The sequence below is a fragment of the Bombilactobacillus sp. ESL1092 genome, from assembly GCF_058107465.1.
In genome coordinates this window covers 865,071-980,413 of the sequence record NZ_CM176594.1, presented here as the reverse complement: position 1 = coordinate 980,413, position 115,343 = coordinate 865,071, and the positions used below count along the sequence as shown (strand labels likewise).

The 115,343-nt window shown below is 38.4% G+C and carries 100 protein-coding genes, 1 tRNA gene, 1 pseudogene and 1 riboswitch (1 of these 103 only partly in view); of the genes and pseudogenes, 63 read left to right on the top strand and 39 right to left on the bottom strand.

The features are described from left to right. Window positions 1-122: 122 nt before the first annotated feature. Window positions 123-716: an ECF transporter S component gene (locus AC3B6Y_RS04495; protein WP_489756937.1), complete on the bottom strand. Its 594-nt coding sequence runs from the start codon at window positions 714-716 to the stop codon at window positions 123-125. A gap of 280 nt (window positions 717-996) precedes the next feature. After that, window positions 997-1,178: riboswitch (Lysine riboswitch) on the top strand. Window positions 1,179-1,260: 82 nt separating this feature from the next. Here AC3B6Y_RS04495 and AC3B6Y_RS04490 point away from each other — a divergent pair. Then, window positions 1,261-2,703 carry an amino acid permease gene (locus AC3B6Y_RS04490; protein WP_489756936.1) on the top strand — a complete coding sequence of 481 codons (1,443 nt, stop codon included), beginning with the start codon at window positions 1,261-1,263 and terminating at the stop codon, window positions 2,701-2,703. Between the two features lie 129 nt (window positions 2,704-2,832). On the opposite strand, the gene AC3B6Y_RS04485 is transcribed toward AC3B6Y_RS04490, so the two are convergent. Continuing rightward, on the bottom strand, window positions 2,833-3,372 hold the full coding sequence (locus tag AC3B6Y_RS04485; RefSeq protein WP_489791506.1) for a biotin transporter BioY: 540 nt from the start codon (window positions 3,370-3,372) through the stop codon (window positions 2,833-2,835). 158 nt (window positions 3,373-3,530) lie between these two features. Between AC3B6Y_RS04485 and AC3B6Y_RS04480 the strand changes: the two genes are divergently transcribed. From AC3B6Y_RS04480 to AC3B6Y_RS04465, 4 genes are all read left to right on the top strand, one after another. Next, window positions 3,531-4,229 carry a Bax inhibitor-1/YccA family protein gene (locus tag AC3B6Y_RS04480; protein ID WP_489756934.1) on the top strand — a complete coding sequence of 233 codons (699 nt, stop codon included), beginning with the start codon at window positions 3,531-3,533 and terminating at the stop codon, window positions 4,227-4,229. Window positions 4,230-4,416: 187 nt separating this feature from the next. Next, the gene (locus AC3B6Y_RS04475) at window positions 4,417-5,601 is read left to right on the top strand and encodes an MFS transporter (protein ID WP_489756933.1); all 1,185 of its coding nucleotides are present in this window, start codon (window positions 4,417-4,419) and stop codon (window positions 5,599-5,601) included. Window positions 5,602-5,624: 23 nt separating this feature from the next. Beyond that, complete coding sequence (locus AC3B6Y_RS04470; protein ID WP_489756932.1) at window positions 5,625-6,488, top strand: NAD(P)-dependent oxidoreductase; 864 nt, start codon at window positions 5,625-5,627, stop codon at window positions 6,486-6,488. Between the two features lie 196 nt (window positions 6,489-6,684). Beyond that, window positions 6,685-9,033, top strand: coding sequence for an ABC transporter ATP-binding protein/permease (locus tag AC3B6Y_RS04465; protein WP_489756931.1), 2,349 nt, complete (start codon window positions 6,685-6,687; stop codon window positions 9,031-9,033). 82 nt (window positions 9,034-9,115) lie between these two features. Here AC3B6Y_RS04465 and AC3B6Y_RS04460 read toward each other — a convergent pair whose 3' ends face one another. After that, the gene (locus AC3B6Y_RS04460; protein WP_489756930.1) at window positions 9,116-9,883 is read right to left on the bottom strand and encodes a pyrroline-5-carboxylate reductase family protein; all 768 of its coding nucleotides are present in this window, start codon (window positions 9,881-9,883) and stop codon (window positions 9,116-9,118) included. 275 nt (window positions 9,884-10,158) lie between these two features. Here AC3B6Y_RS04460 and AC3B6Y_RS04455 point away from each other — a divergent pair, with 275 nt between their 5' ends. The 10 genes from AC3B6Y_RS04455 to AC3B6Y_RS04410 all read left to right on the top strand — a co-directional run bounded on the left by AC3B6Y_RS04455 (window position 10,159) and on the right by AC3B6Y_RS04410 (window position 23,296). Continuing rightward, window positions 10,159-11,001, top strand: coding sequence for a hypothetical protein (locus AC3B6Y_RS04455; RefSeq protein ID WP_489790509.1), 843 nt, complete (start codon window positions 10,159-10,161; stop codon window positions 10,999-11,001). Between the two features lie 327 nt (window positions 11,002-11,328). Then, window positions 11,329-12,792 (top strand): cytochrome ubiquinol oxidase subunit I, encoded by a 1,464-nt coding sequence (locus tag AC3B6Y_RS04450; RefSeq protein ID WP_489756928.1) that lies wholly within the window; start codon window positions 11,329-11,331, stop codon window positions 12,790-12,792. Beyond that, a complete protein-coding gene (gene cydB / locus AC3B6Y_RS04445) occupies window positions 12,792-13,802 on the top strand; it encodes a cytochrome d ubiquinol oxidase subunit II (protein WP_489756927.1) in 1,011 nt (336 codons plus the stop codon). The genes AC3B6Y_RS04450 and cydB overlap by 1 nt, the downstream gene beginning before the upstream one ends. A gap of 3 nt (window positions 13,803-13,805) precedes the next feature. Further along, window positions 13,806-15,536, top strand: coding sequence for a thiol reductant ABC exporter subunit CydD (cydD, locus tag AC3B6Y_RS04440; protein WP_489756926.1), 1,731 nt, complete (start codon window positions 13,806-13,808; stop codon window positions 15,534-15,536). After that, window positions 15,536-17,260, top strand: a complete 1,725-nt coding sequence (cydC, locus tag AC3B6Y_RS04435; RefSeq protein WP_489790507.1) for a thiol reductant ABC exporter subunit CydC — start codon at window positions 15,536-15,538, stop codon at window positions 17,258-17,260. Before cydD ends, cydC begins: the two co-directional genes overlap by 1 nt. 181 nt (window positions 17,261-17,441) lie before the next feature. Next, on the top strand, window positions 17,442-18,116 hold the full coding sequence (gene deoC, locus AC3B6Y_RS04430) for a deoxyribose-phosphate aldolase (protein ID WP_489790505.1): 675 nt from the start codon (window positions 17,442-17,444) through the stop codon (window positions 18,114-18,116). 11 nt (window positions 18,117-18,127) lie between these two features. Then, window positions 18,128-19,315, top strand: a complete 1,188-nt coding sequence (locus tag AC3B6Y_RS04425; RefSeq protein WP_489790503.1) for a phosphopentomutase — start codon at window positions 18,128-18,130, stop codon at window positions 19,313-19,315. A gap of 9 nt (window positions 19,316-19,324) precedes the next feature. Next, window positions 19,325-20,272: a sugar-binding transcriptional regulator gene (locus AC3B6Y_RS04420; protein ID WP_489769340.1), complete on the top strand. Its 948-nt coding sequence runs from the start codon at window positions 19,325-19,327 to the stop codon at window positions 20,270-20,272. Window positions 20,273-20,414: 142 nt separating this feature from the next. Next, entirely contained in the window at window positions 20,415-21,713 is a 1,299-nt protein-coding gene (locus AC3B6Y_RS04415; RefSeq protein ID WP_489769341.1) for a pyrimidine-nucleoside phosphorylase, read from the top strand. Window positions 21,714-22,096: 383 nt separating this feature from the next. Continuing rightward, window positions 22,097-23,296 carry a NupC/NupG family nucleoside CNT transporter gene (locus AC3B6Y_RS04410; protein ID WP_489756920.1) on the top strand — a complete coding sequence of 400 codons (1,200 nt, stop codon included), beginning with the start codon at window positions 22,097-22,099 and terminating at the stop codon, window positions 23,294-23,296. A gap of 62 nt (window positions 23,297-23,358) precedes the next feature. Here AC3B6Y_RS04410 and AC3B6Y_RS04405 read toward each other — a convergent pair whose 3' ends face one another. Further along, window positions 23,359-24,051, bottom strand: coding sequence for a GntR family transcriptional regulator (locus AC3B6Y_RS04405; RefSeq protein WP_489790502.1), 693 nt, complete (start codon window positions 24,049-24,051; stop codon window positions 23,359-23,361). Between the two features lie 169 nt (window positions 24,052-24,220). Between AC3B6Y_RS04405 and AC3B6Y_RS04400 the strand changes: the two genes are divergently transcribed. Then, entirely contained in the window at window positions 24,221-25,546 is a 1,326-nt protein-coding gene (locus AC3B6Y_RS04400) for a PTS sugar transporter subunit IIC (protein ID WP_489756918.1), read from the top strand. A gap of 95 nt (window positions 25,547-25,641) precedes the next feature. Here AC3B6Y_RS04400 and AC3B6Y_RS04395 read toward each other — a convergent pair whose 3' ends face one another. Together AC3B6Y_RS04395 and AC3B6Y_RS04390 are read right to left on the bottom strand one after the other, a co-directional pair. Next, window positions 25,642-27,048 (bottom strand): MDR family MFS transporter, encoded by a 1,407-nt coding sequence (locus tag AC3B6Y_RS04395; protein WP_489790500.1) that lies wholly within the window; start codon window positions 27,046-27,048, stop codon window positions 25,642-25,644. 45 nt (window positions 27,049-27,093) lie between these two features. Then, on the bottom strand, window positions 27,094-27,546 hold the full coding sequence (locus AC3B6Y_RS04390; RefSeq protein WP_489790499.1) for a MarR family winged helix-turn-helix transcriptional regulator: 453 nt from the start codon (window positions 27,544-27,546) through the stop codon (window positions 27,094-27,096). Window positions 27,547-27,664: 118 nt separating this feature from the next. Between AC3B6Y_RS04390 and AC3B6Y_RS04385 the strand changes: the two genes are divergently transcribed. Then, window positions 27,665-27,874 carry a hypothetical protein gene (locus tag AC3B6Y_RS04385; protein WP_489774652.1) on the top strand — a complete coding sequence of 70 codons (210 nt, stop codon included), beginning with the start codon at window positions 27,665-27,667 and terminating at the stop codon, window positions 27,872-27,874. Window positions 27,875-27,936: 62 nt separating this feature from the next. Here the strand turns inward: AC3B6Y_RS04385 and AC3B6Y_RS04380 are convergent, their stop codons facing one another. The 3 genes from AC3B6Y_RS04380 to AC3B6Y_RS04370 form a co-directional block, all read right to left on the bottom strand. Next, entirely contained in the window at window positions 27,937-28,533 is a 597-nt protein-coding gene (locus AC3B6Y_RS04380; RefSeq protein WP_489769344.1) for a histidine phosphatase family protein, read from the bottom strand. Window positions 28,534-28,612: 79 nt separating this feature from the next. Next, window positions 28,613-29,038 (bottom strand): MarR family transcriptional regulator, encoded by a 426-nt coding sequence (locus tag AC3B6Y_RS04375; protein WP_489790497.1) that lies wholly within the window; start codon window positions 29,036-29,038, stop codon window positions 28,613-28,615. A 71-nt stretch (window positions 29,039-29,109) separates the two neighbouring features. Continuing rightward, window positions 29,110-30,078, bottom strand: coding sequence for a polyprenyl synthetase family protein (locus AC3B6Y_RS04370; protein WP_489790496.1), 969 nt, complete (start codon window positions 30,076-30,078; stop codon window positions 29,110-29,112). A 68-nt stretch (window positions 30,079-30,146) separates the two neighbouring features. Here AC3B6Y_RS04370 and AC3B6Y_RS04365 point away from each other — a divergent pair, with 68 nt between their 5' ends. After that, a complete protein-coding gene (locus tag AC3B6Y_RS04365; protein WP_489756912.1) occupies window positions 30,147-31,058 on the top strand; it encodes a 1,4-dihydroxy-2-naphthoate polyprenyltransferase in 912 nt (303 codons plus the stop codon). A gap of 97 nt (window positions 31,059-31,155) precedes the next feature. On the opposite strand, the gene AC3B6Y_RS04360 is transcribed toward AC3B6Y_RS04365, so the two are convergent. Further along, a complete protein-coding gene (locus tag AC3B6Y_RS04360) occupies window positions 31,156-32,346 on the bottom strand; it encodes an acetate/propionate family kinase (RefSeq protein ID WP_489756911.1) in 1,191 nt (396 codons plus the stop codon). A gap of 307 nt (window positions 32,347-32,653) precedes the next feature. Here AC3B6Y_RS04360 and AC3B6Y_RS04355 point away from each other — a divergent pair, with 307 nt between their 5' ends. After that, a complete protein-coding gene (locus AC3B6Y_RS04355; protein ID WP_489790494.1) occupies window positions 32,654-33,838 on the top strand; it encodes an NAD(P)/FAD-dependent oxidoreductase in 1,185 nt (394 codons plus the stop codon). Window positions 33,839-33,923: 85 nt separating this feature from the next. On the opposite strand, the gene AC3B6Y_RS04350 is transcribed toward AC3B6Y_RS04355, so the two are convergent. From AC3B6Y_RS04350 to AC3B6Y_RS04320, 7 genes are all read right to left on the bottom strand, one after another. Then, window positions 33,924-34,829 carry an AEC family transporter gene (locus tag AC3B6Y_RS04350; protein WP_489790492.1) on the bottom strand — a complete coding sequence of 302 codons (906 nt, stop codon included), beginning with the start codon at window positions 34,827-34,829 and terminating at the stop codon, window positions 33,924-33,926. Window positions 34,830-34,842: 13 nt separating this feature from the next. Beyond that, entirely contained in the window at window positions 34,843-35,412 is a 570-nt protein-coding gene (locus tag AC3B6Y_RS04345) for a sugar O-acetyltransferase (RefSeq protein ID WP_489774648.1), read from the bottom strand. Window positions 35,413-35,515: 103 nt separating this feature from the next. Beyond that, window positions 35,516-36,334, bottom strand: coding sequence for a rhamnulose-1-phosphate aldolase (gene rhaD / locus AC3B6Y_RS04340; protein ID WP_489791483.1), 819 nt, complete (start codon window positions 36,332-36,334; stop codon window positions 35,516-35,518). Between the two features lie 148 nt (window positions 36,335-36,482). Further along, on the bottom strand, window positions 36,483-37,745 hold the full coding sequence (locus tag AC3B6Y_RS04335) for an L-rhamnose isomerase (protein ID WP_489756904.1): 1,263 nt from the start codon (window positions 37,743-37,745) through the stop codon (window positions 36,483-36,485). Between the two features lie 22 nt (window positions 37,746-37,767). Further along, window positions 37,768-38,085 carry an L-rhamnose mutarotase gene (gene rhaM / locus AC3B6Y_RS04330; protein ID WP_489756903.1) on the bottom strand — a complete coding sequence of 106 codons (318 nt, stop codon included), beginning with the start codon at window positions 38,083-38,085 and terminating at the stop codon, window positions 37,768-37,770. A gap of 17 nt (window positions 38,086-38,102) precedes the next feature. After that, entirely contained in the window at window positions 38,103-39,548 is a 1,446-nt protein-coding gene (gene rhaB, locus AC3B6Y_RS04325) for a rhamnulokinase (RefSeq protein ID WP_489791481.1), read from the bottom strand. Between the two features lie 12 nt (window positions 39,549-39,560). After that, a complete protein-coding gene (locus AC3B6Y_RS04320) occupies window positions 39,561-40,820 on the bottom strand; it encodes an MFS transporter (protein WP_489756901.1) in 1,260 nt (419 codons plus the stop codon). Window positions 40,821-41,161: 341 nt separating this feature from the next. Between AC3B6Y_RS04320 and AC3B6Y_RS04315 the strand changes: the two genes are divergently transcribed. Beyond that, window positions 41,162-42,283, top strand: coding sequence for an NAD(P)-dependent alcohol dehydrogenase (locus tag AC3B6Y_RS04315; protein ID WP_489791479.1), 1,122 nt, complete (start codon window positions 41,162-41,164; stop codon window positions 42,281-42,283). Between the two features lie 135 nt (window positions 42,284-42,418). Beyond that, a complete protein-coding gene (locus tag AC3B6Y_RS04310) occupies window positions 42,419-43,414 on the top strand; it encodes a helix-turn-helix domain-containing protein (protein WP_489756899.1) in 996 nt (331 codons plus the stop codon). Between the two features lie 3 nt (window positions 43,415-43,417). Here AC3B6Y_RS04310 and AC3B6Y_RS04305 read toward each other — a convergent pair whose 3' ends face one another. After that, window positions 43,418-44,185: a DeoR/GlpR family DNA-binding transcription regulator gene (locus tag AC3B6Y_RS04305; protein ID WP_489791477.1), complete on the bottom strand. Its 768-nt coding sequence runs from the start codon at window positions 44,183-44,185 to the stop codon at window positions 43,418-43,420. A 204-nt stretch (window positions 44,186-44,389) separates the two neighbouring features. On the opposite strand from AC3B6Y_RS04305, the gene AC3B6Y_RS04300 reads away from it, so the two are divergent. Then, on the top strand, window positions 44,390-44,857 hold the full coding sequence (locus AC3B6Y_RS04300; RefSeq protein WP_489756897.1) for a PTS sugar transporter subunit IIA: 468 nt from the start codon (window positions 44,390-44,392) through the stop codon (window positions 44,855-44,857). 23 nt (window positions 44,858-44,880) lie between these two features. Here AC3B6Y_RS04300 and AC3B6Y_RS04295 read toward each other — a convergent pair whose 3' ends face one another. Continuing rightward, window positions 44,881-45,780: an AraC family transcriptional regulator gene (locus tag AC3B6Y_RS04295; RefSeq protein ID WP_489756896.1), complete on the bottom strand. Its 900-nt coding sequence runs from the start codon at window positions 45,778-45,780 to the stop codon at window positions 44,881-44,883. Window positions 45,781-46,000: 220 nt separating this feature from the next. Here AC3B6Y_RS04295 and AC3B6Y_RS04290 point away from each other — a divergent pair, with 220 nt between their 5' ends. From AC3B6Y_RS04290 to AC3B6Y_RS04280, 3 genes are read left to right on the top strand one after another with little or no spacing between them, the layout of a single operon-like run. Further along, on the top strand, window positions 46,001-47,206 hold the full coding sequence (locus AC3B6Y_RS04290; protein WP_489791475.1) for an MFS transporter: 1,206 nt from the start codon (window positions 46,001-46,003) through the stop codon (window positions 47,204-47,206). Continuing rightward, a complete protein-coding gene (locus AC3B6Y_RS04285) occupies window positions 47,184-49,634 on the top strand; it encodes a family 78 glycoside hydrolase catalytic domain (protein ID WP_489791474.1) in 2,451 nt (816 codons plus the stop codon). The genes AC3B6Y_RS04290 and AC3B6Y_RS04285 overlap by 23 nt, the downstream gene beginning before the upstream one ends. Before the next feature lie 23 nt (window positions 49,635-49,657). Beyond that, window positions 49,658-50,617, top strand: coding sequence for an alpha/beta hydrolase (locus AC3B6Y_RS04280; protein WP_489791473.1), 960 nt, complete (start codon window positions 49,658-49,660; stop codon window positions 50,615-50,617). Between the two features lie 307 nt (window positions 50,618-50,924). On the opposite strand, the pseudogene mnmG reads toward AC3B6Y_RS04280, so the two are convergent. The 6 genes and pseudogenes from mnmG to rpmH form a co-directional block, all read right to left on the bottom strand. Continuing rightward, a pseudogene (gene mnmG, locus AC3B6Y_RS04275) lies at window positions 50,925-52,859 on the bottom strand (tRNA uridine-5-carboxymethylaminomethyl(34) synthesis enzyme MnmG); the annotation flags it as partial. A 12-nt stretch (window positions 52,860-52,871) separates the two neighbouring features. Next, entirely contained in the window at window positions 52,872-54,254 is a 1,383-nt protein-coding gene (mnmE, locus tag AC3B6Y_RS04270) for a tRNA uridine-5-carboxymethylaminomethyl(34) synthesis GTPase MnmE (protein WP_489791472.1), read from the bottom strand. A gap of 169 nt (window positions 54,255-54,423) precedes the next feature. After that, window positions 54,424-55,092, bottom strand: coding sequence for an RNA-binding cell elongation regulator Jag/EloR (gene jag / locus AC3B6Y_RS04265; protein ID WP_489756892.1), 669 nt, complete (start codon window positions 55,090-55,092; stop codon window positions 54,424-54,426). Between the two features lie 29 nt (window positions 55,093-55,121). Next, a complete protein-coding gene (gene yidC, locus AC3B6Y_RS04260) occupies window positions 55,122-55,964 on the bottom strand; it encodes a membrane protein insertase YidC (protein WP_489756891.1) in 843 nt (280 codons plus the stop codon). Between the two features lie 147 nt (window positions 55,965-56,111). Then, window positions 56,112-56,450 (bottom strand): ribonuclease P protein component, encoded by a 339-nt coding sequence (gene rnpA, locus AC3B6Y_RS04255; RefSeq protein ID WP_489756890.1) that lies wholly within the window; start codon window positions 56,448-56,450, stop codon window positions 56,112-56,114. A 389-nt stretch (window positions 56,451-56,839) separates the two neighbouring features. Then, window positions 56,840-56,980, bottom strand: coding sequence for a 50S ribosomal protein L34 (gene rpmH, locus AC3B6Y_RS04250; protein WP_249512191.1), 141 nt, complete (start codon window positions 56,978-56,980; stop codon window positions 56,840-56,842). A 475-nt stretch (window positions 56,981-57,455) separates the two neighbouring features. Here rpmH and dnaA point away from each other — a divergent pair, with 475 nt between their 5' ends. The 16 genes from dnaA (at window position 57,456) to AC3B6Y_RS04170 (ending at window position 75,539) form a co-directional block, all read left to right on the top strand. After that, a complete protein-coding gene (dnaA, locus tag AC3B6Y_RS04245; RefSeq protein WP_489757697.1) occupies window positions 57,456-58,811 on the top strand; it encodes a chromosomal replication initiator protein DnaA in 1,356 nt (451 codons plus the stop codon). 165 nt (window positions 58,812-58,976) lie between these two features. Further along, window positions 58,977-60,119: a DNA polymerase III subunit beta gene (gene dnaN / locus AC3B6Y_RS04240; RefSeq protein ID WP_489790123.1), complete on the top strand. Its 1,143-nt coding sequence runs from the start codon at window positions 58,977-58,979 to the stop codon at window positions 60,117-60,119. A 231-nt stretch (window positions 60,120-60,350) separates the two neighbouring features. Continuing rightward, window positions 60,351-60,557 carry a S4 domain-containing protein YaaA gene (gene yaaA / locus AC3B6Y_RS04235; protein WP_489791471.1) on the top strand — a complete coding sequence of 69 codons (207 nt, stop codon included), beginning with the start codon at window positions 60,351-60,353 and terminating at the stop codon, window positions 60,555-60,557. Then, window positions 60,557-61,663 (top strand): DNA replication/repair protein RecF, encoded by a 1,107-nt coding sequence (gene recF / locus AC3B6Y_RS04230; protein WP_489769358.1) that lies wholly within the window; start codon window positions 60,557-60,559, stop codon window positions 61,661-61,663. The genes yaaA and recF overlap by 1 nt, the downstream gene beginning before the upstream one ends. Next, window positions 61,660-63,612, top strand: a complete 1,953-nt coding sequence (gyrB, locus tag AC3B6Y_RS04225) for a DNA topoisomerase (ATP-hydrolyzing) subunit B (RefSeq protein WP_489769359.1) — start codon at window positions 61,660-61,662, stop codon at window positions 63,610-63,612. Before recF ends, gyrB begins: the two co-directional genes overlap by 4 nt. 19 nt (window positions 63,613-63,631) lie before the next feature. After that, on the top strand, window positions 63,632-66,103 hold the full coding sequence (gene gyrA, locus AC3B6Y_RS04220) for a DNA gyrase subunit A (RefSeq protein ID WP_489756885.1): 2,472 nt from the start codon (window positions 63,632-63,634) through the stop codon (window positions 66,101-66,103). Between the two features lie 184 nt (window positions 66,104-66,287). After that, complete coding sequence (gene rpsF / locus AC3B6Y_RS04215) at window positions 66,288-66,584, top strand: 30S ribosomal protein S6 (RefSeq protein ID WP_489756884.1); 297 nt, start codon at window positions 66,288-66,290, stop codon at window positions 66,582-66,584. 33 nt (window positions 66,585-66,617) lie between these two features. Then, entirely contained in the window at window positions 66,618-67,130 is a 513-nt protein-coding gene (ssb, locus tag AC3B6Y_RS04210) for a single-stranded DNA-binding protein (RefSeq protein WP_489756883.1), read from the top strand. A gap of 31 nt (window positions 67,131-67,161) precedes the next feature. Beyond that, window positions 67,162-67,398 (top strand): 30S ribosomal protein S18, encoded by a 237-nt coding sequence (gene rpsR / locus AC3B6Y_RS04205; protein WP_489754979.1) that lies wholly within the window; start codon window positions 67,162-67,164, stop codon window positions 67,396-67,398. A 99-nt stretch (window positions 67,399-67,497) separates the two neighbouring features. Further along, window positions 67,498-69,531: a DHH family phosphoesterase gene (locus tag AC3B6Y_RS04200; protein ID WP_489756882.1), complete on the top strand. Its 2,034-nt coding sequence runs from the start codon at window positions 67,498-67,500 to the stop codon at window positions 69,529-69,531. Between the two features lie 13 nt (window positions 69,532-69,544). Then, entirely contained in the window at window positions 69,545-69,997 is a 453-nt protein-coding gene (gene rplI, locus AC3B6Y_RS04195) for a 50S ribosomal protein L9 (protein WP_489756881.1), read from the top strand. Between the two features lie 316 nt (window positions 69,998-70,313). Beyond that, window positions 70,314-70,751 carry a CidA/LrgA family protein gene (locus AC3B6Y_RS04190; RefSeq protein ID WP_489756880.1) on the top strand — a complete coding sequence of 146 codons (438 nt, stop codon included), beginning with the start codon at window positions 70,314-70,316 and terminating at the stop codon, window positions 70,749-70,751. Continuing rightward, window positions 70,751-71,479, top strand: coding sequence for an LrgB family protein (locus AC3B6Y_RS04185; protein ID WP_489757696.1), 729 nt, complete (start codon window positions 70,751-70,753; stop codon window positions 71,477-71,479). The genes AC3B6Y_RS04190 and AC3B6Y_RS04185 overlap by 1 nt, the downstream gene beginning before the upstream one ends. 178 nt (window positions 71,480-71,657) lie before the next feature. Then, window positions 71,658-73,034, top strand: a complete 1,377-nt coding sequence (dnaB, locus tag AC3B6Y_RS04180) for a replicative DNA helicase (RefSeq protein WP_489769362.1) — start codon at window positions 71,658-71,660, stop codon at window positions 73,032-73,034. A gap of 3 nt (window positions 73,035-73,037) precedes the next feature. Continuing rightward, window positions 73,038-74,186, top strand: coding sequence for a hypothetical protein (locus tag AC3B6Y_RS04175; RefSeq protein ID WP_489791470.1), 1,149 nt, complete (start codon window positions 73,038-73,040; stop codon window positions 74,184-74,186). A 69-nt stretch (window positions 74,187-74,255) separates the two neighbouring features. After that, window positions 74,256-75,539 carry an adenylosuccinate synthase gene (locus tag AC3B6Y_RS04170; RefSeq protein ID WP_489791469.1) on the top strand — a complete coding sequence of 428 codons (1,284 nt, stop codon included), beginning with the start codon at window positions 74,256-74,258 and terminating at the stop codon, window positions 75,537-75,539. 112 nt (window positions 75,540-75,651) lie between these two features. On the opposite strand, the gene AC3B6Y_RS04165 is transcribed toward AC3B6Y_RS04170, so the two are convergent. Beyond that, window positions 75,652-76,524, bottom strand: coding sequence for a hypothetical protein (locus AC3B6Y_RS04165; protein ID WP_489791467.1), 873 nt, complete (start codon window positions 76,522-76,524; stop codon window positions 75,652-75,654). 93 nt (window positions 76,525-76,617) lie between these two features. Between AC3B6Y_RS04165 and AC3B6Y_RS04160 the strand changes: the two genes are divergently transcribed. Both AC3B6Y_RS04160 and AC3B6Y_RS04155 read left to right on the top strand, forming a co-directional pair. After that, window positions 76,618-77,883, top strand: coding sequence for a hypothetical protein (locus AC3B6Y_RS04160; RefSeq protein ID WP_489756875.1), 1,266 nt, complete (start codon window positions 76,618-76,620; stop codon window positions 77,881-77,883). A 12-nt stretch (window positions 77,884-77,895) separates the two neighbouring features. After that, window positions 77,896-80,532 (top strand): transglycosylase domain-containing protein, encoded by a 2,637-nt coding sequence (locus tag AC3B6Y_RS04155; protein WP_489791466.1) that lies wholly within the window; start codon window positions 77,896-77,898, stop codon window positions 80,530-80,532. 132 nt (window positions 80,533-80,664) lie between these two features. Here the strand turns inward: AC3B6Y_RS04155 and AC3B6Y_RS04150 are convergent, their stop codons facing one another. Further along, the gene (locus tag AC3B6Y_RS04150; protein ID WP_489756873.1) at window positions 80,665-82,107 is read right to left on the bottom strand and encodes an APC family permease; all 1,443 of its coding nucleotides are present in this window, start codon (window positions 82,105-82,107) and stop codon (window positions 80,665-80,667) included. An 85-nt stretch (window positions 82,108-82,192) separates the two neighbouring features. On the opposite strand from AC3B6Y_RS04150, the gene AC3B6Y_RS04145 reads away from it, so the two are divergent. After that, window positions 82,193-82,612 carry a GtrA family protein gene (locus AC3B6Y_RS04145; RefSeq protein ID WP_489757695.1) on the top strand — a complete coding sequence of 140 codons (420 nt, stop codon included), beginning with the start codon at window positions 82,193-82,195 and terminating at the stop codon, window positions 82,610-82,612. Between the two features lie 13 nt (window positions 82,613-82,625). On the opposite strand, the gene AC3B6Y_RS04140 is transcribed toward AC3B6Y_RS04145, so the two are convergent. Continuing rightward, window positions 82,626-83,084: an 8-oxo-dGTP diphosphatase gene (locus AC3B6Y_RS04140; protein ID WP_489791465.1), complete on the bottom strand. Its 459-nt coding sequence runs from the start codon at window positions 83,082-83,084 to the stop codon at window positions 82,626-82,628. 138 nt (window positions 83,085-83,222) lie between these two features. On the opposite strand from AC3B6Y_RS04140, the gene AC3B6Y_RS04135 reads away from it, so the two are divergent. Beyond that, entirely contained in the window at window positions 83,223-84,392 is a 1,170-nt protein-coding gene (locus AC3B6Y_RS04135; protein ID WP_489756871.1) for a pyridoxal phosphate-dependent aminotransferase, read from the top strand. A gap of 78 nt (window positions 84,393-84,470) precedes the next feature. Here the strand turns inward: AC3B6Y_RS04135 and AC3B6Y_RS04130 are convergent, their stop codons facing one another. Then, entirely contained in the window at window positions 84,471-86,951 is a 2,481-nt protein-coding gene (locus AC3B6Y_RS04130; protein ID WP_489791464.1) for a glycoside hydrolase family 2 TIM barrel-domain containing protein, read from the bottom strand. 184 nt (window positions 86,952-87,135) lie between these two features. After that, a tRNA-Lys gene (locus AC3B6Y_RS04125) sits at window positions 87,136-87,208 on the bottom strand. 122 nt (window positions 87,209-87,330) lie between these two features. Between AC3B6Y_RS04125 and yycF the strand changes: the two genes are divergently transcribed. The 11 genes from yycF to AC3B6Y_RS04070 all read left to right on the top strand — a co-directional run bounded on the left by yycF (window position 87,331) and on the right by AC3B6Y_RS04070 (window position 98,567). Further along, a complete protein-coding gene (gene yycF / locus AC3B6Y_RS04120) occupies window positions 87,331-88,056 on the top strand; it encodes a response regulator YycF (RefSeq protein ID WP_489756869.1) in 726 nt (241 codons plus the stop codon). 15 nt (window positions 88,057-88,071) lie between these two features. Further along, window positions 88,072-89,946 (top strand): cell wall metabolism sensor histidine kinase WalK, encoded by a 1,875-nt coding sequence (walK, locus tag AC3B6Y_RS04115; protein WP_489775017.1) that lies wholly within the window; start codon window positions 88,072-88,074, stop codon window positions 89,944-89,946. Continuing rightward, complete coding sequence (locus AC3B6Y_RS04110) at window positions 89,930-91,261, top strand: YycH family regulatory protein (RefSeq protein WP_489791462.1); 1,332 nt, start codon at window positions 89,930-89,932, stop codon at window positions 91,259-91,261. Before walK ends, AC3B6Y_RS04110 begins: the two co-directional genes overlap by 17 nt. Window positions 91,262-91,264: 3 nt before the next feature. Then, window positions 91,265-92,104: a two-component system regulatory protein YycI gene (locus AC3B6Y_RS04105; RefSeq protein WP_489756866.1), complete on the top strand. Its 840-nt coding sequence runs from the start codon at window positions 91,265-91,267 to the stop codon at window positions 92,102-92,104. Further along, window positions 92,094-92,882 carry an MBL fold metallo-hydrolase gene (locus AC3B6Y_RS04100; RefSeq protein ID WP_489791505.1) on the top strand — a complete coding sequence of 263 codons (789 nt, stop codon included), beginning with the start codon at window positions 92,094-92,096 and terminating at the stop codon, window positions 92,880-92,882. The genes AC3B6Y_RS04105 and AC3B6Y_RS04100 overlap by 11 nt, the downstream gene beginning before the upstream one ends. Window positions 92,883-93,038: 156 nt before the next feature. Next, the gene (locus AC3B6Y_RS04095; RefSeq protein ID WP_489791503.1) at window positions 93,039-94,328 is read left to right on the top strand and encodes a S1C family serine protease; all 1,290 of its coding nucleotides are present in this window, start codon (window positions 93,039-93,041) and stop codon (window positions 94,326-94,328) included. A gap of 314 nt (window positions 94,329-94,642) precedes the next feature. After that, window positions 94,643-95,122, top strand: a complete 480-nt coding sequence (rlmH, locus tag AC3B6Y_RS04090; protein WP_489756864.1) for a 23S rRNA (pseudouridine(1915)-N(3))-methyltransferase RlmH — start codon at window positions 94,643-94,645, stop codon at window positions 95,120-95,122. 367 nt (window positions 95,123-95,489) lie between these two features. Further along, window positions 95,490-96,098 carry an aggregation-promoting factor gene (gene apf / locus AC3B6Y_RS04085; RefSeq protein ID WP_489756863.1) on the top strand — a complete coding sequence of 203 codons (609 nt, stop codon included), beginning with the start codon at window positions 95,490-95,492 and terminating at the stop codon, window positions 96,096-96,098. A gap of 163 nt (window positions 96,099-96,261) precedes the next feature. Next, window positions 96,262-96,618, top strand: coding sequence for an arsenate reductase family protein (locus AC3B6Y_RS04080; RefSeq protein WP_489791461.1), 357 nt, complete (start codon window positions 96,262-96,264; stop codon window positions 96,616-96,618). A 108-nt stretch (window positions 96,619-96,726) separates the two neighbouring features. Next, window positions 96,727-97,815, top strand: a complete 1,089-nt coding sequence (locus AC3B6Y_RS04075) for a YibE/F family protein (protein WP_489791460.1) — start codon at window positions 96,727-96,729, stop codon at window positions 97,813-97,815. Further along, a complete protein-coding gene (locus AC3B6Y_RS04070) occupies window positions 97,812-98,567 on the top strand; it encodes a YibE/F family protein (protein WP_489769373.1) in 756 nt (251 codons plus the stop codon). Before AC3B6Y_RS04075 ends, AC3B6Y_RS04070 begins: the two co-directional genes overlap by 4 nt. Before the next feature lie 151 nt (window positions 98,568-98,718). On the opposite strand, the gene AC3B6Y_RS04065 is transcribed toward AC3B6Y_RS04070, so the two are convergent. The 4 genes from AC3B6Y_RS04065 to AC3B6Y_RS04050 form a co-directional block, all read right to left on the bottom strand. Further along, on the bottom strand, window positions 98,719-99,579 hold the full coding sequence (locus AC3B6Y_RS04065; RefSeq protein ID WP_489756859.1) for a helix-turn-helix domain-containing protein: 861 nt from the start codon (window positions 99,577-99,579) through the stop codon (window positions 98,719-98,721). Between the two features lie 266 nt (window positions 99,580-99,845). Then, the gene (locus AC3B6Y_RS04060; RefSeq protein WP_489775019.1) at window positions 99,846-101,645 is read right to left on the bottom strand and encodes a heavy metal translocating P-type ATPase; all 1,800 of its coding nucleotides are present in this window, start codon (window positions 101,643-101,645) and stop codon (window positions 99,846-99,848) included. Between the two features lie 142 nt (window positions 101,646-101,787). Beyond that, on the bottom strand, window positions 101,788-102,729 hold the full coding sequence (locus tag AC3B6Y_RS04055) for a nucleoside hydrolase (RefSeq protein ID WP_489791459.1): 942 nt from the start codon (window positions 102,727-102,729) through the stop codon (window positions 101,788-101,790). After that, window positions 102,722-103,177, bottom strand: coding sequence for a MarR family winged helix-turn-helix transcriptional regulator (locus tag AC3B6Y_RS04050; protein ID WP_489756856.1), 456 nt, complete (start codon window positions 103,175-103,177; stop codon window positions 102,722-102,724). The genes AC3B6Y_RS04055 and AC3B6Y_RS04050 overlap by 8 nt, the downstream gene beginning before the upstream one ends. A 147-nt stretch (window positions 103,178-103,324) precedes the next feature. Between AC3B6Y_RS04050 and AC3B6Y_RS04045 the strand changes: the two genes are divergently transcribed. Both AC3B6Y_RS04045 and AC3B6Y_RS04040 read left to right on the top strand, forming a co-directional pair. After that, on the top strand, window positions 103,325-104,179 hold the full coding sequence (locus AC3B6Y_RS04045; RefSeq protein WP_489769376.1) for a CAP domain-containing protein: 855 nt from the start codon (window positions 103,325-103,327) through the stop codon (window positions 104,177-104,179). Between the two features lie 125 nt (window positions 104,180-104,304). After that, on the top strand, window positions 104,305-104,457 hold the full coding sequence (locus AC3B6Y_RS04040; protein WP_489756854.1) for a hypothetical protein: 153 nt from the start codon (window positions 104,305-104,307) through the stop codon (window positions 104,455-104,457). 69 nt (window positions 104,458-104,526) lie between these two features. Here AC3B6Y_RS04040 and AC3B6Y_RS04035 read toward each other — a convergent pair whose 3' ends face one another. The 4 genes from AC3B6Y_RS04035 to AC3B6Y_RS04020 all read right to left on the bottom strand — a co-directional run bounded on the left by AC3B6Y_RS04035 (window position 104,527) and on the right by AC3B6Y_RS04020 (window position 110,028). Continuing rightward, a complete protein-coding gene (locus AC3B6Y_RS04035; protein WP_489791458.1) occupies window positions 104,527-106,194 on the bottom strand; it encodes a glycoside hydrolase family 13 protein in 1,668 nt (555 codons plus the stop codon). A gap of 490 nt (window positions 106,195-106,684) precedes the next feature. Beyond that, a complete protein-coding gene (locus AC3B6Y_RS04030) occupies window positions 106,685-107,680 on the bottom strand; it encodes a D-2-hydroxyacid dehydrogenase (RefSeq protein WP_489769378.1) in 996 nt (331 codons plus the stop codon). A gap of 88 nt (window positions 107,681-107,768) precedes the next feature. Further along, window positions 107,769-109,196 (bottom strand): C69 family dipeptidase, encoded by a 1,428-nt coding sequence (locus AC3B6Y_RS04025; RefSeq protein ID WP_489791456.1) that lies wholly within the window; start codon window positions 109,194-109,196, stop codon window positions 107,769-107,771. Between the two features lie 265 nt (window positions 109,197-109,461). Beyond that, the gene (locus tag AC3B6Y_RS04020; RefSeq protein ID WP_489791454.1) at window positions 109,462-110,028 is read right to left on the bottom strand and encodes a hypothetical protein; all 567 of its coding nucleotides are present in this window, start codon (window positions 110,026-110,028) and stop codon (window positions 109,462-109,464) included. Window positions 110,029-110,539: 511 nt separating this feature from the next. Here AC3B6Y_RS04020 and AC3B6Y_RS04015 point away from each other — a divergent pair. The 3 genes from AC3B6Y_RS04015 to scrK all read left to right on the top strand — a co-directional run bounded on the left by AC3B6Y_RS04015 (window position 110,540) and on the right by scrK (window position 113,423). Then, window positions 110,540-111,691: a GHKL domain-containing protein gene (locus AC3B6Y_RS04015; protein ID WP_489791453.1), complete on the top strand. Its 1,152-nt coding sequence runs from the start codon at window positions 110,540-110,542 to the stop codon at window positions 111,689-111,691. Window position 111,692: 1 nt separating this feature from the next. Then, complete coding sequence (locus tag AC3B6Y_RS04010; RefSeq protein WP_489790136.1) at window positions 111,693-112,427, top strand: LytR/AlgR family response regulator transcription factor; 735 nt, start codon at window positions 111,693-111,695, stop codon at window positions 112,425-112,427. Window positions 112,428-112,547: 120 nt separating this feature from the next. Next, window positions 112,548-113,423, top strand: a complete 876-nt coding sequence (scrK, locus tag AC3B6Y_RS04005; protein ID WP_489756847.1) for a fructokinase ScrK — start codon at window positions 112,548-112,550, stop codon at window positions 113,421-113,423. Between the two features lie 76 nt (window positions 113,424-113,499). On the opposite strand, the gene AC3B6Y_RS04000 is transcribed toward scrK, so the two are convergent. Continuing rightward, window positions 113,500-114,402, bottom strand: a complete 903-nt coding sequence (locus AC3B6Y_RS04000; protein ID WP_489791451.1) for a LysR family transcriptional regulator — start codon at window positions 114,400-114,402, stop codon at window positions 113,500-113,502. A 314-nt stretch (window positions 114,403-114,716) separates the two neighbouring features. On the opposite strand from AC3B6Y_RS04000, the gene AC3B6Y_RS03995 reads away from it, so the two are divergent. Further along, complete coding sequence (locus tag AC3B6Y_RS03995; RefSeq protein ID WP_489769382.1) at window positions 114,717-115,343, top strand: histidine phosphatase family protein; 627 nt, start codon at window positions 114,717-114,719, stop codon at window positions 115,341-115,343. After that, on the top strand, window positions 115,330-115,343 hold the start of the coding sequence (locus AC3B6Y_RS03990; protein WP_489769383.1) for a DNA-3-methyladenine glycosylase I. It continues 559 nt past the right edge of the window; only the first 14 of its 573 coding nucleotides appear in the window; it begins with the start codon at window positions 115,330-115,332; the stop codon falls past the right edge of the window. The genes AC3B6Y_RS03995 and AC3B6Y_RS03990 overlap by 14 nt, the downstream gene beginning before the upstream one ends.

The following is a 115,343-nucleotide window of genomic DNA, read 5'->3' as shown; positions in this document are numbered from 1 at the left end:
AATTTCCCCCTTATTGTTGAATAGGCAGCTGTGAGTTAATTATTGGTTGACTGAAGAAAATGGGAACAATAATCTTATTAGCAATACATTAATTGTTCTTTATAACCCCGATACTTGCTGGATTAGCGCTCCAAAAACTTATTAGCTTTAAAAATAGCTAAGGAAATAATCGGTACAATGATCACCGCCGCCAATAATTCTGGCACCCCATTACTGCCAACGACTCCCATGATTGCCCAATTTAATCCTTTAACCGGCACTTTATAAGATGCCGCCATCGCTGAAGCATAAAGAATCCGCATTAAACCTAAAACTAATAATGTATTGGTTAATGCTCCAATAGCAGCAGCGACCACCATTGCTGGCGTTTTACTTTTCAGCTTATTAGATAACCAGCGGTAAACCCAACCAGCAAAGTAGCCAACTAAAATCCGTGGCAAGACCGAGATCACCGGATTGGTAAACACAATCGTGTCCAAAATACTAGACGGCGCTGCATAAGCACGTATTAATGAACCTAACCCCCAAATAAAACCAATCAAAGCTCCATCGTTGGGGCCTAACACAATTGCTGCCACAATAACTGTGATATGAATAATTGTAACATTAAGTACCCCTAAAGGAATATAACCTAAAAATGGCGTCATTGATTGAATCAAAATAATGGCAATCAAAATCGCCCGAATGGCAATTTTATAAGCTTTACTTTTACGCAATGTTTTCTCCCTACCCCAATCATCAAAATCAATTCTTGGTTACTAGATTAAAATCAATAATAAGTATACCATTTTTCAAAAAACTAGCTAGACTTGCGAGCAATTAAAGCTTAGCAGCTGCCAAAACTATACCAATTGTTAAATTAGCCGGTTAAAGCTTATTCAAATGAGTTCTTTTTAACCGAACCATTTTGGATTAATTGACTTTTCACCAATTACCACTACTTGCTTTAAGTTGGCTTGACTTTCCAACAATTTGCGCTAAAATTATAAAGCAAACAATCAAAGAAGAGGTTGCTAAATTTAAGAGTAACGTTCAGTCGATTATGAAGAATCTAAGCCTGAACGTGAAAGGACTTTTAGCCGAAATGGTGTTTAACTTCATTTATTCACTGTTGGGTTCAGATTGAATAAGTCTGAGACTGTCGCAATTAATAACAATTGCGGGGCGCTATCTACGATTTTATACTAGTAGCCTCTTTACGATTTTCGTAAAGAGGCTTTAATCGTTTTTAGAGTCCTTCTCACTTAGGAGGATTTTTTTATGGCAGAAAAAGGTTCACAAGATCACGTACAACGCAATCTTAAAAACCGCCATGTTTCCATGATCGCTTTAGGCGGTTGTATTGGAACTGGTTTATTCATGACCTCAGGTTCGACAATTTCTAAAGCTGGCCCGGGGGGCGGCTTAATCGCCTATCTGGCCATGGGGATCATGGTTTACTTTTTAATGACTAGTTTAGGTGAATTAGCCACTCATTTACCCGTTTCGGGTTCTTTTGCTACCTATAATGCTAAATATGTTGACCCCGCACTAGGCTTTGCGATGGGGTGGAATTACTGGTTCAACTGGGCTATTACTGTTGCGATTGATATCTCGACAGCTGCATTATTGATTCAATACTGGTTGCCCCATACTCCCGGTTGGATTTGGAGTTTACTCATTTTAGTCGTGATCTTTTTGATTAATGCTTTAACCGTTTCTACCTTCGGTGAAACCGAATATTGGTTATCTTTAATTAAAGTGGTGACGGTTATCGTCTTCTTAATCATTGGCTTTGCCATGATTTTAGGAATTATGTATCATCCGGCTGCTGGTTTAAAGAACTTCACTTATAAAAAGGCCCCCTTTGTTGGCGGCTTTCCAGCCATCTTAAATGTCTTCTTAATTGCCGGCTTTTCCTTCCAAGGAACTGAATTAGTTGGTGTAACCGCGGGGGAATCAGAAGATCCAGAACATGCAGTACCGAAGGCCATTAAAGAAGTCTTTTGGCGGATTTTATTATTTTACATTTTATCTATCTTTGTGATTGCTGCTTTAATTCCTTACACCAGCAAGAATTTATTGAGTGCGGCTAATGGTAATATTGCTGTTTCGCCATTTACCCTAGTCTTTAAACGTGCTGGACTAGCTTTTGCCGCCAGCTTAATGAATGCCATTGTTTTAACAGCCGTACTTTCCTCAGCTAATTCTGGTGCTTATGCTTCGACAAGAATGTTATATGCCTTAGCACACGAAAATTACGCTCCTAAAGCGTTTGGCAAAACAACCAAACATGGTATTCCTTTACTGGCTTTAAGCGCTACTATGTTAATTTCTTTATTAACTTTCGCAACCAGCATCTTTGGGCAAAAGATTTATATGTGGTTAGTGGCCGCTTCTGGCTTAACCGGCTTCATCGCTTGGGTTGGCATTGCCTTAAGTCATTATCGTTTCCGGAGAGCCTTTGTGCTACAAGGTCATGATTTAAGTGAACTCAAATACCACGCTAAGTTATTTCCTTTAGGACCAATTATTGCTTTAATTTTGTGTATCCTAGTCATCGGTGGACAAAATATTGATGCCTTTGTACATTGGGATTGGCAGCAAATTGGAATTACTTATATTGGCATTCCATTAGTTCTAATCTTATATTTTGGTTACAAATGGAAACACCACACTAAGATTATCCCGCTAGAGGAGATTGACGTTTCAAGTGAAAAATAATTATTACTAATAATAATTTAATAGACTGGCCATAGCAGCTTACTGATGACATTCTTGACAATTCGATCAGTAACTCGTTGCTAAAGACCAGTCTCTTTTTGTTAACAAATTAATTACTAGATTTTTCCGTTAATGCAACAATGGCCGTAATCTACGGGCACAAAAAACTGCTACGATCGCTTTGAGTGTATCTCCCGGAATAAACGCCAAACTCGAAACTACTGCTTTACTCCAGGCTAAATGACTTTGAATTGCTAACCAGCTAGCGCCAACTAAATTAACGCCAACAACGCCCAGCAACCAGACCACCAAAAATTCCGTCCACCATTTGGTAGAAAATAACGTGCGCTTTAAAGTACTGCCGACCAATAATGGAACAAATAGCCAAGCAACTAAGTAACCTCCCGTTGGTCCAATGAAACTAATTATTCCACCACGTCCACCTGATAAAAAGGGAAAACCTAGCGCCACTAATAATAAGAATAATCCTACGGCCGCTGTCCCTGCTTTAGGGCCTAACAACTCCCCTGCCAGCATCACGCCTAAATTTTGCAATACAATAGTCACCGGGATAAAACCCAACGGAATTCCCGGAAATAATCCCAAAACGATAATAATTGTCGTCATCAGCGCTGTGGAAACTAAAGCTTTTAACGAATACTTCACGATTTCTCTCCTTCAACAATTACAATTTATTTAATTCAATCTGCGTTTAGTTTACCAGCTACCAGATTAAATTAACATCTACCAATCACCTGGCGTCATAAGCATTTGACTTTATCTTAAGTATCCAGTATGTTTTAATCAATTAATAATGGAGGTTATTTATGCAAACTTATGAAGAATCCCAAGCAACTGGTTTAAGCCGTTTTACTTCCTTAGTTTATCTATATACTGGTTTAGGCATTGTTTTTTGGTTAATGGCAGCTTTTGCTCTTGCTAAAAATCAAGCTTTCACCATGCCCATCATCATGTGGGGCGCACAACATTGGTTATTATCAACCATTATCATTGTGGGTTTGTCCATGATTTTATTAACCATGTGTCAACGTTTTGCGCAAAGTTCTTATTTAATGACGTTTGTCTGTTACCTCGCCTTTTTATTTGTTTTTTCATTTTTAGGAGTACCATTATTTTTTAGTTATTCCGCTAAAAGTATTGCCCAAGCTTTAATTTTGACTTCCGTTGTCTTTTTCGTAATGGCCGGTTATGGTTATTTCACCAAAACCGATTTATCGTCTTGGAGTCGGACTTTATTAATTGGCTTAGTTGCTATCTTAGTGGTTTCCTTATTAGATGTCTTTCTTTTTAAGAGTCCAATGATTGCTTTAGTCATTAATATCTTAACGATTGTTATTTTCATGGGCTATATTGCCTTTGATTCCCAAGACCTCAAACGGATTTATGCCAATAGTCAAGGCCAAAACTTAGGCGCCTTAGCTTTAGTCGCTTCCGTGAATTTAGTCTTAGATTTTATCAATTTACTAATGAATCTGTTAGCTATTTTTGGTAATGACAATAATTAAGAACTTCATGAGCAAATTTCTGGCTACTCTCATTAAAAGAGAGTAGCTTTTTTTATGTTGCGGTGAAAATTCAATCCAAAATCTCGCCCAGTACCTACTTAATACTTAACTACCCAGCTCCAACAGCTTTGAGATTTAACTAGATCATAATTGAACAGCAACAAATTATTTTCAGGAGGAACATTTTTTGAATACTCGTAAAGTACAAATTTCTACTTTAGTCGGTATTATTGCTCTCACCACGGTGACGCGCTTGGATTCCATCATGGCCCCGTCCATCGTCAAAATTCAACAAGCTTTTCCCAACGCTGATGCGACTCAAGTTGAATCCATTGCGTCTATCGGTGATGTAGCATCCATGCTGGCCTCTTTTATTTTTGGTTTTATTTTAACCAAAATCACTTACAAATATGCAGCCGCTATTGGCCTAGCTTTATTAGCCGCTGGTGGCTTACTACCTATCTTCATTCACCAAAGTGTCAACCAACTAATCTTTTTTGCTTTGATTGTCGGCTTAGGTAGTGGCGCGATTACAACTGTTTTGCCTAGTTTATCTGCAGCCAATTACCAAGGTGAACGACGGTCAACTCAATTTGGCTTCAATGTCGCGTTAGAAGATGGTTTTGCTATGGTCTGGATCGTGGTTGGCGGCTATTTAGCCAACATTAGCTGGGTTCATAACTATTACATTTACTTCATCACGGTTATCGCATTGATTTTAGCTTTAATCTTTATTCCGAACGTTAAGCCTAGTGAAGATCAAGCTGTTAATGAAACTTATGCTGCGAAAAATCATTGGGGCTTAATTATTGGTTTAGTAGTCATTTCTACGTTTGTGGAAGTCTTAGCCGCTGTAATGTCCAATAAAATGGCCATTTACCTACACACTTATCACATTGGTGGTCCTAGCACTTCCGGTCAAGCCCTCTTGTTTGTCCGCGCAGCTTCTATTGTGGCGGGGTTATTTATTAGTCTTTACCGCAAGGTTTTTGGTAATTATTTATTGGCAGCCGGCTTTGGTTCTGCAGCCATTGGGGCAGCATTATTTATTTTCTCCCATGCGTTTTGGAGTAGTGCATTAGGCGCTTTTCTAATTGGAACTTGTGCTTCAGTTACTTTGATTACTGTGCCTTTTTTATTATCCAATTTAGCCACAGCTAAAGTTTATCCCATTGTCATGGGTTCATTCTCTGCTTTAACTAGTTTAGGCTTTTCATTTTCTGTCTGGTTCTTCAAATACACGGCACCACTATTCAATCCTAATCATTTAATTGGAACTTTTGAATCCATGATCGCTTTAAGCGTTATAATTATCATAGTACTAGTTGGTACTAACCTGCAGAAACGCACCACACAAGTTACTAATTCGTAGTTTTTCGTTTGGAGGTCATAGAAATGAAAATTGGTTTGATCGGTACAGGCGTAATGGGAAATGCAGTTGCTGTGAATCTTTTAAAAGCGGGCCATCAACTTTGGGTGTACAATCGTACAAAATCTAAAACTGACAATCTCGTACAACAGGGCGCTACTTGGGAAGATAATCCCCAAAAAGTCGTTGAACAAAGCGACGTCATTTTGACTATGGTCGGTTTTCCTCAAGATGTTGAGCAGGTTTATTACGGCGATAACGGCATTTTTAGTGCTGATGTCCATGATAAATTCTTAATTGATTTAACAACTTCAAAACCGCAGTTAGCACAAAAACTGGCAGCTAGCGGCGAAAAATTGGGCGCGAAAGTTTTAGACGCCCCCGTTTCTGGTGGCGATATTGGTGCCAAAAATGGGACTTTAACCGTGATGGTTGGTGGCCGCCGCGAAGTCTATGACCAAATTAAGGCTTTATTCCCTGATTTTAGCGGTCAAGTTAACCTGTTTGGTCCGGCAGGAGCCGGGCAAAATACCAAGATGGCTAACCAAATTATGATTGCCGGTACCATGACTGGTATGACTGAAATGTTTGTTTACGCTAAAGCCGCGGGCTTGGATTTACAAGACGTGCTCAAAACAGTCAGTGGTGGTAGTGCAGCTAATTGGAGTCTAGAAAACTATGGTCCTCGGGTATTAAAAGGCGATTATACTCCAGGCTTTTTCAGTAAACATTTCTTAAAAGATTTGCGGATTGCGTTAGACACTGCTGACGAAATGCACTTGAATTTGCCTGCCACTAAACAAGCCAAAGAACTATACGAACAACTAGTTGACCAAAAGCACGATGGTGATTTAGGCACTCAAGGCTTAATCAAGCTTTGGTGGGATTAAACACTTCATACAATAACTGAATAATTACTTTCAACTAAAAATCTAGATTAACTTTCAATTCACGAGTAATTTACTTGCTGGTGAATTGAAAGTTTTTTTGATTATTTCTTTTTAATTAAAAACATGATAGTTTTCATTTTCAAAAAGCGTTAAAATGAGCTCATAATTAATGAATCTTTTAAATTAGGAGAGAACCATGCTGAAACTGCAACATATTAAAAAGTACTTCACAGTCGGCGATACGACCACCAAAGCATTAGATGATGTCTCTGTTGCCTTTCGTTCTAAAGAATTTGTTTCAATCCTCGGACCTTCCGGTTCCGGTAAAACCACGATGCTAAACATTATCGGTGGCCTTGATCATTACGATTCTGGTGACTTAATTATTGACGGTAAGTCAACCAAAACTTTTAAAGAAGATGATTGGGATGCTTATCGTAATAATACCGTCGGTTTTATTTTTCAGAATTACAACATCATCAGTCATTTAAGTATTTTAGATAACGTCAGTTTAGGAATGACTTTGAGTGGCGTTTCGAACGCTGAAAAGAAACAAAAAGCCCAACAAGCATTGGAACGTGTCGGCTTAAAAGAACATCTATCTAAAAAGCCCAGTCAATTATCTGGTGGACAATTACAACGTGTTGCCATTGCGCGGGCCCTGGCGAATGATCCCCAGATTTTATTAGCTGATGAACCAACGGGGGCCTTAGATACTAAGACCAGTAACGAAATTATGCAGTTAATTCAAGACTTATCCAAAGAACGATTAGTCATTATGGTGACGCATAATCCCGATTTGGCACACCAATATTCTGATCGCATTATTGAATTTTCTGATGGTCAAATTCAAAACGATTCTAATCCTTATCAAGAACCGGATGAACAACCACACTTTAATCCCGTACGTACTAAGATGAGTTTTTGGACGGCGTTAAAACTATCATTTACCAATATCAAAACTAAAAAAGGCCGCACTTTCCTTACTATTTTGGCGTCCAGTATCGGTATTATTAGTATTGGTGTCGTGTTAGCTTTATCGAATGGTTTTCAAAAACAAATCGACGCCACCCAATCGGAAACTTTATCGCAATTTCCAATTACCATTTCGCAAGTTACAGCGGATCAAAAGCAAATGCAAAAAAGCGACAGTTCTGGTAGCACTGGTAGTCAAAAGTTTGCTTCAGGCAAACAGCTGAAAGCACAAGCTAATCAGTTAACTTCTGCCCAACATTTGAATAAAATCACGCCCAAATATTTAAATTATATTCGCAAGATCAAAAAGTCTGATAGTAAAAATATTGCTTATACCTATACGACCGGCTTAAATTTAATTCGCAAAGTGCACGGCCAATACCGGCCGGTATCTTTTGCCACAACTAATATCAGCAGTTCCGAATCTAGCAATGCGCAAAGCATGGTTACTTCTAACTTAGGTATTGGTGGCAGTGTTTACCCCGTTGATCGCAATAATCAACAAAGTTTCCTCAAGAAAAATTATCGCGTTTTAGCTGGTAAATACCCTACCAATAATCACGAAATTGTTCTGATTACTGATAAGAAAAATAATCTGAACTTAGATGCGTTGAAAAATCTTGGTTTTTCATTCAAAGATCAACAGCACATTCAACCACAACAATTATTGAATACTAACATTCAAGTCATTGCGAATAACAATTTTTACCAGCAATTACCAACTGGCAACTTTGTCCCTAGTAAAGATTACAGCCAAATGGCCACGGCTCATGACACTATTAACTTGAAGATTGTCGGTATTTTACGAACTACTTCTAAAAATTCTGACGGTTTATTATCGAGTGGAATTGCCTATTCTGACCGTTTGACTAAAGAAGTCATTAACATCAATAAGAATTCGCACATTGCGCTAGCTCAAAAGCAGAGTAAGAATAATGTGATCACCGGTACGCCATTAAAAGGTATGGAAGGTGCTTTAACTCTGACTGCTCTGGGAGCTACCGATACGCCTAATTCGATTCAAATTTATCCCAATAACTTTAAAGAGAAAAACAAAATCACCGCTTATTTAGACAAATATAATAAGCATAAGAGTAAAGCTAATCAAGTTATGTATGTAGACTTAGCGGGCAACATCACCAGCATTACCGGTGGTTTAATGGACGCTATCACTTACGTGTTAATCGGATTTGCGGCCATTTCCTTAGTTACTTCCATGATTATGATTGCCATCATCACTTATACTTCCGTTATTGAACGAACCAAAGAAATTGGAGTTTTAAGAGCTTTAGGAGCTCGTAAGAAAGATATTACGCGCGTTTTTGATGCTGAAACTACTATTTTAGGCATTGGTTCCGGAATTTTAGGTGTTATCATTGCTTGGCTCTTAACTTTCCCTGCCAACGTTATTTTAGAAAATATGACCGGTTTAAGTCACGTTGCTAAATTAAATCCGCTCCATGCGATTGTCTTAATTATTGTCAGCACCATCTTAACTGTCTTAGGTGGTCATATTCCGGCCCGCATGGCTTCCAAAAAAGATGCGGCCACGGCCTTAAGATCAGAATAATAGTTGTTAATTGTATGTAAAAAAGAGGTTGGAAATTTAAAATCCAACCTCTTTTTTTATAAATATAAGATTTGTTCAAACACTAACCTTCTTCGCAAGCCTTAATCGCTTTAATCAAAGCTCCGCGAAAGCCGTTTTCTTCTAAAGCGGCCACTCCGCGAATCGTGGAACCACCAGGAGTAGCTGAGTAATCCTTTAAAGCTTCAAAGTCTAGTTGCTGATTTTGCACTAATTGGACTGTGCCTTGCAGCATCTGTAAGATAATTTGATGACTATCTTCACGTTTCATGCCGTAATACACTCCAGCATCACTTAAAGCATCCATCATTACCGCCATTAATGCTGGTGTACAACCGGCAATCGTACCATAAATACTCAACTGCTGTTCAGGAACTACGTACACTTGACCTAGTTTGTTAAATAAATTGGTCACCAGTTCTTGATGAGCCGCCGTTTCTTGTTTTTGAAAGCTCACAGCAATTATTCCCTGGGCAATTTCCACTGCCGTATTAGGTACTGCCTTGGCAAAACCAGCTGCCCCAGTTAATGATTGATTAATTTGTGTTAAATCACCACCAGAAACTGAAACAATCATTCCCTCATAATCTTGACTTAACTCTTGAATCACTGCTGGCACCGCTGGTGCTGGAATCGCTAATAAAATAACTTCACAATCCAACAATTCCGATACACTTTGCGCTGCTCCCAACTGATACTGCGCAATTAACTTAGCTGCCGTTTGGTGCCGTCCACCCTTAACGATAATCTGTTGGGGACTAATGCCCGCTTTCAATAATCCTTTAATCATCGCACTGCCAATTCGGCCAGCACCTACAAGTCCAATTTTCATTTAATCACCTCAATTTTTTTCATTGTACAACAGAATAGTTTATTAATAAATTATTGGTTTCAAACCACAGTTTGCGGTAAAATGCAATTAGCTAAACTAAACAAGTACAACAAGTTGATCTAATTCAAACAAAAAACTTAGAGTATTTGTATTAGTTTTAAAAAAGGCAATAAAATTTTGAACTATTCTATATTGACTTTGTTCTAATTTAGATAAAATTCTTATTAGTTCTAACTCTTATTCAATGTTTAAATTATGCTGGAGGTTTTTTTCTTATGAAAATAGCAAGGCTAATTACCGGGATTATTACCATTATCTTAGCCATTGTAATTGTGATTCAATTTAAATTTGATAGTTTTATTCAAGCATTAATGGGTTACGCTGACTTAGGTAGTACCGCTAGTGTCCTAGTAGCCTTATCATATTTAATTGCTGGAATTATTTACATTGTTTGCAATGCTAGTACCAGCATTGTACCAGCTATTACCAGCTTTATTATTCTCATTTTAGGTGGCGTGATGGGCATTTTTAATGCTTTAAGTTTTCCTGGGATTATGATTTGGTCTTGGGTTGGTATTGGCATTGGGACGGTCATGGTCATTGCCAATCTGATCGTTCGCTTCTTCTTTACACCAGCCGTTGATGAATACGGTAATGCTTATAGCAATAGTTCTTACGATAACAATAATAACAATTATCAAAATCCTACGAATAACGGTTACACGGATCAAAATAATTTTGTCAACAATCAGCAGCAAATGCCGAATAATTATCAACAACCGGTCAATAATAACTATCAAGCTCCCAATAATTATCAACCAAATTCTAATCCTAACTTTCAACAGCCACCAATGGCACCGAACAACTATCAAAATCCTAACCAACCGCAACCGATGAATAATCCTGAAATGAATAATAATCAATTCAATCAGCCACAGCAAAACTTTGCACCCAATCAAGCTAATCCTATGGCACAAAACCCCAACCCAGCACCACCACAACCTAATCCGTCATTTGATAATAATTATGCTAATAACTATTATCAACCGACCCAAAACTCCGTTCCACCAGCTCCAACCAATAAACATCGTCGCTTTAAAACCAAAAACAAACCCTAATTTTCAAAAAACTAACTTTTACCACTTTTTCTTCACATTTTCATCATAATTAATGAATACTATTATTAGTGTAGATAACCGATAGGTTGCTACAACATATAAATTGTATTCACATCCTTACTCCTCCAAGAAACGACAACTAAGTTGTCGTTTCTTTTTTGTTTTAAAAAATTAAAAAAAGACTGCTTTAATTTTTATTTAAGCGATATTTTAAAAAGCATTTTTAGCCAAAAAAGCGTTTTTCTTGTTCGTTTTGTGGTAAAGTAATAGTTGGTAAGTTATGGATTAATGTAATTAATTTTACATAATTTAAGGAGTGTGAAATTCATGTTAACTTTGAGTTTGTCATTGTTATCATTAGCAAGATTACAATTTGCGATAACAACGATTTTCCACTTCTTTTTTGTACCGTTTTCAATTGGAATGGGCTTTTTAGTTTCAATTATGGAAACCATTTATGCAATTAAGAAGCAGGAAATTTATAAAAAAATGGCCCAATTCTGGGGCAAAATATTTTTGCTAAGTTTTGCGGTCGGCATTGTGACTGGGTTAATCCAAGAATTCCAGTTTGGAATGAATTGGTCCAACTATTCTCGCTTCATGGGCGATATTTTCGGTGCTCCTCTGGCGATTGAAGCTTTATTGGCCTTTTTCTTGGAATCGACTTTTCTTGGCGTTTGGATGTTTACTTGGGATCGTTTCAAGCCCGGAATTCACGCCTTATTTATTTGGTTGACTTCCATTGGTACCATGTTATCAGCTATTTGGATTTTAACTGCTAACAGTTTTATGCAACATCCTACCGGTTTTACTATCAACGGTAAAACGCATCATGCCCAAATGACCGATTTTGGTAGTATTGTTGGTAATCCTCAATTGTGGCGGGTGTTCCCCCACGTTATTTTAGGTGCTTTTGCTACTGCCGCTTTAGTTATCGTGGGAATGAGTGCTTGGGGCTTAATTCGGAAGCAAAAAGATCGTGCTTTCTTCAAAAAGTCCTTACATTTCGGTTTATGGTTCAGTTTAGTGGCTTCTATTGGCGTCATGGTTGCTGGTGATTATCAAACCCAACAAATTATTCAAGACCAACCAATGAAATTTGCTGCTACAGAAGGCGAATATAAAGATACTAGTTCCCCAGCTTCTTGGAAGATCGTCGCTACTTTTGATACTAAAGATCATAAAGTTAATCACGAAATCTCCGTACCTTATATGTTGAGTTTATTAGCTTATCATAAGCCTGAAGGCTCCGTTAAAGGTATGAACACGATTAACAAAGAATTAAAACAAAAATTTGCTCATAATAAGAGTAAGAGTATTCGCAATATTAAAAACTTCTATATTCCAACGACCGCTATTTTCTGGAGTTTCCGGGTCATGGCTGGTTTTGGCGCTTTGTTTGCTTTAGTTTCCATCGTTGGCTTGTTCTTGATGCGTAAAAAGCATGACATGATTGAAAATCAACGTTGGTTCTTATATATCTTAGGTTTCGTAATGTGGTGTCCATTCATCGCCAATACTTGTGGTTGGTTAATTACCGAATTAGGTCGCTATCCATGGATTGTTTATGGATTGTACACTATTGCAGATGCTGTTTCACCATCAACAACAGCTGGTGAGTTATTATTTAGTAATATTATTTATCTTGTTTTGTTTACCGTCTTGGGTGGAGTTATGATTTATTACTCACGGCAAACATTGCATCATGGTTTAAGTGCAATTGATGGACCTAGTGCTACACAACAAGACACTGTAACTGCGGATCCTTTTGCAAAGGAGGCCTTTGACTAATGACTGCCTTACAATTTATTTGGTTTATTTTAATCTGTGTGCTCTTTGTTGGCTTTTTCTTCTTAGAAGGTTTTGATTTTGGTGTGGGCATGGCTTCTGGTATTATCGCGCGCACTGATGAGGAAAAACAAACTATGTTGCGCATTATTGGCCCCCACTGGGTAGTCAATGAAACTTGGCTGGTTACAGCCGGTGGCGCCATGTTTGCTTCATTTCCAATGTGGTATGCGAGTTTGTTCTCTGGCTATTACATCATGTTCTTATTAGTCTTAGTCGGATTAATTCTACGGGGTGTTTCCTTTGAATTTGCGGAACATGCCGAAACCAAGCGTGGGCGGCACCTTTGGTATAACGTCTTTGTCTTTGGTAGCTTAGTCGCACCTTTAATGTTATGTATTATTTTCTTCAGTATGATTCAAGGTGTGCCAATCAATGCGCAAGGCGATATGCATGCTGGTTTCTTTGATATTATTAACTGGTTATCATTAGTTGGTGGAATTGCAGGCGTCTTAATGTCTTTAATTCACGGCTTAAACTATACACGACTAACCACAACGGGCATTTTAAGAGAACGGGCACGTAATCTTAATCGCTATCTCTATCCTATTTTGTTCGTTGGTGAAGTTGTCTTTGCCTTACTAGTAATTTTCCAAACAGACTTCTTCACTAATAAACCTGTTTCTAGTACTTTAATTACCTTACTCATCGTTTTGATGTCTATCATCGGGACTTGGGGAACGTACAAAGATCATGAAGTCTGGAGTTTACTTGGCAGTGGCTTATCCTTAGCCTTTGTAGTGATCTTAATCTTTAACGGTTTATTCCCACGGGTCATGATTGCGACTAACCCTGCCAATAGCATTTTAATTAAAAATGCTTCCTCTTCACCCGCAGCTTTAACGATTATGACTATTGTAGTCTGCATTTTACTGCCGATTGTTTTAATCTACTTTACTTGGTCTTACTATATCTTTAAACAACGGGTACCATCTGGGAAAGCGACCAATTAATTTATGATTGATAAACGTTTATTCAAATTACCCAAAGTTAAATCACTATTCGTAATGCTTGCAGGACTAACCGTCTTGCAAGCATTTATGATTTTATTACAAGCTAGCTTCCTCACACAGGCCTTAGTTTTTTCTTGGCGGCAATTGCATTTACACGCATTACTCAAGCCCACAATCGGATTTGTAATTGCCTTTTTAATTCGCCACTTGCTGGTCTGGTTAAAGAATATTCTGCTAGATCACTTTGCCACTCAGACAACCGAAAACTTACGCCAAGATATTTTAGACAAAATTTATCAAACGGGGCCCGACTTTATTTCTACAGCCGGTTCGGGCAACTTAGTCACCGAAACACTCGACGGAATGGATAAAGTTAATAATTATTTTAATTTGATTTTGACCAAGTTTATGGACATGATGATTATTCCATGGATTATCTTAATTTATATCTTTTTCCAAAACCGGACATCCGGAATTATTTTGCTGTTAGTTTTTCCTGTCATTATTTTATTTATGATTATTTTAGGCTACGCGGCTCAAGACAAGGCTGACGCGCAATATAATGAATATGTGGTGCTGTCGAATCATTTTTTGGATGCTTTACGCGGCTTGACTACCCTGAAAATGCTCGGTTTAAGTAAAGATTATGCGCATAATATCCAAACCGTTAGTGAAAATTATCGTAAAAAAACAATGAGTACTTTGCGCATTGCTATTTTATCGACTTTTGCTCTAGATTGGTTTACCACGCTCTCCATTGCTTTATTAGCCGTCTTTTTAGGTTTAGCTTTAATCAAGGGCTCAATTCCGTTATACCCTGCCCTGGTAACCTTAGTGTTAGCACCGGAGTACTTCTTACCATTACGAAATTTCTCCAATGATTATCATGCCACCTTAGATGGGGCTAATGCCTTCACTGCAGCCACTGAATTATTAGATCAACCCGTGGTCAGCGATCAACAGCTCGTAACTAACTTTACTTGGAATGAACAAAGCACGTTAAAAGTGTCCCATCTAAACTTTCAATATGATACCCAAAACCAGTTGGTTAATCTCCACGACATTAATTTAAACCTCCATGGTTATCAAAAAATCGCCATTATCGGCAAATCTGGCGCTGGCAAAACCACCCTCTTAGATACTTTAGGTGGTTTTCTCACTCCGAATAACGGACAAATCCAGCTTAATGATCAAGCTTTACCACATTTGTCCCAAACTAATTGGCAAAAACAAATCACCTATTTACCGCAAAAGCCGTATTTGTTTAGTGACACAATTGCCAACAATATTCGCTTTTATCAACCTGAGGCCACTGATGAACAGGTTCAACTAGCATCCCAGCAGGCCGGTTTAACCGACTTTATTGCGAGTTTACCGCAGGGATTAAATACTCCTGTTGGTGAAGGCGGCCGGGGCATTTCCGGCGGTCAAGCCCAAAGAATCATGTTAGCACGGGCCTTTTTGGCCCAACAGCGCCGCATTATTCTGTTAGATGAACCAACGGCCCATTTAGATATTGAAACGGAATATCGTCTCAAGCAAACCATGTTGCCTTTATTTGACCAACACTTAGTTATTTTTGCTACGCATCGTTTGCATTGGCTCCAACAAATGGACTATGTCATTGTCTTAGATCACGGCCAAATTGTGGAACAAGGACCAATTGAACAACTACAACAAGAAACGAGTGGCCCCTTTGCTGATCTAACTTTCCAAATGCGAGGTGATCTATAATGTGGAAGCACGATACTTGGGTTAAACCTTACCTGAAACAATATAAATTTCTTTTAGCTACAGCCTTATTCTTAGGCTTTCTGACAATTTTCTGTGGTGGCGCCTTAATGTTTGCCTCTGGTTATACCATTGATCGCTCGGCCACTCATCCGTACAATATTTTAATGATCTATCCGGCCATTTTGTTAACACGTGCTTTTGGAATCGGCCGCCCGACTTTTAAATATCTCGAACGTTTAAAAAGTCATAATTGGGTTTTAAAAGTCACCTCCGATTTGCGAACTCGCCTGTATAAAACAGTGGAAAAAGATGCGGCTTTCTTTAATGAAAAATATCGCAGTGGTAATCTGCTGGGCTTATTATCCGAAGATATTGATCATTTACAAAACCTGTATCTGCGAACGGTTTTTCCCACTGTTGTGGGGATCCTTTTAGCTATTTTTGTCACCATTGGTATTGGCTATTTTGACTTATGGTTTGCCATTATCACCGCCATTTTATTGTTACTCGAAATTTTGGTTGTACCTTTAGCTTCAACCGCAATTGAAGCCGCACGTCGTAGTCACCAAAAAGCGTTAACTGATCAGTTATATACTCAGTTAACCGATAATATTTTGGGGGCTAATGATTGGATTTTATCTGGACGCAAACAAGACTTTCAACAAACAACTACCCAGACTATTGCGCAATTAAACAGTTCCAAATTAAAGAGTAAACATTTTCGTTGGCAACGGGATTTCTATCTGCAAGTCATTCTAGTACTAATTTTTCTAGCCATGATTATTTTCACCAATTTGCACTTCACTAATACGCAAATGCGAGCTAACTACACGGCAGCCTTTGTCTTGGCAGTTGCTCCAATTGGTGAGGCCATTGTGCCAATTAGTCAGGGATTTGAAGAATATCCGGTTTATAAAGATTCGATTAAACGTCTCAATAATCTTCATCCCACCCTGCAACAATTACCACCGCAACAAAAATTAGCTGCGACAGATTTTCAAACTTTAAAATTAGAAAATTTGCAATTTGAATATGATGCAGATTCTCCGATCCTTTTGACAGACTTCAATCAAACCATTCAGCGGGGACAAAAGGTGGCTTTAATTGGGCCTAGTGGTACCGGTAAAACGACCCTACTACAATTAATCAACGGGGACTTAACTCCCCAAAAGGGTCAAGTTACTTTAAACGGGATCAATGTGCGAGCCCTTCAAGACGAACAAAAGCAATTGTTCTCTTTTCTCAACCAACAACCATTTTTATTTAATACATCTATCTTAAATAATGTGCGCCTTGGTAACGAAACAAAATCGGATGCTGAGGTGAAAGCCGCCTTAGATGCTGTTCAATTAACTAATTTAATTGAGCAATTACCCCAAGGCTACGAAACATCCGTACGCGAAGCGGGCGCACGCTTTTCCGGTGGTGAACAACAACGCATCACGCTAGCCCGCATTTTATTGCAAGATGCGCCAATTGTGCTACTTGATGAACCAACGGTTGGTTTAGATCCCATTACCGAAAATGATTTATTAAAAACTATTTTTGAAGTTTTAAAAGACAAAACCATCATTTGGGTTACCCACCATTTACAAGGCATTAATCACGTTGACCAAGTGGTCTTTTTAGACCAAGGTCAAATTAAAATGCAAGGTAATCCCAAAGATTTAGCCGCTAATAACCACCATTTCCAAGAACTTTATCGCATGGATCGTGGCTTCTAACTTTAAAAATTACAGCAAGCTAAAATTTTATACGCAGGACTAATTCTGATATGTAACCAGAATTAGTCCTTTTTTTGCTTAAAACACATGGTCATTTGAACATAATTTCAAAAAAATAGCTTTACATTTGTCAAATACACTATATAATTTAAATTGGAATTAGAGAAAGGGGTTTCAATCAATGAAAGAACTTAATCAAGCGGAGTTAGCTAAATACTTGGATCACACACTGTTGAATCCAAACGCTACTAAAGAAGACATTTTAAAGACTTGCGAGGAAGCTAAACATTACCAAACAGCTTCTGTTTGTGTGAATGCTTACTGGGCCAAACTAGTACATGAACAATTAGCTGATACTGATATTAATACTTGCGTGGTTGTTGGTTTCCCATTGGGCGCTACCAGCACAGCTACCAAAGTTTTTGAAGCAAAGCACGCCATGGCAGATGGCGCTGATGAATTAGACATGGTCATCAATGTTGGTGAATTGGTGGGCGGCAATTACGACGCTGTCAAAGCTGATATTCAAAGCGTTGCAGAAGCAGTTCATGCTGAAAACAAATTATTGAAAGTCATCATCGAAACATCATTCTTAAATGACGAACAAGTCGTCAAAGCTTCACAATTATCAGAACAAGCGCAAGCTGATTTTGTTAAGACTTCAACTGGTTTTAGTTCTGCTGGTGCTAAAGAAGCAGATGTGAAATTAATGCGCGAAACTGTGGGCGATCGTTTAGGCGTGAAGGCTTCTGGTGGCATCCACAGTTATGAAGAAGCTATGGGCATGATCGAAGCCGGTGCTAGTCGCTTAGGTGTTAGTGCAACTGTTAAGATTTTAGAAGGCGCTAAAAAGTAAAGGAGAACAAAATGGCTTATAAGAGAATTTTTGGTATTGTTTTAGATTCCATTGGTACTGGTGAAGCGCATGATGCCACCAACTTCGATGACGTTGGCTCAGACACCTTAGGTCACATCGGTGAATACTTCAAAGGTAAATTGAAATTACCTAACTTACAAAAGCTTGGCCTTTCTAACCAACGTCAAGAAGCAATCTTAGGTGTGCCTAAAGCTGAGCAACCAATTGGTTACTACGGTAATATGCAAGAAGTTTCTGTGGGTAAAGACAGTATGGATGGTCATTGGGAAATGATGCAATTACCAGTTATGACAGAATTATCTTTCTTCCCGAATGGTTTTCCAGATGACTTATTGAATAAAATTGCTGAATTTTCCGGCCGAAAAATTATTGGTAACCGGCCAGAATCTGGTACCAAAATTATTGCTGAATTAGGCGAACAACAAATGAAGACTGGTGATTTAATCATCTATACTTCTGGTGATTCCGTTTTACAAATTGCCGCTCATGAAGATGTAATTCCTGTTGATGAATTATATCGGATTTGTGAATATGCACGTAGTTTAGTTAACGGTCCTGAATATACTGTTGGTCGAATCATTGCGCGGCCTTACGTTGGACCTGACAAAGATCACTTTACACGGACTGCTAATCGGCATGACTTTACCTTGAAGCCATCAGCTAAAACCACCTTAAATTATTTGCAAGATAATAATGTAACAACTATCGGCATTGGCAAAATTAACGATATTTTCAGTGGCGACGGGATTGGTGAAGGTTATCATAACGAAAGTAACATGGACGGTATGGATCATTTAGACAAGGTTATGCAACAAGACTTTACCGGCTTCTGCTTTACCAACCTCGTTGACTTTGATGCGATGTATGGCCACCGGCGTAACGCGCAAGGTGATGGTGATGCTTTGATGGACTTTGACCACAGATTAGGTCATGTTTTAGAGCAAATGCATGATGATGATCTTTTAATCATTACTGCTGATCACGGCAATGACCCAACTTATAAAGGTACCGATCATACACGTGAATTAGTACCCCTACTCGTTTACTCACCAAGTATGAAAAATCCAGCTAGTTTAGGTACTCGGACAACCTTTAGCGATTTTGGTGCGACGGTTGCTGAAAACTTCAACATTACCACCAACGATAAAGGTACGAGCTTCTTAAACCAACTTCAATAAAGGCTAACTATGACAAATAACGGTGAAACTAAGTTAAAACAAGCTTTAATTGTGGCACAGCTTTATTACGAAGAGAATCTCAGTCAAACAACCATTGCCAATAAAATGCAGCTGTCACGTCCAACAATTTCGCGTTTATTGCAATTAGCGCGCGAATCTGGTTTAGTAAAAATTCAAATTGAAAATCCCTTTATTAATTATTCGGATTTAGGCGATATTTTATCGCAAAAATATCGTGCTCAAATTGAAATTGTCCCGTCACATTATGCCGGGCAAGCATCGAACCTTGATAGCGTTGGTGCTTATGCAGCTAACTTTTTAACCAATTTAGTCAAACCCAATGACATCATCGGCATTGGTTGGGGCAAAACGGTGCACGCCGTCACCACCAATTTAGCCGAACAAACGACTCCCGGTGTCAAAACGGTGCAATTAAAAGGTGGCTTTAGTTTTAGCCATGAGAAAACTTATGCCTATGAGAGTATTAATGAGCTAGCGCAAGCGTTTCAAACCCGGGCTCAATACCTGCCCCTACCCACTATTTTTGATAGCAAAACAACCAAAGAATTAGTGGAACAAGATCGCTTTATTAAACAAATCCTCGATCTAGGGCAACAAGCTAATATTGCGCTGTTTAGTGTTGGGACCGCAAGCAGTAATTCATTGCTCTTTAATTTAGGCTATTTAACTCAAGCCCAAAAGACAGAAATTCAAACTAAAGCTGTGGGTGATATTGTTTCCCGTTTTATTGATAATGATGGACAAATTATTAATCAAGAACTCAATCAACGCACTGTTGGGATTGAGGCGCAGGCTTTAGGACAAAAAGAAAGCTCGATTGTCGTGGCCAGTGGCTTACAAAAAACTGCAGCTGTGCATGCGGTTTTAAAAGCACATTACGCCAATATTGCAATTTTAGATGTACCTTTAGCCCAGAACTTGATTGATTATGAATAATTTTTCTTAAAGATTACCCGTAGTTGCTGCTTTAATGCTAGCAAAGGTAGTCTTTAAGGTACTAATAGTAAGCGTTTTCTTAAAACAAGATTAATTAAATCTTCGCTTTCTAATTTTATAAATCCAAAGGAGTGTATGACTCATGAGAATGGTCGATATTATTGATAACAAACGCAACGGAAAAGAATTAACTGCTGAAGAAATTCAATTCTTCATTGATGGCGTTTGTGATGGCACTATTCCTGATTATCAAACTAGTGCCTTATTGATGGCAATCTATTTCCAAGACATGACAGCTCAAGAACGGTCAACTCTGACCATGAAAATGATGGAATCGGGCGATCATTTGGATCTGTCCGAAATTCCAGGTATCAAAGTTGATAAGCATTCTACTGGTGGTGTGGGCGATAAAATCAGCTTACCATTAGCCGCAGTCGTAGCCGCCACTGGTATTCCAGTGCCTATGATCTCTGGACGCGGTTTAGGCCATACTGGTGGAACATTAGATAAGTTGGAAGCGATCCCGGGCTACAAAGTAGAAATCAGCGAACAAGACTTTATCAAGCAAGTCGCTGCCGAAAAGTTAGCCATTATTGGCGCCACCGGTAACATTGCTCCGGCTGATAAGAAAATTTATGCTTTGCGGGATGTAACCGATACCGTTGATTCAATTCCGCTCATTGCCAGTTCCATTATGAGTAAAAAGATTGCCTCTGGTACTGATGCCTTAGTTATTGATGTCAAAACAGGATCAGGCGCTTTTATGAAGACCTTAGACGACTCCATTGCTTTAGCTAAAGCTTTAGTTTCTATTGGCAAAGGTGTGGGCATGCAATGTATGGCTGTAATTTCCGACATGAATCAACCACTCGGTTACAAAATTGGTAATTCTTTGGAAATCGAAGAATCTATTGATGTCTTAAAGGGCCAAGGCCCCGCAGATGTTACTGAATTAATGCTAACTTTAGGTAGTTACATGGTTGTTTTAGGCGGCAAAGCCAAAGATGCTGCTGAAGCCCGGAAATTACTCGAAGATGCTATTAGTTCCGGCAAAGCTTTAGAGCGCTTTAAAGCAATGATTAAAGCTCAAGGTGGCGATGAGCGCGTTGTTGATGACTATTCCATCATGCCCCAAGCGCAATATAAGATTGAATTACCAGCCCAACAAAGCGGTGTTGTGGCTCAAATAAAAGCCGACGAAGTTGGCATTGCTAGCATGATGCTCGGTGGTGGTCGCCAAAAAGCAGAAGATCAATTAGATTACAGTGTCGGTATTGAACTACACAAAAAAGTCGGTGACGCTATTCAAGCAGGTGAATCATTGTTAACTATTTACAGTAATCGGGAAAATGTCGATGATATCAAAGATTTATTGTATCAAAACATCACCGTGGCCGATCATGCTGATAAGAACCCAATGATTTACAAAATTATTGATTAAATACTGCGACAAGTAACGTTCAGCAGTGGAATATAGCCTAGATAAAGGACTTAAGTTTTGGTCTTTAAACTTGAGATCTTTAGCGTAGCTAGACGCAAACTGTTGCTACTTGGAGCGCTTAACCACTGCGACAAAGGCCGATTTAAAGCTGAGGATTAACCTAGACTAAGGACTTAAGTCGGGCTTTGACTTGAGTTCTTAGTTGTAGTTAAACGTAAGCTTTTAGCTTTTGGAGCGCAAGATCACACTGCGACCAGTAGCCATCTTAGTTAAGGATGCAAGTGTTATTTATAAACTTAAAATCTTAACTATTGAGTGTGATTTTACAATCTTTATACAGATCAGATCCATTACCATATTCACAATTCAGAAAGGTGAAAATTATGCGATTTGTTTTCTTGTTAACCGGAATTTTACTCGTTTTGATAGTTGGTTGGTTAGTCAGTAGTGACCGCAAACATATCAAATTCAAAAAAATGGGAATTATGTTTGCCCTCCAATTAATCATTTCTTTCCTATGTTTAAATACTTCAGGTGGTATTAAAACAATGGGAGCCATTTCCAGTTTCTTCAACTGGTTAATGGTTCAAGCCGCCGGCGGAATCAATTTTGTTTTCGGTGGTTTAGTTATCAAAAAAGGCGCTTCCGTCTTCTTCTTAAATGTTTTAATGCCGATTGTCTTTATTTCCGCTTTAGTAGGAATTTTAAATTATCTAAAAATCTTACCCTTTATTATTAAATGGACCGGTTTTATTTTGAATAAATTAGCTGGCATGGGTGAACTGGAAAGTTATTTTGCCGTTTCCACTGCTATTTTAGGACAACCGGAAGTCTTCTTAACCATTAAAGATGTCATCCCCAAGCTTGACGAAAAGCGGCTGTATACCATTTGTGCTTCGGCCATGAGTGCGGTCTCTGCTGCGGTCTTAGCTTCTTACATGCAGTTAGTTCCTGGTAAATTTGTGGTAACTGCGGTTTTCTTGAACATTTTATCGGCGTTGATTGTTTCTTGCATCGTCAATCCCTATGATGTTTCTGATGAAGAAAACAAAGCCATTAATGCCGACTCCGCGACAACTAATCTTTCCCATGAACCTTTCTTTCAAGTTGTCGGTAATTATATTCAAGATGGTTTTAATCTAGCTATTACCGTTGCGGCCATGTTGATTGGTTTTGTCGCTTTAGTAACTTTCTTAAATAGTACTTGTTCAGTTATCTTCCATATCAGTTTTACCAAGATTTTGGGTTATATCTTCTCGCCAATTGCGTACTTAATGGGTGTTCCGAGCAAAGATATCCAACAAGTTGGTAGCTTAATGGCCACCAAACTCTTGACGAATGAATTTGTGGCCCTAGGTCAATTGCATAAGATTGTGCATGTCTTAAGTCCCAAGGCTGTCGCCATTATTTCTTCCTATTTAATTTCCTTCGCAAACTTTAGCGTAATCGGTATTATTACCGGGGCAATTAAATCCATTAGTGCTAAGCAAGGATCATTCGTGGCTAAATTTTCCATGAAGTTATTATTAGGTGCTACATTGGCTTCTATCTTAACCGGAACGATCGTTGGTCTTTACTTCTAAGACTACCAATACACTAACATTAAAAACTCGCTTCGAACTGACAAGCGAGTTTTTTTGTTGTCTTATAAATAAAATTTGGTGGTTTGATAATTATAGACATTTTGGGAATAATCAAAAATCCGCCCACTAGTTGAATAAAACACTTCTTGAACGACTAAGCCAAAACTAGTTTTAGCCAAAGCTAATTTTTGCGCTTCTAATTCTGTTAAGGGCCGTACAGCAAAATACTTATCCGAAAAACCCACTTTAATCTGATGAACTTGTTGCAAATAATGAAAGATAGACCCGGTCGCAATGGCAACATTTAAAAACGGTACCTCTTCAGTACTATAATATGAAGTTTCCCAACACGAAATCACGCCTTGTGCTAGCTTGATTCTTTGGACTTGATACACGGGCGTTTTCTGTGAACAATGTAAATATTGGGCGATCTCTACTGTGGGATAGATTTTTTTGACAGTCACATCCGCATTCGTTAATTGATTGTCTTCCAAGTAATTGGTCCAACCATGATTGGTCTTAGAAAAGTTCAGATAACCAGCTTTAGGCGGTTTACGCACAAACGTCCCACTACCTTGCACTTGATAAATTAAGCCCGCTCGTTCTAATTCTGTTAAGGCTTTGAGAATTGTAGTCTTACTCGTCTGATAAGTAGCTTTTAACTCATTTAAGCTCGGCAATTTAGCACCTTGTGGCAACGAATTTTGTTGCATCATTGCAATTAGTTGTTGGGCTAACTGTTGATATTTAAGCATAGAAACCTCCTTAATAATCTAATCATCATTTTAAAAAGCGCTTGCAAAAATTAATTTAGCGTTTTAAACTGTACGTGTACAGTTGTGAAAGCCCTTACTGATAGTTTAACAGAAAATTGGTATTGATTAAGTCTTGATCTTACTTTGACAATAATGGAGGTTGTTACATATGAAAGACTTTATTAACAAAAAGTTACTACCACCGGTAATGAAATTCGTCAATACTAGGCCCCTCAAAGCGATTAAAGATGGAATGATTTATCCCATTCCCTTTATCATCATCGGCGCTATTTTTTTAATCCTAGGGCAACCACCAATTCAGGCCTTACAAAATTATTTTAATAAAATTGGTATTGCTGCTGTGTTCATGCAAGCAAGTGATGCTTCCTTCGGCATCATGGCTTTGTTTGCTGTCTTCGGCATTGCCTATTCTTGGGTCAAAGATGAAGGCTTTGATGCTGCACCTGCTGGACTCTTAGCGGTCACGGTCGATATCATTTTACAACCTAGTACCATCACTAAAGTCACTAGTATCGCCCATCCCGATAAAACATCCACTGCGTGGCAAGTTTCCGGGATCATTGACAAAAACTGGCTTGGCGGGCAAGGGATGATTATCGCTATCTTAGTTGGACTCTTTGTTGGTTGGCTTTACTCCTGGTTTTTGAAGAAAAATATTACTATTAAAATGCCGGAACAAGTTCCCCCTAATGTGGCAGGTTCTTTTACTGCTTTGATTCCGGCGGCCGTCATTGTTTCGTTAGCGGCGGTTGTGTATGGCATCTTCAAATTAGGCTTCAATACTACCTTAGCCGAATGGATTTATAAGGTTATTCAGATTCCACTGCAACACGCCACTGATGGCTTGTTAGGCGTCATTGTCATTTCTCTATTACCAGTCTTTTTATGGTTCTTTGGTGTACATGGCTCCACGATTGTCGGCGGAATTATGGGACCATTATTATTATCAAATAATGCCGATAATTTGGCTTTGTATAAAGCTGGTAAATTATCTTTAGCTCATGGTGCCCACATTGTAACTCAATCTTTTATGGATCAATGTTTAACAGTCACTGGTGCCGGTATGACCATTGGTTTAGTAGTTTTCATGTTTGTTTTTGCTAAATCAGCCCAGATGAAAGCTTTAGGCAAATTGGAAATTGTTCCAGCTTTATTTAACATCAATGAACCAATCTTGTTTGGTTTACCGATTGTTTTAAATCCCATGCTAGCGATTCCCTTTATTTTAACACCGGTCATCTCGGGACTATTAACCTATGCTGTCATTGCCCTCGGCATTATCCCACCTTTCAACGGAGTCTACGTTCCTTGGACCACACCAGCAATAATTTCCGGCTTAATTGTCGGCGGTTGGCAAGGAGCTGTTTGGCAAACCTTAATGTTAATTATGAGCTTCTTTATTTACTATCCATTCGCCAAAAAGTATGACAGCATTTTATTAGCACAAGAACAAAAATCCGTTGCTGAAGACTAAAATTAATTTAGCTTATAAAAAAAAGAGCCCCGAACGGCTCTTTTTTTATTGGCTTACTCAACTGAACAACAACTATTTGAATCCCCACGATAAAATTATTTATTTTCAGCTGCCGCACTGGGCAAGAAGAATGAGGCCAGTAAGCCAATGACGGCAAAGACAATCATTAAAATAAAACTCCATTGATAACCAATTTCGGTAGCCTGAACTTGACCGACACTAGTCTTTAACGTAGCTGACAAAGCCACCAGCAACATTGCTAAAGCTGTTCCCAGTGACCCCCCGATTTGACGCACCGTCGATGAAGCAGCATTGGCATGAGCCGTTAACTGCGGTTCAATCATATTGATACCGGCAGTAAAAGTCGTCATCATTGTAAAGGAAATACCCACCATCCGAACAGCATAGCACAATCCAATCAAGACTAAACTCGTCTGGGTATTGAACCACAACATGGGCAAAGTACCTAACAACAACATGGCAAAGCCAAAGAACGATAACTTCTTAATTCCGAGTTTATCATAGAGTGTTCCCGAAATAGGATTACAGATGATCATCACAATAGCCCCCGGCATCATGACTAAACCAGCAATCAAAGCTGATTCTTGCCGTGTCGTCTGTAAATACAACGGCAGAACTAATTCAATGCCCACCATTGCAATATTACTAATCGTACTTAACATAGTACATAGGTCAAAACGCCAATTTCTAAAGACGCGAATATCTAATAGTGGTTCCTGCATTTTTAATTGGCGCCGACAGAATAAATAAATGACTAAAATCCCGATAAGGAAAATAACCGCTAAACTCACCGTAATTTTACCCGTATTGCCTACTTCCGATAAAGCATATAACAATAGACCAAAGCCAATAATTGATTCGATAAAGGATAAAAGATCGGTTGTTTGTAATTTGGGTGTAGTTAGATTTTGAATCGTAAACAACGCTAAAATGGCCACTAAAGCACTCGTCACACTCAAAATAATAAATAACATTTGCCAATCAGCGTATTTCAAGATTAAACCGGATATTGTCGGCCCGACCGCCGGACCAAAGCCAATTACGAATCCCGTAATCCCCATGGCGAAGCCGCGTTTTTCGGGGGGAAACATCATCAAGATAACATTTTGAATAAATGGCATTAACCCCCCGGCCGCCACGGCTTCAATAATGCGTCCAGTCAATAAAACCCAAAAGTTGGGTGCCATTAGACAGACAATGGAACCGACAAAGAAGATTACCATCATTGTCAAAAAATTTTGTTTCAAATTAAAAGAATCAAAAATCCACGCCGAAATGGGAATCATTAAGCCCACCACTAACAAGTATGCAGTCGTTAACCATTGCGCAGTGGCTTGATTGACCTGAAACGCACGCATAATAGTGGGCAAAGCATTATTTAAGAACGTTTCAGCTAACAAAGCCACAAAAGAGCCAAACAATAACACGGCCATCATTAAAGCTCGTTTTTTCCCAGAAATACTTTTAACTGTCGTTTGCAATTTTGCTATCTCCTTTTTGTAGCAAGCTACACTTTTACATAAAATTTAGAAATTTTGAATGATCTGCGTCAAAATTTTCGCTAATTGCGCCTGCTGCTTCTCCGTTAAGCCGGCAATAATTTGATCATTAACACGACTCATTGTCGCGCGAATATCCACAATATGCCGATCTAATAAAGCACTCCCTTGCTGCGTCAACGACAAACTAACTTGACGGCGATCATTCGACAAATGCCCCGTATTAATTAACTGGGCCTGTTCCAAACGTTTGACGATGCTCCGCATTGTTGGGTGACTCAAAGCAAACTTTTGTGCCACTTCGCGTTGCGTAATCGTGCGACCGTTAGATTCATATAAATAAACCAGCAATGTAATCTGCGGACCAGTCAAGTTTTGTTCTGGAATGAGTTTAGCGATTTGATTATTTAATTCTTTTTCAATTAAAGTATTAGCTACTTTAATCTGCGGACCCAATTGCCGTAATAAATCAGCAGTCATTCAACCACAACTCCTTTTCAAAAAGGTAGTTTACTACATTTATTAATAAAATCCAAGTTCTGAAAGTGAATTTTTTAAGTGCTGCAATAATAATGGCAAGTACAGAGGGGGATTAAAAATGAAATTCACTTTTGAAACTGCATTTGGAATTTTTCTATTGTTGTTAGGACTATGGGAATTTGTTGCTGTGCATAATCACTTCAAAAGTGTTCAAAAGTATGCCACTGCCAGTACGTCACATTTTGTGGCATTAGCCTTATATTCAGGAACCTACTTTGGAGTTTGCTGTTTAATTTTCAGTATATTATTCATTCTAAATCTTGCCTAAAAAATTCGTTTACTGAATCAACTGCCGCTAGGCCCGTTGTTCAATAAACGAATTTTTAATTACTATTTGTGGAGTAGACTTGGAGCATCAATCACTTCTTCAAACGTAAATTGGTGCTGGTTATAAGTAAATTTTAAAATATTACAATTTTTCAATAATGGCATTTGGGCAATATCCTGAGCTTGCGGCCAATGCTTCAATAGAAAGGCATGGCAGGCGCCACCGTGACTAACTGCCAAAACTCGATGATGATCAGGTTGCTCCATAATGTGGGTCAAGGTCTGATCCATCCGTGCTTGAACCTGCGCCACTGACTCACCACCATAATAAACAAAGTAGTCACCATAAGAGTGTGCTTGCGGATCAATTGGTGGATTTAATCGTTCACTTTCACCTTCGTACAAGCCAAAGTTCCACTCTTTAATTCCCTTTAGTCGCTGATATGGTTGGCTGGTGACAAACTCCAGAGTATCACTGGCCCGTTCTTGTGTAGACGAATAAGCATGATCAAACGTAATTCCTGCTTGTTTGAAATATTGCCCCACCTCTTTGGCTTGGCTAATACCTTGCTGAGTTAATGGCGAATCGCAAGCCCCTTGAATTCGATGAGTTTGATTAAATAAAGTTTCGCCGTGACGCATAAGATATAATTCTGACATAATTAACAATTTCCTTTCCTCAAAAGTTGGAAACGATTAATTAAATTATACCGCTTATTTAAGGAAACTCTGTATTAAATTAACAACATGTAGAATCATTTTTATCAGTCGTCATAGCATCATAGACGGCTTCTAAAGTTTGGTAAACAGTCGTTGCATCTAAATCATGTTGCGCAAACAGTTGTTGCCACCAATCATTTATCACTTGCCGTAATTGGCAAACTTGATTTTGCCCACGCTTAGTCAGATTAATGCGCTTAGCACGGCGATCATCCGCGTCGCATTGACGTTTAATATAATTCTTTTGGGCTAGAGTTCGCAAATCACGGGCCAACAAGCTCGGATCCATGACCATTTTTTGGGCAATTTCTTGTTGCCTGTAATTAGGATGTTCATCAATAAACAACAGTAGATCGGTTTCGGTCGCCCGCATTTTTAAACAATCCAATTGTTTATTGCACTCATTTTTCGAACCACGATAAATTCCGGCAATAAACTTGCTCAAGTTATAATAGTCCAATCATTTCCCCTTTCTGTTCGCCAACACACTACTACCCACTTTTGGTCACAACTTATTTATTGTTGCCGCTTTAACAATTTTTTAGTAACCCACCGAATGTATTTTTTATATTGATTAGTTGGTAAATCTTCAATCAAAGTCAAGGCTTTTTGGGAATAGTTTTGGGCTAACTGTTGTGCTGCTTTTAAACCGCCCGAAGTCCGAACCCGGTCCGCCACAGCCGTAATCTCTGCTGACGTTAACTGCTTTTTATCTATTAAAAATTGTTTCAATTCATTATCGAACTGCAAGGCGTAAATCAACGGAATGGAATAGACACCATTTTTTAAATCTTCTAATTGGGGTTTGCCAGTTTGCTTATGGCCTTGGTAATCTAAAATATCATCTTCAATTTGAAAAGCCATGCCAATATTGTGGCCGATAAAACGGGCATGATGAATAATTGTCGGATCATCCGTTGCCAAAACAGCGCCAAATTGTGCACTTAGTTCAATTAACTGCGCCGTTTTACCTGCAATTTCGCGCAAATACATTTTCACAGTGGCTTGCGGGTTATAATTAATCCGTAACTGATCTAGTTCACCTTTTAAAATTTTTTTCATACCGCGCGCATTTAATTGTACTTCTTGTTGATTAGTTGCTACCTGGCTGATTAAATCAAAATAGACGGTCATCAAATAATCGCCGGCATAAATCGCATTGCGATCTCCCAAGTGAACTTGGATAGTTTCCACATTGCGCCGTAACTTAGAATCATCAATGACGTCATCATGGATCAAAGTGGCAATATGCAAAACTTCCATGGCCGCAGCTGCTTGAATCTTTGTTTGGTACGCCACATCGCCAAAATCACTAAAAATTAATAGGCAAGCGGGGCGAATCATTTTACCACCGCTAATCACTTGTTCGCGAATTGGTTGAGCAATTGCTTGATCTAGTGGATCAATTTGTTTTAAAATAAAATTTTGAACGTCCTGCAATTGCTGTTTCAATTCAGGAATTGCAGACCACATCGGGTTAATCATTGACAGGCACCTTTTCATATATAATCTTTATATAGTATATCAAAAATTAAGTGAGGTTTATTGAAAGTTTGAAACCAAAAGTTTTTTTAGAATTAGTTGAAATTAAAGCCAAAACGGCGAGTGTGTTTCCTTTTTTATTAGGTGTGTTTTATACCATTTACCATTATCAGCAGCTGAACTGGCTCAATACCATTCTCTTTTTTGTGGCCATGTTGTTATTTAATATGGCGGTTGATATTAACGACAACTATTGGGATTACAAAAATGCTGATCATGATCAAGGCCAAAACTTCCGCCAAAAAACCAATGTCATTGGAGTTAATCATTTAAATATTCATAAAATTGGTTGGCTCAACTATTCCTTGATGGTTGTGGCAGCTTTAATTGGCTTATTGTTAGTAGTCAGAGTTGGCTGGTTATTACTAGTTATGGGACTCTTTTGTTTTGCCGTCGGATTTTTTTATGCTGGTGGCCCGTGGCCGTTAAACTCCTTACCCTTAGGCGAATTATTTGCGGGCTTTACGATGGGCTTTATGATCTTTTTCATCACGGTCTGGCTCAACGTACACCAATTAGTCAGCCTTAACTGGTCTTTTATTTTACCAATATTATTGGCCTCAAGTCTAGCAATGTGCGCGATTGCTTCCCTACTTTTAGCTAATAACATTTGTGATTATCAAGAAGATTTAGATTTAAAACGTCATACCATTGTCCGTTATCTAGGAGTTAATAGCAGTCTCTGGTTATATGCACTGTTATTAATTGCTGGTTATTTATTGTTATTACTCGCTGTGATTAAGAATTATTTGCCCTGGTTTGTCATGCTGACTTGGCTAACCATTCCGGTCGTCTACCAAAATACCCGACAATTCTTTGTAGTTCATGTCAAACAACAAACCTTTAAACTAGCAGTGCAAAACTTATTTATCATGACTTTCACCCAAGTCGTCACTTTAGGAATCGGTTTAATTATTCCTTAGTTTTTTGTAATCGCGATTAATTTCTTGGGCGCACCGCATAATACACAAAGTAAAAATGGTATCGACAGTTATATCAATTGTCAATACCATTTTTTGATTATTTAATTAATTGATAAGTGTCCCGCACGATCATCAATTCTTCATTGGTTGGAATCACGAAAACTTTAATGGGTGAAGCACTTTGACTAATTAAAGCAGTTTTGCCACGCACCTGATTGGCTTTCGGATCTAACAGCACTCCTAAATGTTGTAATTGTTGACAAACACCCGCACGCACTCCAGCATCATTTTCACCAATCCCCGCCGTAAAGACCAAAGCGTCTGGCTGTTCATTTAGTAAAGCTAAATAAGATCCTACATATTTAACAATCCGATTAATAAACATTTGTTGCGCCAATTGCGCTTGTTGATTACCTTGTGCAGCCGCTTCATCAATATCCCGTTTATCATTAGACAATCCGGAAACACCGAGCAAACCCGAATGATGATTTAAAATATCTAACACTTCCGAGATATCAGAAATCTGTTCTTTTTTCATCAAGTACTCTAAGATCGAGGGGTCAATATCACCACTTCTCGTTCCCATCATTACACCGGCTAAAGGCGTAAAGCCCATCGAAGTATCAATGGCTTGCCCATTTTCAATGGCCGTCACCGAAGCACCACTACCTAAATGCAACGTAATTAAATTGGTTTGCGCAACTGGTTTTTGTAATAATTGGGCGGCTTGCTCTAAGACATAGCGGTGACTAGTACCATGCGCACCATATTTTCGGATGTGATCTTGACGATAATATTTCATTTCTAAGGGATATAAATAATTGACGGGCGCTAGAGTTGTGTAAAATGATGTATCAAACACTGCCACTTGTGTAGCTTGCGGTAATAATTTGGCAAAAACTTGAATATAATAAGCCTCCGTCGCGTTATGTAGCGGCGCTAATTCGGCTAAATTAGCAATTTCTTGGGCAACATACGGGGTTATTTTAGTTGAACGCTTAAATTTTTCACCGCCTGACACAATCCGGTGCCCGACACCTTTAATATCTTCTAAGTGCTCCACAATCCCCAAGCTTTTGAGACGTGTTAAAATTAAGGTAGCAGCAATTTGTTGATTAGTAATCGCTTCTTGTTGTTTAAACTTGTGGCCCTGATATTCTGCTTCAAACACTGCATCAACTTTACCTAGACGATCGATCATTCCTTGTGCTACTTTTTTTTCACTTGGTAAATCATAAATCTGCCATTTCAAACTCGAACTACCTGCATTGACCGCCATTATTAACATAAAATCCAGCCTCCAATTTCTTAGTTGGCTTAATTATACTTCAAAGAAACCGGTTGCACAAAAGTTGTTAATAAAGCCTAGCTAGCGAACAAAATCGCAAACAGCCAGCTAAGAACGCTAAATTATGATTTTTTATCTTTAAGAAATACCGTTTTGGGAATTTGTGGCACACTCTCATTTATACGCATTTCCATTTATCTCAACAACTTCAGAAAACTTTAAAATAAATACAGTATATCGGTTTTCAGAACTTCAGAAAAAGTTTATAATAATTGTTAGAATTACATACAAAGAAAGGATTGGGTTTATGGCTCACATTGTAATTTTAGGAGCAGGCTATGCTGGCTTAGGTACCGCCAGAAAATTAGCAAAAATTGCTCCTGCAGACACACAAATTGATTTAATTGACCGTAACACTAAGCATGTTGAATCAATCGAACTTTATCAAGTTGCTGCGGGTACCGCCAACGCAGACAAAATCAGTTTTGATATTCGCGGAGTATTACCGGATAATGTTAACTTTATTCAAGCGAATGTTTCAAAAATTGATTATGAAAACAAAACGGTTGAATTTGCTGATCATGATGACTTAACTTACGATTATGTTGTTCTTGGTTTAGGTTTCCGTTCTGAAAACTTTGGTATGGAAGGTGCTGATCAGTACTCTTACAAACTGCAAGATATTCCTTCCGCCGAAAAGATTTATGAAGTTATCAACTCTAACATTCGTAATTATAAGCAATCCCAAGACCCGAACGACTTAAATATCGTAGTTTGTGGTGCTGGTTTTACTGGTATCGAATTATTGGGTGAATTAATTGACACCGCTAAGATCTTAAAAGCTAAGTATGGTGTTCCTGAAATTAACATTACTAGTGTGGAAATGGCACCGCAAATTTTGCCAATGTTTGACTCTGATTTGGCACAATATGCTGTTGATTTCTTAAGCAAGAACGGCATTAAAATCATGACCAGTGCAAAAATTAAGAAGATTGAGCCAAATGCTGTTGTTTATACAAAGGGCGACAGTGATGAAGAACAACGCATCTACGCTAATTCTATTATCTGGACAGTTGGTGTTAGTGGTAGTGATGTCATTAAAGACTCCGGCTTCAATGCTCGGCGCAACCGGATTACAGTTACCGACTATCTAAACATTGAAGATCATCCTGAAATTTATGTGGCTGGTGATGATTCTGCTTCCATGGATCCTAAATCCGAACGACCATTACCAACTACCGGCCAATTAGCTTTGGCACAAGCAATTGTTGCTGCAGAAAATATTGTTGCTGACATTCAAGATACTCCAAAGAAGAAGTTTGTTTACCAATCTAAAGGAACAATTGCTTCCTTAGGACCTTCTCATGGTATTGCTGAAATTACCAAACCACACTTGAAATTAAAGGGTGCTGTTGCTGCTATGGCTAAACGCTTCTCCTTTGAACAAGTTTTATATGAAGTTGGTGGCGTTAAGGGTCTCCAAAAGAAATAATTTATCAATCACAATCAGATTTAACAAAAAATTCTAGTTATTTTTCCAATGAGGAAAAGTAGCTAGAATTTTTTATTATAATTTTTTAAAACAGATTCAATAAAATAGTCAATGTTATGACGCTTAGCAATGTGCTCATTAATGTACAGCTCGAAACTAAATCTGGCTCTGTTTTAAATTGAATCGCATATAGTGTAGTATTGGCCGCACTCGGCATTGCCGACATTAACACAACAATCTGTGTCAAAAGCGTGGACACGCCGACCCAACGACAAATCAATAGTGCCAGCACAGGGGATAAGACCAAGCGCACCAGCACTGCTACACTAATTGTTTTGAACGCTACTGTTTTTGTAGTTACGTCAGCCAATTGCATCCCCAAAATCAACATAATTAACGGAATGGCAATGTTGCCAATCATATTAACACTCTTCATTAAGTTAGCTGGTAATTGGATTTGATAAAAATGTAGTAGAATAGCTGGTAAAATCACGTAATTCATTGGCTGCTTCAAGACGGCCATACCAGCAGCTTTAAATCCAGCTAGGCCGCGTTCATGAGCCGAAGCAGCAATATAGACCCCCACAAAGCCCATCAAAATATTATGAAAAACCATAATCATCATCGCCAGACTAGTTCCTTTAGCTCCAAAAGCAAATAAAACCAAAGGTACCCCGTAATTACCACTATTGGGAAAAACCGTCGCTAACAAAAAGGCATTCACCTGACTCCGCGAAAATTTTAAAATGCGCCCGATTACTACGCCAACTACAATCAAACTCAACATAATTAATGTTGAAGTAATAATAATATTTAAAAAATTTTGATTGAGTGTCTGTTTATAAAAAGTTTGAAAAACCAAAAATGGCAGGAGCAAATAAATTGATAGCGTGGACAATGGTTTAACATCTAAGCGAAAAATTTTTTGAAAAAGATAGCCCGCTAAAAAAATTAATAATACTGGTAGCATTACTTGATTAAAAGCTGTCATTAACTTGATCCTTTCAGGACTTACTTGGTAATTTTTTCAATACTCGCGCTGGTGAACCAGCAAGGACGACGTTACTGCCAAACGATTTGGTCACTGTCGCGTTAGCGCCGACGATTACATTATCACCCAGGCTAACTCCCGGCAAAATTACCGCATTCCCACCGACCCAGACATTATCGCCGAGCGTAATCGCCTGTCCTAAGCCAATGCCTGCACTGCGCTGAATAGGATCCTGCGGATGCGTGGCCGCATATAGTTGTACCTTCGGCGCCAATAAACAGTTATCACCGATCATCACGGGCGCAATATCTAGAATCGTACAATCATAATTACACAAAAAGTTATCACCAACGTGAATATTATAACCAAAATCACAGCGAAAATTTGGTTGAATGTACGGATTAGTCCCCACTGAGCCCAACAGTTGCCGAATCACCTGATCTTTTTGTTGCGTAGCTTGATCATCCAATTCATTTAACATTTTACATAAGCGCCGTGCCCTGGTTTCATCGGCCGCCAATTCTGGGTCAAAAATATAATACGGTTTTCCAGCTAAAAATTTTTCTTTTTCTGTCTGTGCCATCAAATAATCTCCTCAATCAAAAAACGAGCGGGTAAATCCAGGCCTCATAGCACCGCTAAGCTTGAATTTTCCATCTCGTTTTTATGGTTTTATTCAATTAATTTTATTTTAAAAATTTAGGATTAGCAGTAACATGAAAAGCATCTGCCAAATCATGCAATTGGGCATCAGTAATTTCTTGTTTAATTTGACCGCCCTGCGCACCAATTTGTGAGTAAATCGTAGCTGCTTTTTCAACCGTTTCAATTAAACCAAAAGCTTCATCTAATGTCGTACCCGTACCAAAAATCCCGTGGTGGGGCCACATAACTACCCGAAAGTCCTGCATCTTGGCAGCTGTGGCTTGCCCAATTTCATTCGTCCCTGGTGTCATGTAAGGAATGACTCCCACACCTTCAGGGAACACAACTAATGATTCTGCCTGCATCTTCCATAACAACAAAGAAATGCTCTTTTCATCCAATTCGTGCGTAAAAGACAACGCAATCAAATTCGTTGGATGACAGTGCATCACCACGCGGTGGTTAGGATCAACTTTCAACCGTTCAATATGTGACATTAAATGACTCGGAAATTCAGAAGTTGGGGCCGCACCATCTTCATAACCCCATAATAAATCAGCATGTTGCCCATCAGCAGTGATTTTAACCAAACCTAAATCAAGCTTAGGTTGATGAATAACATTCCGGAAATAACGTCCTGTAGCCGTTACCAAAAAGTAACTCCCTACTAACGCACTAGCATCAAAGCCCAGGTCAATAGTCCGCTTAACTACAGCAACATCATCAAATGGCGCCACATCTTCAGCCGTCAAACGTAAGGACACATTACCACCATTACGCTCATCCCAGCCTTCTTGATAAGAGGCTTGTGTTATTTCACAAACTTTTTGTACATATTTAGAATCACCAAAACTTGTCATGCTTACAATTCTCCCTTATTAAGTCCATTAATATTTTTAAAAATGCCAAAATTTACGCTGAACCACGAATAAACAATCGAGTCATCGTGATGACTTAATTGTTTATTCCGAGTTAAAACTCAGTTATTGAGTATCATTCAGTTTTATCTTAGCGCTTAAATTGAACGTCTTTTTCGTATTGCCGAATTTCTTTGAGCCAATCCATCCCAACCGGGACATTATTCCGCAAACAAAATTCATCCCAAACTGCACCAAATGGATAAGATTTTAATTCTTCAGTTTCTACTAAGCGTTGCGTAAAGTCATAGTGCAACTCGTCTTCTTTTAATTGAGCTAAAGGTGCCAACATTGCTTGTAATAAAGCCTTTTGGGTTGCCCGGGCACCAATGACCCAAGCAGAAACTCGATTAATCGTAGCATCAAAGAAGTCTAAACCAATATTCGTCTTATCTAATTCGTTATCCCGAACTAGCGAGCGAGTAATCCGTTGCAAAGCTTCATCAAAGATGACTACGTGATCACTATCCCAACGAACTGGACGCGAAACATGTAACATCAAGCCGCGGCCAAATGGCAAAAAGGCAGAAAACTTGTCAGAAACATCTTCAGTTGGATGCCAGTGACCTGCATCAATCGTCCATAATTTGTTACGAGTAATCGCATAGTTGTTGTAGAACAAATGAGAACCTACCGTGTAAGACTCAATACCTGTACCAAATAATTTACCTTCAAAGGATTCAATCGTATTCTTTTCATCATATTTGTCTTTAATAATTTCGTCTAAGGACTCAATCATCCGCAAACGCGGTGTCGCTTTATCAATTGGATTATCTTTAAAACCATCAGGCATCCAGAAATTATTAATTGATTGTTGACCCAATTCTTGACCAAAGTAATTTGAAATTTTCCGTGATTGTTTCCCTACTTGAATCCAAAAATCACGAATATCTTTTTCTGGACTAGCTAAGGTAAAATTATTTTTGACTTTGGGATGAGAGAAGAAAGTAGGGTTCATATCCAAACCAATTTTTTCTTCCTTAGCCCAATCAACCCAATACTTAAAGTCTTCTGGACCAATTTCATCAAAGTCTTTTTTGCGATCTGTGACCGCATATAAAGTATGCAGCTGCACTTTATGATGACCAGGAATTAATGATAATGCTTCATGTAAATCACCCGTTAATTCATCGGGCGTTGTAGCAATCCCCGGATAATCACCGCTGACGCCAATGCCACCGGTTAATTCTTGTTCCGGATTCACAAAGCCATGAATGTCGTCACCTTGCCAACAATGCACAGATAATTTAACTTTTTTCAATTGTTCCATGGCAGCTTCTGTATCTACGCCAATTTCAGCATACCGTTCCTTGGCGGTTTGATAAGCATTTTCAACAGTTTCAGATTTAGTCATAATCACACATCTCCTTAAAAATTTAATTCAAATGAAAAACCTCATGTAAGTCGGTCGTCACTGGACTTTGATCCGGATTCGTATCCATAATCGGTTCCATATATGCCCACCACTTTTTGCAGGCATCAGACTCGGAAATCTGATTATATTTATCAAGGTCATCAACTTCTAAATAAGCAAACAAATTGCCCGTGGCTTTATCCAGAAAAATTGAGTAATTATGCGCACCAGCAGCTTTCAAAGCTTGGCGCATTTCCGGAAACAAATTATTGTGTCTCTTTTCATACTCAGCATATTGATCTGGATAAACATGCATTAATTGTCCCAAACGGACTGTCACTTTTGGTCACTTCCTTTTTATCTAAATTTGCTACGCCAAGTTTTTAAATGTTCTTGCATATCTTGTTGCGGTTGATATTGCTTTAAATCAAAGGAATCAGCTATGATCCGCCGTGCCAAATAAACATTTAAAATATCACCTTGCGCAATCATCTGCACAATCAAATTGCCAATGGCCGTGGCTTCAGTGGGGCCAGCAAACACATTCACACCAGCAATATTAGCTGTTAACTGGTTCATTAAAGCTACATTGGCACCACCACCAACAATATTCAACGTGTCAATTTGATAACCTAAAATTTGGCCCAAAATATCTAATTCATTAGCGTAATACAGTGACAAATTCGAATAAGCAGCCATCGCAATTTCACCAGGAGTTTGCGGGACTTTTTGGTGCGTTTCACGACAGTAAGCTTGAATTTCTGGAATCATCGCTGGTGGATTTTGAAAACGCTGATCATTGACATCAATATATTGTTGAAATGGCGTTTCTTGTTGTGCTAACTGAGCTAATTGCGCAAAACTATATTGATCATGTAATTCTTTTTTAATATTTTGCACAATCCACAAGCCCATAATATTTTTCAAAAACCGATACGTGCCATACGCACCCCATTCATTGGTGTAGTTGTGTTTAAATGCTAACTGGCCGTTCTCTGGAACATTTAATTCGGCCCCAATCAAAGACCAGGTTCCTGAGCTCAAGTAAGCCCAGCGTTGCCCGAGTCCGGGAGTTCCTACGACGGCCGAGGCCGTATCATGGGTCGCTACCGTAATTACTTGAGCTTTGGGCAAATCGTAATTGGGGAATTTATCCGTTTGTAATTCACCCAGCATGGTCCCGGGATCAACTAACTTAGGAAATTGATCGGCACTGACATTAACCTTTTGCAACAAATGTTCATCAAACAAGCCTTCGCGTAAACTTAACATTTGCGTCGTGGATGCATTAGTAACTTCCGTTACTGCTTGGCCCGTTAGCACATAACCCAAGTAATCGGGAATCATTAAAATTTTGTCGGTGTGTGCTAATAAATCTTTGTCTTCTTCAAACAATTGGTATAACGTGTTAAAATCTAAAAATTGAATCCCGGTTTTTTGATAAATATATTCTTTGGATAAATCAGAGGTTAAATCGTGAATCGCATTTTTAGTCCGCGCATCCCGATAAGAAACCGGATCTTTCAAACGTTGACCATCTGGACCGACCAAAACGTAATCAACAGCCCACGTATCAATTCCCACTGTTACTTCCGCATAACCAGCTTGTTTGACTTTTTGCAGTCCCAGTAAAATTTCTTGGATAATATGATCAATGTCCCAACAATCAGCACCATTTTTGGAGGTAAATCCATTGGTAAAACGGTGCATTTCTTTCAATTGCAATTGGCCATCAATTAATTGACCCAGCATCAAACGCCCACTGGAAGCGCCAATATCAATTGCTACATAAGTTTTACTCACTAACTGCACCTTCTATTCTTCTTTGGTACCATAACGTTCCAAAGTGATTTCATCTAAAGATTTACCTTGAGTTTGTGGCGTCCAAATAACACCAATAATCAAAGATACTAACAGCAAAATAATCATGACCGTCCCAGCAACCTTAAAACCAAGATCTGCTAAAATCATTGGGAAAATGATCGACCAAATCCCAGAGCTACCACGGACAATAAAGAACATAAACCCTTGGGAGCCAGCACGGTACTTCGTGGGAAAAAGCTCCACTGCCCATAAAGCATACCAAGCTTGGGCACCAATTCCGGCAGATAGTCCCCAAATAATTACAAAAGCAATTAAAGCGGCCCAGCCGAAGCCAATATAAGTTAAAATTACCCAAGAAATAACAGCCATTAAAGCCCCTACAAAGAAGAAGCCCCGGGGATTAAGCCGATCGCCAAATAAGGCAAAACCGAAGTAACCAGATAAAGCGGTACATAACCACAAAACTGCTTGTAAAATATTTGCCTGCAAGGTATTTAAGCCACCGACAGTTTCATACACAAATGGCATAAAGAAGCCCATCGCCCCCGCCACTAAATTCCAGAGAGCATAAACACCGCATAAGAAGAGAATACTTTTAATGGAAACCATATTCGAAAATAATTCTTTATATGGATGCGGCTTAATTCCTGATTGCCGTTCTTTTTCCTTTTGTTGCAACCAATCCTGAGATTCCGGTAAGTTTCTTTGCAATAACCACGCAATAAATGCCACAATGGTTAAAAAGACAAATAATAAACGGTTACCTAATAAACCAAGTGGTGCAAATAATGATGCTGCTACAAAAACTAACGTCGGTCCCATGGACCAGGAAAATTGAGAAATCCCAATATCATGGGCCCGATTTTTTCCATCAGATGTTTCACCAATATACGTCCAAGAAGCAGGAACCCCCGCACCTACAGCCATACCTGTTACTAAAAAACCAATTAGTAACATCGGAAAATTAATAGAAAACACAATTAAAAGTGTTCCGACCATGTAGACCAACATATCATAGGTATAAATCATTTTGCGGCCGTATTTATCAGACAAATGCCCGCCAATGATGGCTCCCAATGCCGAACCAAAAGCATTAGCACTCAATGCCCCTAATAAACCGACGGCAAAGCTACTCAAACCAAAGTGCTTTTGCCACATTGTTAAACCTGCACCGCCCGCAACGATTGAGCCTGAGTCTAAAAAATTGGTTAAGGATACTGCCCACGTTGAAGCGTGCGAACTTTTAGCCATAACTTCAGATCTCCATTCATAATTCTTAATCGTAAACGTTTACTGTATAGATTGTAAGCGTAATCGCTAGACTAGCGCAATGGCATAATTCTTGATAATCAGTATCATATTAATACATTTTTTAATTTAATGATTTTAGATTCTGGAAATCAACCAGGGGCACAGTTCGTAATTTTTATCTATAAAAGCACTTTTTAGATTATTTTTTTGTAAAAATAAAATATTTAAACCATTCATCGCAAAACTTTATGAATAAAATCACAAGTTTTTATTGAAATCGTTTTTTGATAGTGACATAATCATTGTTGAAAAGGGTGAATTTCAAGAAAGGGGTTTTATTAATGAAAATTACTGCCGCTGTTGTCAAAGAACAAGGAGCACCATTTACCTTAGAAGATGACATTGAACTGCACGAAGTTGGTCCGACTGATCTCCAAATTCACATGGTGGCCAGCGGGATTTGCCATTCTGATGAAGCGATTCGCAAAGGCGATGCTTCGGTAGGCTATCCAGCAATTTTAGGTCATGAAGGGGCCGGTATCGTTGAAAAAATTGGTTCCGAAGTGAAAAACTTTCAAGTCGGTGATCATGTTATTTTATCTTTTTACGCTGATGGAACCTGCGATAATTGTTTAAAAGGGGTGCCTACACAGTGTCGTAATTATGGTGATTACAATTTGTCTGGGGTCCGGGCCGATGGTGAAGATCAATTTACTCAGAACGGTCAGCACATCTCTAATATGTTTAATCAATCCTCGTTTACAACGACTACCGTTGTTGACCAACGTAATGCTGTCAAAGTTGATAAAAGTTTAGATTTACGGAAATTAGGACCATTAGGTTGTGGTTATGTAACTGGTTCCGGTACTGTCTTTAATACTTTGCAACCGAAACCTGGTGATACGATCGCTGTCTTTGGTACTGGTGCCGTCGGTCTAGCTGCTATGATGGCCGGACGCATTTCTGGTTGTATTAAAGTTATTGCCGTGGACGTAGTTCCTCAAAGATTGGCCTTAGCCAAAGAATTAGGGGCCACAGATACAATTAATAGTAACGATGAGGATACCGTAGCTAAAATTCAACAATTAACTAATGGCTATGGCGTTGATTGGACGGTTGACACTACTGGTATTCCTGCAGTAATCAAAAACAGCGTTTTAGCATTAGCTCAAGGCGGAACGTGTGCTGCGATCGCCGTGACACCAAAATTATTAGAAATTTCTACTTGGAATGATCTCTGCGTTGATGATCGCAAAGTCGTTGGTGTCAACATGGGCGATTCCATTCCTCAAGTTGATATTACCCGCTTGATTGAATTTTATAAGTTAGGTTGGTTTAACTTTGATAAAACTGAAAAGTTCTATGATTTCAAGGATATTAATCAAGCCAATGCCGATTCTGTTTCGGGGAAAACGATTAAACCGGTTTTGATTATTGATCCCGACTACCAACCAGATAAATAATCGTCGTTACTCGACAGTAACTTGGGAATTTAAGAGTATTATAAAAGGAAATGTTTGGCTCAATATTAATCATTGACCAACATTTCCTTTTTGTTCCGTTATTGATCGCTAATCAGCTTGCGAAAGGATTTTATTATGAACGCACAAGTTATCCAAATGCTCCAACAAAAAACCAGTTTAGAACAACAACAAGAAGCAACTCATCATTTTATTGCTGATTTACCACAAAGTGCAGTCGCTACTTCTGTCGATCATCAAGCACTCCTCACTTTAACTAACGATTACTTTTTTAAGTATCATTCCGTTTACATCAGTAAACATAACCGCTTTGCCCCCTACCCTAAACACACGCATAAATTTTTAGAATTAAATTATATGTTAACTGGCAGTTGCTCTGAAGTCGTCGATGGGCAACTCGTCAAATTACATGAAGGTGATATTCTAATGATGAATGTTGGTTGCAGCCACTCCATCAAAGCACTCGGGACCAATGATTTACTCATCAATGTTTTGTTTCGCGACAGTAGTATTACTTTCAATTTATTAAACAGTATTCACAAAAATAATAGTATTACTTATAGTTTTTTATCTGATATTTCTCTTGGCAAGCACCCTACCCGCAATTATATTTTATTTCCGCAAAACCAAGACATAAAAGAAACCATGGACGAAATTATTGAAGAATATTTTCTTGAAAAATCGTACTCGAGTCGGATCATTGAATCTTATTTAGATATTCTTTTAGCCAAAATCCTCCGTCACCATCCTTTGCCGACAGTGAAGACCACCAATCGCCAACAAGATTTAATCATTCAATGCTTAAACGAAATTGATCAAAACTATGCCACTATTACTTTGGAACAGCTAGCTAACAAATATGGCTATAACAAAGATTACCTGGGTAATTTAATTAAAAAACACACGCATAATACTTTTTCCCAACTAAAAACCAAACAACGGCTCATTCAAGCTAACAGCCTATTACAATCCAGTACCTTACCGATTAATAAGATTATCACTAAAGTCGGGATTAAAAACAAAAACTTTTTTTATCAAAAATACCATGAATTTTACGGCATGTCGCCCGCCCAAAAACGCGCTGACTTTCAAAAACGCCATCAAGCTTTATAATGCCTATGCAATTGTTAATAGGATTTTAGCTTGTGTTATTTGCTGGGCAATATCTGCTGACGGACACTGATCACAAATAATTTCCGCTATATTCGTTTGCTGAAAAGAGGACATCAAAATATAATCATGACGTCCAAATTTCGAATGATCTACTAACAACACAACTTTCCGCGCGGTTTGTAATAACATCTGTTTCAAAGCATTTTGTTCTTCATTCGCCATATAAATCCCATGTTCATCTAACGAATTACACGACATAAAGGCAATATCTGGACGGTAATTTTGGGCTAAATCACGTAACGCCCGATAACCTAAAATTGAATTTGATTGGTAAGGGACTTCCCCACCTAAGATAGACAGCTTAATATTTTGCAATTGATTAACTTCAGTGGCAATGTGCAAGTTATTCGTAATAATATGCAGTTGGCGTTTGCCAGCAAAATACTTCGGCAAAAAAGCTAAGGTCGAAGAACCGTCCAAGAAAATTGCTTGATTATTGTGAATCCGTTTTGCAGCTAAGGAGCACAACTTTTTTTTCGCAGCTTCATTCTCACTACGCCTAATAGCATAGGTCATTTCCACATTGGAGTTTTTGAGCAAACTGACATAACCCTGGTCACGTTTGACGGTATTTGTGAGCTCTAAACCAATGAGATCACGTCGTAAAGTCGAAGTGCTGATGCCCAGCTTTTGTTGTAAAATACTAGTCTTTACTTTTTTGTGATTCGATAAAATCTCAATAATACTTTGAAGTCGTTCTGCTTGTGTCATCTGGCAATTCAATTCTTTCAGGTTACTTTTTAATTATTATACAATAATTATTTTAAAAAAATCAGTGAACATTTATGAACATTAACCGTTTTACCAAGCAAAGATTATCTTGTTAAAGCCTTTACTTTAAACTAAAATAAAACTGTAGTCTAATATCAGATGTTTATATTTGTTCATTTAGATGAACGGACGCAGGTGATAATAATGACAGAATACGCCGACCTTTTTAGTAATCAACTGATTTTTTTAAATTCTGAAATATCTGACTTTGCTGCGCTATGCCATCACATTTCACAGAAGTTATTAAAATTAGATTTGGTTACTACTAACTATGAACAAGCCTTGTGGCAACGTGAACAAAAGTTTCCCACCGGCATTAAGACCCCTTATATTACTATTTCTTTACCTCATACTAAACCACAGCACATTAACCATTCATTTATTACTTTAGTGCGTACGAACAATCCGATTTTAATGCAACAAATGGATCAACAGTTTATCATTCCTGTCCAAAACTTTTTCTTTTTAGGAATTTCGGACAAAACGCCTTCTTTACATAGCCAATTATTAAAGCGCTTTCTGCAACTGTCTAATAGTCCTGATTTTGTGAACGACTTTCTTTATATTAATAACATTAATGATTTATATGATTACTTACTCAACACTTTTTAACTAATGGACAATAATAAGTAGGCCTAGCGGTTCATTTCTCGATATTCTTGTGGGGAATGGCCTTCTTTTTTCTTAAAAAGTTTATAAAAATAACTAGTACTTTGATAGCCAACCTCGCGCGCTATTTCCTCAATTGTGGCCTCCGTTTTTAACAAGCGTTCCTTTGCTTGCTCCAGTTTAGTAGTAACAATCAATTCTGATATATTCCAGCCCGTATGTTGCTTAACATATCTTGATAAATAACTCGCACTAAAATTAAACTGTCGGGCCAATTGCTGAACATTAACCGTGGCATAATTTTGCTCGATATAATTAATGATTTGCATACTGCGATGATCAATCCCCTTAAATGAATAATGAATTTCCTGGGAAATATCGGCTAATAATAATAGAAAATAGCCATATAATTTATACGTATTTTGAAAATTGCTTTGACAATATTCTTGAATAATTTGATTTAAAAAATCCCAAATTTCTAGTTGATGAAAGGTCGGAAAATATAAATATTTTTTGGTTCCGCTTCCTTGCAAAAATTGACTTAAAGGATTAACATCCTGCAAAAATTGTTTGAAAAGCCCCTGCTGAAACAGTGATTGATTGACTCCAATATTAATAACCAATGCGTTAGAATCAACAACTTCCAACGCATGTTGACTATGCAAATTCATGATTAAGAGACTATTAGCTAATAAATAAATTCGATCATCTAAAGTTTGATTGATTACTCTCCCATCATTCACAAACACAAATTCATAAAAATTATGTTGATGGAGTGGCGCCGGTTCGTACATTCGGTGGGCGACGATAAAAATATTTTTATCATTAGAGAATAATTGTTCTGAGCGTATTTGACCATCTAAAAAAACTTGCTTATCTACATTCAAGAGAAGCGGTAACTGATTTTTTTGAAAATCCACTGTCATAAGGGTTCCTCCTCAAAGTCACAAAAAAGCAGACATTCATCATAATTGAGCATTGTAACCGTTTGCTAAAACAACAAAAATTAAGACTGGAGCTTATGACAGTTTAGTTAGAGCTTCTATGAAAAAATTTTGGGCCAAAATTTTGTTTTTCTATTCGTATCAAGCATACACCCTTTTCAAATTTTATCTCAAGAATAATTTTTAACTGGAGGAACCCTGTATGAATAAAACCAAAATTAAAGTTGGGATTTTAAGTACTACCTCATTATCCATGAGTGCCTTAGCCATTTCTAGTGCTTTAAATTCTATTATTAAAGCTTTTCCCAATGATTCTATTGCCAAGATTCAAATGATTGCCACCATCCCTAATTTAAGCGCTTTGATATCCACTTTGGTGGTTGGGACTTTAGCCACGCATTTTTCTAAAAAAAGCTTAACGCTAGTAGGCACCCTGGTTTTAGCCTTGGGCGGATTAATGCCATTGGTTTTCCACAATAGTGTCAACGAACTATTAATCTGCGCTTTACTATTAGGAATTGGCATTGGCTTCATTAATACATTAGCACCGATGCTAATTTCTTTGTTCTTTGCAGACGAAGAGCGCGCTAGCGTTATGGGGCAATCTACAGCCATTAATAGCTTTGGCTCGATTATTTTAATGATGGGCGGAAGCTTTTTAGGGTCTAAAAATTGGGTTAACACTTATTTAATTTTCTTATTAACCATCCCTGTTATTTTATTAGTTATTTTCTTTTTGCCTCAAGATAGTACTCAAAAAGCGGCAGCTACCAAAAGTGATACGTCACAAGATCATCATACTTGGCAGATTGTCAAAAGTTTAAGCGGCTATGTTTTTGCCTTAGCCACACTAACTTTTTTACTAGCGCTCATTTATAATATTTTTCCCACCAATCTATCGATCATCATTAACACCAAACATCTTGGCGGTACTAGCTTAACCGGCATCATCAATTCGCTGGGAACATTGGGCGGCGTTTTAACTGGTTTTAGTATGAAGTACTTGAATAAGTTATTTAAGAACCAAACGTTAACTGCCGGCTTCGTTGCCTTAGCGCTAACCTTCTTCTTTATTTACTTCTTCAAGAATATAGTTTTAATTATTATTGGTGCCTTGTTATCAGGTTTTGCCATGTCAATGATTATGTCTACCGTTCCTTTTTTAATTTCTTTAGTTTCCAAACCGGCTCAAGTAGCGATGGCCATGGCTATTTTTCAATTTGCTAATTCCTTAGGTGGAACTATTGCGCCACTAGTTTTAAAACTAATTCACATTAATGCCGGCGTTGATTCCTTTCTGTTTGGCGGAATTTGTAGCATTGTCGTTGCAGTTATTTGTTTAGTATCGCAAATTGGTCGCAAAGCAATGAATTTTCCCAACAGAAATGCTAATGTCGAAGCAGATTAATATCTTTGAGAAAGAAGTGTTGTCATTGAAGCAAGAAAAAAACACCCAAACTAATTGGCAAGGACGCTGGATTAGCGCCAACAACTGTTGGGTTTCAGAAGAACCAGAATTTACACTGGCAGAAATGTTCTCTGGTCAAACTAAACCACAAAAACCAGTTGCCGAACGGTTGCATCCTGTAGTTTATTTTAAAAAAAGTTTTTTCATCGATAAACGAGTTAAAACAGCCCGCCTGAACATGACTGCCCAAGGAATTTATAAAGCATTGATCAATGGTCGCCCAGTAACTCAAGCTCGTTTTACTCCGGATTACACCAATTACAATGAATTTTTGCAATATCAAACTTATGATGTGACTGATCAGATAATTTCTGGACAAAATCACTTTTGCATCATGGTTGCTGATGGTTGGTACGCTGGACGCATCAGTGTTCAAGGTGGCAGTAATCAATTTGGTAATCAATTAGCATTATTGGCAGAACTAACGCTTGAATATCTCGATGGCACCCAAGAAGTCCTTGGCACAGATGATAGTTTCACTGCCGGTTCCGGTAAACATGTCTATGCTGACATTGATATCGGAGAAAAACAAGATTTAAGACAGACGGATGCTTGGCTAACGGACAATTTAAATCTACCTCTTACGACCTTTATCATTGATGCTGATTATTCGCGTTTACAACCACAACAAGGTCCGCTAGTCTATGCACAAAAGCCCTTAGCTTGTCAAAAAGTTTGGTCAGAAAATGACGACTTAATCTGTGATTTTGGTCAAGTAATTACTGGTGTCGTCCGTTTAACAGCCACTATTCCCAAAAATCAGGCAGTTACACTTCAACACTCCGAAACTTTAGATGAAAACGGCCAATTCTTAATTAATATTATTGGACGTAATAAAGACCAAACCGATATTTTTATTGGTAATGGTACTACGCAAACCATGCAGCCCGACTTTACTTTTCATGGTTTTCGCTATGTCAAAATTTCTGGTCTCCAACAAAGTAATCTCCAACAGATTCAAGCTATTCCACTATATTCCAATATGCCAGAAACCGGCACTATTACCACTGATAACCAACAAATCAACCAATTGTTATCCAATATCAAATGGAGTCAGCAAAGCAATATGCTTTCCATTCCCACTGACTGTCCTCAACGTGAACGGGTTGGCTGGACGGGTGATATGCAAGTTTTTGCGCCTGCTGCCACATTTTACATGAATACCAATCAGTTTATCGAACGCTGGCTTAAAAATGTTCGCATTGACCAACGTCCCAACGGTGAAATCTTAGATTACTCACCTTCACCCAAAGATGCCCAAAAGAGCGTAGAATTTACCGGTTCTTATTCTTCGGCCGGTTGGGGTGATGCTATTATTTTAGTTCCTTGGACCTTATATCAAAGATATAACAACAAACAAGTCTTACAAGATAATTATCAAGCCATGGTTAAGTGGTTTGAATTTTCTAAAAACAGTGCCGCCGGCGACAAGACTGATGATTCCCAATATCTGTGGGACACGAAGTTTCATTACGGCGATTGGATGTTTCCCAGTTTCATGCTCCAAGATCCTGATCCCATGAAAACGGCGCAAGCCACTAAAAATACTGTGGCCACAGCTTTTCTAGCCCATTCCGCAGATCTATTGGCCCAAATTAGTACTGTTTTACAGCAAGATGGCGCTCGTTTCAAAGCTTACTCTCAAAAAGTTAAGGCTGCTTTTACCAAATATTTGGTAACTGACAACCACCAACTCAAAGAAGATTATCAAGGCTGTTATGTTTTAGCACTCGCTTTCGACATGGTTCCCCAAAAAATGCGTCCAACTTTAATTAACCGCCTAGTTGAATTGATTCATCACAATCATGATCGCTTAGATACTGGCTTTTTAGCCACACCCTATTTATTAGATGTTTTAAGTGATAATGGTCAAGCACCATTAGCTGCTAAACTATTCTTACAAGAGCAATGCCCTTCTTGGTTATATGAAGTTCAACATGGTGCCACCACGATTTGGGAATCTTGGGCGGGCATTCAACCAGAAGGTAAAGTGGGCCAATTGTCCTTTAATCATTACGCTATGGGCTGTGTTTTGGATTGGTTTGTCCGTAAAGTTGCCGGCTTGCAAACATTGAAACCAGGATTTCAAACTTTTCAAATTCAGCCATTAGTTCACGTTTGTGACAAAATTCAACTCCAATATGCCTCTCAAAGTGGCCTAATTAAACTAGATTTAACTACACAAGATCAGACCACCGTCTTAAAACTCAGTGTTCCCCAAGACACTTGTGCGCTAGTTTGCTTGCCTTATATCAATCCAACACAAAAAAGACAGCTACTGCAAAATTATCCTGATGGCGCTCTTAATGAACAACAACATTGTTTACAACTTAAAGTTACTGCTGGTGAATATTTTTATCATTATTAAATAATTTTCAAGGAGTGTTATTTATGCAAATCAAAACTATCCCATTAAGTGAAACAAACCCCGCTGTCACTTTAACCGCCTATTTATTAGACGATTCCGAAGAAACTTTGGCCGGTAAAAAACGGCCTGGAGTTATCATTTGCCCAGGTGGCGCTTATATGAATTGTTCTTATCCGGAAGCTGAACCAGTAGCTTTAAAATTTAATTCTTTGGGTTATCATGCCTTTATCCTGCGCTACAGTACCTATAATGAATGTTCTTCGGATTTTTCCAATATTACCAACATTGCGCCCAAAAAAGATTGTCTATTTCCCCAACAATTGTTGGAATTAGGACAAGCCATGGTCTTAGTGAAGCAACACGCTGACGCTTGGCAGGTTGATGATCAAAAGTTAGCAATTTGTGGCTTTTCTGCTGGTGGTCATAACGTCGCCTTGTACGCCACCAATTGGCATCAGGAGTGGTTTCAAAAACATTTTGGCGCTGAGACCCAATTACTCCAGCCTGCTGCTTGCATTTTAGGTTACGCCATTACCGACTACATTAACCTTAATGAACATATCCAAAATGAGCTGCAGGGGATGGAACAGCAATTTATGAAAGCTTCCATGGTGACCTTTTTAGGGCAAGAGAACCCGGACCTAGCTGATTTAAAAAAAGTTAGTCCCCGTTTGCAAGTGACCGAGTTCACACCACCAACATTTATGTGGGCCACTGCTGATGATCCTCTAGTCCCGTCACTTAATTCACTCACGTTTGCCCAAGAATTAAAGAACCACCGCGTTCCTTTTGAAATTCACCTCTTTGAACATGGTGCTCACGGCTTAAGCTTAGCCACACAAGCCAGTGCTGCTTCTCAAAATCAAATCAAGCCCGACATTGCTATTTGGTTTGATTTATGCGCCACTTGGCTACAACGAAGATTTGCTCTACCGTTACCCGAATTAAGTGCCTTTGAAAAAAATCTCAATTTAGCTGACTAACTAATAAAATCATCTGAATGATAAATTTTCTATTTCAATCTTACTAATACTGTCACAAGAGGCGGGGCCAAAAATCGTTTCACAGTTGCGCACTAACCAGATTAAATTTTCCAGTCCGCTCGCGACTGAAAATAATTTGATTCAATTAGGCAAAAACCTTTGACTTTTAAAACGCAATAAAATTACTGCTCAGATATTTCTATCCAAAATGTGAGCAGTAATTTTATTGTCCCGACCTCTTGTTTATTTTTTAAAGCGAATAAAAAAGTGCTGATCCAATCATCAACACTTTTTAAATAACCTTTTATTTTGTTGCTTGTTCCTGCTCTTGACCAATTTTAGCAATCCGCCCACGTTGGATATAAACCATCAAGATACTTAAATCCGCTGGATTAACACCGGAGATGCGGCTAGCTTGAGCCATTGTGGTTGGATTGATTTTTTGTAATTTTTGCCGAGCCTCCGTAGCCAAGCCTTGCACATCATCATAATCCAACCGCTCAGGAATCTTTTTTGATTCCAATTTTTTCAAATGTGCAATCTGTGCTTCTTCTTTTTTAATATAACCTGCATATTTGAGTGAGATCTCAACTTGTTCCGTAACCTCCGGCGCCAAGGGTTCACTCGTTGGCCCAATAAATTCTACTAATTTAGCATAATCAATTTCAGGACGTTTCAAAAAGTCTGCCGCGACCACACTATCTTTCAACGGATTCATTCCCAAGCCTTCCAAAAACTCATTCACTTTTTTGGATGGTTTAATCCGAGTCATTTTCAAACGTAAAATTTCCGCCGTAACCTGCTGATATTTATTTAGGAAATTTTGATACCGGGTTTCGTTAATTAAACCGAGGTGATACCCCTTTTCAGTTAACCGTTCATCCGCATTGTCATGCCGTAAAATTAAGCGGTATTCGGCCCGACTAGTTAACAAGCGGTACGGTTCATTAGTGCCCTTCGTCACTAAATCATCAATCATTACACCAATATAAGCTTCATTGCGGCCTAAGATTAATGGTTCTTTATTTTGGGCACTTAAGGCCGCATTGATCCCTGCCATAATGCCTTGCCCTGCTGCTTCTTCATATCCAGAAGTTCCGTTCATTTGTCCAGCAGTATACAAGTGACTAATAACTTTTGTTTCCAAAGATTGCTTCAATTGCCACGGTTCCACAATATCATATTCAATAGCATAACCAGGCCGCATCATTTTCGCATGTTCTAACCCGGCTACGGAATGCAACATCTGCTGTTGAATTTCTTCCGGCATAGAAGTCGAAAAATCCCCTACATAATATTCTTGCGTCGTGCGTCCTTCCGGTTCCATAAAAATCTGATGCCGCGGTTTATCCGCAAAACGCACTACTTTATCTTCAATAGAAGGACAATACCGCGGACCGACCCCCTCAATTACGCCCGAAAACATCGGAGCTCGATCTAAATTATCCCGAATAATCTGGTGGGTGTGCTCATTGGTATATGTCATCCAACAAGAGATTTGGTCCTTTAAATAATGAGTCCGGTCAGTTAAATAAGAAAATGATCGAGGCGTTTTGTCACCAGGTTGTTCTTCCATTTGGGAAAAATCAACACTATCCTTAGCTACTCGCGGTGGGGTACCTGTTTTAAAACGCCGCAATTTTAGACCTAAACGTTCTAAATCTTCCGATAATTTAATCGAAGGCAAAGAATTATTGGGACCCGAAGAATACATTAATTCGCCAATAATAATTTTGCCCCGTGAAGAAGTCCCAGCAGTTAAAACCACGCTCTTTGCTCGATAACGCGCACCGGTACTGGTAATCACTCCTTGACAAACTTGGTCTTCCACAATCAACTGGTCAACTAAGCCTTGCCGCAAAGTCAAGTGCGGCGTGGTTTCAATCGTTTCTTTCATGTATTGATGATATTCATTTTTATCAGCTTGTGCCCGTAATGCCCGCACAGCAGGACCTTTACCAGTATTTAACATCCGCATTTGTAGATAGGTTGCATCAATGGCTTTACCCATTTCGCCACCCAAAGCATCGATTTCACGGACAACTACGCCTTTAGCGGGACCCCCAATCGACGGATTACATGGCATAAACGCAATCATATCTAAGTTCAAAGTCAATAATAAAGTTTCTTGACCCATTCTAGCAGCAGCCAAGGCGGCTTCACACCCAGCATGCCCAGCACCGACCACAATCACATCATAACTTTTGGCGGTTTCATACTCTCTAACTTTCCTATCTGCCATCTCTTAAACTCCTTATTTTCCCACGCAAAATTGCGTAAATAACTCAGTAATTAACTCATCGGGAGTACTTTCACCCGTAATTTCACCTAATTTGTCCCAACAGTTAGTCATATCAATCTGGACTAGATCAATCGGCATCCCAGCTTTAATGCCTTGAATGACATCACTTAAAGAATCTTGTGCCTGGTTTAACAGCCCGACTTGGCGGGCATTGGTCACCACTGCACCATTTTGTTGTTGATCAATCCCTGCAAAAAACATCGTTTGTATTTTTTGTTCAATTTGATCAATACCTTGCTGCTCCACCGCGGAAATTTGAATCACTTCCTGTGGATCGGCAGTTAAATCTTGCACACTAAACGCTTGTGGCAAATCACTTTTATTAATAATGACAATGCGTTGCTGCGTGGCAGTTTCGGCTAATAACTGTTGATCTTGCTCACTGAGCGGCCGACTGCCATCCAAAACTAACAAGACCAAATCGGCTTTCTTTAATTCTTGCCGACTACGATCTACACCAATTTTTTCTACTTTATCATCCGTCGCATGGATGCCGGCTGTATCAATGAGCGTTAAGGGAATGCCATTCACATTAGCCATTTGTTCAATGACATCACGTGTTGTGCCCGCCACATCAGTTACAATGGCACGATCTTGCTTGGCCAAGACATTTAATAAACTGGATTTACCAACGTTGGGTTTGCCAACAATCGCCGTCTTTAAACCTTGATTTAAAATTTGGCCTTCTTGAGCTGTCTTTAACAGATTGGCAATTTGTTGCTGCACTTGTTGGGCTTTTTCTAATAACATCTGCGTTGTCAATTCTTCATTATCATATTCTGGATAATCAATATTGACTTCCACTTGGGCCAAAACATCCAAAATTTCTTGGCGTAGATTTTTAATTAAGTGATTTAATGAACCATCTAATTGCTGTAAAGCTTGATCCATCGCACGATCCGTTTTAGCACGAATCAAGTCCATTACCGATTCTGCCTGCGTTAAATCAATCCGCCCGTTTAAAAATGCCCGCTTCGTAAATTCACCAGGTTCCGCCAAGCGCGCACCATGACTTAACAAAACTTGTAAAACTCGGTTAGTAGCTAACAAACCACCGTGTGTATTAATTTCCACGACATCTTCACGAGTAAAAGTTTTGGGTGCTCGCATCACCGAAATCATGACTTCATCAATTGGCTGCTGATTTTGGGGATCAATCACGTGTCCATAATTAATAGTATGCGAAGCCACGGTGGTTAAATCGACCCCCGTCGTCACTTGGTTAGCAATTTTAATTGCTTGATCTCCTGATAAACGCACAATTGCAATGGCCCCTTCTCCAATGGGCGTCGAAATTGCCGCAATTGTATCAAATTCTGTAATCTCCGTCATCAAACTACTCCTTTGAAAGCACAAAAAAAGTGCTACTAATCCAGATTAGTCGGTTACTAATCTCGATAAAAAGCACTTTGACTACTTTTTGATCTCTAATCTTTCAGATCCCAATGATTTTAAATCTAGTTAATACGGTTAATATACTGGTTAAATGCCATTTTGTCAAAAATTACTTCTGCAATTCACGGACTGGACGAATGACCAAATACTTATCTAAACCGCGTCCTTGTGTCCGCACGAAAACTTGATCATTATTTTCCAAGTTTTGATAAATAATTTTACGTTCAATCGCTGGCATGGCATCTAAATAAACTGGCCGTTTGGTAGCAGCCACTTGTTCCGCCTTGAACGTCGATAAAGCAATTAACGACTCTTGCCGCCGTTTGCGGTAATTACCAATATCCAACAAAATTGGCTGCTCTCGAAAATCTAAGTAATAAGCATACTCTTGCACAATTGTTTGTAGGGCATTGATATTTTTACCATGTTTTCCAATAATTTTCGCTTGCAATTTCTCAGTGACATCAATATCAAATTTTAAACAATCCGAATTTTTAACATATTTGACTGCTTGCTTAAAACCCATCGTCTGCAAAATATGCGCTAAATAATCTTGAATTTGTTGAATCTTATTTTGCGTGGATTGCGTTTGTTCCACAAGATTTTGAATACTTTCCACTGGCTTCAAATCCACGATGGCTGGTTTCCGCCCAATCCCTAAGAATCCAGTTCGTCCTTCACTGATTACATTAACTGAAACCTGCTCTCGTTTAACCTGTAACTGTTTTAACCCCTCATCAATGGCCTTTTGAATTGTTGTTCCCTTAAACTCTGCCATAGCTACAACCAAGCTCCTCCAAATAATAATTACTTGCGCTTTTTATAAGCTTTTTTACGAGCCTTCCGTAAGGCCTTTTGTCGCTCTCGTTCTTGTTGTGCCTTAGCTTCTTGTTCCCGTTTAAATTTAAACGGATTTTGCAACAATAAAGTTTGCAAAACTTGAAAAGCATTAGAAACCACCCAGTAAACAGAGATTGCCGATGGAAAACTAATGGCTGGAATCAAGACGACAATTGGCATAAACCACATCATCATTTTCGCTGATTGCGGTTGATCCGGCTGTGATAAGTTAGCAATCCAAGTACTCAAGAACGTAAAGATCGCAGCTAAAATCGGTAAAACGTAAATCGGATCTGGTTTACCCAATGCCATCCATAAAAAGCTACCATTCCGTAATTGCGTAGTCCGATAAATAGCTTGATATAAAGCCCACATCACTGGTAACTGAATCAGCAGCGGCAAGCAACCAACAAACGGATTAACCCCTGCTTCAGCATAGAGTTTCTTCGTTTCTTCTTGTAATTTTTGCTGCGTATCTAAATCCTTAGCTGAATATTTATCCTGCAAAGCTTTCATCTGCGGTTGAATATCCATTTGCTTTTTCATACTGCGAGTCTGCCACCAATTTAACGGCAACAAAATAATCCGAATAATCACTGTAAATAAGACAATTGCCCAACCGTAATTATTACCGACTAATTTTGCCAACCATAAAATAAAGCGGGAGCCTTGATATAAGACATAATGATTCCAAAATCCACTACTACTTTTCGTAATCGGTTCGTTCAAATTAGAACAACCGCTGACGACCACTACCAGCATTAAAACTGCAACTAATAGTAACCAACGTCGATTCTTTTTCTTCAACATAGCAACTTTCCTTTATCAGTAGTTGAGACAAATAGTGTCACCAAATCACTGTACTTTTTAGTAACGTAGCAAATCGTCACACAAAGATTTTAGATAACTATTAATTAATTAACAATTATTTTTGTCTCGTCCACGTTATTAGTCTTCCTATAACATTTTACCTAATTTTAGAAGATGTATCAGATTTTTTTTAGTTTCAGCCATATTTAATTTAGTAGCCGGCTTGCGGGCAATAATTAAAAAATCTACTTCTGCTGGCAATTGGGGCTTTAACTCCAATAAAGATTGCCGTAAATAACGTTTCATCTGATTTCGTAACACAGCAGTATGGGCAATCTTTTTACTAACCGATAAGCCTACGCGAAAATGCGGTTGGTTGGGTTTTTCAATTTGATACAACACAAACGCCCGATTCGCCACGGAATTATGTTGATCAAAAACTGCTTGAAATTCTTTTTCCTTTTTAATTCGATAACTTTTACGCATCTTTTAACCTCATCTAGTGAAAAGTAAATTTCTTCGGCACCAAGTACCAAGCCGTTAGAAACAGACTTAACCGGCCTAATTTTTCTTAAATTTCCGTAACAGTTTAATCGTGATCGCAGTCTGTTTACAATTTTGGCTCGGTGCAACGACCACAGTAGTTAACCATTTTTGACAATTGTAGATTCTGGTCCAGCAAAAGTTGTCTTGGCTTTTGGTGAGAATAAATTTGTAATTTAAGACCTTGATCCACGGCCGTTACACCTCATTTCACAAAAATAATTTTAGCATAAAAAAGGACGCCTGAGACGTTAATTCATCCTAAGAACAATACCTTCCTAGGTTGTCTTAACTGGCGTCCTGTATAAAAAAACCACTGAATCTTCAGTGGCTTAGGCGGATAATACTTTTCTACCTTTTTGACGACGACGTGCTAAAACCTTACGACCGTTACTAGTACTCATCCGTTTCATAAAACCATGAACACGTTGACGATGACGTTTCTTAGGTTGATAAGTTCTTTTTGTAGTCATGTTTAAACACCTCCATAACTAATCTCATCGTTTATTATTCTAATGATAATACCATAGTAGTTTACCACATTTGCCGCCTAAATAAAATTATTTTTCTTAAGCGAAGGACGTTCTCATTCTAATTACTTGTTTAAAAAGTTGTGTATAAATTAAAACAGTTTCTAATCCTCAAACTTTTTCCACAAGTAAATCCGCAGTAAATTAACAATTAACTGCTTTGTTAACAGTTTTTCCACAACTGTTAACATTAAATTAATTTTCTTTTGAAATAGCAAATCTGTTTGCTTTTCTCGCTGTGGAAAACTTCAAATATTTTATTTTCTTAATTGTTTTCCACAATTTTCTGGATGATTTATTGTTTACCAGTTTAAAAGTTATTTTTTAATATCCACTTGTGGAAAACTTTTTTAAAAAATGCTAAAATAATGCAGTTAATTATCTATTACATTTTAGTTGGAGGAGTAATGTGCCCGAAATAACAAATGGTGAGTTGGATTCTTTTTGGGAATTTTTGCAAAAGAAATTTAAACAAGATTTTGCACCGGTTAGTTATCAAACTTGGATCGAAAGCGCCAAACCCTTAAAATTAGAAAACCAAAAAATTTATATTTCCGTTCCATCATCATTGCACAAAGAATATTGGGAACGAAATATTAGTACTAAAGTAGTTGAAACAGCTTATGAGTACAGTAATCAAGAAATTGTCCCCGTCGTTTTATTAGAATCTGAGCTCAAAAAACAACAATTAGAACAAACAATTACCCAACCGCAAACTGTCACTACTAAGACTGCACAGTCACCTATTCAAGCCGCTCATTTAAATAGTAAATATACTTTTGATTCTTTCGTGACTGGTGGGGGTAATCAAATGGCCCACGCTGCCGCTTTAGTGGTTTCTGAAGAACCTGGTACTATGTATAATCCGTTATTTATTTACGGTGGTGTCGGTTTGGGAAAAACTCATTTGATGCAAGCGATTGGACATCAATTACTAGAGCGTGATCCCAGTGCCAATGTTAAATATATTTCCAGTGAATCATTTGCCAATGATTTTATTAATTCTATTCAAAATCGGACCCAAGAACAATTTCGCAATGAGTACCGCACAGTTGACTTACTTTTAGTCGACGACATTCAATTCTTTGCGGATAAAGAAGGTACCCAAGAGGAATTTTTCCATACATTTAATACACTTTACAATACTAAAAAACAAATTGTCCTAACCTCTGATCGGTTACCAAATGAAATTCCAAAATTACAAGAACGGTTAGTTTCGCGTTTTAAATGGGGGTTATCAGTGGATATTACTGCACCTGATCTAGAAACTCGGACGGCAATTCTACGCAAAAAAGCCATCGCCGAAAACTTAGAAATTCCGGATGATGCGTTATCCTATATCGCTAGTCAAATTGACAGTAACGTCCGGGAATTAGAGGGCGCGCTCGTCCGTGTCCAAGCTTATTCAACAATTAACAATGCGGATATTGACATTAGTTTAGCCGCCGAAGCACTCAAAGATCTCAAAGATTCCAAACACCAAGTCGGCTTAACCATCAGCAATATTCAAGATCAAGTTGCTAAATACTATAAAGTTTCTGTGGAAGATCTCAAAGGCAAGCGCCGCAATAAAGCTATTGTCGTTCCCCGCCAAGTGGCTATGTATTTAGCGCGGGAACTGACTGATAGTTCTTTACCTAAAATTGGTCAAGAATTTGGCGGCAAAGATCACACCACCGTTATTCATTCTTGTGACAAAATCGCCAAATTGTTAGAATCTGATCTCAATATCCAACATGATTTGACCAATCTCAAAGCTAGCCTAAAAAATTAACATGTGGATAAAAAAAGCAAAACTCAAGTTTTTCCACAAGAGTTTTGCGCAATTTATTAACAGTCAAAAGTTAAGTAGCTGTTAGCCTTTTAGCTGAAACGCACAGTTTCAACAGCTCCTACTACTATTACTACTATTTTTTTATTAATTATTAAGGAGAACACCATGAAATTCTCAATCAATCGTAATCAATTCAACCGCCAAATCACAAATGTTCAAAGAGCTATCTCAACCAAAACAACAATTCCAATTCTCACAGGAATTAAATTAGATCTAAAAGATGAAGGTTTAACAGTTACCGGCAGCGATGTGGACATTTCTGTGCAAACTTTTATTGATCAACAAAATGCTGATAATGAACTAACAATTGAATCAACAGGTTCTATTGTTCTACCAGCCCGCTTTTTTAGCGACATTATCAAAAAACTACCTAATGACCATTTCAGTCTAGAAGTTTTAGATCATTTACAAGTGGCAATTACTTCAGGTAATTCTGAATTTAAGATTAATGGCTTAGATGCCAATAATTATCCACATCTACCAGAAGTTGCTAATTCCGATCAATTAAAAATTCCAGCCGACCTATTAAAACAAGTAATTGACGAAACCGTCTTTTCTGCTTCTAAAGAAGAAAATCGTCCAATTTTGACAGGTTTACATTTGACAGTTAACCAAGACCAATTATTAGCAGTAGCTACTGACAGTCATCGTCTCGCACAACGGATTATCAAAATTCAAAATCCAAACGCCAACGATTATGATTTAGTCTTGCCCGCGCGTAGCTTAAAAGAATTAGAACATTCAATTGGCGATAATGCCGGTGACATAAATTTAGCAATTTCTGAAAACCAAGTTTTATTCGAATTTGAAAATACTTTATTTTATTCACGGCTCTTAGAGGGCAATTATCCGCGCACTGATCGTTTAATTCCCGAATCATCGACGACCCAGATTGAAATTGAAGCCAAATCACTGTTAGCTTCAATTGAACGGGCTTCACTGTTATCACATGCTAGTCGTAATAATGTCGTACGCTTGGCGATTAATGCTGCCGAACCAAAAGTTATTATCTATGGTAATTCTCCTGAAGTCGGAACCGTTGAAGAAGAAGTGCAATTTGATCAAGTTACGGGTCAAGATTTAGACATTTCGTTTAATCCGGATTATTTAAAAGAAGCCTTACAAGCTTTCGGTGATACAAAAATTAAAGTTGAATTAACCGTAGCACTGCATCCCTTTACGCTGAAACCTTTAGCAGATGATCAAGGCTTTATTCAACTAATCACTCCGGTAAGAACTTTTAACTAAAATTTAAAATTAACTTTTAAGTAGAATGTCCGAACAATCGTTTACGGTTGCCGGACATTTTATTTTGCCTTGAAGCTAAATTTTTGCGTAAATTTTAATTTAAATGGTTTTTAGTCTTTTTAGTCTAAATGAGATCAATGAGCTAAAACGGCTTTAAATTGCTAGTTAAACCAAAAAGCGTTATAATTACCTTAGATAAGTTTATCTAATTATAAGGATGTGAGTGCAGCAATGAACATCAAATTAAATGGTGATTACATGACATTAACGCAAGCTTTAAAAGAAGCAGGCGTCATCGCCACCGGCGGTCAAGCTAAATGGTACTTACAGGAAAACACAATTTTCTTAAATGGTGAACCAGAAAATCGGCGGGGGAAAAAGCTCTATGCTGGTGATCAACTCCAATTACAAAATGGAGCTCAGTTAACCATTAACTAATGCAATTACAACAATTAGTTCTGAAAAATTTTCGCAATTATCAGCAATTAGCTTTGTCCTTTGGTCAAAATTTAAATATCTTTATTGGCCAAAATGCTCAGGGCAAGACCAATTTATTGGAAGCTATCTCGGTGTTAGCTTTGGTGCGCTCACATCGAACGAATAATAATCAGGAATTGATTCGTTGGGGTTGTGACTTTAGTAAGTTACATGCGGTGGTGCAAAAAAATAGTGGTCGTTTAACTTTAGATTTAATTTTAAGTGCTGCTGGTAAAAAGGCGAGTTTAAATCATTTAGAGCAAAAGAAATTGTCCCAATATGTTGGTCAATTAAATATTATTTTATTTGCGCCAGAAGATTTAACCTTAGTCAAAGGTGCTCCCGGAAAAAGGCGGCATTTTTTAAATATGGAAATTGGTCAAATTAATGCTCCGTATTTAAGTAACAGTTCGAAATATCGGCAAGTTTTAAAGCAGCGGAACCTTTATTTAAAGCAATTACGTTCGAAAAAAGCGCATGATCAAGTATACTTAGAAGTTCTTTCTGATCAATTAGCAGGTTTTGGTGCAGAACTAATTTATGAGCGCCAGCAATTTTTTGAGCAAATTCAGCAATTTTTGTTACCGATTCATCAACAAATCACGCAACAACAAGAAAATTTGCAACTGAAATATTTGCCGGCAGGAATTCAACAAATTACGACGGTCGAACAAGTTTATCAAGAACTATTGCACCAATTGCAAAAAAACCAAGATCATGATATTTGGTTAGGTTCAACCACTACGGGGCCCCATCATGATGATTTTCAATTTTTGATTAATGATAAGGATTTGCAGAAGTTTGGATCGCAAGGACAACAGCGGAGCGCGGTCTTAAGTCTGAAGTTAGCAGAAATCGAATTGTTTAACCAACAGGTTGGTGAATATCCAATCTTGTTATTGGACGATGTTTTGTCAGAATTAGACCAAGTGCGGCAGACCCAATTATTAAAGGTAATTCAAGATCGCATTCAAACTTTTATTACAACCACAAGTTTAGATGGGGTTGATTTAACTAAAATTGATCATCCGAAAATCTTTCAAATAAAAGCTGGAGGGATAGTATGAGTGATAAAGATTCAAACAAGCAGGAGAGCTTGGCGCAAAGAGCCAAGGAATATGATGCCAGTCAAATCCAGGTTTTATCCGGCTTAGAAGCCGTTAGAAAACGGCCGGGGATGTACATTGGCTCAACGAGTGTGCAAGGATTGCACCATTTAGTTTGGGAAATTATTGATAACGGCATTGATGAAGCGTTAGCTGGTTTTGCCACCGAAATTAATGTGGAAGTAGAACCGGATAACAGTATCACGGTCATTGATGATGGTCGGGGGATTCCGGTAGACATTCAACAAAAAACGGGTAAACCCGCTTTGGAAACGGTCTTTAATGTGCTACACGCTGGTGGTAAATTTGGCGGTGGCGGTTATAAAGTCTCGGGTGGTTTGCACGGGGTTGGCGCTTCAGTAGTCAATGCATTAAGTACGCATTTAGATGTTGAAGTGCACCGCAATGGCCAACGCTATTACATGGACTTTGAACGGGGCAAAGTGAAAACGCCAATGAAAGTTTTGGGGGCCATCACTGATGATCGCCCACATGGTACTAAAGTGCATTTTGCACCCGATCCCGACATTTTTACCGAAACGACGGTTTATGATGATCATACCTTAGTGACCCGGATTCGCGAATTAGCCTTTTTGAATAAAGGTTTGAAAATTACGTTTACGGATAAACGGCAAGACACGGCGGAAAAGCTCGAATTTCACTATGAAGGTGGCATTAAAAGTTACGTTGAGTATTTGAACGAAAATAAAGATGTCATTTTTGAAGAACCAATTTATGTCGAGGGCGTTCAAGATGGGATTACTGTGGAGGTTGCTTTACAATATACGGATGATTATCATTCGAATTTAATGACCTTCGCTAACAATATCCATACTTATGAAGGCGGCACACACGAAGCTGGGTTTAAAGCTGCTTTAACCCGGGTGATTAATGATTATGGCCACCGAAATAATTTACTCAAAGACAACGAAAAATTGTCCGGTGATGATGTGCGTGAAGGTATGACAGCCGTGGTCAGCATTAAACATCCGGATCCACAATTTGAAGGCCAAACTAAAACCAAATTGGGCAATTCTGATGCCCGCACAGTTACCGATCGGACTTTTGCCGATCATTTTAATAAGTTTTTGTTGGAACATCCTGCTCAAGCGCGACAAATTATTGATAAAGGAATGCTAGCTTCCAGAGCTCGAGTAGCGGCCAAACGAGCACGTGAAGTAACGCGGAAAAAATCCGGTTTGGAAATTAGTAATCTGCCCGGTAAATTAGCAGACAATACTAGTAAAGATCCAGAAATTTCTGAATTATTTATTGTTGAGGGAGATTCCGCCGGCGGTTCTGCTAAAGAGGGGCGCTCACGCTTAACGCAAGCTATTTTGCCGATTCGCGGTAAAATTTTAAATGTCGAAAAAGCTTCAATGGATCGGATTTTAGCGAATGATGAAATTCGCACTTTGTTTACAGCAATGGGCACGGGTTTTGGTAATGATTTTGACGTTACCAAAGCGCGCTATCATAAATTAATTATCATGACGGATGCCGATGTTGATGGTGCCCATATTCGGACCTTATTGTTGACGCTGTTGTATCGTTATATGCGTCCAATTTTGGAAGCTGGCTATGTCTATATTGCCAAGCCGCCGCTATATCAAGTCCGCCAAGGTAAAATGTCGCGTTATATTGATTCTGATGAAGAATTAAAAGATTTTATGGTGACTTTACAGCCAAGTCCTAAACCCGTCATTCAACGGTATAAAGGTCTAGGTGAAATGGATGCCGATCAACTCTGGGAGACGACGATGAATCCCGAAAATCGGCGCTTGGATCGAGTAGCTAGTTCTGATGCAGCTGATGCCGATCGAGTTTTTTCAATGTTGATGGGTAATAAAGTCGAACCACGGCGAGAGTTTATTGAACAAAATGCGCAATATGCAGAGTTAGATTTTTAATTGAGGGAGCTGATAGTGCATGGCAGAAACTGATGATCGCCGTATTCAAACGGTTGACCTATCCAAAACAATGCGGAGTTCATTTTTAGACTACGCAATGAGTGTCATTGTGGCTCGGGCGTTGCCTGATGTCCGTGATGGCTTGAAACCCGTTCACCGGCGAATTCTATATGGAATGAATGAATTAGGTGTTACGCCGGACAAGCCTTATAAAAAATCCGCCCGGATTGTGGGGGATGTAATGGGAAAGTATCATCCCCATGGTGATTCCGCGATTTATGAGTCGATGGTGCGGATGGCGCAAAAATTTAGTTATCGTTATTTGTTAGTTGATGGACATGGTAACTTTGGTTCCGTCGATGGCGATTCTGCGGCCGCAATGCGGTACACCGAAGCAAAAATGAGTAAAATTGCGACCGAAATGTTGCGTGACATTAATAAAGATACCATTGATTTTCAAGAAAATTATGATGGAACTGAACGTGAGCCCGTGGTTTTGCCAGCACGCTTTCCGAACTTATTAGTCAATGGTGCGACGGGGATTGCTGTCGGGATGACAACCAATATTCCGCCCCACAATCTGACTGAGGTTATTAATGGCATTCACATGTTGATGAAAAATCCAGATGTAACTACTGCTGAGTTGATGCAGGCCATTCCTGGACCCGATTTTCCTACTGGCGGTGTGGTAATGGGTAAGTCGGGGATTCGGCATGCCTATGAAACGGGCCGTGGAAATATTGTTTTACGGGCCAAAGTAGAAATTGAAACGCTAAAAAATGGTCGGGAACGATTAATTATCACTGAATTACCCTACATGGTTAATAAAGCTAAGTTAATTGAACGGATAGCTGAATTGGCACGGGATCACCGGATTGAGGGAATTACTAACTTGATCGATGAATCAGATCGCACAGGTATGCGGGTGACGATTGATATTCGTCGCGACATGAGTGCTAATGTTGTTTTAAACAATTTATATAAGATGACTGCTTTACAAACTTCATTTGGTTTTAATATGGTTGCCATCGTTAAAGGTGCGCCGCAAGTCTTATCGTTAAAAGAAATTTTGCAATATTATTTAAAACATCAAGAACAAGTTATTCGTCGACGCACCCAATTTGAACTCAAGAAAGCGCAAAATCGCGCGCATATTTTAGATGGTTTACGCATTGCGTTAGATCATATTGATGCGGTGATTGAAGTGATCCGCAGTTCTAAAACGGCGGAAATTGCGAAAAGCACTTTGATTACCCAATTTTCTTTGTCTGATAAACAAGCTCAGGCAATTTTAGATATGCGTTTGGTCCGTTTGACTGGCTTAGAACGAGACAAAATTGAAAATGAGTATCAAGATTTGATGACCAAAATTGCTGATTATCAAGATATTTTAGCGAAACCTGAGCGGATTGACGAAATAATTTATCAAGAATTACTGGAAATTCAAAGTAAATATGGTGATGCCCGCCGCACGGAATTATTAGTCGGCGAAGTATTAAGTATTGAAGATGAAGATTTAATTGAAGAAGAAAATGTCTTAATTGTTTTGACTCATAGTGGTTACATCAAGCGGTTGCCCGCCGACGAATTTAAAGTACAAAATCGTGGTGGTCGCGGCATTAAAGGGATGGGCGTCAATGACGATGATTTCATTGAACAATTAATTTATACATCGACGCATGATGTCTTACTCTTCTTCACTGATGCCGGCAAGATTTATCGTTCGAAAGCTTATGAAATTCCTGAATATGGGCGTAGTGCTAAAGGAATTCCGATTATTAATTTACTAGGAATTGATAACGGTGAACAAATTCAGACGGTGGTTCATTTAAAGAAGGATGCTTCTAGTGCGGATCATTATTTATTCTTTGTCACTAAACAAGGAACCGTGAAACGTACAGCCTTAGATGAATTTCAAAATATTCGCAAAAATGGTTTGCGAGCAATTACTTTAAAAGATAATGACTCGTTAGATAATGTAATGCTAACCAATGGTCAGAATAATATTTTGATTGGCACGCATTTAGGCTATGCTGTTGCTTTTGAAGAGAATGCAGTGCGGATTATGGGTCGCACGGCCGCAGGCGTACGGGGTATTCGCTTACGAGAAGAAGATTACGTCGTTGGTTCAGCCATTTTAGCTGAGCAAAGTGATGTATTGGTCATCTCAGAAAATGGTTATGGTAAAAAAACACCGGCCACAGAATATCCAATCAAAGGGCGCGGTGGCAAAGGAATTAAGACTTCGAATGTGACGGCTAAAAATGGTCCGCTAGCAGGAATTACGACCGTTGCTGGAACTGAAGACATGATGGTGGTAACCAATCAAGGCGTCATGATTCGGTTTGCAGTTAATAATGTTTCGCAAACCGGCCGGGCCACTTTAGGTGTGCGGTTAATTAAATTGGATGATGGCGCCAAGGTTTCGACAATGACGAAGGTAGATCCCGAACCGGAAGTCACCGAAACTCAGCCAGATTCAGAAAACTAAAAATTCTTAAAGTTTTTAACGTAATCTAAAAGTGCAAGGCGCTTGGAACGTTAAAAACTTTTTTGGTAGTATTTTTTGGTAAATGATGGTAGAATACTATTCTGTGAGTATTACACTTTAAGATAGTTAATACTCCTTGAGAATAATCTATTTATTCTCCATTAGTCCATAAGGAGGTAAAATAATGGCTCAAACACATTATGAAATCACTTATATCATCAAACCGGATATTTCTGAAGAAGATAAGAAGGCCTTGATTGAACGCTTTGATAAGGTTCTCAAAGACAACGGTGCTGATGTATTAGATTCAAAAGATTGGCAAAAACGGCGTTTGGCTTACGAAATTGGTGGTTACAATGAAGGTACTTACCATATCGTTAATGTTAATGCCCAAGACCAAGCAGCGATCAATGAATTTGACCGGTTATCAAAAATTGATGACAGCATCTTACGTCATATGATTATCAAGCGCGAAGATTAATCTGTTGGAGACAGTCAAAAAGGAGACAGGAGTATGATTAATCGTAGTGTATTAGTTGGTCGTTTGACCCGTGACCCTGATTTGCGGTATACAGCTGCAGGAACAGCCGTTGCTACTTTTACCGTTGCTGTTAATCGGCAATTCACCAATTCGAATGGTGAACGGGAAGCTGATTTTATTAATTGTGTGATTTGGCGTAAATCAGCGGAAAATTTTGCTAATTTTACGCATAAGGGCTCATTAGTTGGTATTGATGGGCGCATTCAAACTCGCAATTATGAGAATCAACAAGGACAGCGTGTTTACGTGACCGAAGTTGTAGTGGAGAATTTTGCACTGCTAGAACCGAAATCGGCGAACCACAATAATGGAAATCAAAATCAAACGGTTGAAAATAATACGACTCCTGGACCAAGCAACTCTAATAATAATTTTAATAATTCCAATAATAGAGCTGCCAATAATTCTGCTCCATCAATGGATGAAGATCCATTTGCGGATAATACGCAGTCGATTGATATTTCAGATGATGATTTACCGTTTTAAATTTTGTGAATAATTGAAAGGAGCGTTCAACATGGCACAACAACGTCGTGGTGGCCGTCGTCGCCGGAAGGTTGACTTTATTGCCGCTAACCATATTGAATATATTGATTACAAAGATACAGATTTGCTGAAACGTTTTATTTCGGAACGAGGCAAGATTTTACCTCGTCGAGTAACGGGAACAAGCGCCAAGAATCAACGCCGTTTAACAATTGCGATTAAACGTGCACGAGTAATGGGCTTATTACCATTTGTTGCTGAAGATTAATAAGCTTCAATCCCAAAGAAGTCTACTCAAGGTAGGCTTCTTTTTTAATGTAAACAGTATGTTAAAATATAGCTAAATTCTAGTTACAAGAGGGTAAGTATGAAAAAAAAGAGCGTAGCTAAGAATAGTTTATTAGCTATTAGTCAGCCACTACGTTGGGGGTTAATTGTCGTAGTGGTTTTGGCTTTAATTTTAGTTAGTTTAATTTTTGGAATTAGTCCAGTTTTAGGTTTATTGGTCTTTATTATTTTTACGTTAATTGTCGCCATTGGTTCTTATTTATTACGCAAGTTTGTGGTGCAAACTAATAAATATCTATACGATTTATCATTTCGTGAAAATCGGGGCAAACAAGAAGCTTTGATTAATATTCCCATTGGGATGTTACTGTATGATAACGACAAACAGCGCACGATTGAATGGGTGAATCCTAATTTACAGCGCCATTTTGTTGATAAGGATTTACTAGGACGTAGTTTAAATCAAGTTAATCCAGAATTAATTCAACTGGTCGAAAAAAATGAACAGCAGCAACAAGCTGCGACGTTATTAACTATTGGTCAAACTCAATTTCAAACTTTTGTGCAACCAAATTTTCGCGTAATTTATTTTTTGGATGTTACGCAGTATGTAGCTATTAAGCAAAAGTATGAAGATGAAAAAATTTCGATTGGGCAAGTGTTTATTGATAATTATGATGAGCTTGTGCAAACCATGGCTGATCGGGATCGCTCAGATTTGAATAGTTATTTAACTAATCAATTAACTGATTGGGCTAATCAAAATGAAATGTATTTAAAACGCGTGGCCAGTGACCGTTTTATTGTGGTGGGCTATGTGAATGCGCTAAAGGCCCTGGAAGCTAATAGCTTTTCAATTTTAGATCAAATTCGTAAGACTACTTCGCAGCAAAATGTGCCGTTAACTTTAAGTATTGGCTTTGCTTATGGTAAAGATAATTTGGCCCAACTAGCGTTAGATGCGCAAAAAAATATTGATTTGGCCTTGGGTCGAGGTGGCGATCAAGCAGTTGTACGTGAGGCGGACGAACCAGCACGCTTTTATGGCGGCAACACCAATCCGATGGAAAAAAGGACGCGTGTCCGGGCACGGATGATTAGCCAAGCCTTAAGAGAGTTATTTAACCAAGTTGATGTTATTTATGTGATGGGGCACCAACAACCTGATATGGATTCTTTAGGTGCCTGTTTAGGCATTCATCGAATTGCACAAATGAATAATAAAACTTGTAAAATTGTGATTGATGCTAACGGAGCGCACACAGATGTTGCACGTTTATTGCAATGGATTGAGCAAGACCAGCATTTATCAAATGATTTAATTACGCCGCAACAGGCGTTAGATCAAGCTAATGCGCAAAGTATGTTGATTATGGTTGACTTATCCAAACCATCGCGTTCCGCTAGCCCAGAATTGGCGGCAAAGTTAGCCGATCAAACGGTAGTGATTGATCATCATCGGCGTGGTGAAGAATTTCCTGCTAATCCATTACTGGCCTACATTGAGCCTTATGCTTCCTCGGCTAGTGAATTGGTAACTGAAATGATTGAATACCAACCACAAAGTCAACAGTCTTTATCTAAACTAGAAGCGACGGCTATGCTAGCTGGTATTTTTGTCGATACACATTCCTTTTCTTTACGTTCAGGAACACGGACGTTTGATGCGGCCAGTTATCTACGCTCAGTAGGAGCTGACAGCACGAAAATGCAAAATTTGCTGAAAGAAAATGTGTCATCCTATATCCAAAGGAACCATTTAATTGATACTGTACAAATGGTGACGCCACAAATTGCCATTTGCACGGGTGAAGAAGATCAAGTTTATGATTCCGTGATTGCGGCACAGGCAGCTGATACTTTATTGACCTTATCAAAAATTGATGCTTCATTTGTGATTACTAAAAGGTCCGATGCCAAAGTAGCAATTTCGGCGCGAAGCTTGGGTGACTTTAATGTGCAAGTTATTATGGAAGAAATGGGTGGTGGCGGTCATTTATCCAATGCGGCAACGCAATTAGCTGATTATACAATTGCTCAAGCTAAGAAAGAATTGATTGCAATTATCCAACAAAAAGTAGAAGATAAACCTAAGCAAGCAGACAATAACTAGGAGGCATGAAAAGATGCGTGTAATTTTCACACAAGATGTTCGCGGTAAGGGTCGGCGTGGCGAAGTCAAGGAAGTCGCTGATGGCTACGCGCGCAACTTCTTAATTAAAAATGGTAAAGCTCAAGTTGCCACTGCCAAGGCCATTAGTGAATTGAATGGTAAAAAGCAAGCTGAACAACGAGAAAAAGATGAAGAACAAGCTAGTGCTCAAATGATTAAGACCGTTTTAGAAAAAGATGAAACGGTGGTTGAACTACAATCGAAAGCCGGCAGTGATGGTCGGTTATTTGGTTCAATTCCCAGCAAACAAATTGCGCAAGCTTTAAAACAACAGTACCAAATTGAAATTGATAAGCGCAAAATTGAATTGGCCGAGCCGATTAAAGTTTTAGGTTATATGAATGTACCAGTGAAATTGTATCCAGGGATTGAAGCCTCCATACGGGTGCATGTCAGTGAAAAGTAATACTATTGTTGTAATGTAAATTACAGTATTAGTTGCAGAATTTTTTGAGAAAAATTATAAAGAAACTAGGTTCTTGTGAATTCTAGTTTTTTTAATAGCTCAAAGATGTAAGGGCTTGCAGATTGTGAAGCAATTATCTTGTGAAATACTTGACAAATTCGTGAAAACGTTATAAACCATATGTAGATAGTTTTTAGTTTTTATTAAACTAAAATTTTATCGATTTTGGGAGAAAGAAAGTGATGATTGAACCAATTTATTGTTTAGGTCTCTTAGACAATAAGTGCGATAAATTTTAAGAATAGGTGATGTGAAAATGAAACCAGAAGATAAGAAGCCAAAAGCTGCACCATTATTGATTCAAATGTTAATTTATGCAGCAATTTTGTTTGTATCACAGTGGATTTCTAATATGATGCCAAAATCATTCCCTGTACCGACGCCGGTTATTGGCTTGATTTTGTTATATTTATTATTGACTTGTCATATTATCAAATTGGAGTGGGTTGATTCCTTTGGAAGTGCCATGATTGGTTTAATTGCCTTTTTGTTTGTACCATCCGGAATTTCCCTAGCTGCTAATTTGAACATTATGGCAAATGAAGGTGTCCAATTAGTTATCGTCATTATTTTATCAACAATCGTTTTGTTGGTAGTAACGGCTTATACAACAAGATTGTTATTATGGATCAGTAAAAAGATCAAACATACTGATACAGATACACAAGAACAAGTAGGAGGAGAGAACAAATGATGGCAGAGTTATTATCGAATCCCTTATTTGGTATCTTACTTTCATTGGGAGTTTTTGAAATTGGGCAATACTTATTTAATTTGACTCATGGCTTTTTCTTATTTCAACCGTTGTTTGTAGCGATGGTTTTGGGAATTTTTCTAATTTTCTTGTTAGGAAAAGGCATGGGAATGACGACTGCAGCAGCTTATACGAAATTCTATAAGCCTGGTGGGGATCTAATCTTCTGGTTCTTAACACCTGCCACAATTGCTTTTGCAATTCCGCTTTATAAACGTAATGATGTGTTTAAGAAGAATTGGCTAGTTATTTTATTGAGTTTGTTAATTGGTACCTTTATTTCCTTATTTGTTATTTTGGGAATTTCCAAACTCTTGGGACTCAGTCGGGTCGGCACAGCTTCCATGATGAGTCAATCAGCTACGACTGCGATTGCTTTACCATTGTCAACAGCTATTGGTGGCAACACTGCTGTTACTGCGATGGCATGTATCCTGAACGCCGTTATCATTTATGCTTTAGGTAAATGGTTAGTTAAGTGGTTCAGATTGGAAAGCGACCCCATCGGTGCTGGTTTAGGTATGGGTACTGCTGGACATACCGTTGGTTCTGCTTTTGCCTTGAAATTAGGTTCTGTTCAAGGTGCGATGGCCGCTGTTTCGGTTGTTATCATTGGTATTGTTGATAATATTGCAGTGCCACTGTTTGCACAAATGATGCATCTGTAAACACTAGTTTATAATTTAAATGATAAAACCTTTTCTAGTTAGTTAATTTAAACGTTGGTAACTAGGAAAGGTTTTTTGTTTACTTTCGATGGTGTTTAATGTTATTTTGAATATTTTAAAACATATATTATCCCTATATTATCCGTGGTAAAATTGTAACTAGATATGAGGTTAATTCATGAATGATACAACAATGCAGAGAATTCCACCTAATAATAAAGAGGCTGAACAATCAGTTCTAGGATCGATTCTATTACGTCCAGAAAAAATTGTTGATGCGGCTGAATATTTGACGACTGAGTCTTTCTATTATCATGCGCATCAGTTAATTTTTGCTGTCATGTTGGAATTAAATGAAGCAGACCAGGCAATTGATGTCGTGACTGTTAAAAATCAACTTGAAGCTAAAAATCAGTTAGCAGATATTGGCGGCGTTAATTATTTAGGGGATTTGGCAACAACCGTCCCCACCGCCGCCAATATTGTTTATTATGCCAAAATTGTAGCTGATAAAGCCGTATTACGACAGTTGATTAATACGGCAACTGATATTGTAGCCCAAAGTTTTGATGAGCAAGATACCGATGTGGCAAACGTCTTGGATAATGCCGAGCGAGCTATTATGGAAGTCGGCGAAAACCAAAATAATAACGGCTTTAAAAAATTAGCCGATGTTTTAAATGATACGATTGAAAATATTGACCAGTTAGCCCAAGAAGATTCACAAGTGACGGGGTTAGCTACCGGATACAGTGAATTAGATAGTATGACTGCTGGTTTACATGCTGATGAATTAACCATTTTGGCTGCCCGTCCTGGCGTCGGCAAAACGGCTTTTGCACTCAACGTCGCGGAAAATGTGGCAGTTCATAGTCAGCAAACGGTGGCCATTTTTAGTTTGGAAATGGGAGCTGACCAATTAGCTAGCCGGTTATTATGTGCTCAAGGGAGCATTGATGCGAATCATTTGCGCACCGGAACTTTGAACGATGACGAATGGCAAAATTTAATTGTGGCCATGGGTATTTTGTCCAAAACCGATATTTATATTGACGATACTCCAGGAATTAAGATGGCAGAAATTCGAGCTAAGTGTCGCCGCCTGGTCAAAGAGACGGGAAATATTGGTTTAATTATTATTGATTATTTACAGCTAATTGAAGGAACTGGTCAAGAGAATCGGCAACAAGAAGTTTCGACGATTTCACGACAATTAAAAAAACTAGCGAAAGAATTACATGTACCAGTTATTGCTTTATCACAACTATCACGGGGGGTAGAGCAACGACAAGATAAGCGACCAGTTTTATCAGATATTCGTGAATCTGGTTCCATTGAACAAGATGCGGATGTGGTCGCCTTCCTGTATCGTGATGATTATTATAACGATGGTGCTGATGACGAGGAAGGTAGTGAAGCTAGTGATGATACTAACGCTGGTGAAGTGGAAGTGATCATTGGCAAAAATCGCTCCGGTCCGCGTGGTACAGTGAAATTATTATTTGTGAAATCATATAATAAGTTTGCTGCAATTTCACCACTGACAGAAGGTTAATTCATGAGTAAAGTACAACAACTGCAACAAGCACAACAAAATCAGCAAATTGTCGATCTGTTTATTCGCCAAACGGGTGACATTTATACTGGTTTTGTCACCGCGTTAGATCATAAGTGGGTCATTGTGCATACCTATAATGATTATGGCTTACTTGATGGTTATGTCTTATTAAAGATTAGTGGCATTGCGTCTATAACCACGGAAGGATTGGATTTAAAGCGGCTGAAACGGCGGATTGATTTAACGGCTACTAATAAGATACATTGGGCAAAAGAACTGGCAGTGCCGCAGTTTGCTGCAAATAATTTGATTCAGCAATTATTGGACTTTTTGCAGCGTCAGCAACAAGCTATTTTGGTAATTTTGGCAGGTTCTAATCGTTATTTGCAAGTGAAGTTACAGGACTTTCGGCAACAACAATTGCACTTGCAATTACTAGATTCCTTTAACTTTGCTAAGATTGGGCAAAATTTAACCGTTGATTTAGAGCGCGTTGTTGCTTTGGAATTTGTCGGCGCCCAGTTACAATTAGCCAGTACGATGTTTCAAACACAGCATTTACAACACACACCTTCGGTTTTGGTGAAAAATAATCCGGAACTAAGACCAATCTTACAACGCTACCAGCAACAGCAACAATTAATTTTGTTGTACTGTTCCAAAAGTGCGGATGTATTTTTTGCTGGACAAATCATGCAACTAGATCAGCAATTTTTGGTCATGAAATTATTAGATCATTTGGGCTGTTTTGGTGGCTATGCTTTAATTAACCTGCAGGATATTGATTTTGTTTCTCCGAATTGCGATTATTTACAAATGCTGATTCTATATTTTAATTATCAGCGCCAGCACAAGACTTTAGTGCAACCTGTTTTAGATGATCAATGGCAATTTGGAGCTGATTTTGTGGAAAGTGCCCTGCAAAGGTTAGTGCAACAGCAAAATATGGTCCGTTTTCGCCAACGCGATCAAATGTTAGATCAATTAGCTTATTGTCAGGCACTAGATAAGCAAACGTTAACTTTAGCAGTTTTTGAAGATTTACCGGATACTAGAACGTCTAGCCAAAGTTTGCCTTATCAACAATTATCGGTCTTAACTTGGGAATATTTAAATACATTTTTTACTAAAGACGAATTAATAGATTGATTGTTGCTATTAATGTTCGTAATTGATAGAATGTTACTGGACCGAATTTAGTAAAAAGGGATGACATTTATGACAGGTGTTGTAGTAGTTGGAATGCAATGGGGCGACGAAGGAAAAGGTAAAATTACTGATTTTCTTAGTCACGATAGTCAAGTGATTGCACGGTATCAAGGTGGTGATAATGCTGGGCATACGGTGGAAGTTGAACAGACTGCTTATAAAATGCGCTTAGTGCCCTCCGGTATTTTGTATCCTGATAAAGTGACAATGATTGGTAACGGAGTCGTGATTAATCCCAAATCCTTGGTTGAAGAAATTGCCCGACTTAAGCAGCAACATGTCAGCTTTGAACATTTTTATATTTCTAATCGGGCCCAAATTATTTTACCGTATCACATCCGCATGGATGAATTACAGGAAAAGAGTAAAGGTGCCAACAAAATTGGCACCACTAATCGTGGAATTGGTCCAGCTTATATGGATAAAGCTGCTCGGATTGGCATTCGGATGATTGATTTATTAGAAAAAGATACTTTTGCTGCCAAGTTACGCCAAAACTTAGATTTGAAAAATAAAGAATTTACTCAAGTTTATCAAGGGCAAGCTTTGTCTTTTGATGATATTTTTGCTTCATATTATGATTACGGACAACAATTAAAACCGTATGTGATTGATACTTCAAAAATGTTAAATGAACAAATTGAGCAAGGCGCTAATGTCTTATTTGAAGGTGCGCAGGGCATCATGCTCGACATTGACCATGGTACTTATCCATATGTTACTTCTTCAAATCCTGTGGGTGGTTATACTGCGGGGATTGGTGTAGGTCCCACTAAGATTCATTATGTGGTTGGGGTCGCTAAAGCCTATACTTCGCGTGTAGGTGACGGCCCGTTTCCAACAGAATTAACTGATCAAACAGGAAACTTCATCCGCGAGGCTGGACATGAATATGGAGTGGTGACGCAGCGGCCCCGTCGAATTGGTTGGTTAGATACGGTGGTGTTACGGCATGCAAAACGAGTTGCGGGAGTCACGGACTTAGCCTTAAATTGTATTGACGTTTTAAGTGGTTTGAAAACTGTTAAAATTTGTGTTGGATATCGTTTGCCTGATGGTTCGACAATTGATGAATATCCAGCTAGTTTACAGCAAATTGCGCAGTGCCAGCCAGTCTATGAAGAATTGCCCGGATGGTCCCAAGATTTACGAGGGCAAATGGATTTAGATAAATGGCCGTTGGCCGCTAAGAATTATTTAAAGCGGGTGCAAGAACTAACAGGGTTGCAGCTAATTAGTGTTTCTGTCGGCCCTAAACGGAATGAAACGATTGTTTTAAAAAACATTTGGTAATGATTATTTAATTACTGGAATTAAATAAGTCTTTCCTGGTTAATCTGCTGATTAATCAAGGAAAGACTTTTTTTAATTTGAATAATTGTTTCATGTGAAACAGCCAGTAATTCTAATTTTTTTGAGCTGCTGATTGGATACCATTGAGAAACTGAGTAAAGGCGTTAGTATTACGATTAAAAATCAAGGTGTAATGGTAGTGCTGGTGATTATTGTATTGCGTAATATAAAACCTTGTTTCACGTGGAACATCACTAAATTCATAAGCGGTAATGGCGCTATTTTTTTGATCAGCACCGCCACGATTAATATAATTTTTTAAGCCAGGAGCACTAGTTTGACTTAATCCGATATTTTGAGCTAACTGCTGATACTGTTTCACAGTTGTGGTTGGTTTGGCGGCTACGCCGGAATTTAACATGGTGGAATTAATTTTATCAATAAAATTTGGAACCTTAGAAATACCAGAAATACCGACGCGAGTTGTCCAAGTGATAAATTTGGGTGGTTTATTACTACTAAAATTACCTAAAAAACGAGCTTGTTGTGGCTTTTGCTGGTGGTAATAAACGCGGTAACGGTAACTATGAATCTGGTGAGTATCATCGTAGCGATTGACACTGACCGTTACATAATGACCGTGCCGGTTTTGACCGAGGACCAGTGGCGTCACACTATATAAATAGCGGTGCGGCTTTTGTGTAACCCACTGGCGTAATTGGCGGTTTTGCTGTTTAGATAAGAAGCCACAAGATTGTTGTTTACGATTAAAAAGTTTTACAATATGATTAGCATTTTTGAGTTGGTGTTGATAGTCTTGATCGTTGACTTCGTCGAGCGTTAGACTGGTAGGATGCTGACTGTGATTGATAGTTTTAGGATTCACGACGAGTTGAAAAGGAATAGTTTGACTAGATAACCAGTTACTGGTGGCATTAATGATTAATTTCCGGTTATAATAAGTAGGAATTAGTATAACTATCATTAAAATTAGGGTAACTAAACAACCTTTTTTTTTCATATTTCTTTTCACAAGAGCACCTCATTAATTATCTTAATTTAAGAAAGATTAGTTTTTATGAAAATTAATAAACAATCATTATTGCATAATTTAGAATTGACTAGCTGGGCGATGGTGATCATTGGCGTAGTAGGCTTTCTGTTGGAATTGGGCAACGGCTACTTTAATGTTAGTACCCAGCATTTTATTGATTCACAATATCAAGATCGCCAACAGTCGGCTTTAGTTACGCGGGTTAATACGCGTCGGTTAAATTTTACGACCAATTTAGCTAACAGTCCATTGGGGCATTTGACCTTACATCCGACCACGCGGCAAAAACTGACGCGAGTGCAGCAGTTATTAACTTTGCGAGTAGATAATCAGCAACAAATTGCACGTTATTATGACGGATCTTATTACGCTAATCAAGTAACAACGTCACGCTTAAATCAAACAGACCAGAATTTGTTAAAGGAAAAAAATCAAACTATTTATCAAAGAGAAAAAAATCGAATTGATACCATTAGAATTTGGTATGACCAAACCCAAGATGCTAAAACTTATCTAAATAAAAATTTAGCGAAGACTATTAGTCCCAAGCAGTTAACCATGACGAAAGCTTCGACGATTAATACTTATTATAAACTCATCAAAAATCGAGCCCTGAAAAAATATTGGCGCCCGAAAGTTGCTAAAGCTTTAAAGGAATTTAAAGTGGCCCAACAAAATCAAACTCAGGCACAAGTTAAACAGCAGCAAGCGGAACTTAAAGCTTTGAAAAATGCCCCGCTAACACAGAATTATCAACCAGCCAATGTGACTATTATTGATAATGCCAAACAGTTAGATCAGTTTAGTCATAGTTTACAACAAGATGATGTGAGTGCTACTAATGTCTTATTTTATTCTAATGCGGATCAAACCTTGACGTTATTACAACGTAACGGTACTAAATATTTACCGAAAATGGCCAGCTTAATGGCTACGAATAATGGTTTACCTACGGGAACTTATACTGTTAAAAATTTGATTTCTGATCCCGGAATTAATGCGGGCGTGGTTACCGATTTGAGTAGTAGCTCGTTTGGCGATTATTTAGCAGATGCCACGAGTTTTGCCGACCAAGATAATGATATTAGTGATTTTAATCAAGCCGAAACTATTTTTTGGTTGAAGAATAATGTGGCGTTGAAGAATTCGATGCTAATTGAAAATCAAAATCAAATTGGGTTTATTGCTAGTTCGATGATTAATCTCCATAATACTTTAACTTTAAGTACTAGTGATTTAACGCGATTAATGGCAATTGTAACGCCTGGAACAGTTTTATATGTGCGGTAATTAGGAGAAAGTATGAAAAATTTAGGTAAGCGTTGGTGGCAAAAAGTTTGCGCACATCCAATTAGAAAAGCAATTAAATATCTAATATTACTCGTTTTGGTGCTACTCTTAATTGTCGGCAGTAAAGTTGGACATCAGTATTGGCAAGAATTACAAAAAGATGTGACTGCCGGCTACTTGATTAGTGACGATATTACCACTAAAACTTTTTATCCGAAGCAGCCGACGGTGATCAAAGATCGGCATAATAAGGTGATGAAAACTTTAACGCATAGTCAATCAACGTATGTTCAGCATCAATTAATTAATCCCAAGTTAAAAAAAGGCGTGGTCGCTGTTGAAGACCGCCGCTTTTACCAACATCACGGAGTTGATTTAACGGGAATGCTGCGGGGGGTGGTGTTCTTAGTCTTGAGAAGACAAGTTCAAGGGGGCTCCACTTTGACCCAACAGTTGGTCAAAAATGTGATTTTGAAAGACCAAACGCAGAGCTTTGACCGCAAGATTAAAGAAATGGTGGTGGCGCAAGCCTTAGAACAGAAGTTTTCCAAGCAGCAAATTTTGGAATTTTATTTGAATGATGTTTATTTAGGCCATGGCTGTTATGGGATTGGTAGTGCGGCCCAATATTATTTTTCCAAGTCCCAGCAACAATTAACGTGGGGGCAAGCTGCATTATTAATTGGAATTCCCAATAATCAAGTGTTGTATGATCCGATATTGCATCCGCAACGAGCAATTAATCGGCGGAATACGGTCTTGTATAGCTGGTATCAACAAAAAATGATTTCGAAGAAAACCTATCAACATGCTAGTAAACAATCGTTACATTTAAAAATTCATAACTTTAAGTATGATAATGATATTTCGCAAAATTACGCCTTGAATTATGCGGTGAAATCTGCCGTACAACAATTAATGACGATTCACGGTTTTCAAATGCAGTATTTGTTTAACAATGATCAAGCAAAAAACACTTATAAAAATGAGTATGCGCAAGCTTATGATAAGTACTATGGTGAATTATTAAATGGTGGTTATGTGGTTAAAACGACCATTGATCAAAACTTGCAACAACAGATCGTACAATTGGTGCAACAGCAGTATGCTGCTTACCAACAGCGTGATCAAGATGGCAAATTAGAGCCGCAAGTGGCTAGTACCATCGTTGATAATCGGACTGGCGATGTGTTGGCGATTGTTGGTGGCCGAACGACAGATGGTGATCAATTGAATCGGGCGAGTGATGCTTATCGGCAGCCGGGTTCCACGGCTAAGCCTTTAATTGCTTATGCGCCAGCGTTTGAGCGCGGTTATGCGCCGCAATCTAAAGTGATTGATGGACCCGTCGGAAATGTGAGCAACTGGTACAGTGGCTATCGCGGCGCAGTCACTTTAAGAACGGCCTTAGCAGATTCGATTAATACGGTGGCCTTTAAGTTGGCCTTAGGTGATAAGCAACAAAGCTTCTATCAAGATTTGGGTAAAATGCAATTTCAAGGTTTATATCCTGCTGATCAAAATGCTATTATTGCGGTGGGAGGCTTTACGAAGGGAGTAACGACTACTGAAATGGCTTCGGCATATAGTTCGTTTGCTCGACAAGGTAATTTTATTGCCCCCAGTAATGTCCGCAGTATTTATGATACAAATAATTCACGAATTTTATATGAAAATCCCCACGTACCGGTCAATGTTTATTCGGCAGATGCCAGTTATATGATGCTGAATGCGATGCAAAGTGTGGTCAACAATGGTTTGGGCAAGGATGCTGCTTTAAGTGATTATCCTTATGTCGCTGGTAAAACCGGAACGACGGATAAAAATTTAGATAGTTATTTTGTTGGTATGACACCATATTTTACCATTGCTAATTGGACGGGCTTTGATCACCAACAACCATTAACGGCCGAGCAAGAGGAGTTGTCGATTAAGACTTTTAAAACTGAAGGTGATTATTTAGTTAAAGCGTTGAAAGAACCTAAAAAAGATTTTGTCATGCCAAATACCATTCGGCGTGACGGCGATAATCTTTATGTGCGGCGTGAAGCAACGGGTAAAAGTATTGAACAAGTAATCCATGATAGTTACTTGGCCTTTAATAGTGCCGAAATTAATGCAAATAAAAAACGTCTAACGGATTTAGACTACCGATTAATCTATCATTTAACTAAAAAGCAGGAACTGCAACGGGAACGTAAGGTGCAGCAAGCCATTGAACGTTACCAGCAGGTTCCCTTTGATAAATTAAGTCAGTACGGTCACCAATTGACTAAATTACAAAAAGTCCGTTATCAAAATGAGAATGTTAAACGCATGTCAGCTAAAGCAAACTTCAATCAACAAATTATGCAATTGCAGCGAGAATTAAATTTGACGCAAGCGCAATTAGAAGCTAAGAAAGAAAATGGTCGCTTAGCCAAATTTGAAGCTCAAAAGAATCAAATTGAAACTCAACGGGCCACTAAAAAGCAGGCGATGATTGATAAATTAAGACCGCAATATGAGGAGCAATTAAGTCGTGTGAAGGCGGCTTATCAAAATAATGCTGCTGATAAAGAAGCTCAAAAGCAAAAATTAATTGACTTAATTAATCAAATTCGCAGTTATGGTGGCAATGTCCCAGATCCAGTGATTGATGTTAATTAATGGGGCACAGTTATTAGGAAGCAACAGTAGTTGGATCAATTGAGTACAATTATCTCTTGTTATTTTGGCTGCATCAAAAAAGTTTGGGTCATTTGTTGAAACCCAAACTTTTTTAGTAGTGTAATTTAAAATTTAGTTGTTAGTTAGTTCGCTTTTTTGGCGCCGGGCAATCATTGGTAGAATAAAGCCTAACGCAATCAAAACGACAGGCGTAATCACATTGAGACTAATTTGGAACCACCAAGCGTGCGGATTACTGCTGTAATTTAATTTGGGAACCATGCCTAAGATGCAGGCAAAAGCTGTAAATAAGAAACACCATAAGCCCAAAATAAAGCCAGTTAGTGGTTTTCTAACAAACATGTAATCTGCTTGGTGGTGCTTGAGTTGTTTGCTTAACGCCATAAAAGCGACAAAAACCCATAAATACCGGAATGGATTAATGACAGAATTTAAGTTTAATAGCCACTTGTATAAATCATTCATGCCACCAATGCCGAAAGCAGGTAAAATAATTAAAATGGTGACTAAAATACCGGTTAAATAATAACCATTAATAAAAATATTGTTTTTATTTTTTTTGAGAAGCTTCCGCGGAATATACTGAGGATCACTATCTTCTAATAACATGCGTAACGGTGCGTCAATCGAAATGACAGTAGCGGTGGCGGAACCTAAGACATTAGTGATGGCATACATCCAAACGAATAAGTTACCAACATGGAAATATTTGCCCAGAATCTGAAAGGCATAATAAGCACCGTTAGCCATCAAGTCGTTAGGAATATGATTCGAATCAAAAATCATCCCTAAAGCAAATGATCCTAAAATAGCGGAAACGCTGACCATAACGGCCAAGCAGATCATGCCGATAGGAAATTCATGACTGGGGTTATGTGTTTGTTTGACATAGGGGGCGATTTTTTCACTACCTCCGACTGCAAAAACTAACATCGAAATAGTAGTAAAATAATTAAAATCAAATTTCGGTAAGTAAGTATGCAATTGGTTCATATGCGGTGTTTGAATCGTTAAGTGTGTCATGAAAGGAGCGGCTAGGCCTAAGATGATAAAGAGCATCGACATAATGAAAGCAATAATACCGGCAAAACTACCGAGATTTTTTAAAGTAGTAAACCCGCGGGCGGTCAACCATAAAAAGCCCAAAAAGATGACTAAACAAATAATTTGTAACGGCAGTGCTGGCACGGTATTCACAAAGTTACCGTTACCCTGAAACAGCCAACTTAAGCCCACGATAATCATTTGCGGTTTTTGCGCCAAATAAGGAATTTGGACCACCCAATAAGTCCAAGCTGCTAAATAGGCGAGCCGACTACCAGATAATTGTTTAATCCATGAGGCAACCCCTCCGCCGGAATTCTCAAATGTCGAGCCCAATTGACCGACCATTAAGGTGTAAGGAATGAAAAACAATAACATGATTAAAATCCATGAAGTAATAACGACTAAGCCTTGGTTAGCGTAGTTGTTAAACACATTGCCTAAGCCCCAAACGGACGTAAAGGCAATGAAGGCAACGTTATACCAACGGATTTTTTTGGTTTGTTCCATGGTTAAGACCTCCTAATTATAGTAATATGGTTCATAGTGTAACGAATTTTTAAGAAAATAACAATAAAATTTTAATGTGGAGAAAATTATGCAACGTTTAAAACAAATGATAGTTACTTACTGGAGCGTTATTAGCTACTTGATTTTTGGTGGTTTAACGACGCTCATAAATTTAGTAGTTTTTAATTGTTTATATACTTGGTGGCATTTTTGTGGTTACCAAATTGCGAATGTCACAGCGTGGTTATTGTCTGTGATCTTTGCGTATATAACCAATAAACTTTATGTGTTTGATTCACATCAAAGAAGTTCTCAAGCCGCGCGCAAAGAAATTGTGTCTTTTTTCTTTTTTCGGATTTTAAGTTTGCTGTTAGATCTGGCCATTATGGCTGTGGGAATTAGTGTTTTACACCAGAATGCTTTTTGGGTAAAAATTATTGACAATGTTTTAGTCGTCATTGCCAATTACTTTTTTAGTAAGATTTTTATTTTTACAGAGCACTAAACTAGTCATAAATTTAAAAGAAATAGGTTTGTGGTCCTTGATAGAGTACCTCATTGAAACCGGAAGTCATAACATTTAATAGATCATCCATGCCAGAAGCTAGTTGTTTATTTCCTGGGAAATCAGTTAACTTCATCCAAAAGACGGGACCTTCAGTTGATGATTGAATATTACCTTGAAAGTGCGTAGTACGATACAAGAAACAAATAAAGCGTCCATGACTTAAAGGATATTGTTTTAAACCACAGAGTTCTAAATTAGTTACGGTTAAGCCAGTTTCTTCTTGGACTTCACGTTCAGCAGAGCGGGTGATACTTTCGTGAGCTTCAACGTGGCCCCCCGGAAAAGCAATCCCCGGCCAATGAGGATCGCGGCGATATTCAACGAGCACTTGTTGCTTTTGGGCATCTAAAATTAAGACCATATTAGTTAATTCGACTGGTTCAGTGCGCATGTAATTAATCCTTTCCATCGTAAAAAAATATTCTGCTGTTATTATATAACGTTTAGTTGTTTGAAAATGAAAAAAGGCTACGTGAAAGAATAAAAAAATGCACTTTTTAGTAGCAAAGTGGTTATAATATGCTTAACAGGTGAGGAGAAGATTAAAATGAAATTTGAAGAATCCAATTTATTGCAACAGCTGCCCCAACAATTTTTTGCCACTTTAGTTCAAAAGGTCAATGCAAAAATTGTGGCGGGTGTCGACGTGATTAACCTTGGTCAAGGTAATCCAGATCAACCAACGCCTGATTTTATTGTTCAGGCATTAAATACAGCAGCTAAAGATCCCCAAAATCATAAATATTCACCGTTTCGAGGGTTACCAGAATTTAAACAGGCTGCCGCTGAGTTTTACCAACGTGAATATGGAGTGGAAGTGGACCCGGAAACAGAAGTAGCGGTCTTGGGTGGCTCTAAAACAGGTTTAGTCGAATTACCATTAGCTTTATTAAATCCGGGAGAGACTATTCTTTTACCAGACCCCGGTTATCCAGACTATTTGTCCGGAGTAGCTTTAGCACAAGCCAAAACCGCATTAGTGCCTTTGCGAGCAGAGAATAATTTCTTACCAGATTATCAGTCCTTAGATCCGAAAGTAGTTGCCGCAGCTAAATACTTATACTTAAACTATCCCAATAATCCTACTGGAGCGACGGCGACCCCCGAATTCTTTCAGGATACGGTGGCCTGGGCGCAACAAAATCAAGTGGGAATTGTGCACGATTTTGCTTATGGTGCTATTGGTTTTGATGGCCAGCGCCCCATCAGTTTTTTGCAAACACCGCATGCTAAAGAAGTCGGCATTGAGCTGTATACTTTTTCGAAAACATATAACATGGCGGGCTGGCGCTTAGGTTTTGCAGTGGGGAATAAAGAGATGATTGAAGCAATTAATTTGATTCAAGATCATCTGTTCGTCAGTGTTTTTCCGGCAGTTCAAAAAGCCGGGATTGCGGCATTGAGAAGTGATCAAACATCGGTTAAACAATTAGTGGCGCGCTATCAAAAACGTCACGACGATTTTGAACGGGCGGCACAAGCGATTGGTTGGAAACCAGTGCCCGCAGGTGGAACGTTTTATGCTTGGATGCCGACACCGCAACAGATGACCAGTCAAGAATTTGCTGATTTGTTGTTAGAGCAAGCTGGGGTTGCGGTAGCTGCAGGAACTGGATTTGGCGCCGCTGGTGAAGGTTATGTGCGGATTGGTTTATTGATTGATGAGCCGCGCTATAGTGAGGCTTGTCAACGCATTGCCAAATTAAATTTATTTTAAACTGAACAATTAAAAAACGGTCATTCTGCAAGCTTGACTGAGGATCTCAACTTGCAGAATGACCGTTTTTTTAATGAGTTAAATTTCAATTTGTTGAACCTGGTGGTTAGCTGTTTGCACTGCTAAGACAACTGGTTGCTTCACATCAGACTTTTGGACAATTGCTAAAGCTCTGCCGTGAAAAGTTTGAGTTTGTGCTAATGGTCCATCCGCTTGAGGTTTAGGATTACCACTACCAAAAGCTAAGATTTTAGCTTGGCCCTGGATAATTTGCAGTTGGCAAGTTTGTTCTTGAAGAGAACAAACAGTACCATCTGGAGCTGCCAATTGCACGTTCAGATAATATAAAGCGCCATTGATAGGCAAGGCTTGGTAACTGAGGCGCGTCTTCATTTCTGGTAAATAATTTTGCACATGAACTTGTAATTGCGCATCTTGGACAGCAACAGTCAGGAGGCTAGATTGTCCGATTACTTGGTGGTGTTGATCATAGGCGATGGCTGTTAACTGACCAGGATGATAAGTGGTTTTGAATAATACGCGGCAATGTTCATCAACAGCTTGGCTGGCAATTAATTGTTCATTTAAATATAATGCTACATAAGAGGCATTGCTATAAACTTCAACGATCACGGGCGCATCGTCAGCAACATCAAAACTCCAACTGTGGATCGTATCACTTAACATCCACGGCGTAGTCATGAGTTTCTCACCATAATGCTTGGGGTCTTGCACTGCAAGATAAGGTGTGGTTCGTAAGCCAAAAATGATTTCGCGATAATACGAAAGTGGTCGCCGAAAACCAGTTAAGTCAAAATCACCAACGTAAGCTAATTGCGCAGGAAATTGGGCTCCAAAACCACCTTCACCAAAGTGATAACCGGGAATGCCCACGCCGGCTTCACCGATATAATCCCAACCCGTCCAAGTGAAATCTCCAATAATTTGGGGATATTTTTGAACTAACGGCCAGTTCTGCCAGATTTGTGGCGGATAAGTTTCGGTGCCGACCATTAAGCGCTGGGGGTGATCTTTGACGTCTTGTTCATAGCGAGCAGTCATATAATTGTAGCCCGCTAAATCTGTGATCGGGAAAATTTGATCTAATTTTTGGGAAATGCGCCGGTCAACGACGATGCGATCTAAATATTGATCCATGGCTACCATAAAATTATTCACGGTAATTGCTTCATGGTTTTGTTGGGGTTCTTGTTGATCAACCACTTCACTGATAATATTTAACAGTTCGTTACCTACCGAATACAATCCATTGACTGCCGATAAAGTGTACCGAGTCGGATCTAACTGTTTAATCAGTTGCTCCATTTTTGTCAGTAAGCTAATCCCTTGTGGGGTTCCAATTTCAGGAATTTCATTGCCCAGGGAATATAAAATGACACTAGGGTGATTAAAATCTTTTTCGACCATGGCTTGAACGTCTTTGGCCCACCATTCTTGAAAATAAAGGCTGTAATCATAATCAGATTTGGCACGGTTCCACATGTCAAAAGTTTCATCAAGGACATACATTCCTAGTTCATCACAAGCTTTTAAGAGGGCGGGAGCCGCCGGCTGATGAGCCATGCGAATGGCATTAAACCCCGCTTGTTTCAGCAATTTAATTTGCCGATAGGCACTGACATCATAAGTTGCAGCTCCTAGCAAACCACTATCATGATGAATACCCGCGCCACGTAATTTGACACTTTGACCATTGACTAATAAGCCTTGAGTGGCATTGAGAGCTAATTGTCGTACACCGAAAACCAGTTCATCTTGATCAAGCAATTGTTCTGTTTGACTTAATTGCAATAAGCAACGATACAGATGTGGTTCTTGGGCACTCCACAACAGGGGTTGTGCCCATGATAAACGTAGCTGTAGTGGGCGCTGTTCGTTTGCAGCTAATTGCACAGGATAGTGTTCGGTCAAGATGAGTTGTTGCTGTTCATCATAAATTTGAACTTGCAGTTGCAAGGCAGCGGTTGGATTAATAGTTTGGTTTTGAATGGTCGTCTTTAAATTAATCGTCGCTTGGGCAGAAGTGGCTTGCAAAGTTGTGATTTGCGTAGTGGGCGTTAAATAAGTTTTAGTAGCACTAGTTAATAAGTACACATCGCAAATTAAACCAGAGCCCGAGTACCAGCGACTATTAGGCATGGCCCCAGATTTTACTTGGACGCGAATTTCGTTATTATCCCCAAAATTTAAAAAGGGAGTTAAATCAATGCGAAAAGCGGAATAGCCATACGGACGCTTACCGGCTAATTGACCATTAACGAAGACGAAGGTATTCATATAGGCACCGTCAAATTGTAATTGATAGTTTTTAGTTTGATCTTCCGGCTGAACAAAGAGATTCTTCACGTAAACATAAGTACCACCATCGCGAAAACCGGTGTTGCCGCCGTTCGGACTAGCGCTATAAGCCGGTTGTTCTTGCATAGCGTCATGCGGTAAAGTGACGTTTTGGGCAGTCTTCGGGACATCCCAAATTAAAGCAAAAGAATTATGGTCTTGCCAAAAGAGCCAATCTTGATTCCAGTTAGTTTTTTTCAAAAATAGCACTCCTTTTTTAAAACGATTACATGATTATTATAATGGTTTTATTGACGGAGACAATCACTGATTGACAAAACTACATTTTGCTTGAAGTCAGTAGTCTTGGGGTAAATTTTGAATACAACAAAAAAGCTGTTATACTAACTTTTGAAGTTATAATAACAGCTTTTACTAAGATTGATGGGTGGTCAGGGGATCGAACCCTGGACCCACGGATTAAGAGTCCGTTGCTCTGCCAGCTGAGCTAACCACCCGTAAGCACAATGAATATATTAGCATATTCTCCAGCTTTTGGCAATAAGATTTAGAGAATTTTGTCATGAATTGCTAAAATCTAGTATACTGGATACGAGAAACCAAGGAGGTATTCTACCTTATGGCTAATAAAGTTTTAATTGTTGATGATGAAAAACCAATTTCTGATATTATCAAATACAATTTAGATAAAGAAGGTTTTCAAACCGTCGTAGCTTTTGATGGTGAGGAAGCATTAGAGCAAGTGGAGAGTGAAGCTCCAGATTTAATTATTTTAGATTTAATGTTGCCGAAAATTGATGGCTTAGAGGTGGCACGGCAAGTGCGCAAGACCAAAGATACACCAATCATTATGCTGACGGCTAAAGATTCAGAGTTAGATAAGGTTTTAGGCCTAGAGATGGGTGCCGACGATTATGTGACTAAACCTTTTTCCAATCGTGAATTAGTAGCACGGGTTAAGGCTAATTTACGGCGGCAAAAAGTTAATTTGAACAATAGTGATGAACATTCAACTGCCGAAATTGAAGTTGGTTCCTTAACAATCTTGCCAGAAGCTTATACGGTCATGAAGAATGGTCGGGAATTGGAATTAACGCATCGGGAATTTGAATTATTGTATTACTTAGCGCAGCATATTGGCCAGGTAATGACTCGGGAGAATTTGTTACAAACAGTTTGGGGCTATGATTATTTTGGTGATGTGCGCACAGTCGACGTCACAATTCGGCGTTTGCGTGAAAAAGTAGAAGATGATCCTAGTAAGCCTGAATATTTAATTACACGCCGCGGTGTTGGTTACTATTTAAAAGCGGAAACTAGTTCGAAGGATCCTAAAAAAGATTAATAGGGGCTTATGGCCGTGACAAAGCGAACAAAATTTTTTAGTTCTATGCAATTCAAAATTGCATTAGTTTTTATTTTATTGTTGTTGAGTACGATTGAAATTATCGGAGCTTATTTTGTGCATCGTTTAGAGCAGCAAAATGTAGAAACCTTTGAAACGCAGGTACAATTACCTTCATGGTTAACTACGCCTTTAGCAGTTAATTTGACAAGTAATACAGCTAAGGCTCGTAAAAATATTCGAGCAACAGTGCGGGATTTTACGAATATTCAAATTTCTGAGATGGAAGTAATTGATAGTCAAGGGCGGATTGTGGCCATTAAAGGTGACAATAATCAAGCTTCAGTAGGTAAGCGAACGGCGAATTCTCAAATTAAAGATGTGATTTATTCCGGACGAAAATTAACACAGATTTCACATAATGACCGTGATGGTAGTTATTATTTATCCATTACGCCCTTGTTAAACTCTAATGGTGATAACAATTCAACGGTCGGGGCGGTCTATGTCCGCGCTGATATGGATCCAGTTTATAAAAATATTAACCGGATTGTCTTTATCTTCTTTGTAGCGTCGTTAGTTGCCGGGATTTTAGGGGCGGTGATTTCCATCGTAGTAGCGCGTGCCATTACCCGCCCGATTGTTGAAATGCAGCGCCAAGCCTTACGGATGGCCCGCGGGGACTATTCTGGGCAGGTTCGGGTTTATAGTGAAGATGAATTAGGCCAATTAGCGATTGCGGTGAACAATTTATCGGTTAAAGTTGAAGAAGAACAGGAAAATTCCGATGCCGAGCGGCGCCGGTTGGATAGTGTTTTAACCCAGATGTCGGATGGAGTGCTAGCCACAGATCGGCACGGCAAAATTACGATTATTAATGAAACCGCTCAAGAATTTTTGAATGTGGATTCGAATTCAACGCAACCATTAGATTTAATGGAGTTATTAAATTTAGATCAACATTTAGATTTTGAAGATATTTTAGATAATCAGGAAGAACGGATTATTGAACTGCAAGCTGATGGTGATGAATTGATTTTGCAGGCTGACTTTTCTTTAATCAAACGTAATACGGGGTTTGTCACGGGGGTCGTTTGTGTCTTACATGATGTGACGGAGCAGCAAAAGATTGATCGCGATCGGCGGGAGTTTGTGTCCAATGTTTCGCACGAATTGCGCACACCGTTGACGAGTTTGCGTAGTTATGTGGAAACTTTAAATGATGGTGCGTGGCAAGATCCGCAATTAGCACCGCAATTTTTAAAAGTGACGCAAGAAGAAACGGAGCGTATGATTCGCATGGTTAACTCCCTGTTGAGTCTTTCGCGCTTAGATCAAGGAACGGCTAAAATCAACGTTGAGTTAGTTAATTTTAACGAAATGTTCAATTATATTTTGGATCGGTTTGACTTGATGCTGCAAAAAGAAGCCGACCATGCGCAAGCTGAACAAAAGAATTTTGTTTCACATCGAATTAAGCGAATCTTTACGAAACGTGACTTATGGGTTGAGATTGATCCTGATAAAATGACGCAAGCTATCGATAATATTATGAATAACGCTTTGAAGTATTCACCTGACGGTGGTACGATCACTTGCCGCTTATTGGATACCAATCATAATGTGATTTTGAGTATTGCCGATCAAGGCTTGGGGATTCCGCGTAAAGATATCAAACGTATTTTTGACCGGTTTTACCGCGTTGATAAGGCACGTTCGCGCAAACAAGGTGGTACGGGTTTGGGCTTAGCCATTTCTAAAGAAGTGATTGAAGCTCAAGGCGGCCATATTTGGGTGAACAGTGCGGAAAATCGGGGTTCCACTTTTTATATTTCCTTACCATATGATCCTAGTGAAAGTGAGGGTGAGTGGGATGAAGCACCTGAATAATTTGTTGTTGCGCGTAAGTTTGGCAGTAGCAGTTTTGATTAGTTTGATTTTGTCATGGTTAATTTGGACGAATAATGCCAAGTATCAGCAGGCCTTACCGCCAAGCAGTAAACAGCAAACAATTAGTCAACGTAATGCTGGGGTCTCCAAAAAAATGAATGAGATTTTTTTACCAACCAAACTCTTACTCACAAAAAAGCACCAACAGTATGCGGCTAGCAGTAATCAAGCCAATTTGATTACGACAACGATGAATCTTTTCAAGACTGCCAAATTAGATCATGTTAAATTGTTAAGTCAGCATGGTGCGGCTAATTATCAGCATTATTTGCAACTAAATAATACCTTGCAATTAATTTATCCAACGCAATTGAGCATTAATGCGCTGGCGGAATTGATTAATCAACGTGGTATTCAACAGCACGGTGAACAAAAAATTAATCGGATAGTAGTAACTCGACCAACGGGCAAAAAGCGAGTTCAGATTTTTTTATTAGATGATCAAAAGCAAGCTGTTTATCAAGTTCAGCAACGGAAGTTACTGCCCCAGCGCATACGAAAAATTACGCAAGATGCTAGTTTTACAGTACCAGTTACAATTAAACAAAATCGTAAATTTAAAACTGCTAATTTGGATTATCAAAAGCCGTTACGGCTGAGTAAAGTCAGTTATTTAATTGCGAAACAAACTAATAATACCTATGTGTCTAATCTGTTGAATTCGCAACAGGAATCAGATATTTCCACCCACAAGAACGGGACGATGACGACTTATCGTAGTGGCGTTAATCGCAGTTTAGTGGTAGATAATAAAACTAATTTAGTCACCTATAGTGATTATTCTAAAACCACCGTTCCCCAGACTATGGGATCCTTGTTTGATCAGTCTTTTCAAATTTTGGCTAAATCTGGAAGTTCCTTGAACGGGCTATACTTCTTTTCTTATAATGATAAAAATAAGCAATTGATCTTTCGCAATTACGTGAATGGCTTTCCTATTTTTTATCCTGAAGATGTGGGCAGTGTGAATGTTAGTTACACGACTAACGCTCAGCGGTTAACTTTTTCGAAGCAATTTTTGCAAGTGCCTTTACCAACTGACCAAGCACCAGTGCAGTTGCCAGATACCAAAACCGTGATTCAAAAACTGTCCCAGGCAGCTTACAATCCGAAAAATATTCAAAAGATTTTAATTGGTTATACCTGGATGGCTGATGATCAAAACAAGCAAATCGTTAACTTAACGCCAGAATATTATGTTTTGATGAATAATCAATGGCGTTCTTTGACGAGTTGGTTGAATCATGGGAGGTAATTAATGGACTTTCGCAGAATTGAAATTATCTTTTTATGTGTCTTTATTGCGTTAGATGTTTTTTTATTTACTTCATATACGCAAACGCGCAAACAAGTGGTAATCACTAATAATATTGCCCATTCCACGTTAGAAAAAGAAATGAATCAAGATAATATCACGATTAATGGTAAGTTAAGCACCAAAAATAGTGCTGGTTATTACTTGGCTAGCCAAGATGATCAACATATTTTGCATACAGGGCAAATGAAATTGCGTGGAATTACGTGGAGTTATGACGATATTAAAAAGCAATTAAATTGTTATTTGGACAATCCGCTAACATTAACGACCCAAAATGCCGTGACTAAATTGAACAATTTTGTTGCGAAGTCCCAAAATGTTACTCATGGCCGCGAATATCAATATGCGAAACATTTATCGACGGCTAATACGATCGTTTTTGTTCAAAAGGTGAAATTAGGTCAAGTGTATGAACCTACAGGCCGCATTAATTTTAAAATTGTGAATCATCGTTTAGTCAGTTATGAGCAAACTTATGTGAATGCGATGAATGTTTTGCATGAAAAACAAAGTACAATTAGTGAGCAGCGCGCGGTTTATAATTTGTATACTAATAACGAAATCCCGAGTAATTCGCAGGTGAAATGGGCGGACTTGGCCTATGCTAAATTATTAAAAGTTAAAAATAGTACGATTTATATTCCCGTTTGGTACGTTGCTTTTGTGCCGAAAGGTGAGCATACACCACAAATTCGCCGAGTTAATGCCTTTAGTGGCGCAATTTTAAAAAAGAATACTACACAAGGAGTGAAAGTTAGTGACTACAGCAATGCAAGTTAGTGTTTTAGCTAGTAGTAGTCAGGGCAATTGTTTATATATTAAAACTCCCAAGCAACACGTCTTAGTTGATGCGGGGCTCTCGGGCAAGAAAATTAAGGCTTTACTAGCAAGTATTGGTGAAGATATTAACCAGATTGATTCTTTATTTGTCACGCACGAACATAGTGATCATATTCAAGGCGTGGGTGTCTTGGCGCGGCGGTACGGTTTAGATGTGTATGCAAACCAAAAGACTTGGCAAAAAATGAGTGCTAAAATAGGATCCATACCGCAACCACAGCAACATATCTTTGCGGCAAACAGTGTACTCAGCTTAGGTGATTTAGACGTCGAAAGTTTTAGCGTGTCTCACGATGCAGTAGATCCGCAATTTTATAATTTTCATTACCAAGATCATAGCTTTGTTGATTTAACCGATACAGGTTATGTGTCAGATCGGGTTAAATATGTGATTCAAAATGCGGATGGTTTTTTAATGGAATGTAATCATGATTTAGAAATGTTACGACAAGGGCAATATCCCTGGCCTTTGAAGCAACGAATTATCAGTGACGAAGGACATTTGTCTAATCGTGATGGCGCTGAAGTTTTGTTAGATGTGCTTGGGAATCGCACGAAGCAAGTCTTTTTAGGTCATTTAAGTCCGCATAATAATTTACCGACTTTGGCTCATCAAACAGTCAGTCAAATTTTAATGCAACATGATTATGGCGTGGATCATGACTTTTGGTTGCATGATACTTTCCCCCAACAAGCCACGAAGTTAACGGTAATTTGAAAGAATATTCATGATTTTTTAACATCTATTGTTTACAATAAGAACAAGACTAAAAGTAAAGTCGAAGCATGATAGATTGAGAGATTTAATTTTTGCAGCGTGGGATAACTCATTCTTGTAGTTCAGTACAATAGGAGATTAGGTATCTCAACAAAAATTACAAACAATGTAAGGGGGAAACGTAACTTGAAAAATAATTCGCAATTAGGATTATTAAAAGTCGCAATTGTGGCCTTGGTTTCTGCTTTTATCGGTGTGGGACTGGGCTTTTATGGTTTTAGTCATTGGGGTAATTCCGCCAATAATGCTAATCAAAGTGTGATCACAGGCTCCGGTAAAGCAGGTACGACAAAGGTCAGCAATGTGACTGTGAAGTCGAATAACCAAATGACCAATGCTTTTAAAAAGGTCAAAGGTTCGGTCGTTTCAGTGATTAATTATCAACGTGAAGAGCAAAATGATGATAATTCACTGGGAGCTTTATTTGGCAGTCTATATGGTGATGATGGTTCCAATGCCCAAGGTAATACTGATTCCAATAATAAAAGTAAATTACAAGAATCTAGTGAAGGTTCGGGTGTGATTTATGCTAAACAAAATGGTAAAGCTTATGTAGTAACTAATAATCATGTGGTTTCAGGTTCACAAAAGTTGGAAGTTATTTTGAGTGATGGTAGCAAGATTACGGCCAAGAAAGTCGGAACGGATTCGATTACTGACTTAGCAGTGCTCTCGGTTAGTTCTGATAAAATTAAAGGCACCGCTACTTTTGGCAATTCAGATGCTGTCACACCGGGTGAATCGGTCATTGCCATTGGTTCACCTTTAGGCAGTAAATATGCTACTTCAGTTACCGAAGGGATTATTTCTGCCAAAAATCGGACTATTGATACGACGGATGAAAAAACGGGTCAAAAGACGGGCCAAGCCACCGTTTTACAAACAGATACGGCTATTAATCCTGGAAATTCTGGCGGTCCCTTGGTTAATGCCGCGGGGCAAGTCATTGGGATTAATTCAATGAAACTGGCATCTAGTACAGACGGTACCTCCGTTGAAGGCATGGGCTTTGCCATTCCTAGTAATGAAGTTGTCAAAATCATTAATCAGTTAGTGCAAAATGGTAAGATTCAACGGCCGGCTTTAGGCATTAAAGTGGCCGACTTGGATCAAGTGCCGAGTCAGCAACAACGTTCCATCTTAAAATTACCAGACAATGTTAACTCAGGCGTTTTAGTTTACTCAGTGTCCAACGATTCGGTTGCTAAGATGGCTGGTTTAAAGAAGTATGATGTGATTGTTGCTTTAAATGGTAAGAAAATTAATAATATTGCTGATTTGCACACGCAACTTTATAACCATTCCGTCGGGGATACGGTTAAATTGCAATTCTATCGTGATGGCAAAGAACAGAGTGTTGATATGAAATTAACGAAAGCCGATTAAAACGAGCGCTTTAGCAAAATATCGGTGAAATAAATATGAACTGGGACTAGACAAACTTTAGTTCCAGTTTTTTTTGCAAATTAAGTGAAAAAAATTTGGCCGATTAGACAAGTAAGAGCTATTAGGAAAACTTATCCACAAGGAAGTGGATAAGTTTGTTTATAACTGGTAAGATTGGAAGCAGTTATGCAGAAAAGTTATCAACAGAATTGTGTAAATCTTGTTGATAAGTGGATAAATATCCAAATGGGTCTAGCAAAAGCTATTTATAGTGGATTTTGTTTGAGAGAGAAATTTGTGGAAAAGAGAAGAGCATGAAAGTTAAAATTATTGGTGTAGGCAAAATTAAGAAGAAATTTTTTGTACAAGGAATTGATGAATATGCACATCGGCTGCAAAGTTTTTGTGACTTGCAGATTGTCGAAGTGAATGATGAAAAGGCTCCTGAAAATTTAAGTGCGGCGCAAATGCAGCAAGTTAAGGATTTAGAGGGGCAACGGATTTTAGCTAAAATCAAACCCGATGAGTACGTCTTTGCGCTAGCTATTAAAGGAAGAGAATTATCTTCGCCAGAATTAGCAGCTCAGATTGATGAGTTAGTAACTTATGGTCATAGTAAGTTAACTTTCGTGATTGGTGGATCGCTAGGTTTAAGTCCGGCAGTCTTACGACGGGCCCAATTGCAATTGTCGTTTGGCAAATTTACGATGCCCCATCAGTTAATGCGCTTAGTCTTAACGGAACAAATTTATCGTGCATTTATGATTAATGCGGGTAATCCATACCATAAATAAGGAACAAACGACTAGTTTAGAGGAGAATTGTAATATTTAATTGAGAAAATTGGCTGAAGTTTCCGTGGGGAAATTCTCAATCAGCACGTGCTAAAAATAAAATAGCTCCAACTAAAGTCGAATAAAGCCTAATGACAATACTGGTTGGCGCCGATTGTTTTTTTTAAAAGTCTTTCATTTCACATATAAGCTTAATCTAAAAAATTAATTAGATTCTATGTAACACGTTTGTAATATAGCTCGAAATTTATTATTAGTTTGAAACACTTTCGTAATATTTCTCTGTTAGTATATCTCTTGTTGAACGGTACAGCCCGTTTGGTAAATTTATTTTCGTTTTTTTATTTTAAAGGAGAGTATATATTCTATGAAATTTAGACAAGTAGCCGTTGCCACAGTTTTAAGTATTGTCTCATTCTTCGGTGCTTCACAGGTTGCTAAAGCAGACAGCATTTATACAGTTAAACCAGGTGATACTTTATCCGGTATTTCCTTACAGCTTCGTAATGATCTTAGTTTAATTAATCAAGTTGCTGCTGATAACAATATTCAAGATGTTAATATGATTTATGTGGGTCAAAAATTAGTCATCAAAGATGACGGCCAAGTAGCTCAAGCTACTGATAGCCAAGTTCAAAATACCCCAGCTGTTGATTCAGTCCAACAAGCTGTTAATAATAATGCAGCTAGTTACCAACAACCAGCAGTTCAAGCAACAACTCAGACAAGCCAATCTACAAATGCCGCTACTGGTAATTATGACAGTGCTCGTGAATGGATTGCTGGTCGTGAATCTGGTGGTTCTTATACTGCTCAAAACGGTCGTTACTATGGTAAGTATCAATTAGATTCTTCCTATTTAAATGGTGACTATTCACCAGCTAACCAAGAACGGGTTGCCAATAACTACGTAACTTCACGTTACGGTTCATGGGCTGGTGCACAACAATTTTGGATGAGCCACGGCTGGTACTAAACTAAAATTTTAATCAAATAAATAATTTATCCTCGATATTCACGTGTTGAAAAAGGCGGCCAGTTTTGGTCGCCTTTTTTATGCTGATTGATATTAGAAAAATGATGATTACGCTGATAAGCAATGCTAGTATGATTAAGGGGAGAGCCAAGGAGGTCATGATATGAAAAAGTTTTACGGTTATAAAAAGTGTTCCACTTCGCGTAAAGCACAAAAATATTTGGATGAACATCATGTACAATACGAATTTCAAGATTTAGTGGCCCAACCCCCAACTAAAATAGAGTTGGTTCAGTGGTTGAGCGCGCATCAAGATCGTGGGCTGAAATATTTTTTTAATACGCATGGTGTTGATTATCGAGAACAAAATTTGAAAGAACAGCTCCCCACAATGTCGATTGATAGAGCAGCCGAATTAATGTCTCACAATGGTAAGTTAATTAAACGTCCCTTGATGGTCGAAGGTGATCATTTGACTTGTGGGTTTGATGAAGCAACTTATGATGAAACTTGGCTATAAGTTACTTTGGGTGTGGACTTGGATTGTAAGAATGTTAGACTATAATAGTTCGTTATGGAAGATGAAAAATTGCGAGAGCTTAATTAATCAAAGAAAAGAGTATTTTATTTGAAACAAAAGATTCGTCCTAATAAATGGTGGCTATTAATCATTCTGATCGTGGGATTGTTAGGTATCGTTAATTGGCAGAGCTTTAGCCACCAAACGGTTGCGCAAGTTCAGTCAGTGCAGGTGATCAAGCGCCATAATCAAGAAGATTCTTATCAAAATCATGATCAACGTATTACCCAAAAACTGCGTGTCAAAATTTTAAATGGTCCCAAACGGGGGCAAAAGCGGACTCTATTGAACACTTATCTCCAGTCACAGGCCAATACGAATCGCTATTTTGTGCATACGCAGTTATTTATTGGTCAAGATCAAAAAAATCAACATTTTAATATTATTGGTCCCAAACGAGATGGGGTTTTGTGGTGCATGTTACTCATCGTGAGTGTTTTATTAATCGGTTTGCTCAACAAAGCCGGCTGGCAAGCCTTGAGTAGCGCACTAATCAATGTCTTATTCTTTGTGGGAGCTCTAGTTTTAACGACAAAATGGCAGAATCAGCATATCTTAGCCATTAGTTTAGGTTTGACCTTGTTAGTAACTTTAAGCACGTTATGGATTATCTTTGGCTATTCGCGACAAACTTTGATTGCCGTCGTCGCGACTTTAAGTAGTACGCTATTAGCTTTGGGTGTGAGTGCTTTGATCCTACAGTTAAGTCATAACGAAGGCATTCATTTTGAAACATTGAATTATGGAATTCAACCGTTTGAATTAGTCTTTTTTGCAGAAACCTTGTTAGGGGTTTTGGGAGCAGTGATGGATGAAACGACTGATATTACGGCCTCTTTGCATCAGTTACTACAAGAACAGCCGCAAATTAGTGCGAAAGAGATTTTTCAATCGGGCTTAGTCATTGGTCGTGAAATTATCGGACCGCTAGTGAATATTTTATTTTTTATCTTTATTGCAGAGTTAATTCCAATTGTGGTTTTATATTTGCGCAATGGTAATACACTGGGGTTTGCACTTTCTAGAACAATGACTTTAGGCTACACGCAAACGGTTATTAGTGCGATTGGCATTGTTTTAGCTGTGCCGATTACCACTGTGTTAGCCGGTAAATGGTTACGAGGATATCAAGCATGATTTATTTAACACTCTTTTTATTAGTTCTTTTATTATTAATTTGCGGCTATCAAGGCTGGAAAATATTTTTAAGTTTAGCCAGTAGTTTTATTGTTTTATTGGCGTTGATTATGTTGATTGCCGATGAATTTCCACCAGTCTTAGTGGGGGTGCTCTTAACGATTGGCTTAACTTGTTTGGCGATTTATCCGAATACGAAAAATCCCCAAGTTCAAAAAACGGCGTTAGTCACCACCTTAATTATGTTAGCAGTGGTCTTATTAGTGACCCTAGTGGTGGTACGACTGTCATTTAGTCACGGTTTTTCGGTTGAGGATACTGAAGAAATTGAGCAATTTGTTTTAGGGGTCGGCGTTTCTTTTCCGCAAATTCAAGTGGTCGTGGTCTTAATCAGCGCCTTGGGTGCCATTGCTGAAGCTAGTATTGCTGTGAGTTCCGGCGTCTGGGAAATTGTGCGTTACCAACCGAACATTGAGGAACATCAGCTGTTAAAGGCGGGGTTAGCGATTGGCCAAAAGAATATTGCCACTGCCTTAAATACATTGCTATTTAGTTTTTTTGGGAGTTATTTGACCTTATGGTTATGGTTCGTCCAGCTCAATTATTCTTGGCAAAAAATTGTTAATAATGCTATTTTTATTGCCGCCGTTTTGGAATTATTAATCTCTTTTTTAGGAGTTATTGGCGCAGTTTACTTAACGAATTATTATATTTTATGGCAAAGACGTCACCATAAAGGGTCAACTAATTAATTTATCGATCACAAAAAAAGCCAACCAAAGCAGGCGAGGGTACTAATAACTGTTTATAGTACCTTAAAAATCAGAAGTTTGGGTCTAATTTGTAGTTAGGCTTTAACTTCTGATTTTTGTCTCACACGTTTTTTAGTTGGCTTTTTTGATATTAATTGTTAAATTCAAAGACTAATTGCTCTGAATCTTTTAATTTATTAGTCCAGCGTTCCATCTGGTAATGCTCTAAGGTGGCAATCGCAGAGTCCATTTGCGGTTGACCGTCTGTAGGGTGACCATGAATATAACTAACGGCACCATTAATATATTGGCGCAACAAGCGTTCCAATAATTGATTAGGTGATAACTTAATTTGATTTAAAGAACCTGTTAGTAATTCTAGTTTTTCAATTTGCTTTTTTTCAATTGCCAAAAAAGCTAAGATCACATGAATCTGCACGACCAAACTCATTTCACTCGGGTAATACATATACTTATTGATGTCTTTCATCAAAACTTGCAAAAACTGATCAATGGCCTTATTACTGAAAGCAAAAATACAGTTTAAAAATAAAGTAATGTCGTACTGTGACCAATACTCTAAGTGGCTAAAATATTTAACTAACGGATCGGCTTTTTCCGAATGAAATTGGTGCAATAAGTAATCAGATGATAGCTCTGCTTGGATGGCTAAATGTTGATACTTGGAGTTTGGATCGGAGCCATGGCGTTGTTTAATTTCTTCGGATAATTGGTGTAATTCGGTGGCTTGATGATTGCTTAATAAATCGGCAATTTTATCTTGATAAAGAAAAAAATCGGAACGTTGAAAATCGTTATTAATATATTGAAATTCTTCGAGTGTAATGTGTAACCGATCTAAAAGTTGAAAAAAAACATCAACTGCTAGTTGAGTTTGTCCGTTAATAAACCGATAATATTCAGACCGTGAGACAATATTATCGATTAATTCAGTAACTTTAATACCTTTCATTTTTTGGATTTTAGCAATAGTTTGACCAATATGCTGCATTTACAACTTCCCTACCTATCACTTCTAAATTCAATGATTTATGAAAAAAATAATTTGCTGAAATCAGAAACAGTAAAAAAATAATTGAGTGACTGATGATCTACAAAAAGTATCTACTACTAACTAGTATACCGCTAAATCACACCAATTATTAATTTTTGACTGCAATTTATCTTTTAATTATAAACTATCTTATCAGGGTAAAGAAAAAGTTACCACTCATTTTTGCATAAATGGTAACTTTTAAGTAATAATAAAGTTGGCTGTTAGTTAAAATTAGTTTTACCATGCCGCGCTTTTAAGGCCCATAAAATAGAAACTGTATCAATTACTTCTTGCAGTAGTGCGCCAATAATTGTTGGAATAATTCCTACTGCCGCGATTAACATCAGGCCAATACAAATGAAGATTCCAATTAAAACAGATTGCTTAGCAATGGTCATCGTTTCGCGCGAAATAATCAGTGCTCGAGTTAAGCGGCTTAAGTCGTCTTTGACAATTACGACATCAGCGGCTTCACTAGCAGCAGTTGAACCTTTGGCGCCCATTGCAATTCCCACATCAGCAACGGCTAAAGAAGGAGCGTCATTCACGCCATCGCCGACCATCGCTAAAGGCCGTTGGGTTGAGGGTGTTTGTTTTAAGGCGTTAATTTTATCTTCGGGTAAGAGATTGGCTTTAACGGTAGGGACACCAACTTCATGAGCAACTGTCTCAGCAGTAGTTTGATTGTCGCCGGTTAACATTTGTAAATTGGTTAAGCCTAATTGCTTTAGTTGGGTCATGGTCGTTGCAGCTTCAGGACGAACTTGATCTAAAAAGGTAATTTTACCAGCGTACTGGTCGGCAACACTGACGTAAATTGTCGGTTGGTCGTTATGATCTGCTGGTAAATTAGGTGCCACGAAGTCGAGTTTACCAGCTTTAATTAATTGCTGCTGAATCTGACCTTGCACCCCTTGAGCAGTGACTTCACTTAATTGGTCAACTTCGAGTAATTGATCATGATAAGAGTTCAGTAAAGAAGTAGCTAAAATATGATTCGATTGTTGTTCGACACTTGCGGCAAACTGGAGTACTTGTTCTTTGGTAAAACCATTCTGAGGTTGTACTTGGTCTAAAGCTAATTGGCCTTGAGTGATGGTTCCGGTTTTATCAAAAGCAATGGTTTTTAAGAGCGCCATTTTTTCAATGGAAGTTCCACTTTTAACAATAATTCCGTTGCGACTAGTGCGACTCATTCCTGAAACTAATGCAATGGGCGCTGCTAAAATTAACGGACATGGCGAAGCAACTACTAAAACCTGGGCAAAACGGTTCGGATCTTTGGTAATAATCCAAGCAATGCCCGAAATAATTAAGGCAATAATTGTAAAAGGTACCGCGTAGCGATCAGCTAAACGAACGAAATGCGCTGGTTGGTCTTGAGATTCTTTAACCAAGCGAATAATTTTTTGATACTGTGAATCGGCAGCTAACTTAGTAGCGCGAAATTCAATCGCCGAAGAACCATTGATAGAACCGGACATGAGTTCACTACCAACACTTTTTTCAACAGGTTTGGATTCCCCAGTTAAAGAAGCTTCATCAAAATTGCCGGTGCCCTTAGTGACGATTCCGTCAACAGGAACTTGTTCGCCAGGCTTGACCAATAGCAGATCATTAATTTGAACTTCCTCTAAAGAAATATCATCAATGTCATCCGACTGCTTGATCCGGTGTGCTTGTTCCGGAGCATGATCTAATAACGCCTTGAGTTCACTACCTGCTCGGTTGGCTGCATAATCTTCCAAAGTATCGCCACCGACTAACATTAATAAAATGATCAAACTAGCCCAATACTGGCCCACCGCTAACGTGGAGATAATGGCCAAAATAGCTAATAAATCAACGCCATACTTGCCAGATCTTAACGTTTTAATCATTTCAACAGTCATGGAAAGAGCTAGGAACAAGCCGACTACAGTAATTAAAATTTGCGCCCATAGATTGAGGTGCAATCCAAATTGTAAAACTAAAGCAACTAATGCAATCAAAAAGATAACCAATAATTTCTTGTAGTGCATAATAGACCTTCCTAACTTTCTAGTTTAGAATCATTATAATCTAAAACTAAAAATAGTCAAACTCAAACGAGTTTGACTATTCTTTAGTTTGTTGAGCGACCGGCTTGGTGGCGCAGACTTCTAAGCGCTACTGGTCGCAGTATTATGATAATCTTTGATCTAAAATACTTAAGGAATCACTTAAAAGTTGGATCACACGGGGTCTGTCAACTTGTTGTAAGACTAAGACGTTAGCTGAAGCTTCTTGGTCGGAGTTGACTTGGACTTTGCCACGTAAGTCGCCCCAAGTAGTGTTAACTTTTAAAGCTAATTTTTGACCTTGGAAAATATCAGGTTGTAATAAATAAGAAGCAGTTGATAAATCATGGATCGGAGCCAGATCAAATCCGTGACTTTTTTGTTCAGCGCGGGAATATGGTACTAAAATTTCATAAGCTAATTGACTAGCTGGACCGCGACCTTTTAAAGCTTGGATTTCCGCACTGCTTATTGCTGTGTGATTGGTCACGTCTAGGCCACATAAAACAATATCCAATCCTGAAGTCAAGACGATATTCGCTGCATCGGGATCAACGTAAAAGTTAAATTCAGCATCCTTGGTGACATTACCCCCACTTAAAGCGCCACCCATAATGATGATTTGTTTAATCTTTGCTTGATCTTCAGGAAAAACTTTTAGCAATAAAGCAATATTAGTTAACGGTGCAGTGGCCACAATGGTCATGGGTGTACTACTGTGAGAAATCATTTCGTGCAGTAAAGTCACACCGTTCTGGCTGGCCAATGGGTATTCATCCGCTTCAGGGGGAAAAGTTGGTCCCGCTAGACCATTTTTACCATGGAATTCAGAAGCGTTTTGTAAATTTTTGATAATCGGTTGCGCTTGTCCCGGCGCCATCGGGGTTGTTTGTTTTAAAAACCATAGAATGTGTTGTAAATTGCGAGTGACGTTACTGAGTACTTGATTGCCTCCAACCGTCGTCATCGCTGTCACGTGTAACTTTTCAGGATGTGCAAAAACTTCAAGAATAGCAATGGAATCATCGCTACCTGGATCACAATCAAAAACAATATTTTCAATCATTTTTCTTTTCCTCCTGGTGGTTAAGCTTGGATAATTCTGCCGGCAATTTTTCTAAAGCTTTGATGAAACTATGGCGCTGAAAAGTACTCAAACTACTGAGTAATTGCTCGTTACTTTCTTCTAAAAAGTGACTGATTTGAGGCTGTAAAGCCTCAGCTTTTGGTAAAACAGAAACAATTTTTAAGCGTGAATCAGACGGTGAAATATTGCGAACAATTAATTCATTTTCTTCCATTTTTTGTAAAACACTAGTTGCAGTTGAACGGCGAATATTAAACTCTCGTTCAATATCTTTTTGATAAACGTATTGATTTTGTGGCAAATGATTTAAATAGTCAATAATTTGAATTTGTACACCAGTTAAACCAAATTGTTTAGCAAAATGATTAATTTGTCGTGATAATTGATTAGAAACAATTTTGATCAAGTGCATAACGTTTTCGGTCACTAACGAACCACCCCCATATACCATAATGTTAGCATACTGCCTAAGGAAATTCATTAGTTCCACGTGCAGGATTACACAGAGATTAAATTTAACTATTGGTGATTGGTTAAGTTATAATAAGAAAAAAGGCTTGCGAGGAGGGCGGCAATGAAACTCAAAAGCTATTGGCTGCCAGTGCTTATTTTCGGATGGGTATTATGGATAGCAAGTTATATGAACATGATGCCGGTTGATGCTGCTTCATTAAATTTAAGTGAGTATCACCAAGCTTTGAATCAAGAATTAAATCGATTGCGGCAGCAAAACGATTTGCCAGTGTTACAAGTTGATTCACAGTTGGAAAGTTTTTCACAACAGCGGGCCCAGGATTTGGCGCAACAACGTAGTTTAAGTCATGATAATAACTGGGGAACCTTTCATCCCAATAGTTATACAGGTGAGAATTTAGAACGAATTATGGACACGGGTAATGTGCGGCAAAATGTCGTCAACGCGTTAGCTTTTTTTTATGATGATTACGGTAATCCCGATTTCGGGCACCGCAAGAACATGCTTAATCCGTTATACACGCAAGTAGGTGTGGGAATTGCTCAAAGTGGCGATGGGGTCTTATACTTGGTGCAAACTTTTTGGACACCAGACACCACTAATTGGTCAATAACGCAGCAACAACAAGCGCAAGCTTATTATCAATACACACAAGCTCAGGGTTTAGCTGCTGATTATCCGTCCACTTATGACCTGTCACAAAAAGAAGATTGGTGGCAATATCCGCAAAAAAATGCCACGAGTGCCATGTTTCGCTTACAAGGTGTAGTACAAACTGTGCAAACTACGCCTGTATATAATCATCTGGGGCAAAAAATAGCTCAACGCTTTTTGCCGAGTAATTCGCAGTGGTACACGAATTGTTTTAAAATGATTGCTGGTCAGCCCTTTTACCAAGTCGCTGCTGATGAATGGTTACCTGCTCGCGCAGTTAAGTGTTTGCCGCATCAATAACGGCCAATTTAGGGTGGTTGATTGGAAAAATAATTTATCAGAATTATGACTTGAATCTTGTTGGTTTTTTACGTAAAATAAAATAGTTGAGTTAAATTAATTTTCGAACAGGGAGGAGGATTACGATGGCTAATACACATAAAGGTGTGACCGGACGTCGCCGCCCAGTTTCCAAGTTGAATTCTGCAAAGCGTCGTCAACATACAGACGAAGTACTTGCTTTTTTGCAAAACGGTTTAGATGATATGAAGAAAGATTATCATAAAGCTGATAAGTAATAATAATTAAGAAAAACTCCCGTTGGTTTTGGCTAACGGGAGTTTTTCTACTTTTTAAGTGGTCAACGGCTATTTTAATAAATAAGCTTTACTTTCATAAGGTCGTAGCTGAGTTCCTAAATCATCAGGATAATTGCCAACGATTAATTGCCCGGTTTCTTGGTGGTAGTCGCGCTGGAGGGTTTGGTCAGTAAAGTTATTCATGACTAGTAAAGTTTGACCTTGATAATGTCTGAGATAACTAAAGACTTGCTCATCATCAGCATCTAATAACTGATAATCACCATATTTGATTAAATCGGAATCATGCCGCAATTGAATTAATTTTTGGTAATAGTAAAATACGGAGTCTGGATCAGCTAATTCGTTCTCCACATTAATCTGCGGATAATTAGTATTTAATTGATACCAAGGTTGGGCGGTGGTGAAACCGGCATTTTTTTGTGCAGACCATTGCATGGGCGTACGGGCATTGTCGCGGGACTTGTAAGCCAAATAATGCAACATTGTCTGTGAGGGCACGATCTGTTCTTGATCCACTAATTGATGATAAGCATTGATGGATTCAATATCTTCATATTGGGATAATTGGGTAAAATTAGTATTTGTCATGCCCAGTTCTTCACCTTCATAAATGTAAGGCGTACCCTGCAGCAAATGTAAAGTTGTCGCTAGCATTTTGGCAGATAGCTCGCGATATGTTTGATGATCATTGCCAAAACGGGATACCGCCCGCGGTTGGTCGTGATTGCCCCAGTATAAACTATTCCAAGCCTTGCCTGACAGTGTTTCTTCCCATTTTGAGAGAACACGTTTTAAATCTTTTAATTGCGTTGGTTGGTCGTTCCATTTGCCAAGCCGAGCATCAGGATTAGCACCTAAGTCTACATGTTCAAATTGAAAGACCATATTCAATTCGCGTCCGTCTAAATTCGTATAATTGATCACATCTTCTGGCTTAGAGTTAGGCATTTCACCGACAGTCATAATATCGTATTGTGATAACACTTCTCGGTTCATTTCTTGTAAAAATTCATTCAGTCGTGGCCCATCAGCCACGGTGGCAAAGGTATCACCATACTTAGCACCGTCTTTTTGAAGAGCATCTGGTAAGCCTTGTGGTTTCGAAATAAAGTTGATGACGTCCATTCGAAAACCATCGACACCTTTATCTAGCCAAAACTTCATAAGAGAATATACAGCTTGGCGAACTTGGGGATTTTCCCAATTTAAATCTGGTTGACCTTCAGCAAACAAGTGTAAATAATACTGTTTTCGTTCAGGTACATAAGTCCAAGCAGAACCACTAAAAGCAGAGCCCCAATTGTTTGGCTCGTGACCGTCGACAGGATCGCGCCAAATATAATAGTCAGCATAAGGATTATCTTGTGATTGTTTACTAATTTGAAACCACTGATGCTGATCCGAAGTATGGTTAACCACTAAATCCATCAAAATCTTGAGACCTTGTTGATGTGCTGCTGCCAGCAAAGAATCAAAATCAGCCATCGTCCCAAAAACCGGTTGGATTTTGCGATAATCCGAAATATCGTAACCATTATCAACATCAGGTGATTGATAAATTGGATTGAGCCATAAAACATCCACACCTAATTTTTTTAAATAAGGTAAACGCTGCTTAATACCGTTTAAATCACCAATACCATCATTATTGCTGTCTTGAAAACTGCGGGGGTAAATTTGATAAACTACTGAATCTTTAAACCAATTGGCCATAGATGTTCTCCTCAATCTGTAAATTGACTTGCCACAAAACTGGAAAAAATTCAACACTTGCTAGCTGTGGCAAGCTGATAACACAGGTACTCTAACATATTGTACAAACGTTTACAATGAAAATTGATTAATAAAATGTTGTAGATTAGTGAGCGAAAGATTGGTAAATAAAAAGAAAATGTCCGCATTAATTATTGCAAACATTCTCTTAGCTATGGACCTGTTGAAGTTTTAGTGTGATCTAACGCTCCAAGTGCCAAAAACCTGTGTCTAACTACGAATAAACAATCAAGTTAAAAATCGTAACTTAATTGTTTATCCTAGGTTAGTCCTCGGTTTTTAACCAGCACTTGTCGCAGTGTTAGATCTAGCGCTCCAAAAGCTAAAAGCTTGCGTTTAACTACAACTAAGAACTCAAGTCAAAGCCCGACTTAAGTCCTTAGTCTAGGTTTTAATCCTCAGCTTTAAACCAGCTTTTGTCGCAGTGTGATTAAAGTTTAATAGCATTATCTGGAGTTTGACCTTGAATCATCTTCAGATTTTCATTATGGGCAATTTGTACCATATTTTTCACCGCGGTTTCAGTATAAAAGGCGGTATGGGGGGTAATAATGACATTTTTGCGGTTTAATAAATCGTCTAAAGTAGCGTCTGGAAAAGTTTTGCCCCGCCAATCTTCGTTAAAGATGCCAACTTCATTTTCATAAACATCTAAACCAGCGGCACCAACTTGGCCGGAGTTTAATCCAGCTACTAAGGCATTAGTATCAATTAAATCACCTCGTGAAACGTTGATAATCATGACGTTTTGTTTCATCTCTTGCAGACTTTGTTCATTGATCAGGTGAATATTTTCTGGAGTCGAAGGAACATGTAAACTGATAATATCAGCTTGTTTGAATAAGTCGTTGAGATCATCGACATAAATTCCTGTTTGTTCCAGTTCTGGATTGCGGTAAGGATCATAAGCAATGACCTTGGCACCAAAGCCCTTTAAGATCTGAATTAAGACGCGCCCAATATGGCCAGTCCCGACAATCCCGACCGTTTGCATTCGCAATTCACGACCGATTTCTGGGGCCCAGCGCAAGTCACGTTGGGCAACTTTAGCTGTGGCTTCGGGTTCGCGACGTAACAAACGCCCCATTAACCAAACAGCATGTTCAGCAATGGCGTTGGGGGAATAAACCGGCACATTCGTAATTTGAAAACCAAATTCTTTAGCGGCTGCTTGATCAATATTATCAATTCCAATATTGCGCAAAGACATTTTGTTGACGCCATAATCATGTACGGCTTGTAAAGTGGCTCTAGTGTAAGGTAACTGTTGGTAAGTGACAATCCCATCAGCGCCTTGGACTTTGCTGGCACTTTGGGGAGTTAATAATTCAGTTTCAATTTGGACTTCGACTTCTGGATGTTGCTCTTGCCATTCTTGTAAAGCTGGTCGTTCATCGTCTCGGATACTAAAACTAACAATTTTCATGTTTATCTGTCTCCTTATTAATCAACTAAAAGCTACCACGACAATTTACTAAACATCAAGTTTATTACGTACCACCAGGTGTTGTGGTTTACAGATTCTTATCCATATTAAAAGTTAATTTAGATAAATTGATACTTTGGGTCATTAAATCACCCATAAAGTCTAAAGTTTGTTGCCGGTTAGTGTGCACCAATGCTTGGTTTTGCTGAGTCAAAAAGGTAGTTAAGTCTGCCCCCGTTAACTGAGTTGCCTGTTGATCACTGTTAGCTAAAGCAGTGCGGAATTGTTGTTTACAATTGGTGAGAAAATCAATATCACTTTGAACAAAATGCGTATAATGACTCTCAACTAAGGCGGACAAGCCATTGTACAGCCAGTAAGCGTCTTTTAAATTAAATTTAATGGCAGTATCGTTAAAGGAAGCATCAGTTTCATTCATGTTGGTGTAAAACGGCAAGTATGGTGCGAAGCTCGGATAACCAAAGCACAGCCACATAACGCCGGCTAAACCAGCTGGAACATCATTTCTAATCTGTAAAATATGGGAATTTTGGGTCCGGTTGAGCCCAATTGGCCGGTAGCGATACTTATCAGCTGATTCACCAGCTTGCAACGGATCAAATGGTGTTTCGTTATAGTGAGAACCAAGGACGTATTCAATATCTTCCACGGAGATTTTATGATCCGTGTAACAAATAAATGGTAATTCACCATCTTCAGGTGCTTGCGCAATTTCTGGATTGAAATATTTTTGGCCGAACCAAACACGGGGATTATTGTAATGACGGTCTTTTTGATTATCAGTTCCAAAAATATGGCGGAAGTTCCAACCAGTTTGGTCGGTATTTAGATGATGCTCACTGACAAATTCTTGAATCTGGTCGGACCACATAAATTCTTGTGGATTGTCAAAATCGACTTGTTGAATGGAAACGCGATTAGCAGCAATGGCGTAGGCATTGTCCGGAATGCGTTGAGCCACCCAATGATGACCAGTAACAATTTCCATATACCAAACATCGTTGTGGTCACTAAATAAAACGGAATTTCCTGCGGGTGAACCGTATTGTTTGATTAATTCGCCCGTGCGTTGGACTGCTTGTTTAGCAGAAGTAACGTAAGGTAAAACCATCCGCACGATACAATCTTCGTCTAAGCCATCCACAACTAGCGGGTCATAAGCTAAGGCCCGTTCGTTACCATAAGTACTTTCAGTGGCGGACATGGCGACATTTTGAGAATTAATCCCACTTTCGTCATAATAGCCTTCGTGTTTGTAATCAACGTTGGGAACTCCTGGCCAACTGAAACTATCTTGAGGCACCGGCGCTTCGAAGTTATTCAACCAAGACTTGACTACTGGTTGGTGGTCTAAGTGTTGTGCTGGATGAAATTCAAACTTGTGTGGTGCTACCGCGTGAAAAGTATCATCATTACGCGCAATCATGGTGGAACCATCTAATGAAGCTTTCTTGCCAACTAAGATCGTGGTACAGGCAGATAAATGTTTTGTCATTTGCTGAACTCCTTTGGTTTTTTAGTTTTAAGTTAAGTCTAACATAAGCTTTCTTAAATTTAAGTTGGATTTCACTAAAATCTTATACGGAGAATTTGGTTGTTAAGACCTTTTTGAACTGCACCGATTTTTATTAGTAACCAACAGCAAAAGCGTCCAGTCCATTTTCGCTGGATTGGACGCTAAATTTGACTAGTGATTAATCAAGCACCACCATAAAGGCATTAATTCAGGTTCTAGTTTATTTGTATTGAGTAATTAAGATTTATTCGATATGCAAATTTCCACCATTACTTTTAATTAAAAACTGTTTTCCTGATTGATAGTATTTGGAATTGTGTTGATAAAGTTGACCACCATTAAGATTAGCTTGATACCGTAACTTTTTTGTTGAAGTGTTGTTAAGAGTTATACTGCTACCATCACTATTAACACGAAAATGGGATAATTGATTTAATTGATTTGCTGATAAAGTCAACTTGATATGGGGATTGTTTTTATTAGAGATTAATCCGATTTGATGACTGCTTCTCGAAAAATCAATAATTAAATTATCAGAATTTTGCTTAGACCAATGATTGAGTGGTTGAATCATCTTGACAGGTAAGTAACCTGCTAAATCAATATCATTTACTGATCTTGGTTTTACATTGATTTGTACATCAGCACCGCCCGTTTTAATGACTAAGGAGTTTACCTGTTGTTTCAAGGGAATACTTTGTTGAAAACTTTGGTAAGGATTTTTTAGGAATAAGTTAGTAATTAGCATAATGAAAACTACCATACATAAAATAATAGCTATCCAAATTGTTTTTTTAGTCTTTGCTTGCATTGAACTCACCTCTCTTGTCTGAGTTCATAATAATTTGTTTTTTGAAGAAAATGGTAACAAATCTTAAACGGTTCATTTTCAGCTTTATCGGTTAATTTTTCTTAAAGGTGCTTCGATAGACATTGCGATATTGAAGAAGATCTAGGACTTTGTTCTTGTAGTAAATTGGCGTTGCAAGTGATGCCATAAGGTATGTTAAAATTATTTTAGTTAAATTAGGTGTAAGGGTGACTCTAACAACAAAATTAATTGAATATTAATTTGTTAGTTAATGGTTATTTCCAGCAAAGTCTGATTGCTAATGTCGTTTAGATCAATTTTAGGTTTAATCATGTTAATCATTTTATTATTGTATATTGTGACATATTTAGTGAATTTGCAGTTTTTTCAAATGCAATTTTCCAACAAAGAGTTCTTAATTCTTGTAAGCAGTAACGGTGTGATTTTGACGGGTATTATGCTGATAATGAATAGACTGAAAGTGAGCGGGACATTAATTGTTCTATTATTTATGGAAGTTGTCATTGTCGGAATTTATTTACTCTATAAAAAAATCATTCTGCAACAACTGTTTTTCTTATTATTATCTTTTTTAATTTTGCTGACAACTAGCCAGTTGAGTGAAGTACTACTATATAAAGTTTTCAAAATTTCATATTTAATTCAAGAGAATAGTTTAAATTGGATCTGGGTGAATGTTGTAATTGCTTTAATATCTGATTTAATGATTGTTAAGCTCTTAAATTGGGGTTTTGAAAAGTTACACACTTATCAGGTGCTGCAAAAACATAGAGTAACTATGTTAATTACTAGCTTGATAACAATCATGATGATGATTGGTTATTTTTATTTAATGAATCAAGCAGTTACTACCAATCAAACTATTACGCAAATTAGTCTTTTGTTCTTAGGAACTTGTCTTTTATTTATCTTAACGTTTTTGTTATGGAGTCGTGATCGAAATCAACAACGACAATTACAGCTAGAACAGGAAAATCGGCAACAGCTCATTGCTTATTTGAAGACTTTAGAAAATGCGCAGCAAGAATTCCGTAAGTTTAAGCATGATTATCTCAATATTTTGTCAGGTATGGCTGGTTATATTGAAGATCAAGATCTAGCGGGTCTGAAAAAATATTTTTACGGAGTAATTAAAAATAATCAGGTCCAACAAACCACGGATTTATTTAATCTGTCATCTTTGAGTAATTTAAAAATTGTTGAAATTAAAGGTTTATTAGCTGTTAAGTTAGGACAATTGACCACTTTAAAAGACCGCATTCATGTAGAAATTGCTCAGGAAGTGAGACAATTTCCACAGAATGTTTCAATACTGGATTACAATCGTTGTTTGGGGATTTTATTAGATAACGCTCTTGAAGCAATTGAAGATTTAGCCAAAAGCACAGCAGCGCAAAGCTTAATGACTATTGTTATTTATGACGATTCTAGTCAGTTAACGACAATTATCAAGAACCATTATCAAAACTCAATTAATCTCAAACAAATTTATCAAGCTAATTACTCAACTAAAGCTGATCATTCAGGGTTAGGACTGGCAAATATCAAGGAAATTACCCAGCAATATTCCCATCTGAGTTTACAAACTGAAGTTACTAAGGAAGAATTTATTCAAAAATTAATTATCAAAAAAGAGCAGTAAAATGGATATATACCTGTGTGAAGATGACAACGCGCAATTAAAAAGATTGCAAAAAATAATCAATAATTATTTATTGATTGAAAATTTAGATATGCAAATTGTACAAGCCACTGCTGACCCACAAGAAGTTTTAAAAACTTTACAGTTGAACAATTCGACACCCAACATTTATTTTTTAGATATTGATTTGCAGACACAATTAAATGGTTTGGAATTAGCAGCAGAAATCAGAAAATTTGATAGTTTAGGTACTATTGTTTTTGTGACGACACATGATGAATTAGCTCGGGAAACTTTTAAATACCGAGTTGCGGCGTTAGATTTTATAGTTAAAGATAATCCGCAGCAGTTGCAACATGATGTAATTCAAATCTTGATTAAAGTTCAAGAACAGTTAAAACAACAGCAACAACAACGAAAATTACTGGTCGTCAAAACGACTGATCAAATTTTGTATTTAGATTGTCAACAAATAGAGTTCATAGAAACTTTGGGTGACCATAAACTGTTAATTCATGAAATAACTAAACAAGAAACAATAAATAGTGACCTGAAAGATTTGGAGCAGCGCTTGCCCACTAATTTTGTGCGGATTCATAAATCGGTTATTATTAATACTGATTTTCTGTTGCAATTTAATAAAAAGCAAAAGGTAGTTGTTTTACAAAATGGAATTACTTGTCCGGTTGCTCGTCGCAAGGTCAAAACTTTAGAGAATTTGTTAGCTGCTAATTAAGTTGAGCAAGCATGTTGCTAGTTTTAAAAAGTGCGCTAGGTTAGATTGAGAGCTAGGCTAACTTGCAGATGCTTTGAGAAATCGGTATGATTAAGAAAAATTGTAAAGGGGTAGCAAAAGATGTTATTAGGTAGTGTTGAAGCTGGGGGAACCAAATTTGTTTGTGCTGTGGGTAATGAGGATTATCGGATTTTAGATCAGACACAGTTTCCAACGACTGATCCGCAAACGACAATTCAGCAAATGATTACATATTTTCAGAAGTTTCCTGAATTAGCCGCTATTTCGGTCGCTTCGTTTGGACCCATTGAATTACAAAAAAATAATCAATATTATGGTTATATTACCGATACTCCTAAAGCTAAGTGGCATTATGTCGATTTAATTGGCCCGTTAAAGCGTAATTTTGACGTACCTGTTTACTTCACCACGGATGTTAACGGCTCCGCATACGGTGAATATGTGACAGCTAATTTATTTAATGAAAAAATTAATTCTTTAGTTTATTACACTGTCGGTACTGGCGTCGGTGGTGGGGCCGTTTTAGATGGTAAGATTTTGCAAGGTATTGGTCATCCAGAAATGGGACACACATTTGTCAAACGCCATCCTGATGATTTGGATTTTGCGGGTATTTGTCCGTTTCATCATGATTGCTTAGAAGGCTTGGTTTCAGGCCCAACCTTTGAAGCACGCTTAAACAAAGCTGGCAAAGATGTGCCGCATGAACATCACGTCTGGGATATTATGGCTTATTATGTGGCACAAGCTGCTGTGCAACAGACCTTAATTTTACGGCCAAATAATATTGTTTTTGGTGGCGGGGTAATTAGTGAAGATTTCTTAGTGAAAGTACGCCAACAATTTAAAACATTATTGAATGATTATGTACAAGTGCCTGCTTTAGATAAGTATATTACCATGCCGCGAGTGAAGAATAATGGCTCAGCAACTTTAGGCAATTTTGCATTAGCTTACCAAATTCAAAATGCGTAATTAAAATTAAATGTTAAATATAAAAACTGAGTTTAACTGGCGAAAGATCCGCGGTGGCGACTCAGTTTTTTTGTGATTATTTAATCGTTAAGCATTCTTCGTATAAGGCAGTTTTGAGTTGATTAACAGGGATTGCCAAGTTGGGTTGCTTGAGACTGACAATACCCATTTGAATGGGTAGAATTTGTGAGATGATAGGGATAACTTGCAATTGTTTTTGCGGTGATTGTTGTTGCATAAAATATTCGGTCACCATGCCGGCAATTTCATTTTGCTGCACAATTGCGAGACAAGCGGAGTAATCATTAACCTCATATTCAATATTGGCTTTGAGATGATTTTGCAGAAAATATTCGTCTAAGTGTTGCCGCACAACGAATTGGTGCTTGAGGGCTACTAAGGGGTTTAAGAAAAGTTCAGCAAAAGTAATTTGCTTTTTTTGAGCCAACTTACTCCATTTTTTGGGAATTAAGGCAACGGTTTTATCAGTGAACAAAAAAGTGAATTCTAACAAGGGATCTTGCGTGATGCTACGTGCTAGCGGAGTAATGGCCAAGTCTAATTGATTATTTTTTAATTGCGTTAACATTTGGTTGGTGTCTAATTGAACAAATTCAAAAAGAAATTGTTGGCGTAAATGTTTACCCGCTTGCACAATGAGTGGCGTTAAGTAATTACCACTGACGCCAATATGTATCGTTTGTCTGGAAGAAGGATTTTCCTTAACACTAGGAATTGCGCGGCTGATAATTTGTGCTTGTTGTAAAATTAATTTTGTATGCCGATAAAGTTCTAACCCGGCTGCTGTCGGGCGCATTGTGCGGCCTTCGCGCACCAGCAATTTGGTCCCTAATTCTTTTTCTAAATGTTTCATTTGAATACTGAGATTCGATTCAACGGTTCCCAGTGACTGCGCAGCTTGACGATAACTATCGTGAGAAATGATCGCGGCAAAATATCGTAACTGTTTGAGTTCCATAATTTCCCCCTGATTTAAAAATGTGTTTTTAGATACCAATAGTTCATGTTGAAACTAGACTTTGAAACTGGTTATCAACCAATAAATCCCTCATAGTTTGCCAAACAACTACAAGGGATGTGAGAAATTAGCTGGCACTAACAATTGGTGCAGCGCTTATTTGAATGTTAAGAATCTCCTTTGTAGCTTCACAGAACTAATTTTCATTAAAGGATCGTTGTAGGTATCATAGTGTGCAAAATTAGAAAAGTCAAGTCGCGGTCAACGGGATTTGTTATAATAGAAGCAAATTAAAATTGTTGAGGATGATCATTGTGTTAAATATTTTTATCGTACGACATGGCCAAACGGATACTAATAAAAGTAATCGAATTAACGGTGCTCAAACCGATTTACCATTAAATTCGGTGGGGATTCAGCAAGTACAAACTTTACATACTAGCTTTGATATTAAACAAATTGATTGTATCTATGCTAGTCCCTTGAAAAGAGCATTCCAAACAGCCGAAATTTTAAGTGCAGACGCTTTGCCGATAAAGACGGATGTTCGTTTGAAAGAAATTGATTATGGTAATTGGGACGGTCAAGCAACGGATTTAATTTACCAGCAATATCCCCAAGTGTTTGACGAATTGGGATATTTAACTGAGGACTATGTAAAGTATTGCACGGGTGAAAGTTACGATCATTTGGCGCAACGCTTACAGAGCTTTTGGCAGGATTTATTAGCTCAGCATCACGATCAACAAATTTTATTAGTATGTCACGGAACTGTGTCACGTGTTTTGATCCAACGCTTATTTCACATTCCCATGGTGAGTGCTGTGGGTGAAGTCAAGAATGCGGGAGTAATTAACGTTGCTGTCAATGAACAGACGGGGGCCACTTATTTGCGCTATTATAACCGCCAAGCGCCAGGAGTCTTTGATGAAGTTAACTAA

What these genes read in the sequence shown, in the direction of transcription:
- AC3B6Y_RS04490 (WP_489756936.1), top strand. Translation starts at nt 1,261, where the DNA reads ATGGCAGAAAAAGGTTCACAAGATCACGTACAACGCAATCTTAAAAAC.
- AC3B6Y_RS04480 (WP_489756934.1), top strand. Translation starts at nt 3,531, where the DNA reads ATGCAAACTTATGAAGAATCCCAAGCAACTGGTTTAAGCCGTTTTACT.
- AC3B6Y_RS04470 (WP_489756932.1), top strand. Translation starts at nt 5,625, where the DNA reads ATGAAAATTGGTTTGATCGGTACAGGCGTAATGGGAAATGCAGTTGCT.
- AC3B6Y_RS04465 (WP_489756931.1), top strand. Translation starts at nt 6,685, where the DNA reads ATGCTGAAACTGCAACATATTAAAAAGTACTTCACAGTCGGCGATACG.
- AC3B6Y_RS04460 (WP_489756930.1), bottom strand. Translation starts at nt 9,883, where the DNA reads ATGAAAATTGGACTTGTAGGTGCTGGCCGAATTGGCAGTGCGATGATT.
- AC3B6Y_RS04455 (WP_489790509.1), top strand. Translation starts at nt 10,159, where the DNA reads ATGAAAATAGCAAGGCTAATTACCGGGATTATTACCATTATCTTAGCC.
- AC3B6Y_RS04450 (WP_489756928.1), top strand. Translation starts at nt 11,329, where the DNA reads ATGTTAACTTTGAGTTTGTCATTGTTATCATTAGCAAGATTACAATTT.
- cydB (WP_489756927.1), top strand. Translation starts at nt 12,792, where the DNA reads ATGACTGCCTTACAATTTATTTGGTTTATTTTAATCTGTGTGCTCTTT.
- cydD (WP_489756926.1), top strand. Translation starts at nt 13,806, where the DNA reads ATGATTGATAAACGTTTATTCAAATTACCCAAAGTTAAATCACTATTC.
- cydC (WP_489790507.1), top strand. Translation starts at nt 15,536, where the DNA reads ATGTGGAAGCACGATACTTGGGTTAAACCTTACCTGAAACAATATAAA.
- deoC (WP_489790505.1), top strand. Translation starts at nt 17,442, where the DNA reads ATGAAAGAACTTAATCAAGCGGAGTTAGCTAAATACTTGGATCACACA.
- AC3B6Y_RS04425 (WP_489790503.1), top strand. Translation starts at nt 18,128, where the DNA reads ATGGCTTATAAGAGAATTTTTGGTATTGTTTTAGATTCCATTGGTACT.
- AC3B6Y_RS04420 (WP_489769340.1), top strand. Translation starts at nt 19,325, where the DNA reads ATGACAAATAACGGTGAAACTAAGTTAAAACAAGCTTTAATTGTGGCA.
- AC3B6Y_RS04415 (WP_489769341.1), top strand. Translation starts at nt 20,415, where the DNA reads ATGAGAATGGTCGATATTATTGATAACAAACGCAACGGAAAAGAATTA.
- AC3B6Y_RS04410 (WP_489756920.1), top strand. Translation starts at nt 22,097, where the DNA reads ATGCGATTTGTTTTCTTGTTAACCGGAATTTTACTCGTTTTGATAGTT.
- AC3B6Y_RS04405 (WP_489790502.1), bottom strand. Translation starts at nt 24,051, where the DNA reads ATGCTTAAATATCAACAGTTAGCCCAACAACTAATTGCAATGATGCAA.
- AC3B6Y_RS04400 (WP_489756918.1), top strand. Translation starts at nt 24,221, where the DNA reads ATGAAAGACTTTATTAACAAAAAGTTACTACCACCGGTAATGAAATTC.
- AC3B6Y_RS04390 (WP_489790499.1), bottom strand. Translation starts at nt 27,546, where the DNA reads ATGACTGCTGATTTATTACGGCAATTGGGTCCGCAGATTAAAGTAGCT.
- AC3B6Y_RS04385 (WP_489774652.1), top strand. Translation starts at nt 27,665, where the DNA reads ATGAAATTCACTTTTGAAACTGCATTTGGAATTTTTCTATTGTTGTTA.
- AC3B6Y_RS04380 (WP_489769344.1), bottom strand. Translation starts at nt 28,533, where the DNA reads ATGTCAGAATTATATCTTATGCGTCACGGCGAAACTTTATTTAATCAA.
- AC3B6Y_RS04370 (WP_489790496.1), bottom strand. Translation starts at nt 30,078, where the DNA reads ATGATTAACCCGATGTGGTCTGCAATTCCTGAATTGAAACAGCAATTG.
- AC3B6Y_RS04360 (WP_489756911.1), bottom strand. Translation starts at nt 32,346, where the DNA reads ATGTTAATAATGGCGGTCAATGCAGGTAGTTCGAGTTTGAAATGGCAG.
- AC3B6Y_RS04355 (WP_489790494.1), top strand. Translation starts at nt 32,654, where the DNA reads ATGGCTCACATTGTAATTTTAGGAGCAGGCTATGCTGGCTTAGGTACC.
- AC3B6Y_RS04350 (WP_489790492.1), bottom strand. Translation starts at nt 34,829, where the DNA reads ATGACAGCTTTTAATCAAGTAATGCTACCAGTATTATTAATTTTTTTA.
- AC3B6Y_RS04345 (WP_489774648.1), bottom strand. Translation starts at nt 35,412, where the DNA reads ATGGCACAGACAGAAAAAGAAAAATTTTTAGCTGGAAAACCGTATTAT.
- rhaD (WP_489791483.1), bottom strand. Translation starts at nt 36,334, where the DNA reads ATGACAAGTTTTGGTGATTCTAAATATGTACAAAAAGTTTGTGAAATA.
- AC3B6Y_RS04335 (WP_489756904.1), bottom strand. Translation starts at nt 37,745, where the DNA reads ATGACTAAATCTGAAACTGTTGAAAATGCTTATCAAACCGCCAAGGAA.
- AC3B6Y_RS04320 (WP_489756901.1), bottom strand. Translation starts at nt 40,820, where the DNA reads ATGGCTAAAAGTTCGCACGCTTCAACGTGGGCAGTATCCTTAACCAAT.
- AC3B6Y_RS04315 (WP_489791479.1), top strand. Translation starts at nt 41,162, where the DNA reads ATGAAAATTACTGCCGCTGTTGTCAAAGAACAAGGAGCACCATTTACC.
- AC3B6Y_RS04310 (WP_489756899.1), top strand. Translation starts at nt 42,419, where the DNA reads ATGAACGCACAAGTTATCCAAATGCTCCAACAAAAAACCAGTTTAGAA.
- AC3B6Y_RS04305 (WP_489791477.1), bottom strand. Translation starts at nt 44,185, where the DNA reads ATGACACAAGCAGAACGACTTCAAAGTATTATTGAGATTTTATCGAAT.
- AC3B6Y_RS04300 (WP_489756897.1), top strand. Translation starts at nt 44,390, where the DNA reads ATGACAGAATACGCCGACCTTTTTAGTAATCAACTGATTTTTTTAAAT.
- AC3B6Y_RS04295 (WP_489756896.1), bottom strand. Translation starts at nt 45,780, where the DNA reads ATGACAGTGGATTTTCAAAAAAATCAGTTACCGCTTCTCTTGAATGTA.
- AC3B6Y_RS04290 (WP_489791475.1), top strand. Translation starts at nt 46,001, where the DNA reads ATGAATAAAACCAAAATTAAAGTTGGGATTTTAAGTACTACCTCATTA.
- AC3B6Y_RS04285 (WP_489791474.1), top strand. Translation starts at nt 47,184, where the DNA reads ATGCTAATGTCGAAGCAGATTAATATCTTTGAGAAAGAAGTGTTGTCA.
- AC3B6Y_RS04280 (WP_489791473.1), top strand. Translation starts at nt 49,658, where the DNA reads ATGCAAATCAAAACTATCCCATTAAGTGAAACAAACCCCGCTGTCACT.
- jag (WP_489756892.1), bottom strand. Translation starts at nt 55,092, where the DNA reads ATGGCAGAGTTTAAGGGAACAACAATTCAAAAGGCCATTGATGAGGGG.
- yidC (WP_489756891.1), bottom strand. Translation starts at nt 55,964, where the DNA reads ATGTTGAAGAAAAAGAATCGACGTTGGTTACTATTAGTTGCAGTTTTA.
- rnpA (WP_489756890.1), bottom strand. Translation starts at nt 56,450, where the DNA reads ATGCGTAAAAGTTATCGAATTAAAAAGGAAAAAGAATTTCAAGCAGTT.
- rpmH (WP_249512191.1), bottom strand. Translation starts at nt 56,980, where the DNA reads ATGACTACAAAAAGAACTTATCAACCTAAGAAACGTCATCGTCAACGT.
- dnaN (WP_489790123.1), top strand. Translation starts at nt 58,977, where the DNA reads ATGAAATTCTCAATCAATCGTAATCAATTCAACCGCCAAATCACAAAT.
- yaaA (WP_489791471.1), top strand. Translation starts at nt 60,351, where the DNA reads ATGAACATCAAATTAAATGGTGATTACATGACATTAACGCAAGCTTTA.
- recF (WP_489769358.1), top strand. Translation starts at nt 60,557, where the DNA reads ATGCAATTACAACAATTAGTTCTGAAAAATTTTCGCAATTATCAGCAA.
- gyrB (WP_489769359.1), top strand. Translation starts at nt 61,660, where the DNA reads ATGAGTGATAAAGATTCAAACAAGCAGGAGAGCTTGGCGCAAAGAGCC.
- gyrA (WP_489756885.1), top strand. Translation starts at nt 63,632, where the DNA reads ATGGCAGAAACTGATGATCGCCGTATTCAAACGGTTGACCTATCCAAA.
- rpsF (WP_489756884.1), top strand. Translation starts at nt 66,288, where the DNA reads ATGGCTCAAACACATTATGAAATCACTTATATCATCAAACCGGATATT.
- ssb (WP_489756883.1), top strand. Translation starts at nt 66,618, where the DNA reads ATGATTAATCGTAGTGTATTAGTTGGTCGTTTGACCCGTGACCCTGAT.
- rpsR (WP_489754979.1), top strand. Translation starts at nt 67,162, where the DNA reads ATGGCACAACAACGTCGTGGTGGCCGTCGTCGCCGGAAGGTTGACTTT.
- AC3B6Y_RS04200 (WP_489756882.1), top strand. Translation starts at nt 67,498, where the DNA reads ATGAAAAAAAAGAGCGTAGCTAAGAATAGTTTATTAGCTATTAGTCAG.
- rplI (WP_489756881.1), top strand. Translation starts at nt 69,545, where the DNA reads ATGCGTGTAATTTTCACACAAGATGTTCGCGGTAAGGGTCGGCGTGGC.
- AC3B6Y_RS04190 (WP_489756880.1), top strand. Translation starts at nt 70,314, where the DNA reads ATGAAACCAGAAGATAAGAAGCCAAAAGCTGCACCATTATTGATTCAA.
- AC3B6Y_RS04185 (WP_489757696.1), top strand. Translation starts at nt 70,751, where the DNA reads ATGGCAGAGTTATTATCGAATCCCTTATTTGGTATCTTACTTTCATTG.
- dnaB (WP_489769362.1), top strand. Translation starts at nt 71,658, where the DNA reads ATGAATGATACAACAATGCAGAGAATTCCACCTAATAATAAAGAGGCT.
- AC3B6Y_RS04175 (WP_489791470.1), top strand. Translation starts at nt 73,038, where the DNA reads ATGAGTAAAGTACAACAACTGCAACAAGCACAACAAAATCAGCAAATT.
- AC3B6Y_RS04170 (WP_489791469.1), top strand. Translation starts at nt 74,256, where the DNA reads ATGACAGGTGTTGTAGTAGTTGGAATGCAATGGGGCGACGAAGGAAAA.
- AC3B6Y_RS04165 (WP_489791467.1), bottom strand. Translation starts at nt 76,524, where the DNA reads ATGATAGTTATACTAATTCCTACTTATTATAACCGGAAATTAATCATT.
- AC3B6Y_RS04160 (WP_489756875.1), top strand. Translation starts at nt 76,618, where the DNA reads ATGAAAATTAATAAACAATCATTATTGCATAATTTAGAATTGACTAGC.
- AC3B6Y_RS04155 (WP_489791466.1), top strand. Translation starts at nt 77,896, where the DNA reads ATGAAAAATTTAGGTAAGCGTTGGTGGCAAAAAGTTTGCGCACATCCA.
- AC3B6Y_RS04150 (WP_489756873.1), bottom strand. Translation starts at nt 82,107, where the DNA reads ATGGAACAAACCAAAAAAATCCGTTGGTATAACGTTGCCTTCATTGCC.
- AC3B6Y_RS04140 (WP_489791465.1), bottom strand. Translation starts at nt 83,084, where the DNA reads ATGGAAAGGATTAATTACATGCGCACTGAACCAGTCGAATTAACTAAT.
- AC3B6Y_RS04135 (WP_489756871.1), top strand. Translation starts at nt 83,223, where the DNA reads ATGAAATTTGAAGAATCCAATTTATTGCAACAGCTGCCCCAACAATTT.
- yycF (WP_489756869.1), top strand. Translation starts at nt 87,331, where the DNA reads ATGGCTAATAAAGTTTTAATTGTTGATGATGAAAAACCAATTTCTGAT.
- AC3B6Y_RS04110 (WP_489791462.1), top strand. Translation starts at nt 89,930, where the DNA reads ATGAAGCACCTGAATAATTTGTTGTTGCGCGTAAGTTTGGCAGTAGCA.
- AC3B6Y_RS04105 (WP_489756866.1), top strand. Translation starts at nt 91,265, where the DNA reads ATGGACTTTCGCAGAATTGAAATTATCTTTTTATGTGTCTTTATTGCG.
- AC3B6Y_RS04100 (WP_489791505.1), top strand. Translation starts at nt 92,094, where the DNA reads ATGCAAGTTAGTGTTTTAGCTAGTAGTAGTCAGGGCAATTGTTTATAT.
- rlmH (WP_489756864.1), top strand. Translation starts at nt 94,643, where the DNA reads ATGAAAGTTAAAATTATTGGTGTAGGCAAAATTAAGAAGAAATTTTTT.
- apf (WP_489756863.1), top strand. Translation starts at nt 95,490, where the DNA reads ATGAAATTTAGACAAGTAGCCGTTGCCACAGTTTTAAGTATTGTCTCA.
- AC3B6Y_RS04080 (WP_489791461.1), top strand. Translation starts at nt 96,262, where the DNA reads ATGAAAAAGTTTTACGGTTATAAAAAGTGTTCCACTTCGCGTAAAGCA.
- AC3B6Y_RS04070 (WP_489769373.1), top strand. Translation starts at nt 97,812, where the DNA reads ATGATTTATTTAACACTCTTTTTATTAGTTCTTTTATTATTAATTTGC.
- AC3B6Y_RS04065 (WP_489756859.1), bottom strand. Translation starts at nt 99,579, where the DNA reads ATGCAGCATATTGGTCAAACTATTGCTAAAATCCAAAAAATGAAAGGT.
- AC3B6Y_RS04060 (WP_489775019.1), bottom strand. Translation starts at nt 101,645, where the DNA reads ATGCACTACAAGAAATTATTGGTTATCTTTTTGATTGCATTAGTTGCT.
- AC3B6Y_RS04055 (WP_489791459.1), bottom strand. Translation starts at nt 102,729, where the DNA reads ATGATTGAAAATATTGTTTTTGATTGTGATCCAGGTAGCGATGATTCC.
- AC3B6Y_RS04045 (WP_489769376.1), top strand. Translation starts at nt 103,325, where the DNA reads ATGAAACTCAAAAGCTATTGGCTGCCAGTGCTTATTTTCGGATGGGTA.
- AC3B6Y_RS04040 (WP_489756854.1), top strand. Translation starts at nt 104,305, where the DNA reads ATGGCTAATACACATAAAGGTGTGACCGGACGTCGCCGCCCAGTTTCC.
- AC3B6Y_RS04035 (WP_489791458.1), bottom strand. Translation starts at nt 106,194, where the DNA reads ATGGCCAATTGGTTTAAAGATTCAGTAGTTTATCAAATTTACCCCCGC.
- AC3B6Y_RS04030 (WP_489769378.1), bottom strand. Translation starts at nt 107,680, where the DNA reads ATGAAAATTGTTAGTTTTAGTATCCGAGACGATGAACGACCAGCTTTA.
- AC3B6Y_RS04025 (WP_489791456.1), bottom strand. Translation starts at nt 109,196, where the DNA reads ATGACAAAACATTTATCTGCCTGTACCACGATCTTAGTTGGCAAGAAA.
- AC3B6Y_RS04020 (WP_489791454.1), bottom strand. Translation starts at nt 110,028, where the DNA reads ATGCAAGCAAAGACTAAAAAAACAATTTGGATAGCTATTATTTTATGT.
- AC3B6Y_RS04015 (WP_489791453.1), top strand. Translation starts at nt 110,540, where the DNA reads ATGGAAGTTGTCATTGTCGGAATTTATTTACTCTATAAAAAAATCATT.
- AC3B6Y_RS04010 (WP_489790136.1), top strand. Translation starts at nt 111,693, where the DNA reads ATGGATATATACCTGTGTGAAGATGACAACGCGCAATTAAAAAGATTG.
- scrK (WP_489756847.1), top strand. Translation starts at nt 112,548, where the DNA reads ATGTTATTAGGTAGTGTTGAAGCTGGGGGAACCAAATTTGTTTGTGCT.
- AC3B6Y_RS04000 (WP_489791451.1), bottom strand. Translation starts at nt 114,402, where the DNA reads ATGGAACTCAAACAGTTACGATATTTTGCCGCGATCATTTCTCACGAT.